This is a genomic window from Pseudomonas sp. WS 5059, from assembly GCF_012985525.1.
Taxonomy (GTDB): domain Bacteria; phylum Pseudomonadota; class Gammaproteobacteria; order Pseudomonadales; family Pseudomonadaceae; genus Aquipseudomonas.
In genome coordinates, this window is sequence record NZ_JAAQWO010000009.1 from 1 (window position 1) to 113,348 (window position 113,348).

The window sequence follows — 113,348 nt, forward strand, 5'->3', positions numbered from 1 at the left end:
CGATTACATCGAGATGTTTTACAACCCAAAACGACGCCACAGTTTCAACAATCAGCTGTCACCGGTAGAGTTTGAAAAGCGTTACGCAGCGAGCCTGGAGAGTGTCTAGGAAACCCGGGGCGATTCAATGTATTGGTTTTCTTCATCTAGTTTGCCAATATGTAACTCGATGCGCCCCTTCAGTCGCCCACTAACTCTTTCAATACTTTCCAGTAGTCTTTTAAGGGCGCTTTCTGGAACCTGATCTGTAACAATAAAAATTAGGCGTGTTCGAGTTAGCTTGTTTTTATTTTTAAAATCAGCCCATTGTTGGCTATATTTTACAAGCGTGTTAAGTACGATAAGATGGAGGTTGAGTGTTTGGGCTGTTTTAATTTCGACTCCAATTGACTCCTCGCCCTTGGTTGCGATGAAATCAAAAGGCATGTCTCTAGAGTCAGGAGTTAAGCGATAGCCTAATTTGATATAATATTCACCAACCGCTTTCTCGCTTATATAACCTCTGGCAAGCGCAGAGTCTGGCTGGTATGAATTTATTATTTGTTCGCGATCTTCCTCGTTTATATTTATTTCACTAAGTTTTTCCGTGGCTTTGCTGATTATGTCTTTAATGGCTGAGGTAAGGCCCTTGATCTTTTCGTATTCAGTTTTTTTTATGCTCCGATTATGGGCAACTTTGTTTCGTAACTTGTATAGTAAAGCCCATTTTTTTTCTAGATCGATATCTTTTTCTTCAATGATAGATGAGAAGTATTTTTCCCAGTTTGATTTTGGGATATATTTTAATATTTTTTCTTTGTCTTCTTGGTTGAATTTAGTTGCTTGGAGAAGTCTGTCAAAATCATCCAGGCTTATATCTCTCTTTTTCTTGAATAAAACGTCGCTTAGTTGGATGAAATCAAGTTTTTGAAGGTCGTCAGTATACGGGGCTTCTTCTTCAAAATTTTCGATTTGTGAAAATAAATCAGGATGCATAGCGTCCTTTGACCATTTCATGCCCACGGTAATTAGCATGAAGCGGGCTATTAGCCTACGCATCAGATTTTCGATTTCATTGATGACTGGGTACGACCTCTCTGCATAGGAGCGGCCTACGTCATCCCAAAGAGTGTTAATCGTACACTGCTCTGGAGATATCCGCTGCACAATATCCCTTAGACGATCTAGTAGTTCAGAGAACTCATCAATATGATCTGTGTTTTCACATTCTAAAATAATCAAAAAAAAGCGTTCGTTGATTGATTTGACTTTATTGGTTTGAATTTCAAGGTTAGCACTTACTAGTTCTGAACTTTGCGAGGTTCTTTTGTAGCTAATTTTTTTTTGTGTAATGGATATAAGTGAGTCAATTTTCAAAAAATCACTGAACGACTTAGCAGTATTGCAAAATGTATCATCGCCAGAAATCAATATAAGTAGTTCTACTTTCAAGATTGGCACTCATTATTTGGGACGATTAATTGGCAGATAACTCTGTGTTGCTCTAATTGTAGATATTTATCAAACCTTCAGCGTGATGTCAAAGTAGTATTGGTGTCTAAGGCGGGCATGCGATCAAAAACTAACATTGGCTTGTAAAAAAATGGTACGTATTCAAAATTTATTGGCTTTCAGCCTTTATAGGTATAGGGCTTCATAAAAAACGGTCCAATCCATCATCTGAAAGCGAGAAGGCCTCAAGGAGTGCCGATGGGATTGAGCATCGGCACTGATTTAGAGACATTCTTAAGTCTCAGACGGCAGCTTGACCTGGCGATACTCAAGGGGGAGGTTCAATTTTCCCGTAAGGTATCTGAGATATGTCTCGTCCTCTGGACTCAGTGCAGTCCGACCAACCGCAACCAGCCTAACCGCTTTTTCTGGTAACTCATTCCAGTAGTACGCGTACTCGAGCAGTTGACCAATTGCCAAGCGCAAAACTCTGCGGGTGCAGAAATCTGATTTAACCTCAAAGAGGATTTTCTCCATCTTCGTTGTTACGGTGACATCTACAAAATTTTCTTCAAAGACGATGCTAGCCTCAGGGTATTCAATCTTCAGCTCTTCATGCAGGGCAGTCTGCATTATTCCATGCTCTGGCGAGCACTCTCGTCCGGAACTGCCACTCCTGAAATAGCCATCTTGAATGGGAGGGAGATTCTGTCCTTTCCGCGCCGGACGGCGTGTATTAACTGTTTCTGGCAGGGAGTCTTCGTGATTGAGCTCAATGAGCTGATACCGATTGTAGTGCTGCACGGGATCCCCAGCCTTGGCAAATGTGTTTGGCGGATACCACTCAACATCTTCTGGGCGAAAACGAACATTCAATACGTAAGGGGCCCATTCACCGTTCCCTAAGCCACTCCTGTCACCAGCTACGATGTCTATTTCCTCCAGCATGCGGTCATACCACCCTACGCGCTTGTAGTGATCCAAGGCCGCAATGCCCTGAGCTTCATCTAGGAACTCGATATGGCGAATGCGGGCCACATAGCGACGCCCATCGGGAGTAAGGGTGTAAAGCACTACATCACCTGCACGCTCACCACGGGCTAGCCGTGACTCCCAGCCCTTATTTACTCCTTGAAGAAAACCATATTGCCAGCCACCAATTTGCCATTCGAATCGAAAAAGCCATTCCTCATGGCCATAGCCGTGCCTTGAGAAAAAAGTATTGGATGCTTCGGCTGCGCTCCTGGTGGGGTACTGCCAATTGGAGCCATTTTGACAGAGGCGGGTGATATAACTCGTTACTGTCGTTGTTGCCGAACTGTGGCTAATTGAGTTGATATGGCCCGCTTCCACTTCAGCTCGGATAGTCGCGGCTTCTGACGCTAATCTATCGGGGAAACCGAAAAACTCTCTCCATACGAGGTCGCACCCTTTGCCCCCATTGGGAAGCCCCTGAAGACCCGCGTCTATGTGCGAGGGATCGAGATGGCTGAAGTTCGCAAGCCTCATTCCAATTGAATTTGGACTACGGAAATTTTGGGGCATAGGCCACCCCATTAGCTCCCCCATCCGTCTCAAGAAGTTGGACAGTTCTACAACATCGGAGTGATCTTCTGAAAGATTTTCTCCTGGGTGACGCATAAAAAGGTCAAGAGCTAGTATCAACTCGTTCCGCGACCACGTTTGGGGGCGGCGATTTTTGGTTTGTTTCGTTGGGGTACCTTCCATGATAGTGGCTCATTTGTTATCGGTGAGTAGATTGAACTGTGAATCGTCGCTGATTTTGGGGAGCAATGAATGACTGCTTTTGGCTGATAACTGACATTTAGGTGCGGTCTGCCCTTCCCAATCGAGCCAAGCCTTGTTTGATGTGGCCCGCGTTTTCACCGATCGTGTGAAGCGCCCCTCGAACATTCTCACCCACTTCTAAAGCCTTTTGCTGCTCAGCCCAAAGAGTCAGCTCCATCACAGCGGCTTCCAGGGCTGTTGATTTTGATAAAGCCGTTCCAGCACGTCCGTCAGTGAGTATTCGCTTGCCATGGTATGCAGCTCGTTTTGAGAGAAATCAAGCATAGCAGTGGCAACTCTCGGATTTGCGAAAGCCAGCGAAAAAGGGAGGCGGGGTAAGTGAGCGGGAGTAGCGCTGGTACGAAAGTGGTACAGGTGGGTGGCGAAGGTGCTCTAGTACCCGTTTTTTAAGGGCTGTAGGATTAGTCGTTCCAATCCATCACCGATAAAGCTGGTGATTTTGCGCCTGACTGGCAGCAATCGACCCTAAGCGGCCGGTCAGCGTCGATAGAAATTGGCCGGTTTCTTTCCGTTGTGACGTGCAGGAGCCGACCTCTAAGGGACATCCGGCTAAGAGCGAACTCGTGAATCAGCTTCCGATCCAGAGCATCGTCTGAACCGTAATATACGGATGACTTTCTAACGGCTCCCATTCATCCATGAAAATAAAACCTTGCTTGAGATAGAAGTTCGAGGCTCTCGCATTGTCGGGCGATACGTCGAGAAAAACGCGATCAAAGCCTTCCGCGGTAGCGCGAGCTTTCACAACTTCTACCAACTGAGTTGCTACTCCTGAGCCCCGGGCAGCAGGATCAACCCACATTCCTATCAAGTTAAAGCGATGTGCACTATTGACTGCGGCACCGATCATTCCGACAGGTCTACCTTTGTCGAGTGCCAGCCAAAATGCTGTTCCGGTTGATGAGGCTCTAACTTTCCACTGTTCATCAGTGTATGCGGCAGCAGTTTGATAACTGACACCAAATGCCGTTGGCGTGTCCAAAAGCGCGGCGAGTCGGACTTGCTTTAGTAGCATCCAATCCTCTGTTTCTGTCGATCGAATGTCCATGATCTTCCTTGATGAATCAGCGTCCCTCAACCTCTCACAAAAAAGATTAAGGGGCAACCAAGCTCGTGTCGCGTACGTCCGCTTCTGGCCGTTATCTGCCTGATGCCTAAGGCGGCTAGTCAGGGCGTAGGTATGGATCGAAAGGAGTCCAGTGGTACATAAGTGGTACGAGCTAAAGCTGGGTGAGCTGTAGGCCTTTGTTTTAAAGACTCTTTGGCTTAGTAGTTCCAATCCATCATCGGCGCAACCGAAAACCGGCGGGAAAGTGGCATTGATGCAATTTGTAGGGGCATTGAAGTATCTGGACGGGGAAGGCGAAGGGCGATCAGTTTATCAGGAACGGAGTGGCCTCGTTGAGGCCGGGTATCCGGGGCGTTCCCACATCAGTCGATGCGCCCCGGCAGCATCCCCGCCAGTACCTTGTCCTTATCAACAAAGTGATGCTTCAGCGCCACCATCACATGCCCTCCCACAAGAGCACCGCATAACCACGCGCTGTAGGTATGAATTGCCTTTGCCAGGTCATAGAGACTCTTATCCGCCTCCACCAGCGGCGGTAGTAGGAATAAGCCGGCAACCAGGATGGGTTTGTCCGCCACCGAACTCCAGTACCAGCCTGAAATCGGCAGTCCGACTAGCGCCACGATATACAGCAACAGGTGGCCAATGAGCGCAGCACGCTTGACCATCGGTGTCATGGTGTCGGGCATCGCCGGCGCTGCATGGGTCAGGCGCCAGGCGATGCGTAGGACGATAAGCAACAGCAGGGTGGTAGCCATCGCCTTGTGTAAAAAAGTGAGTTGATGCTGCGGGTTTAATTCATCGCGCCAGTGAACGGCCACGATTCCCACCAGCCAGGCAGCAATCCAGATGAGTGCCATGCTCCAGTGCAGCCACTTTGCCGTGGCTGTATAGCTTTTTGCCTGTGTCATCTGGATACGCGCCTCCCTTTTGAGTGGGCGCGATTATCGACAATTGGGCAGGGCTGAAAACCATAAAAACTTGATGATTCCCATCGACTTTCCTGATTCCAGCACGCCCGAGGTTGTTCCGTCACTCCTCTGGCCTGAGCCTTTAGCTTTCAGGATGCGCCTGCAGAAAACCAAGCAGATGTTCCACGAATGCCTGCGGTGCCTCCTCCATCACAAAATGCCCACAATCGGCGATGATCGCCCCGCGCAGGTCGGTTGCGTGCCCCTGGAGCGTCACCAGGGGGGCGTCGTTAGTGGCGTGTTCGGCGCCGATGGCCAGTACCGGCATTTCCAGCATGCGGGTAGCGCGCTCGGTGTTTTGCCGGATGGTTTCGGGAATTGCGCGGTAATAGTCGAACCCTGCGCGCAAGCCACCGGGTGTCGAATAGGCGCGAATGTAGACGTCGGACGCAACGGAGTCGCGGTGAAATGACCAGCGGTCGAACATAAAGTTGAGGTACGTTTCCTCCCGCCCGGTGGTGAGGGCTTCGGGCAGGTCCTGGATCTGGTTGAAGAGGAAGTGCCACAGGAAGATGTTTTGTTCCGGCGCAACAAAAATCGGCGGCGGTGGGGCCAGGCCGGGTATGACGGCTTCGGTTACGGTCAGTGTGCGCACGGCGTGTGGCTGGTCACTTGCCAGCGCATAGCCGATCCACATGCCGACATCGTGCCCGACCAGGTGATAGCGCGGGATGCCGAGCCCCAGCATCGTCCGATGGAGCACGTCGGCAATATTGCCGGTGTCGAAGCCCAGTGCAGGACGGTCTGAGTTGCCCAGGCCTGGCGGGTCGACGGCAATGGCCTGGAAGCCCTGAATTGCCAGGGCTTGCATGATATGCCGGAAGGCGTACCAGGTTTGTGGCCAGCCCGGGACCAGCAACACCGGTTGCCCGGCGCCGGCCATGACGCAGTGGATTTTCTTGCCGTCGATTCGCACGTATTGGTGTGTGAAATCGTCACTGGTATCGAGGGATAGGGCGGTGCGAGCGTTCATGGTCGTGCCTCGTGCTGAAGGCCGAGCATGGCCTGGATCTGCCGCTGATCGACCGGCGCACCGGCGAAGTCGTCAAAGGCCCGGTCGGTGACTTTAATGATATGTCGATTGATGAACTCGACGCCTTCGCGGGCTCCGTCCTCCTGGTTTTTCAAGCAGCACTCCCATTCCAGCGTGGCCCAGCCCGGATAGTCGTATTGGGCGAGTTTGGAGAAAATGCCTTTGAAATCCACCTGGCCATCACCCAGTGAGCGAAAACGCCCGGCACGGTTGGCCCAGTCGCTGTAGCCACCGTAGATACCTTGGCGGCCGGTGGCGTTGAACTCGGCGTCCTTGACATGAAACATGCGGATGAACGACTGGTAAATGTCGAGGTAGCTCAAGTAGTCCAGTTGTTGCAGCACGAAGTGGCTGGGGTCGAACAGGATCCGACAGCGCGGATGCTGGTCAACCCGTTCGTAGAAACGCTCGAAACTGGTGCCGTCGTGGAGGTCTTCGCTGGGGTGGATTTCGTAGCAGAGGTTGACGCCTTGCTCGTCGGCAAGGTCCAGCAGCGGTCGCCAGCGTCGGGCCAGCTCATCGAATGCAGCATCGATAAGACCTTCCGGGCGTTGCGGGAAGGGGAACAGATAGGGCCAGGCGAGGGAGCCGGAAAACGTGCCCAGGTCTTCAAGGCCCAGCCGTTGCGAGGCCGTGATGGTCCATTTCATGCGTTCGATCGCCCATTCGGTACGGGCCTGGGGTTTGCCCCGCAGCGGTGCTGGAATGGATGCGTCCCACAACGCGTCGTAGGCAGGATGCACCGCCACCAGTTGGCCAAAAATATGGCTGGTCAATTCACTGATCTGCAGGCCGTGGTCGCCGAGCATGCCCTTGATGTCATCGCAGTACGCCTGGCTTTGCGCGGCCAGTTCGATATTGAAGAGTCGGCTGTCCCAGGCCGGAATCTGCAGCGCCTTGAAGCCTTGCGCCTTGGCCCACTGAGCGATGTTCTCCAGGTTGTTGAAAGGCGGCTCGGCGGCACTGAATTGTGCCAGGTGCAAACTGGGTCCTTTAAGCGTACGCATCATGTGTTCCTATTGTTTGTCGATTGACAAAGAATAGGCCCGTCCATTCATTACCGTTAACTCGATATGGGTTAAAGTGATGAAATCACACCCACAGGTAAGCAATTAATGGCCGGACGTCCGCGCGAATTTGATAGGGAAGCGGCATTGCAGCGCGCCATGTTGTTGTTCTGGGAACAAGGGTACGAGGGCACCAGCATGTCGGCGCTGGTTGAGGCGCTGGGCATTGCCTCGGCGAGGATTTACGCCGCTTTTGGCAGCAAGCAGGCGCTGTTCCGTGAGGCGGTGGCGTTATATGAAAGCGGCGAGGGTGGTTTTGCCGACTATGCGCTGGCGCAGGCAGACCTGAAAAGCGCGATCAGGGGCATGCTGGACGATGCCATCAGCACTTACACGCAATCGGGTCGGCCCGGCGGCTGCCTGGTGGTGAGTGCCGCAAGCAGTACCAGCCCGGACGGCGCCGAAGTTCAGCAATGGCTGCGCGAGCACCGTCTGCAACGTACCCAGTCGATTATCGACAGGTTGCAGCGCGGGCAGGAAAGCGGCGAGCTTGGCGTGGTTGCCGACGTGCAGGCACTGGGGGACTTTTATGCGACCTTTTTGCACGGTATTTCCATCCAGGCGAGGGATGGCGTTACACCTGAGCGTCTTCGCCAGTCTGTCGAGGTGGCGCTGAGCCTGTTGCCAACACGACCGTCAAGTCCAGAACAGACGCCCGATCCCGCCGGAGCATGATATTCTGCGCGCCATCTTGGTCTATTCTCTCTCTGGTACGCACTCCCGAATGCGTACCGGCAGGGTAGCTGTCGCCGAGGTAGCTGAAGCCAATAATGATAAGAAGTCAGCGCAGAAGGGACATAAAAGTGAGGTCGATACGTCGGCCTTGTGTGCCCACCCTGCAGTACTTGCGAGTACGGGAACCCGCCAGACGTTGCCTGATGTTTGGCGCACCACGGTTGCCGGAAGGTCGAGGGCGGTAGGGCGGAAGGCGTTTTATCATAGGTGCTACGATGTTTAAAAAAGTGAACACTGCCCTGCTGGGTCTGGCTTTGTCGATGGGGATTACTTCCGTCCAGGCGGAAGAGGCAAAGAAAGTCGATGTGCTGCTGATCGGCGGCGGCATCATGAGTGCGACCCTGGGTGTATGGCTCAATGAGCTGCAGCCGGATTGGTCGATGGAGATGGTCGAGCGCCTGGATGGCGTCGCCGAAGAGAGCTCCAATGGTTGGAACAACGCCGGTACCGGTCACTCGGCCCTGGCTGAGCTGAACTACACCCCGGAAAACAAGGACGGCACCGTTGAGATCCCGAAAGCGGTCGAGATCAACGAAGCATTCCAGATCTCCCGCCAGTTCTGGTCGTGGCAGGTTCAGCAAGGCGTTCTGAAGAACCCGCGTTCGTTCATCAACTCCACTCCGCACATGAGCTTTGTGTGGGGCGATGACAACATCAAGTTCCTGAAAAAGCGTTACGAAGCGCTGCAGGCGAGCCCGCTGTTTGCTGGCATGGAATATTCCGAAGATCCGGTACAGATCAAAAAGTGGGTTCCGCTGATGATGGAAGGGCGTGACCCGAACCAGAAAATCGCCGCGACCTGGACACCAATCGGTACTGACGTGAACTTCGGCGAGATCACCCGCCAGTTCGTCGCTCACCTGCAGACCACACCCAAGTTCGACCTGAAACTGTCGAGCGAAGTGCAGGACATCACCAAGAACGCCGACGGTTCGTGGCGTGTCAGCTACAAAAACCTGAAAGACGGCAGCAAGACCGAGACCGACGCCAAGTTCGTATTCATCGGCGCGGGCGGCGGTGCCCTGCACTTGTTGCAGAAGTCGGGCATTCCTGAAGCCAAGGAATACGCAGGCTTCCCGGTGGGTGGCTCGTTCCTGGTGACCGAGAACCCAACGATTGCCGAACAGCACCTGGCCAAGGCCTACGGTAAAGCTTCGGTTGGCGCGCCACCGATGTCGGTACCGCACCTGGACACTCGCGTGCTGGATGGCAAGCGCGTGATCCTGTTTGGCCCATTCGCGACCTTCTCCACCAAGTTCCTCAAAGAAGGCTCGTACCTGGACCTGCTGACCAGCACCACCACCCACAACATCTGGCCAATGACCAAAGTCGGTATTCGTGAATACCCACTGGTCGAGTACCTCGCTGGCCAACTGATGCAGTCCGATGACGACCGCTTCAAGGCGCTGCAAGAGTACTTCCCGAACGCCAAGAAAGAAGACTGGCGCCTGTGGCAAGCCGGTCAGCGTGTGCAGATCATCAAGCGTGACGAAGAGCAGGGCGGCGTCCTGAAACTCGGTACCGAAGTGGTCAGCTCCGCCGACAACACCATCGCCGGCCTGTTGGGTGCATCGCCAGGTGCGTCCACGGCAGCGCCGATCATGCTGACCGTGCTGGAAAAAGTGTTCAAGGACAAGGTCGCTACCCCGGCCTGGCAGGAAAAGCTGAAGCAGATCGTGCCGAGCTATGGCACCAAGCTGAACGGCAGCCCTGAGCGGGTTGCGCAAGAATGGGCCTACACTGCCAAGGTTCTGCAACTGACGCCTCCGCCAGCCATTCCGCAAATGGCTGCCCCACAGGCGACCGAGGCTGCCAAGCCTGCGGCCGAGCCGAGCAAGCCGGCGGCTGACATCGCGCTGTAAGCGGTTGACGAGGTCCTGAAACAGGATTGAGTCGCCAGTTAAAAACCCGCTGAACCGGTAACGGTCAGCGGGTTTTTTGATTGTGGAGCTTTATTGGAGCGCAACTGGGCTGGCTTTAGCCGGGCTTTTTCGTTCCCAGCAGCCGCACTTCCTTGAGCAGTGCCGCCCCCAATTGTTCGGTACCTAGCTCCTTGTACCCAACCGCCTTGATCTCGCCGTTCTCTTCCGCCTGGATGATGATCACCGGCGTCTCCTTGCCTGTACCCGCTTCGACGTGCATGGCGTATTGGGGGATTTCCAGCTTGATGGGCGTGCCTGCCGCCTTGCCTTTCACATTGATCAGAAACGCCGCACAGCCATTGTCGACATCGTCGTTGGTGGCAGAACGGCCGCTGACGAAACAGGTCTCTGGAAGGTCCGGCCAGGCGATGGTTTCTGCCAGGGCGAGGGTGGGTGTCAGGAGCAGGGCAGCGAGCAGAAGCGTGCGCACGTTGGGCAGTCTCTAATAAGGGCGGTGGAACACAGGTTTTACCAAAGCAGGTCCGTTGCAGCAACGCCAAGGTATCCTGGCCAATCATCGCGCTTTTGCTCCCTGCGCGGCGACTGCCTGGCTCACCTGTTCAATGCTGACGGCCGTGGCGGGTTTGCGGATCAGGCCCTTGAGGTCCTGGACGCTATGGTAGGTGTCGCTGGTCTGAATAGGTAAAACCTTAGTCCGCCTTCATACCCTCGACACCCATCCGACAGCCCTAAAGCAATCCAACCTATGATCTGGCGATGTGCCTTACTGCACCACGCGATAGCACGGCACATACGCCGCGCCACCGGGCAGTTTCATCCGGTGTTGCTCCACAAACGCCTTCAACAGCTCATCCAGCGGCTTCATGATGCTCGGGTCGCCGTGGATCTCGTACGGGCCGTTCTGTTCGATCAGGCGGATGCCCTTGTCCTTGACGTTACCCGCCACAATCCCCGAGAACGCCCGACGCAGGTTGGCCGCCAGTTCATGGGGCGGCAGGGCATGGCTCAGTTGCAGGCTGGCCATGTTGGCGTGGGTCGGGTCGAACGGGCGCTGGAAGCCTTCGTCGATCTTCAGCAGCCAGTTGAAGTGGAAGGCATCGTTGCGCTCGCGGCGGAACTGTTTGACGGACTTGAGGCCCGCGGTCATCTGCCGGGCGACTTCGGCGGGGTCATCAATGATGATCTGGTAGTGGGCCTGGGCCGCCTCACCCAGGGTCGCGCCGACAAACGCATGCAACTGTTGCAGGTACGGCGCTGCCTGTTTTGGCCCGGTGAGGATGACCGGGAAGGGCACGTCACGGTTGTCCGGGTGCATGAGGATGCCCAGCAGGTACAGGAATTCTTCGGCCGTACCGGCGCCGCCCGGGAAGATAATGATGCCGTGGCCGACACGCACAAAGGCCTCCAGGCGTTTTTCGATATCCGGCAGGATCACCAGTTCGTTGACGATCGGGTTCGGCGCTTCGGCGGCGATGATGCCAGGCTCAGTGAGGCCCAGGTAGCGCCCGCCGGTGATGCGTTGCTTGGCGTGGGAAATAGTCGCGCCCTTCATCGGGCCTTTCATCACGCCAGGGCCGCAACCGGTGCACACATCGAGGCTGCGCAGGCCCAGTTCGTGCCCGACTTTCTTGGTGTATTTGTATTCTTCGGTATTGATCGAGTGCCCGCCCCAGCACACCACGATCTTCGGCTCGACACCGGGGCGCAGCGTACGCGCGTTGCGCAACAGGTGGAACACGTAGTCGGTGATGCCCTGGGAGGTGCTCAGGTCGATGCGTTGGCTATCGAGCTCGTTTTCGGTGTAGACGATGTCGCGCAGGGCGCTGAACAGCATTTCCCGGGTGCTGGCGATCATTTCGCCATCCACGAACGCGTCGGCGGGCGCGTTCAACAGTTCCAGGCGCACGCCGCGATCCTGTTGATGGATGCGTACTTCAAAGTCCTTGTAGGCGTCGAGGATGGTCTTGGCATTGTCGATATGGGCGCCGGTGTTGAGAATTGCCAGGGCGCACTGGCGAAACAGCGTATAGATGCTGCCGGAACCGGCTTCGCTCAGTTGCTGGACTTCACGTTGCGACAGCGTTTCGAGACTGCCCTTGGGGCTGACGGAGGCATTGATGACTTGGCGTTGAGGCATTCTTATTCCCTGAAAGCGCAGCCACCGGGCGCTGAACAGCCAGTGGCATGAGGATGACGAGCGCCGAATACGGTCGCACAGGACGGGCATTTTCCCTGCCCTACAGGCAGGACGCAAACTCCGCTCTGCCTCATCATGCCGCAGAATTTGCTGAATTCACGCCCTTGTCGGAAAAATATAGTGCCTTTGGCCAGTGTGGATTGGATTTTGCGAACAGAAGAATTGCGACTATCGTGACGCTTCGGTTTTTCGGACGTCATAGACCAGTACGATTGACGCCGTAATGGCCACCATTGGCCATCGGCACCTTGGAAGAGGCAGAAATTTTATGATCATCAAACCGCGGGTTCGTGGCTTTATCTGTGTGACCGCCCACCCTGTTGGCTGCGAAGCGAACGTCAAAGAGCAGATCGACTACGTGACCCAGCACGGTGCCATCGAAGGCGGCCCGAAGAAAGTCCTGGTGCTCGGTGCGTCCACCGGTTACGGCCTGGCTGCGCGTATCAGTGCCGCTTTTGGTTGTGGCGCCGACACCCTTGGTGTGTTTTTCGAAAAAGAAGGCGAAGAAGGCAAGCTCAGCTCTGCAGGCTGGTACAACAGCGCCGCTTTCCACAAGTTTGCCGCACAAAAAGGCCTGTACGCCAAGAGCATCAATGGCGATGCGTTCTCTGACGAGATCAAGCGCCTGACCATCGAAACCATCAAGAAAGACCTGGGCAAGATCGACCTGGTGGTCTACAGCCTGGCCGCGCCACGCCGTACCGACCCGCAGGGCGTGGTGCACAACTCCACCCTCAAGCCGATCGGCAAGGCCGTGACCCTGCGTGGGATCAACACCGACAAGGGCGTTGTGGTCGACACCACGCTAGAGCCGGCGACCCAGGAAGAAATCGACGGCACCGTCAAAGTGATGGGCGGCGAAGACTGGCAGCTGTGGATCGACGCCCTGCGTGACGCCGACGTGCTGGCCGAAGGCGCCAAGACCACCGCGTTCACCTACCTGGGCGAAAAGCTGACCCAGGATATCTATTGGAATGGCTCCATCGGCGAGGCCAAGAAAGACCTCGACAAGAAAGTCCTGACCCTGCGCGACAACCTCGCCGCACTCAAGGGCGATGCCCGTGTCTCGGTGCTCAAGGCCGTGGTTACCCAGGCCAGTTCGGCGATCCCGATCATGCCGCTGTACCTGTCGCTGCTGTTCAAGGTGATGAAAGAGCAGGGCACCCATGAAGGCTGCATCGAGCAGGTCTACGGCCTGTTCAAGGACAGCCTGTACGGCAGCGAGCCGAAGCTTGACGCCGATGGCCGCCTGCGTGCCGACCTGGCTGAGCTGGAACCGAAAGTCCAGGACGCCGTGGCGGCGCTGTGGAACCAGGTGACCGATGACAATGTCAACGAGATCAGCGATTTTGCCGGCTACAAGGCAGAGTTCCTGCGCCTGTTCGGTTTTGAGATTGATGGCGTGGATTACGACGCTGACGTCAATCCGACCGTGAAGATCGAAGGTCTGGTCCAGGCTTAACCCCTTGTAGGAGCCGTCCTACCTTTCCTTGCTTGCCCCTTCTTGACCTCGGTGTGCCAGACTGCGTCCGTTATCACACTCGGCTAACGGAGGATCTTCATGACGATTCGTGCAGTAGTTTTTGACTTTGGCGGTGTCCTGTTCGATTGGAGCCCGCAGCATCTGTACCGCAAACTGATTACCGGTGACGAGGAGCGCCAATGGTTCCTCGAGAACATCTGCACCCAGGCCTGGAATACCGAACAGGACGCTGGACGCACCCTGGCTGAAGGCACCCACAGCCTGATTGCCAAACACCCGCAACATGAGGCGCTGATCCGGGCCTACTACGACCGCTGGCATGAAATGCTGCGCGGCCCGCTCGCCGACGGCGTGGCGATACTCGAAGACTTGCATGAGGCCAAAGTGCCGCTGTTCGGCCTGACCAACTGGTCCGCAGAAACCTTCCCCTACGCCCGCGCCAACTATCCCTTCCTGAAACACTTTCGCAATATCGTGGTGTCCGGCGAGGTGAAGCTAATCAAGCCTGACCCGGCGATCTACCATGCCAGCCTCGACCAGGTGTGCGCCCATCTGCCGGATATCCAGCCCGAGGAGCTGGTGTTTATCGACGATGTGGCCGAAAACGCCCATGCCGCCAGCGCCCTGGGCTGGCACGGTATTCATCACGTATCACCCGCGCAGACCCGTCGTGAGCTACAGGCCCTGGGAGTGAGTTTCTAGCGCGCCCATTGTTCGATCGCAAAGTCGACGAAGGCCCGCAGCTTGGGCAGGCGATAGCGATCCTGTGCATATAAGAGGTGCATCGAGCGCGAGGGTGACTGATAGCCTGGCAGTAGCGCCACCAGCCGGCCGGCCTGCAGGTCGGCGCCAACCAGCGCGTCGGGCAGCATCACGATGCCCATGCCTTCCACGGCCGCACCCTGGGCACCATGGCCGCCAGCGACGGGCTATCGGTGCGCCTGCGTGGCCAAGCTCTTCACCCCAGGCCGCCCATGATTGTGCGGGGCATCGCTCGGTTACTGTGAAACGGGCCCGTTGAGCCACTCCTGGTTCATGGTCTGGCTATCCCCCAGGTAGTCCAGGAGCCAGGCCATGGCCGGTGACAGTTTGTCCTGGGCCCAGGCCACGCAGGACGGGCTGGCCGGGAAGGGCCGGGACAGTTCCAGGGCGGCCAGTTCGCCGCTGTCGATCAATGGCTGCACCAGGTGCGCCGGGACCATGCCCACGCACAGCCCGTCCTGCAGGCAATCCATGGCCGAGGCCCAGTTGGGGACCACCAGGCGTCGCTGGTTATCCAGGGTCCAGGTGTCGCGCTTGGGCAGGTTGCGTGAGGTGTCGGTCATGCACAGCGACGCAAAGGGCCGCAATTGATCGTCGCTGAGCAAACCCTCGACCTGTGCCAGCGGATGCCGGGCGCTGACCACGCACAGCCAGTTCAACAAGCCCATGTCGCGAAACGTGAAGTGGCTGGCCACCGGCACCGCGCTGGTGGCGCCGATCACAATATCGGTGCGCTCGTCTGCCAGGGCATCCCACACACCGTTGTACACCTCGTACTCCAGCAGCAGTTCCACTTCCGGGAACTGGCGATAGAAATCCAGCACCAGTTGCCGGCAGCGTTGCTGTTTGACGATGGAATCCACCGCCACTTTCAGCTGGCCGCTCCAGCCATTGGCCACTTGCTGGCACAGTCGGCGGGTTCCCAGCATGGTTTTCATCACGCCACGGGCCTCGTCGATAAACAGGCGGCCGGCGGGGGTCAGTTCCACATCCCGGTGGCGACGGATAAACAACGGCACCGCCAACCACTCCTCGATTTGCCGTACGGTGTAGCTGATGGCCGAGGGTACGCGGTGCAGTTCCTGGGCGGCGGCGCTAAAGCTGCCGTGACGGGCCACGGCATCCACCACGTCCAGGGAGTATTCGGACCACATGGGCATTGCCTTCAAAAATATTGATAAGAGTGTTCAATTATTATCGCTTCACAGCGCAACTGTCAGCCTCATAATAGGCGCCAGTCAGCAAATTGTTTGATGGCAGGACTAACAAGGCTTCAATGAAAAACTCTTTTGGTTTCACCTGGTACCTGGCGGGGCTGAGCATGCTCGGCTATCTGGCCATGGATATGTACTTGCCCGCGTTCGGCGCCATGGGCGAACACTTGCAGATTTCCCCCGGTGCGGTGGGGGCCAGTTTGAGCATCTTCCTCGCCGGTTTTGCCGTGGGGCAACTGCTCTGGGGCCCGCTGTCTGATCGCCTGGGACGCAAGCCGATCCTGTTGGCCGGCCTGAGCCTGTTCGTGCTCGGCTGCCTGGGGATGTTCTGGGTCGAGACCGCGCCGCAACTGCTGGCCTTGCGTTTTGTACAGTCGATTGGGGTGTGCAGCGCCGCAGTCAGTTGGCAGGCGCTGGTGATTGACCGGTACCCGGCTGACAAGGCGCACCGGGTGTTTGCCAGCATCATGCCGCTGATGTCCCTGTCACCGGCGCTGGCGCCGCTGTTGGGCGCGGTGGTATTGAATCACTGGGGCTGGCAGGCGATCTTCGCCGTGTTGCTGGGTATCTCGCTGTTGCTGCTATTACCGACCCTGTTTCTCAAATCCATGCCCAAACGCCTGGCCGCCGACGGCGAAAAAGCCCGGCTGAGCTACGGGCAACTGTTCAAGTCGCGGGTGTTCATCGGCAATGTGCTGATCTTCGCCGCGTGCTCCGCCAGCTTCTTCGCCTGGCTCACGGCCTCGCCGTTTATTCTCGGTGGCATGGGTTACAGCCCTAATGACATCGGCCTGAGCTATGTGCTGCCGACCCTGGCGTTTCTGGTGGGTGGCTACAGTTGCCGCAGCGCCTTGCAACGGTTCCAGGGCAAACTCTTGTTGCCCTGGTTGCTGGTGGCGTATTGCGTGAGCATGGTGGCGCTGTATTTGGTAGCGACCTTGACGGTGCCGACGCTGACCACCTTGCTGATTCCGTTCTGCTTGATGGCCCTGGTCAACGGCGCCAGCTACCCGATTGTAGTGGCGAATGCGCTGATGCCGTTTTCGGAAAACTCCGGCAAGGCTGCGGCACTGCAAAACACCCTGCAACTGGGCTTGTGCTTTGTCGCCAGCCTGCTGGTGTCGTCGTTGCTGGAGCAGCCATTGCTGGTCACGGTGATCGTGATGCTGGCGACCGCGCCGCTGGCGGTGTTGGGTTACTGGCTGGCGCGGCCCAAGTCGGACGAGTCGCAGTTGGCGGCAGCTTAAAACGTCACTTCCATATTCAGGGTTGGCGTTGAGGTGCGGCTGCCACGGCCGCCGTCCACGCCAAACTTGTTATGCCAGTATTCGTAGCCCACGCCCAGGTACAGGTTGGGCTTGACGCTTTTGCCCGGCCGGACGGCGACCATCAGTGCCGTGCGCATCAGCGTTTCTGCGGCGGTGTCGCGACTGTTGTAGTCGTGGCCCTTGTCGCCGACATGGTTGATGAACCCCTGGAACTTCGCGCCATGGTTGCCGAGCTCGAACGGGCGCATCCAGGTCAGGTTGAGCATGTAGGTGTCGTCGAAGGTGTGGTTCGGATCTTTCGCGCCTGGGATGCCGGAATGGTTGTTTTCCTTGTAGTACATCAGGCTCAGGTCCAGCACCCCGACCGTATTGAACTTCAGGGTCGGCCCGATCACCAGGGCGCGTTTTTTCGCCGACGCCAGGTTGTTGTTGCGGTTGGCGTCGAACCCCAGGGTCAGCGCGTAATCCTTGATCAGCCCGGTGCCCTGCGGCATGTCGAATACCCGTGATGCATACAACTGGTGCCGGTAGACCGCATACACCTCGCTGCCACCGTGATCGGTGCCCTTGCGCGGATCGCGGCTGTCGGACAGGAATACATCGAGATGTAGGAAGTTGCTGCCGTACTGGTAGCCGCTGGCGTGGGTGAAGCTGTAGATGCGCTTGCTGAAATCGTCAGGGTTGTTCGGATTGGTGAACTGTTGCCCGTAGCGAAATCCTACGCTGTTGTTCATCCATTCCACCGCGACAGCCTCCCCGCCGCCGAGGAGCGTGAGTAATACGGTTGCGCCGTGCAGTGCCTTTTTCATTGTTTTAGTTCCTTTGGCGTTTGGCTCATGGCAGCCGTGCAGGGGCCGCCGGGCGCAGTATCGACACAACCGCCGTGCTGCTCAAAGAACAGAATATCGACTGGGCTGCTGCCGAATCGGCAGCACTGAAGCTGGCCTGAAGGTCAGGAAATACGCGGTGTACAGGGTGATTCTTCGCGTTCGCGCAAAGCGATTTCCTCGCTGATCAGGTGGGCCATCGACTCCACCGCCGTAGGCAAATCCCGACCTTTGCGCGCATACAGCCCCAGGTCGCTGAACATCCCGCCCTGGTCGCTCAAGGGGATGTGTAGCAACTCACCCCTGGCCAAATCGGCCTCGATCCCGATCCGCGTCTGGAACGCCACCCCCAATTGCTGGCGCGCCAACTGCCGCGCCAGTTCCATGGAGTTGCTTTGCAGCAACGGCTTGTGCGCAGCCGGCGAACGTTTGTGCAGCGGGGCAATCAGGTGATGGATCGACAGCTCGCTGTTGGCCTGGATCACCCCGTGTTCAGCGCACAGGGTGTAGCTGACGCTGGCGTGTGAGGCCAGTGGATGTCCCGGTGCCACCAACGCACCCAGGCGGAAATGCCCGACACACAACTGTGTGGTTTCCGCACTGCGTGGCAGGGCAAAGGCCAGCCCCAGGTCTGCCTGGCCGTTGATCACCGCCGCCGGAATCGATTGTGAACCCTGCACGGTCACCCCGATGGTCACCGCCGGGTAGCGCTGGCGCATGCGCTTGAGCACGGCTGGCAGCAACTCCACTGTCGCGCCTTCCACCGTGGCGATTTCCACATGCCCGGTCTGCACCTGGTTCAGGCCTTCCAGTTCGCCGCGCACCCGTTCCACATCCTGCAACACCAGGGTGACATGGCGGGTCAGGATTTCCCCCGCAGCGGTCAGGCGCAACCCACCGGGCAAGCGTTCGAACAAGGCCGCGCCGACTTCGTCTTCAAGTTTGAGAATCTGCCGGTTCACCGCCGACGACGCCACGTTCAGCCGGCGCGCAGCTTCGCGGATCGAATGGCAGCGGCGGACCATATCGAAGTAGCAAATGGCCGCAGAGTGGATGCGCAGCGTGCGGTTGAGCATTTTTTTCAGATCCTTGTGGGCACGGCTTCAAGCCTTGGGGCAGGGCGGCTGAATGGATTTTTGTAACGTCGATGCCGGGTATCTTGTGGAAATGATTGTATACAACTCTATGGACATCCAATCTTTCTATTGCATACAGTGAGCGCACAACAAAAACAGAGATCCCCTCACCATGACTATCCCGAAGGCGTCACCGCAACGGCCAGAAGATGAGAATCTTGGCGTCGCTGCCAACATGGCTTACGGCCTGCAGCATGTACTGACCATGTACGGCGGTATCGTGGCCGTGCCGTTGATTGTCGGCCAGGCGGCCGGGTTATCCCCCGCCGATATTGGCCTGTTGATCGCCGCGTCGTTGTTTGCCGGTGGCCTGGCCACGCTGTTGCAAACCCTGGGCCTGCCGTTTTTTGGCTGTCAGTTGCCCTTGGTGCAAGGGGTGTCGTTTGCCGGTGTGGCGACCATGGTGGCGATTGTCGGCAGCGATGGCGCAGGCGGTGTGCCGGCGATCCTGGGGGCGGTGATGGCCGCGTCGCTGATCGGGCTGCTGATTACCCCGATATTCTCGCGAATTACCAAGTTCTTCCCGCCGCTGGTGACCGGGATCGTGATTACCACCATCGGCCTGACGCTGATGCCGGTCGCCGCCCGCTGGGCCATGGGCGGTAACAGCCGTGCCGCTGATTTTGGCAGCATGCCGAACATCGGCCTGGCGGCCATCACCCTGGTGCTGGTGCTGTTGCTGAGCAAAGTGGGCAGCGCCACCATCTCGCGCCTGTCGATCCTGCTGGCGATGGTGTTTGGCACATTGATCGCGGTGTTTTTGGGCATGGCGGACTTCTCTACCGTGACCCAGGGCCCGATGATCGGCTTCCCTACGCCGTTCCATTTCGGCATGCCGACCTTCCATGTGGCGGCGATCCTGTCCATGTGCATCGTGGTCATGGTGACCCTGGTGGAAACCTCGGCGGACATTCTGGCGGTGGGCGAGATCATCGACACCAAGGTTGACTCCAAGCGCCTGGGCAACGGCCTGCGTGCCGACATGCTGTCGAGCATGTTCGCGCCGATCTTCGGTTCGTTCACCCAAAGCGCCTTCGCCCAGAACGTCGGCCTGGTGGCGGTGACCGGGGTCAAGAGTCGTTATGTGGTGGCCACGGGCGGCCTGTTCCTGGTGATCCTTGGCCTGCTGCCCTTCATGGGCCGGGTGATTGCCGCAGTACCGACCTCGGTGCTGGGCGGCGCCGGGATCGTGTTGTTTGGCACCGTGGCGGCCAGTGGTATACGCACGCTGTCCAAGGTTGATTACCGTAACAACATGAACCTGATCATCGTCGCCACCTCCATCGGTTTCGGCATGATCCCCATCGCCGCGCCGAGCTTCTACGATCAGTTCCCCAGCTGGTTCGCGACCATCTTCCACTCGGGGATCAGTTCCTCGGCGATCATGGCGATCCTGCTGAACCTGGCGTTCAACCACTTCACTGCCGGCAACTCGGACCAGCAGTCGGTGTTCGTCGCCGGCACCGAGCGCAGCCTGTGCTTCCAGGATGTGGCGGCGCTGCGCGACGGGGATTATTTCAGCAAGGGCAAATTGTTTGATGCCGAGGGCAAGGAGATCCCGCTGGTGGATGCATCACTGCAGAAAGCGACGGTGGCGGGGCGGGCTGAAACGAGCGAGGTGTAGCCAAAACACCGCAAAAAACTGAATGTGGGAGCGGGCTTGCCCGCTCCTACATTTGATTGGTGGTGTTTAGAAGACCGTTGGTGAGCACACCTCATCCAAAAACTTCACCACCGTGCCCATGCACGGCTGGCGCTCCTCCACATGGGGCATATGGCTGGAGTCTTCAAACAGCGCTGCGCGTACGTCGGCGATTTCATCGAGGAACGCCTTGAATTCCAGCGGTGTGGCCTGGTCATGCCGCCCGGAAATTATCAGGGTTGGCACTTGGATCTGCGTCAGCCGGCCAATGCTGATCGGGCCGTGCAGGGCGTTGTAAACCGTAGGATCGGCCGCCATCTGGGCGAAGGTACGTGCCACTTCTTCGGGCCACGGGTTGATCCGGCACAAGGGTTGGTCATCGAAGCCGGCCGCCAGGTTGGCGGCGATCAAGGCGCGCAAGCCCCGGGGTTGGCGAAGCGCGTGTTCACTGCCGAGCCTGCCGCCCCAGGCATGCCCAAGGATTGCGTAATGGTCGCTGATGCGCAGATGGTCGAGCAGGTTGTCCAGCTCTTCGAGAAACAGCTCAACCGTCCAGAAGCCGGCGGGCTGGTGGGGCAGGTGGGTGGAGTGGCCGTTGCCCAGTTGGTCGTAGTGAATCACCGCATGCCCACTGGCGGCCACGTCCTTGAAGGCGTCCAGGTAGTCATGGGTGCCACCGGGGCCGCCGTGGAGGACGACCAGTGGGGTCTTGCCGCTGTCGAGATTGCCGGTCACGCGGTACCAGGTCTGGTAACCGCGAAAGGCGGCGTAGCCCTGGCGGATCTGTTCGATGAATTCCATTTCCGGCCCTGCCATCAAAAATTGGTGGGGTACACGATAGTTTGAACAAAACGTTTAAGTAACTGGCAAAACGGCTAGGTTTTCCAGGGGGATTGGTGTGAGTGCCCATTGGAGAAACCGGCTTGCCGGCGATAGCGTATTGGCCTGACGCGCCGCTATCGCCGGCAAGCCGGCGCCGACAGCGGGGTTATTGTTTTTGCGGGTCAAACTGCTTGTCGCGGATGAACAGCGCCGGGATCACCCCGCAGATGAAGTACGCCGCGCCCATCACCAAAAAGCCCACGCCAATCGAGCCGTGGGACGCCAGGAAGCCAATGGCCGCCGGCGCGACCGCCGCGCCGATCCTCCCGATGTTGTAGGCGCCGCCCACGGCTGAGCCGCGGAATTTCGCCTCGAAACTCTCGGTCATGTAGGTCGCGTTCACGCCGTAGGGAATGCCATACAGGAAGCCGAAGACAATCAGCAGCCAAAGGATATTCTCCGGGCTCTGGTACAGCACGATCACCGGCAGGAACACCGCCGTCCCCAATGCGCCGAAGGCAAACACCACGCGCCGCCCCAGGCGATCGGCCGCGAGGCCGGCGAGGATCTTGCCGAAAATCATTGCCGCGTAGGTGCCGACCATGTAGCTGGTCATCGACTTGAAGTTCATCCCCAACTCGCCTTCGAGGTAGGACGGCATCCAGTTGTTGACCCCGTAGTAGCCAAACTGCAGGAAGCCTGCGGTCAGCGCCCAGAGTAGGAACATGCGGCTGGCCTTGGGATCACTGAAAATCAGCTTGAACATGCCATCGGGCTTTTTCGCCGAGACGCGCTGGGTGCCTTCGGCTTTTTCCCGCGCGCGTTCGGCCTGGGCGTTGAGCCAGGCCTGGGGCTCCGGCACCAGGCGTTGCATCAGCACGGCGAGGATCACCGGGATGATCGCCACGTAGAACAGCCAGCGCCAGCCGTGGTCCGGCAGGATCCAGCCGGCCAACAAGGTAGCGACGATGTAGCCCACCGACCAGCCGGCCTGCAAGGTGCCAAGCACGGTGGTGCGATAGCGGGTCGGCACGTATTCGGCCATCAGGGTGTTGCAGGCGACATACAGCGCGCCCAGGCCGAGGGAGGCGAAGAAACGGGTGGCCGCAAACTGCCAGTAGCTGTGGGTCAGGCCAAGGATCGCGGTGCCCACCGAGAACAGCACGATGCTCCACACCACGGTCTTGACCCGGCCAAAGCGGTCACAGGCCCAGCCGCCGTAAATCCCGCCGACCGCCATCCCGGCCAGGGTGAAACTGCCCAGGCTGCCGGCCTCGACACTGGTCAGGCCGAACTCGGCTTTCAGGCTGCTGAGACTGTAGGACAGCAGCATCAAATCTGCGCCATCGATCAAGAGGCCGAGGAAGCAGAAAATGAAAACAATGATCCACAGGTTGTTTTTTGCGGGCGACAACGCACCCGCCGATGCGGCGACTTCCATAGCGATACCTTGTTGTAGTTGTAGGGCACGGTTTATGGGGGCTTGTAGGAGCCGGCTTGCCGGCTCCCACCGTAGAGGCGGGGTTAGTGCTGGGCCTCGCGAATCATGTTGCGTGCAATCACCAACTGCTGGATCTGGGTCGTACCCTCATACAGCCGGAACAGCCGTACATCGCGATAGAACCGTTCGATCGCATACTCGCTCACATAACCTGCGCCACCATGGATCTGCACACAGCGGTCTGCCACCCGGCCGCACATTTCGGTGGCGAACATCTTCGCGCAGGAGGCTTCGGTGCCGATGTTCAGGCCGTCGTCACGCTTGCGCGCCGCGTCCAGCACCATGCAGCGGGCCGCATAGATTTCAGCCTTGCTGTCGGCGAGCATCGCCTGGATCAACTGGAACTCGGCAATCGGCTGGCCGAATTGCTTGCGGTCGATGGCGTAGTGCAGGGCATCGTCGAGCATGCGCTCGGCGGCGCCGACGCTGACCGCTGCGATATGCAGGCGGCCCTTGTCGAGCACCTTCATCGCGGTCTTGAACCCTACGCCTTCGACGCCGCCGATCAGTTGCCCGACGGGGACCCGCACATTGTCGAAAATCACGTCGCTGGTATGGGCGCCTTTCTGGCCCATCTTGTGGTCGCGCTTGCCCAGGGACACACCCGGCGTATCGCGCTCGACGATAAACGCGCTGATCCCGCCCGAGCCCTTGATATCCGGGTTGGTGCGGGCCATCACCGTGAAAATCCCGGCATGGGGCGCATTGGTGATAAAGCGCTTGGTGCCATTGATCAGGTAATGCTCGCCATCGCGCACGGCGGTGGTCTTCAGCGAGGCGGCGTCGGAGCCTGCGTCCGGTTCGGTCAGGCAGAACGAACTGAGCAACTCGCCACTGGCCAGCTTGGGCAGGTAGTGCTGTTTCTGCGCCTCGGTGCCGTCCAGCAGAATGCCGATGGAGCCGATGCCATTATTGGTGCCGAAGTAGGAACGGAATGCCGGCGAGGTGCGCCCCAGCTCGAAGGCGATGCAGACTTCTTCTTCCATGGTCACACCCAGGCCGCCATAGGCTTCGGGCAGGGTCAGGCCGAACAGGCCCATGTCCTGGAATTGCTGGACGATGTCCGCCGGGATCTCATCGGCCTCGGCGATTTCGTTTTCCCGTGGGATCAGCGCTTCATTGACGAACTGGCGAATGGAGTCCAGCAGCAGATGCAGCGTTTGCGGGTCTCGGATCATGTGCATTCCTCGGCGGCCCGTTCGGCGGGCCTGTTGTTTGATCTGCCGAGGCCGTGCACCGATCTGTCTAGCGGGCGGCGGCCTCGATGTTGTTGACCATGTGCTTGAGACGCGGCCCGATGTCGTCTTCGAGTTTTTCCCGGGAAAGGTGGAAACTCGGCCCGCCACAGTTGAACGTCAACAGCCCATGTTGTGCGTGCAGCATGGGCACGGCGATGGCGTTGACATCGCGGTGCCACTCCCCGATCGACATGCAATAGCCGAAGTCGGTGTAGTCCCTGAACGCGCGCTCCAGCCCTTTGCGAATCGTCGGCCAATCCTCCAGATGGCGCTGGCGGATATGGTCGAGCATGAACTCACGCTCGTTTTCCGGCATCGCCGCCAGGCAAGCTCGGCCCGCCGAACTCAAGTGCAGCGGCAGGCGCGTACCGACCTGGCGGCGCATGGTCATGTTCGCTTCGCCCTGGACCACGTCCAGGTACACCATGTCCAGGCGGTCCCGGGTGGCCATTGCGACGGCGGCCTGGGCGTACTTGGCCATGGTTTCCATCAGCGGGTGGGCCACGGCCCGCACCGACAGGTTGGAAAGCATCGCGTAACCAAACGCCATCACCCCCACATCCAACTGGTACCGGCCCGACTGCGGCAGGTGCTTGAGGTAACCCAAGCGGGTCAGGGTGTGCGTCATGCGGGTAATCGTCGGCTTGGGCAGGCCGGTCTTGCGCGCCAGTTCCTGGTTACCCAACACGCTTTCGCTGGGGGTAAAGCAGCGCAGCAGTTCCAGGCCACGGGCCAGGGCCGTGATGAACTGGCGGTCCTTGTCTTCCTCCTCCTCGCTATTCATCGGATCCACCCGCAGATGTTCGAACCCGTTGCTGCCTGCAGGTGCCTCTGGTGTGCGGCGCATGGTAGTCCCTCTTTTTTTATAAAATCAACAAAACAAAATTGTATTCCGCAGTGCGAAACTAAGCAACTGATTGGTTTTCTCCGTGCGTTCCTAATTAACCTTCAATAAACAATGAGTTAACCGAGATTTCATTGGGCGTTGCGGTTTTTGCATTTACACCCGCCGGGTCGATACCTATGATCATGGCTAAATACGGAATGTTATTTCGCATAGCGAAACTAACGTTGATCGCACTAACAAGAACATTGCAGCAGGAGTACATGTGGCTAATCCTGATCAACCCGTGGTCTACCTCGACGTCCAGGACAATGGCGTTGCCGTGGTGCGCATCCATCGCCCCGACGTCAAAAACGCCCTTAACGCCCAGGTGCGGGAGGAACTGGCCGGGCACTTTCGTGCCTTGGCCCGGCGCCGGGATGTGCGCGTCATTGTGCTGACCGGTGGCGAGCAGTTTTTTGTGGCGGGCGCCGACATCAAGGAGTTCGCCAGCGCCAGTCCTATCGAGATGTATCGCCGGCACACCGAGTACCTGTGGGAAGCCATCAGCCGTTGCCCGAAACCGGTGATCGCTGCGGTCAACGGCTTTGCCCTGGGCGGTGGCTGCGAGTTGGCGATGCATTGCGACATGATCGTGGCCGGCGAATCGGCGCGTTTTGCCCAACCTGAGGTCAAGCTCGGCCTGATGCCGGGTGCCGGCGGCACACAACGCCTGGTGCGTGCGGTGGGAAAATTCCAGGCCATGCGTATTGCCCTGACTGGCTGCATGGTCAAGGCCCCCGAAGCCCTGGCCATGGGCATGCTCAGTGAGGTGGTGGCCGACGACCAGACCTTGCCACGAGCCCTGGAGCTGGCGGCGCAGATCGCCGCGCTGCCGCCGCTGGCGGTGGAGCAGATCAAGGAAGTGATGCTTGCGGGCGCCGACCTGCCGCTGGAAAGCGCCCTGGTACTGGAGCGCAAGGCGTTCCAATTGCTGTTCGATTCTGCGGATCAGAAGGAGGGCGCCGCGGCGTTCTTCGAGAAACGCACACCCAACTACCTCGGGGAATAACCATGGCCGATTCGATCAACATCATGGGCCTGGTGGGCACTGGCGTCATGGGCGCCGGCATCGCGCAGATTGCCGCCCAGGCCGGCGTGCGCGTGCGCTTGTTCGACGTCCGCGATGGCGCGGCGCAGGCGGCTCGCGACAGCCTCGACGCGACCTTCGCCAAGCTGGTCGGCAAGGGCAAGCTCACCCAGGCGGCCATGGACAGCGCGTTGCACAACCTGCACGTGGCCACCAGCCTTGACGCCTTGCACGATTGCGACCTGGTGGTTGAGGCCATTGTCGAAAACCTCGATGCCAAGCGTGGCCTGCTGCACCAGTTGGAGGCCATCGTGACGCCGGGGTGCATCCTCGCCAGCAACACCTCATCGCTGTCGGTCACGGCGATTGCCGCGGGTTGCCAGCATCCTGGGCGAGTCGCCGGCCTGCACTTTTTCAACCCGGTGCCGCTGATGCGCGTGGTGGAAGTCATCGACGGCCTGGCCACCGCGCCAGCCGTCGGCGAGGCCTTGCTGGGATTTGTCGCGCGCACCGGCCATCGTGGCGTGCGGGCCAAGGACACTCCAGGTTTTATCGTCAACCACGCCGGCCGTGCCTACGGCACCGAAGCCTTGAAGATGCTGGATGAAGGCATTGCCGAGGGGGGCGATATCGACCGCATCCTGCGCGACGGTGCGGGTTTTCGCATGGGGCCGCTGGAGCTGCTGGACCTCACCGGCCTGGACGTTTCCCACCCGGTCATGGAATCAATCTACAACCAGTTCTACCAGGAGCCGCGCTACAAACCCTCGGCCCTGACCCGGCAGATGCTGGTGGGTGGGCGCCTGGGACGCAAGACCGGCCAGGGTTTCTACCGCTACGAAAATGGCCAGAGGATCGACGGCCCACAGCCGCAGCCGGTGCCAACTGTTACCACGCTGCCACCGGTGTGGATCGCCACGGAAAACCCCGAAGACCACGAACGCCTCAGCACCTTGCTGATCAACCTCGGCGCGCAATTGGAGACGGGCGCGCAGCCGTCGCCCGCTGCGTTGTGCCTGCTGGCACCTTACGGCCGCGATGCGACCGCCACCTGCGAGTGGTTCCACACCGATCCGGCGCGCACCTTGTGCATTGACCTTCTGCCCGACCTGTCGCGCCATCGCACCCTGATGCAAAACCCGCTGACCGCCGCGCCGATGCGCGACGCTGCCCACGCCTTGCTCGCCAGGGATGGCGTGGGAGTGACGGTGATTGGCGACAGTGTTGGCTTTGTGGCTCAGCGTACCTTGGCGATGGTGGTCAACCTGGCCTGCGACATTGCGCAGCAGCGCATCGCCAGCGTCGAGGATATCGATCAGGCGGTACACCTGGGCCTCGGTTACCCCCACGGCCCGCTGGCTTGGGGCGACGCCCTCGGGCCCCGCAGGATTTTGACGATTTTGCAGCGCCTGTGCGAGATCACCCACGACCCACGCTACCGCCCCAGCCCCTGGCTGAGACGCCGTGCGTTGCTGGGGATTTCCTTGCGCCATCCAGAGCCGGCAATCGGCTGACACAGACTTTCAGGAATAAAAACAATGGGTGCATTAACAGGTTTGCGTGTACTGGATTTGAGCCGGGTGTTGGCCGGCCCATGGTGTGGCCAGGTGTTGGCGGACCTCGGCGCGGAAGTGATCAAGATCGAGCGCCCGCAGAGCGGCGATGACACTCGGGGCTGGGGGCCGCCATGGATGAAGACCGACACCGGCGAGTCGTCCGGGCAGGCGTCGTATTACCAGTCCACCAACCGCGGCAAGCTGTCGGTGGCCATCGACCTGGCCAGTACCGAAGGCCAGGAACTGGTACGGGCGCTGGCGGCCAGCTCCGATGTGCTGATCGAAAACTACAAGGCCGGCTCCCTGGCACGCTACGGCCTGGACTACGCGACACTGGCCCAGATCAACCCGCGCCTGGTGTATTGCTCCATCACCGGCTTCGGCCAGACCGGCCCGCGTGCGCAAGAGCCCGGCTACGACTTCATCATCCAGGGCATTGGCGGCCTGATGAGTATTACCGGTGAGCGCGACGACTTGCCGGGCGGCGGCCCGCAAAAAGTCGGCGTGGCATTTTCTGACCTGATGACCGGGCTGTATTCCACCGTGGCGATCCAGGCCGCGCTGCTCAGCCGCGAACGCACCGGCGTCGGCCAGCACATCGATATGGCCCTGCTGGATGTGCAAGTGGCAACCCTGGCCAACCAGAGCATGAACTACCTGGCCTCCGGCAAAGTGCCCCAGCGCTTTGGCAATGCCCACGCCAATATCGTGCCGTACCAGGTGTTTCGCGCCGCCGACCGCGACTTCATCATCGCCTGTGGCAACGACAGCCAATTTATCGCCTTGTGCCACAGCATCGGTCTGCCACACCTGCCGGACGACCCGCGTTTTCGGCGCAATGCCGACCGTGTCGCCCATCGGGCCGAAATCGTCGAGCTGCTGTCGGCGCACTTCCTTGGCCGCACGGCAGATGAGTGGGTCAGCTGCATCCATGCCTCGAAAGTGCCGGTGGGTGCGATCAACAACATCGCGCAATCCCTGGAAGAGCCGCAGGTGATTGCCCGTGGCTTGATGGTGAAGATCCCCCATCCGCAAAACCCCGACTTCGCCATGGTTGGCAGCCCGATCAAGATGTCTGGCACGCCAGTGGAGTACGTGCGACCAGCGCCGATGCTGGGGCAGCATACGGATGAGGTGTTGGCGGGGCGGTTGGGGTTGTCTGGTGAGGAGTTGGGGCAACTGAAGAGTAACGGGGTTATTGAGCAGTTGCCGTGATGGGCGCGCGTTGGGTTGCTACTGAAATATTTTGCTCAACGCGCCCATATCCATGGCTTCATTCATTTTCAAGGGCGCAGAAAAGGTGAAGGGCTCCTTGTAGAGTGACTCGTAGTCCATCTGCACAAATACGTCATTCCTTTGTAGGAACAGGCTCATTTGCAGCAGGCACAAGGGGCCGAACTGGGTGCTTTTAGTCGGCTCCAGAATCACGATGTCGTTTCCCGGCCTTACGGCTGAGCCTTTGGTGGGCCAGCCTTTGGCGAAACATTCAGGATTCAAGCGCGCTTTCTCCAGCACGGCGGGCCAGCGACTGTCCCCCAGCCCATCGAAGTGTTCATCGCCAACGCGAATGCTGAACGCAGTGATGATGCCCGGCCCAATCCCTTCATTGGACAGGTACAGGCCGCTTTTTTGTGCCGTTAAATGCGGAGTGATCATCAGGTAGGGCCGTACGGACAGTCGGTTGTGCTCACGCATCAGGTCCAGTTGCCAGAAGGAAATCGACGCGGCGGCAATCGAGATCACCACGGCTGCCATTGAGAGCAGCGTACCTAAAGATAGCTTGGGTGTTTCCGGTGTCAGGGGAGTGGTGGGGTGGCGCGGTTTGAAAAAGGGATGGTCATGCAGTTTTTTCACGTAGTCCGACTCCTTGTCGAATGGGTAGGTCTTGGTGGGTTAATGTTGGCTGGGATGGTAAAGCAATGAGTCAGGAGGAAATGACATTCCCGTAAATCTCGTAAAGGTTTTTGATGATAGGAAACCCAAAGCAGATGACCAGAAGCCAGAACTGCCAGCGCAGCAGGGTCATGCCCGACTCCAGCTTTGAAATAGCCCCTTGAAATTGACTCGCCTGACTTTCAACCAGTGCGCGTAGCTCCACGCCCTGCTCTCTGATGGACGCGCCTTGGTCTTTGATCACTGCGGTCAGGTCGGTACGTAATGTTGCGATCGAACCCTCAAGATGGGATTCGGTGCGTTCTAAGTCAGCCTTTGATGCGAAATTTTTCACATCGTCCTCCCAAGCATTAACGGCTGCTTTGGCTTTGTTGTTTGGCACGCTGATGGAGGTCAGTGCGTCATATAGGGCAAGCGAGATTTTCATCATGTCTCCTGCGGCTGGCAAGTGACGTAGAACCCCACCGGACGGCAGGTCCTGTCACCGTGAGGGGTGTTGCACTCGATCGACGAGAGCTTCGACGACAGCGCTACCGGCGAAATATTCGACTTAAGCGCTTTGATGATCCAGTCGGACGGTTCCTGCATTTTTGTAGGTTGAGTGAGATGGCTTTGAACAGGCCGTATCGATAAAGCCTGTTGATGCTAAATTTCAATATTTTTTATTTGGTAGTCTAAATGTAAGTATGATGTTTTGTGGTGGTGAGTTATGCGCATATTAAATAGTGGTCAAGGAAGTAGTTTTTGGTTTGTCGTTCTGGTGTTTTTCAGTTTAAATTGTGTATATTTCCATATGGCGGTGATCGTGAAAGCTAAGATGTAAAGAGCGTAAATCAGAATTTCGTAAGCAATAAAATTTAGGTGGTGTAAGTCGACTATGTTTTTTTCAATTTCTATTATTTCTATTTTTAGCTGTCTAGAAAATGCCGGAATGACAGTGCTGGCGATGCTGTAATTCTTGTTCAGTTTTTCGTTATAAATATTTGAGAGTTTTAGCTTGGCATTTTTTGAGTTTGGATTTTCAAAAAAATCACTGAAGCCTATTGCTACTTCGGTGGTTAAACTCATTCCGGAAAGCAACTCTTTGTGTAAGGATCGACACTCGCTGCACGCGAGTCTGATTCCTGCAGATGAGGCGTAATTGATGCGCAGTTTTTCAACGGTTTTAGCAGCGTAATTTCTACCAGTGTTCTGCTCTTCTTTGTTGATGTGTTCTTTGTTTTCGAGTGATTTGTAATAAAGTAATATAGGCCCTAGATCGGTGTGGCTCTCTTTGTACAGGTCAATGATTTTAAGTTGAAGCTTTTGTTCGGGGGCGGTGTCATCTAATAGTATGGAGTGGTCTAGTTGGTTTTTAGCTGTTTTACGTATTTCCGATAAGCTGGAAGAAATTCCACTTAGACAGTATGTTAAAATTAGCGTGGCGATAAACCAGGTTTTTGCGTGCCAGATTTTTTGCAGAAAGTCTTCCATGATAAATGCCTGATTTGAGGTTATCTAATTTTTAATGGGTAAGTGCTGTCGAATCCTCAACTCGCAGGTCACGTTCTTTGTCGCCGACGTCAACCATGACGTAGTCTTTTCGCTCGTATTTTTTGAAGCTATCTTCAGTGGGGAGCGAGTAACGTTTTGATGACATGCGGGCAGCCGGGAGAAGATAATACTATTCTTTTCCACCTGCATAGCATTTTGCCATAACTGCAAGATTTTGACCCCTCCTGGATACGTTGATCCAAATAAGCTCAGGGGTCATGATCCGCGCATTTGCTAGGGCTTGCGGCAAGGAACTCATCCCTAGGGCTCGAGATCGTTCAAAGTGTAGATCTTCTGCGTGTCAACTGACGAAACGAACCCGAAAAGGATCGTTTCGTCGACATCCTAGGGAGGTTTATTGCAGCACTGTTTCTCTCCTCAAATAGTAAATCGCCTCATGCTCGATATGTCTCGCGGTGCCGGACAGGTCTCCCAGCAGCTCGAGAAGCCACCCCAGGTTGCAAATGTGTACCTCGCCCAACTCGTCAGCGCAGATACCAAGTGCGGCACCTATCGCGCTGACTCCCAACTCCGCAGCAAGCGCTGAGTTCTCAGCGCCTCTTTGAAGGGTTTTAAGTCTTTCAGCCTGCTCTTCGGTAGGTACTGCTTTGGGGTTGAGTGCTAGCGTTGAGAACTCTTCCAGCATGCAGGGAAGGAGCGCGTTTATCGACAGTGTTTTCATGGTGTGCGCTCCAGAGAGTTGAGAAAGTCACATAAATCGTTGTGAGCTAATTCACTGAGGAAGGTGATCGCTGAGAAAATAGCGTCCTCTCCATGAATGTCGATTTGTGCTGGATCAGCGCAGCCGTTGTGTCCCAAATTATTTGTGAGTACTTTTGCCAACTGATTGATGGTCAATAATTGGCATTCCAAACGGTAGGGGATCTTGTCTACTTGCTTCATGGGCGCCCTCCGTATGCTTCAGGCGATGCACCATTTCGTTGCTGTTTCAAATCCTCGACAAGTGCCGCGGTGAACCGGTTTTCAAAATCTTCATGCATGCAATCAATACCGTTTGCTTGATCCATGCAGAACAGCTCTCCCATGCGCGCCATGTGGTGAGCATCCGAGTGTTCATCGGTTGTCAGTTTCAACGCCTTGAATGCGGTTTCAGCTGATTTGAGCGTTTGATATGCATCCTCCAAGGCGCTCAACGTCTCATCGGTGATGGAAATGATGGTATTCAGAGGGCTGCTCATTGACCTGCCTCCTGTAGTGCAGGCTTTCTCACGACTTTATGCACCCAGGTGAGTGTCGAGGTGGTATCAGACGCTCCTATTGATTCTTTCCAGGCCTGCTTATTGTCTTCTTCGCAGATGTATGTGGGGTTGTTTGCGTTCTCCCAGGCATCGGTGACAGCCTCCTCCAGTTCCAGACCCAGGCACTGTATTGCGCGCAGATAGCCTTCCATGTGTTGCTGGCGAATCGCACCAGGTGCTTTGGTTATGTCTTCGAGAATCAAGTCGTTGATCAGCACCTCTGTGAGGGCATTTAAGCCCTGAGCGGCAAACATGAGGCGTTCGGCTTTTGGCATGCAAATCATTGGGCACCTGCGCGGCGATTACCAAATTCGACATCGTGGGTCGCTGAGTCCAGTAACGCTTTGCTGGCTTCGATCAGGAAGCGGATCGCATAGATTTCATAAGCGCCCAGTTCACCGTCAATCAGATGGTCAAGCAGGCGTTCAGCGGAGCCCAGTAGGCAGCTTGAAGTGTTCATTGCATCAATAACCGGAGTGCCGGGTTGAACCTGCAGTAAATATTTCCTTTGGTGGACTCCCGAGAACATATGGAAGGGCTGAGCGGTGGTGAGTAATTGCTCACCGGGATTCTGGCTATCTGTAGAACCTTTCATTTCACATCTCCGTCAGTGTCAGGCTGCGAGCGATGTCGAACTAAGGCTGGGCTTGGGCATTGTGACCGTTTCACAGATTTGGCTTCGAGCCAAGCCTGATGCCAAATTTCCTGCTCGCGTTCAGAGCATAGAAATTTTGGTGCTCATGTTCTCTAGGTGTGACCTTGGAAAACTCCTAAAGCTTTGGCAGAAATTGCTTACCAATGGGAATGAAAAATCAGGAGTGAATGCAGGAAATTGCTAACACCTATTTCTTGGAAGGTGAGGCAAAACCAAACAGAGCTTTTTAAACATAATCTTGAGATAAAGGCTTTAACTTTAGTGCGCTCGGCTTATGGATACTGTCCGGATTTACTAAGCTAGAGGCTCTGGAATACAGGCATTACGCGGGAAGTAGGTATCGTTGCCATGATGAGTATTTTTTTGGGGGGGACGTGCCGCAGATAGGTTGTGAATAGGCATTATGGTTTTGAGTAACCATGGGTTAAACATACTAACGGGCCTCATGCGTGATCGTATAAAAGATGACGACGAAGGCCGGTTGTCCAGATCAATGAGATGGGTGTGAAGACTTGAGTCGGCACAGAACGCGCCTAGACTGGCTGTGACCGTGGTTTTCCTCGGTCCGCCTTTTGTTGAGAGTACTGCAGCGATTTTCATGGCGATGGTCTCTAAAGTGAAGAATCAGAGACGACGCGTAGATCAGGCTATGCCTGGATCACCAGCTTGGGTGACCCGATTGAGATATGGCTCCACGACCTGGACTCGAACCAGGGACCCAATGATTAACAGTCATTTGCTCTACCAACTGAGCTATCGCGGAATGCGGCGTATCTTACTGATTGAAAAGGATAAGTCAATCGATTTGTGTGATTTCCAGCAGGATATGCGCGGTTCCTTTGGCACCTTTTATCTGGTGTTTGAGTTCAGCGACTCGCCGTTCATGTTGATCGTGAACCTGGGGAGTGCGTAGCGCATGGCTTATGTGCTGTCGTTGCTGCCACCCAGCATGTCGCTATCTGAACGGGCGCAAACAGCGCGGCTTCCAGGGAATGCTGCCAAACAGAGCCGCCCATACGCTGCCACCAACTGCTCCAACGTAAACGCCAGATTCCGCCCGCTGGGATTGGGCAGCACCCACACCGCAGCATCCCCCAACGTCCGCGGTTGCAGCCCCCACGCCACCTCGCGTTGCCCCGACAACGCGCAATAACCCGCCTTGCCCAGGAACGCCACATAGCGCGGTGCATACTGGCGGATTTTGTTTTCAAAGCCCTCGGCCGCCGCCTTGAATTCATCCTGGGACAGTTGATCGGCCCGCGCCGTTGGCCGTTCCACGACGGTCGTCAGCCCGCAGTGGTACTGCAAGATTGTCCGATCATCCTCGGGCCGAACTTGATGTGGGGTAAACCCGGCCAGGTGCAAGGTGCGCCAGAAGCGGTTGCTGCGTCCGGCAAAATGATGGCCCTGGGCGGCCGCCAGCAGGCCCGGATTGATCCCGCAAAAAATCACGGCCAGCCGCTCGGCCAGGATGTCTTCCAGTCCTTGACTCATGTGGGGGCACCTTGCGCCAGGTTGTCCAGCAACCACTGGCTGAAGCTGCGCGCCAGTGGGTCGTTTTCGCTGTCGCGGTGGGTCAGCAAGGCCCAGTTGGGGCCGCGAATGGTCGCGTCGACCAAAGGTTGCAGCAGGCCGTTGTCCCGCGCGTGCTGGCTCAGTAACTGGCTGACCAGTGCGATGCCCAGGCCACCGCAGGCTGCGTCCAGCAGCAGGCCGGGGTCGGAGAAGTTCAGGCCCTGGTCCTGCTGGCCCACGTCGATCCCGGCTTCCACCGCCCAATGGCTCCAGTCCATTTCCCGCTCGCCATGCAGGGTCGTGCGTTGCTCGTGGGGCAGGGCCAGTACGCTGGGGTGCGCGGCGGGATACAGGCGGTCGGTGTGCAGCACTTTGAAGCTGCACTCGGCCTGGGCGCTGATGTCGTCGCGCACGGCGAGGTCGATGGTCTGGGTGGCCATGTCGGGTACTTCGTCGGTGCTGAACAGCCACAAATCCACGTCCGGGTGGTGTCGGCGGAAGTCGGCCAGGCGCGGCAACAGCCAGTGGCGGGCAAAGGCGGGCGTGGTGTTGAGTACCAGTTGATTGGCCTTGCGGTACTGCCCCAGCCGACGTACGCCCACTGACAACTGTTGCAACAGGGCCTGGGTGGTGCTGAGGAAATCATGGCCGGCATCGGTCAGGGCGACGCTGCGCCCGTTGCGAAAGAACAGCGGCTGTTCCAGGTACGCTTCGAGACTGCGGATCTGTTGGCTGATGGCCGATTGGGTCAGGTGCAGTTCGTTGGCAGCCTTGTGAAAACTGCCCAACCGCGCCGCCGCTTCGAAGCCGCGCAGTGCCCCCAGGGGCGGCCAGTGTTTAAGCATGCTGATAAGTTTCTCTAATCATTTACCTGCAAAATCCATCGTTTGTTTGGCGGTTTGGCCAAACGTAGCATGGATCCCCATAGCGTGTACGTCGTTTTCGGTGAACACAAAGGCTTAACTCAGAAGGGGGTTGTCATGCTGCAGAACGAGATGCCACACAGCGGCTGGAGGATGCCGGCGGAATGGGCCAGGCACGCTGCGACCTGGATGGTCTGGCCCCATAACCAGGCACTCTGGGAGGCGGGATGGCGCGTGACCCTGGCCCAGGTGCAGGCGGATTTTGCGCGGGTCGCCAATGCCATCGCGCGGTTCGAGCCGGTGAAGCTGGTGGTTGACCCTTGTGCACTCGACACGGCCAAAGCCCTGTGCGGCCCCAACATCGAACTGATCGCGCTGGCGGTCAACGACAGTTGGTGCCGCGACTCCGGCCCCAGCTTTATTGGCCACCCGCAATTGGGCCTGGCCGGTGTGAGCTGGCGTTTTAACGCGTGGGGCGGCAAGTCGGCCCACGACCTGGACGAAAGCCTGGCCCGGCGCACCCTCAACCACTTGGGCCTGCCATGCTTTGGCACGCCGTTGAGCAATGAAGGCGGGGCGATTCATGTGGACGGTGAGGGCACGTTGATTACCACCGAGTCGGTGTTGCTCAACCCCAATCGCAACCCGGGCATGGGCAAGGCCGAGATGGAGGCGTTCTTTGCGCGCTGGCTGGGGGTGACAAAAACCATCTGGCTGCCGGGCGATCCGGATTACGTCACCGGGGATATGACCGACGGCCATGTCGATGGTGTGTGCGCCTTTGCCCGCCCCGGCGTGTTGCTGGTGGACGCCACCCACGACCAGGGTTCGGTGTACGCCGAGGTGGCACGGGCAAACCGCCGCGCCCTGGAGTTGGCCACCGATGCCAAGGGCCGCCGGTTCGAGTTGATCGAACTCTTTGAGGCCAGCGAGGCGGTGGATGCCGACGCCGAGGTGTTTTGCGCGTCCTACACCAACTTTTACATCGCCAACGGCGCGATCATCATGCCGGCCTATGGCATTGCGGCCGACCAGGTGGCCGCCGAGGTACTGGCCCAGGCATTCCCGGATCGCGAGGTGGTACCGGTGCGTATCAACCACCTGGCCCATGGCGGCGGCGGCGTGCATTGCATCACCCAGCAGCAGCCGGCCTGGCCGGTGGAGGGCTGATGCCATGACCTTGATGACCATCGCCACCACCCAGATGCCCTGCACCTGGGATTTGCCGCACAACCTTGATCAAGCCGAACGGCTGGTGCGTGAAGCGGCCAGCCAGGGCGCCCAGGTCATTCTGCTGCAAGAACTGTTTGCCACGCCGTATTTCTGCATCGAACAGCAACACAAACACCTGGCCTTGGCTGAGGAGTACCGCCATAGCGCGGTGCTCAAGCGCTTCGCCGCGCTGGCCGGGGAGCTGGGCGTGGTGCTGCCGTTGAGCTGGTTCGAAAAGGCCGGTAACGCCTACTTCAATTCTCTGAGCGTGGCCGATGCCGACGGGCAACTGCTGGGGGTGTATCGCAAGACCCATATTCCCAACGCCATTGGCTATCAGGAGAAGGAGTACTTCAGCCCCGGCGACACCGGCTTCAAGGTCTGGGACACCGCGTTCGGCCGCCTCGGCGTGGGTATCTGCTGGGACCAGTGGTTCCCCGAGACCGCGCGCTGCCTGGCGTTGCTGGGCGCCGAGGTGTTGCTGTTTCCCACCGCCATCGGCTCCGAGCCGGGTTGTGCCAGCCTGGACTCCCGTGATCACTGGCAGATGACCATGCGCGGGCACGCCGCCGCCAATCTGTTGCCGGTGGTGGCGGCCAATCGTGTCGGCCGGGAAGTGGCGACCAGCGACCCGGCCTTGCAGATGGCATTCTACGGCTCGTCGTTTATCTGCAACCACAAAGGCGCACTGCTGGCCGAGGCCGACCGCGCCAGCAGCGGCGTGCTGCTCCAGTGCCTGGACCTGGCGGCCATGGCCGAAGAGCGCCTGACCTGGGGCATCTACCGCGACCGCCGCCCGGACATGTATGGCGGTTTGCTGACCCAGGACGGTCGCCATCTGCATCCACGCTGGCAGACCCAAGGGGTATGACATGAAGCTGATCCACTGCACCCTGGCCCTGAGCATCGTCATCCCGACGGTACAGGCCGACGAAAAGATCCTGCGCCTGTACAACTGGGCCGACTATTTTGCCGAAGACACCCTGGCTCGCTTTACTGCCGAAACCGGGATCCAGGTGATCTACGACGTGATGGATGGCAGCGAGACCCTGGAGGCCAAGCTGATGGCCGGTGGCAGTGGCTATGATCTGATCTTCCCCGGCGATACGGTGGGCGAGCGCTTGATGCGCGCCGGCAGCCTGCAACCGCTGGATCCGGCGAAACTTGCGGCGCTGGAGGATATCGAACCAGGCCTGCAACAACTGCGCAGTCATTACCGCGCGTCAAATCAGGCCACAGTGCCCTACACCTGGGGCACGATTGGCCTGACCTATAACGCCGAGCAAATCCTACAGCGCATGCCGAATGCGCCGGTCAATAGCCTGGACCTGTTGTTCAAGCCGGAACTGGCGCGCCAATTTGCCGATTGCGGCATCTCGCTGATCGACTCGCCCGACGAGGTACTGGCCGTCGCGCTGATTTACCTGGGGCGCGAACCGCGCAGTGCCAAGCCCGAAGACCTGGCCGCGGCCAGCGCCCTGTTGCTCAAGCTGCGGCCATACATCCGCAAGTTCCAGTCGCAGCCGGTGACTGACCTGGTCAATGGCAACCTGTGCCTGTCCCTGGGCTACAGCGGCGACATGACCCAGGCGCAACGGGCGGCGGATGCGGCGGGTAAAAAGGCGCGCTTCCAATACCACATCCCCCGCGAGGGCACGACGGTGTGGATGGACACCATGGCCATCCCCGTGGATGCGCGGCATCCGGAATATGCCTACGCGTTTATCAACTTTGTCATGCGCCCGGAGAACATGGCGGCCATCAGCAATTTCACCGGCTACCCCACGGCCAATGCCAAGGCCCGCGCCAGTGTGGATCCGGCCATGGGCAACAACCCGGACATTTACCCGGACGACGCCACCTTCAAGCGAATGGTGGCCGGCCAGGATATTCCCCAGGCCGATATGCGCGCACGCATGCGGGTTTGGACTAAATTCAAGACGGCCGTCGGTCAATGACGGCACCTACAGAGGTACACATGAGCACACGTCGCCAATTCATCAAACAGGCCGCTGTGGTGGCCAGCCTGGGCGCCGCCGCCTCCATGGGGCTGCCCGTGCAGGCGGCACTCCTGGGCCGCTGGTTCATGCCCGACGAGGGTGAGAAACACCAGCGTGCCTTTATCGCCTTCGGCGCCCAGGAGGCGATTCACCAGGACTTTACCCCCGCTGTGCAGGACGCCCTGGGCCGTATCGCCCGGGCGATTGCCGCGTACGAGCCGGTCACGGTGTTCTGCCGCGAAGAAGAGCGTGAGTTGGCCGAAGAAAAATGCGGCACCCGCAACATCACCTTCGTGCACACCGAACTGGATGACATCTGGATGCGTGACACCGGCGCCAACTTTGTCGTGGATGACAATGGCCAGTTGGGCGCGGTGGACTTCAACTTCAACGGCTGGGGCAACAAGCAGCAGCACGCCGACGATGCCGAACTGGCGGCTCACGTTGCCGAGCTGGCAGGCGCCACCTATATCCGCAGCGAACTGGTGGGCGAGGGCGGTGCCATCGAAGTGGACGGCCACGGCACCGGGATCATGACCGAAAGCAGTTGGATCAATAGCAACCGCAACCCCGGCTGGAGCAAGGCCGACGTCGAGGCCGAACTGAAGAGCCGGCTGGGCTTGCGCAAGATCATCTGGTTGCCGGGCATCAAGGGCAAGGACATTACCGACGCCCATGTCGACTTTTACGCACGCTTTGTCTCGCCGGGCGTGGTCATCGCCAACCTGGACACCGACCCCGAGTCCTACGACCACCAAGTGACCTTGGCCCACCTGGATATTCTCAAGCAGGCCACCGATGCCGATGGCCGGCCGTTGCAAATACACACCGTATCGCCGCCGCTCAACCCGCGCAGCAACCGTTTCAGCCGTGACAATCCGGACTACGCCGCCGGCTACATCAACTACTTCGTGATCAATGGCGCCGTGATCGCCCCGCAGTTTGGCGACAAGGCCGCCGACCGCAAGGCATTCGACCTGTTGTCCCGACTCTATCCGGGACGCAAGGTGGTGCAGCTGGATATCGACGCCATTGCGGCCGGCGGTGGTGGCATTCACTGCGTGACCAGCCATCAGCCTTGGGTTTAGCTTGTGGCCCCGGCCAGGCGCCCGAGGCGCAACCAGCCAATCAACACGGTCGCGATCAGCAAGAAACCCAGGTAGCCAAACAGCGGGTAAACCTGGCCGACCAGGCTGATAAAACCGATCAGGCTGCCGGCAAAGGCCAGTGTGGCAAAGGCCGCCGAACCGACCCGGAATGTACGGGTGCCGGGTGGCAGCAGGCGGGCCGAGAAGGAGTACAAAGTGCCGACGGCGGTATTGAGGATCATCAGGAAGATAATCACCGCCATCAGCAGCCCGAGCGCCGGCGAGACTTCGCTGGCGATGGACAGCATCGGCATCGGCAGATCCGCCACGCTGTCCAGGCGCGACAACAACCCCAGGCTCATGACCAGCATCAGCAGGCCCAATATGGCACCGCCGAGAATTCCGCCCCAGACTGCCTGTTTTTCGCTTTTCGCCGCGCCGCCCATGATTGCCAGGATCGGTACGCCGGCCACAATGTTGTAGGACACGTACAGCAATGCGCCGAGCAGCCAATGGCTGGCGCCGGCACTCTGGCGGGCGGCCAGTTGGTCCAGCTCAGGGAAGCTCAGGCCTCGGGTGGCAACGCCATATAGCGCCACGCCGACTGCCGTGAGGATCAAGAACGGGGTGACCGAGCCGATCAGGCCGATGACCTTGTGCACATCCAGGCACACAATAACGATCACCACCAGGGTGACCGCCACGCTGCCCAGGGTGGCCGGGATGCCGAACTGCTGTTCCAGCAATGCGCCGCCGCCCGCGAGCATCACCACCGTTACCGCAAACATGAAAAAGGTGATCATCAGGTCGACCAGCACCCCCAGGTGCCGCCCGCACAACGCATACACCACATCTTTATGGGAGGTGGCGCGCAGGCGGTTTCCCATGCCCGCCAGCGCCATCCCAAGGAAGGTGAACAATGCCGCGCTGAGCACTGCGCCGAGCAATCCCCATACGCCGAAATCGACGAACATCAGCAACAGTTCCCGACCCGAGGCGAACCCCGCACCAACGATCACGCCGACAAATGCACCGGCAATCTTCAGACTCTCTTTCATGACGACTTCCCTTGAATTGTTTTTGTTAAGGGGCGTGCGAGCTTGCTTGTGAAACACCGCAGGCGTAACGCGCAGTCCTTGAACCAACGCGTTGCCTTGAGGTTTGTGGCGAACTATCAGCGGGTAGGCGGGCCGACCCAGGCCTGGACTTCGATTTCTACATCGACCCCCAGCGCCAGTTGCGTACCACCGACCGTGGAGCGCACCGGGAATCCCTGCTTGAAGTAGCGTGCGTACACCTCGTTGAAACCGGCGAAATGCTGCATATCTGATAGCCACACCGTGGCCTTCACCACCTGGTCAAACCCGGCACCGCATTCGGCCAGGGTTTCGCCGATGCGGCTCATGACGGCTTCGGTTTGCAGTTGGATATCACCGCGTACCACTTCGCCCTTTGGGTCCATGGGTACTTGCCCGGAGAGGTACAGCAGATCGCCCGCCCGAATGGCTTTGGAGAACGGGTAGGGCAGGTGACTGGGATAACGCTGGAGACTTTCTGACATGACAAGGAACCTCGGCAGAGTGAATGATCAGCGCAAGCGGGCCGCAGCCAGGCGCTGTGGTTCTACGCCCTGGCGCCGCAGCGCTTCAGGCAAGGGTTGATCGAGCAATAGGGCGCAGGCCAGTTGCGAGACGCCTGCCGCCGACTGGATGCCATAACCGCCCTGGGCGGCAAGCCAGAAGAAGCCTTCACACTGTTCGTCCCAGCCGACCACCAGGTCGCCATCGGCCACGAATGAGCGCAGGCCGGCCCAGCTGTGGCGTGGCCGCCGAATGCTCAGGGAAGTGGCGGCTTCGATGTGATAAATCCCGGTGGCAACATCCAGCTCTTCGGGCATCACGTCCTGTGGCGGGACCGGGTCGGCGTTGGCCGGTGAGCCCAGCAGTTGGCCGGCGTCGGGTTTGAAGTAAAAGCTTTCATCGATGCCGATAACGGCGGGCCAGCGTGAAAAGTCGACGCCCTCGGGGCCATCGAAGGTGAATGCGGTACGGCGGCACGCTTGCAAGCCGACCGGTGCTACGCCGCATAGCTGTGCAACCTGGTCGGCCCAGGCGCCAGCGGCGTTGACCAGGTTACGTGCGCGCATTTGCCGACCGTCGGCCAATGTCAGCAGCCAGTAACGGCCCTGGCGGGTGGCGCCACTCAACTGCGCGTTGCACTGCAAGACCCCACCGGCACGGCGCATCGCCCGCAGGAAACCCTGGTGTAGCGCATGCACATCCAGGTCACGGGCCTCGGTTTCAAGCATGGCACCGGCGATCGCCTCCGGGCGCAGGCAAGGCACCAGTGACAGCGCCTGTTCGCGATCGATCAGCGACACATTGGCTGCGGTAGCCAAGTGGCTGTCGAAGGTTTTTTTCAGCAATGGCTGCTGTTCGTGATTGGCAACATACAGGCAGCCGCGAGGTTCAAGCAGTGCGTGCTCGGTAAAGTCTGCCGGTGGTTGCTCGTAGAAGGCCCGGCTGGCGCGGGTCAGCGCTTGAATCTGCGGGGTGCCGTAGGTTTCCATGAACATGGCGGCAGAACGGCCAGTGGCGTGATAACCCGGCTGGCTCTCACGCTCGAGCACCACCACACTGGCCTCACTTGCCAGGCGATAGGCCAGTGAAGCCCCTGCAATGCCCCCGCCGATAATGGCGAAATCGAAACAATCGCGGTCCTGCATGCCTGAGTACCTTCTGTGTGCGAATGGGTTTTTCTCGTTTTTGATAATTCTCACATAAGAGAAATGTAGGGTATGAGAATTTCCCAGTCAAGCCTTCCTCGTGGGTTAATATTCCGGGCTTGGTCCACGACAGAGAGTCAGCATGAGTTCCGATCAGACAGCGCCCGCTTCGTGTTCCACGGCCCATCCGCTGATAGATCGCAGCCAGGTAGGCGCCCGCCTGCGGGGGATCCGCAAAAACCAGCAGCTGACGCTCAAGCAATTGTCTGAGCGTTCGGGCGTGGCGCTGTCGACCTTGTCGAAGATGGAACTGGCGCAGGTATCGGTGAGCTACGAAAAACTGGCGGCGGCGGCGCGGGCGCTGGGCGTGGATATTGCGCAGTTATTCATCCCGGAAACGACCGCGCCCAACCAGGTCCAGCCCACCGTGGTCAGCACCGCCATAGATAGCGCGGCGGGCTACAGCACGGGCAATTATGACTATCACCCGATGGCCGGGGACTTCCCCGGGCGGCGCATGACGCCGATGTACGCACGCATCTTCGCCCGTGAACTGACCCAGTTTGACGACTACATCCGCCACCCCGGCCAGGAGTTCGCGGTGGTGCTGTCCGGACGGGTGCGGATTCAATTCGAAACGGGCGAGTCCATCAGCATTGGCTGTCGCGAAACCGCTTATTTCAATAGCGGCATCGGCCATATCTACCTCGCCGAAAGCGAGGCGGACGCTGAAGTGATGGTGGTGATGACGGATTACTGAGGTGTGCTGGCGACGCTGCTCATCCAGTATTGCGCTTGGCCGCTGTGCTCATCGATCTCCTCATGGGTGACCACAAACCCTTGTGACAGGTAGAACTGGTAACTGGCGCTGTTGTTTTTATAAACCGCCAAGGTCAGTACGGGCTGCTGCTTCCTGGCGTGCGCCACCAGCTGTTTGCCGAGGCCCTGGCCCTGGCAGTCGGGGGCGACAAACAGCGCGGCCATCTGCTGCTCGAGCAACGAGTAAAACCCCACCACGGTCGATTGACGCTCAATGACGAAGGTCTGGGATGCAGGGAGGTACACGTTGCGCATGTTCTCGACCTGCGACTGCCAGAAGGCGGCGTCGATAAAGTCGTGGGCTATGAGCGAGGCATCCAGCCAGATCTGCAGGACGCAATCGAGGTCTTTGGGGTCAAGGGGTCTGATCATTTTTCAAGTCTTGCGATGGGTTATTCGACGCTCAGGCCGGCGCGCTGTTGCAGTGCGCCGGGCAGCCCGCCAGGCCTGATACTGCGCGGTTGCGCAGGATCAGGGAGCTGGTACAGATTACAGGGTCTGCACGATGATCTGGCTCTTGAGGTCGTTGACCATGCTTTCGATCACCGGCTTCATCGCCTTGAAGTCCTCGGGGCTGCACACCGTATTGGCATGGGCGAACTTGAAGTGGCGGGTGATCAGCACCGTGTTGCCTTCCTTGGCGTAGGTGGCCTGGTAGTCAAAGCCGGCCTGTTGCAGGGACTGCGGCTTGGGCACGGCGAGCACGGTGACTTCCTTGGGGAACTCGAAGCGGGCCTGCTCCTGGGTTTCTCCGGAGAGGCAACCGAAGCCTTGGGTGCGGTCTTTCTCGGAGGCGAAGGCAAACACGTTCTGCGCAATGCCGCCGACCAGGCTGCTGAGCGCTGGCACGCCGGTGGGGCCTGGAAGGTTGACCAGGTTGTCGGTGCGCCCTTCAAGGGTGTTCTTGAACGGGTTGACTTCATCCTGCAGGGAGTCGCTTTTGAACGTGCCCTGGCCCGTTTGCCCGTACCAGCCGAGGACGTTGCGGATCATCGAGTCGCGGTCAGCCGGTTTCATCGCATTGAGCAGGTAGCGATTGAACTCCGAGCCCCAGCCTTCCACGGTGGTGGCATGCACAAAGTCCGCCGCGCCGTTGCTGTCGACCTTGAATAGCAGGTCGTTGGTAACCTTGCCGGTTTGCGCGGCCGGGGTCTTGGCCAGTTCGCCCGATTGCGTCAACAGCACCGGCTTGCCCAGCACCGGGATCGGCAGGTAGCCGGCGGCGATGGCCGTGGCGGTAGAGTCCAGGTACAGATCCAGGGCCGGCACATACGTGATCGCATGGTTGAGCACGCCCAGGGTGGGTACTTTGGCCAGGGTGTAGCTGTTACCCAGGTTGACCAGCACCGGCGAACTCTCGATCGCTACTGCGCGCAGCATGGCTTCCAGCAGGGCCACATGGTCCTTGCAGTCGCCATAGCGGTTGTCCAGCACGGCCTGGGCTGGATGCGGTACTACGCCGCCCGCGCCGACATACACCGCGACATAACGAATGTTCTTACGCACCCAGTCGCTCAGGGCCAGGGCTTTGCTGCGCGGGGTGCTCAGGTTGGCCGTGAGTTCCTTGGCCAGGGCGGCAATGGCCGGCGTCACTTCGACCTGGGCCCTGGCCTCATAGGCCTGGGCGAAGTCCTTGTAGCTGGCGAACGTCGAGACCGCGAGGAATTGGCCGTAATCGACATAGGACACGGCGCCGGTTTCCATGCGAGCTTTTTCCTGCGGTACGTAGTCCCAACGGTACACCTTGCGCCCGGCTGCCGCGGCCGGGGTGCTGGCCTTGAAGCCCCGGGCATCGACGAACAGCGGCTTGTCGGCTGGCAAGTCGTAGCTCAGGCTCAACTGCTCGGCATCGTAGAAGTCCGGCACGAAGAAGTCTTCGAACTGCTGCGGGAACAGCGCCGTAGTGCGCTGGCGCTGGTAGCGCAGGACCAGCCGGTCACCGACCGCCACCTCTGGAAAAATCACCACCTTGACCCGCGAGTCCTGGAACATCGGCGCCTGGGAAGAGGCAGTTTCCTGCTGCTCCTTGATCTGTTCGGCGCCCACCTTCACCTTGCGGCCATCGGGTTTCTGGGTGAAGGCTTGCAGCACTTCGAGGTTTTCCAGGGAGCGGTTGTAGCTCAGCGAACGTTGCGCGTTGTGCTTGATCGCCCGTTCTTCGTTGATCCGCGTGACCAGCTCGATGGTCTGGACGAAACTGCCATCGGCATTGATCACGTAGGACTGTTGGTTTTTTTCGAAGGTGGCCGAGTGATCGGTTTCATCGGTAGCGGCCTGGGCCGTCAGTGAACAGACAGCCAAAAACAGTGCGCCCAGCAGGCGCACAGAGGGCAGGTAAAAGCCTTGCATAGAGATCCTTCTGACTAATGCGACGCTCACTCGGCGGGGAAGAGCGCGGTGTGATAAACGAATCGTTTAATGCGACGCATTATTATATAGATGCCCGAAAAATGCAGGCTTTTTAGTGGCCCCTGCGAACATCCCCCAACGAATCACGCTGCATCGACTGCAGGTTTTTCTCGATGGTTTCGCAGATGGCTTCGGTCTGGATCTGGTGTTCGCTGGAGCGAAACGGGCTTTGCAGGTCAGTGCCGATACGTTCGATGGCCAGCAGCATAAACCCCACCACCGTCGATGCCAGCGGGGTGAACCAGCCCAGGGACTCCACCAGCCCCACCGGCACGATCAGGCAGAACAGCGAGATAAACAGCCGTGGAAAATACACATACGGGTAGGGCAGTGGCGTATTGGCAATGCGCTCCATGCCGCCCTGGCTGTTGGACAAGTCCACCATGGTTGATTCGAGCCGCGCCAGGCGAATACTGTCCAGGCGCCCGGCCTTGTACTCGCGCGCCAGCAGGGCGGCGGAGCCGGTCAGGATGTCGTTGGCAAAGTTGTTGGTAGCACCGTTGCGCGCAAACTCATCCCCAGGAATAAACGCCCGCACTTCCTCCGGGCACGGCTCGCCCCGTAGGTGCGCCGCCAGGCAGTTCACATAGGCCACGTGGCGGCGCAGCAGGGTCGACTTGATCGGGTTGACCTCGCTGCCTGGGTCATCGAGCAACGTCAGCACCTGCCGCGCAAAGCTGCGCGAATTGTTGACCATCGCGCCCCACAGCGTGCGCGCTTCCCACCAGCGGTTGTAGGCGCTGGTGTTACGAAAACTGATCAGCACCACCAGCGCCGAACCAAGCAGCGTCAAGGGCATCAGCGGCAGGTTGATCTTCGCGTTGAGAAACAGCATGAAGTCCACGGTGACCGCGATATCCCAAAGCAGCAGCCAGAACAGTGCCCAGCCGACATAACCCATGGTCTTGATAATCAGGCGGTACTTTTTGACGATGGCAGCTTTCAAACACAAACCTCCGAGCGGGCGAAAAGCATCAGTGCCCTAGCTCGGACGGTGTTTGCGCAAGAAAGGTTCGCCGCGCCTTACGCGTCGTGCAGGGAAATGCGCGAGGTCTCCGGCAAGGCCAGGCCCCCGGCCAGCGCGAGCAGGGCCACGGCAATCAGGTAAAACGCCGGGGACAGGTTGCTGCCGGTGGTGCTGATCAGCCACGTCGCCACTAGTGGCGCAGTGCCGCCAAAGATCGTGTAGGCCATGTTGTAGGTAATCGCCGAGGCGGTGTAGCGCGTGCGGGTCGGGAACGTTTCCGAGAGCAGGGCCGCCGTGACCACGCCGCACAACACCGCGCCCACCGCCAGCAGCATCACGCCGACGATGGACGCGGCGAACGAGCCGGAACTGGCCATCAGGAACGAGGGATACACCACCACCATCAACAGCCCGCAGGCGGTCATCACCGTGACGCGCCGCCCGACGCGGTCGGAATACCAGCCGGCCAGCGGGCACATTGCCGCAGCGAAGATCAGTGCAATCAGCGACACCAGCAACGCCGTCGCCCGGCTCAGGCCACCGGCCACTTGCAGGTACGTGGCAAAGTATGTGGTGAACATATAAAACGACAGCGCCGTCAGCGACACAAAGGCGCCCAGGCAGCAGATCGCCGCGCCATGGTTGCGCAGGGTTTCCTTGAGCGGCGAATGGGCCACCGCGTGCTCCTGCTTGACCGCCTGGAACGCCGGGGTCTCATCCAGCCGCCAGCGCAGGTACAGGCCAACCAGGCCCAGTGGTGCGGCAATCAGGAACGGCAGGCGCCAGCCCCAACTGCCCATGGCTTGGGCCGACAGCGAGGCCTCCAACGCATAGGCCACCACCGCCGCCGAGGCGAAGGCGGCAAAGGTCGACACCGGGATAAAGCTGCCGTACCACGCCCGTTTATCGCTGGGCGCGTGTTCCATCAGGTAGGCGCAGGCGCCGGCGTATTCACCGCCGGCGGAAAAGCCCTGGGCGCAGCGGATCAACGAAAGCAGAATCGGCGCGGTAACGCCAATCGCGGCATACGTGGGTAGCAGGCCGATCAGGGTGGTGGCCCCGGCCATCAGCAAAATCGTCATCGCCAGGGTGCGCTTGCGGCCGATGCGATCGCCCAGCATGCCGAAAAAAATCCCACCCAGGGGCCGAAAGGCAAAAGCCACGGCAAACACCGCGAACGTCTTGAGCAACGCCGCGCTGGCATCGCCACTGGGGAAAAACTGTTGCGCGATAGTGGTGGCGAGAAAGCCATACACGGCGAAGTCGAACCACTCGACAAAATTGCCGATACCGGCGGCGACGATGACTTTTCTCAGGGTTTGCGGCGGGACCTGTTCGGTAGATGCGCGCGTCATGGCGGGGCCTCGGCATTTTGTCAGTAAGCCCTCGATTATCGGGAAAGCGCCCGGGGCGGCTTACTTCAAAAGTGTCATCGGCGTAGTCAGCACCGACCTGGCAAGGCCCTGAAGATCAAATGTGGCTGGCTTGCCAGCGATAGCGGTGGGTCAGCCAACATCAATCCCAGCAATACCGCCGCCATCGCAGCCTCGCTGGGGCTCGACAGCTCCTACATTGATCCTCAGGGATTGGAGGATTGCATTTCACTGCCACCGCAGGATGCACACGGTACTCAATGTACTGAAGATCCAATGTAGGAGCTGGCTTGCCAGCGATAGCGGCGGGTCAGCCAACATCAACTCCAGCAATGCCGCCGCCATCGCAGCCTCGCCAAGGCTCGACAGCTCCCACCTTGATCTTCAGGGTCTGGAGGATTGCATTTCACTGCCACCGCAGGATGCATACGGCACTCAATGTACGACGATCCAATGTAGGAGCTGGCTTGCCAGCGATAGCGGTGGGTCAGCCAACTTCCATCCCAGCAATGCCGCCGCCCTCGCAGCCTCGCCGGGGCTCGACAGCTCCCACATTGATCCTCAGGGTTTGGAGGATTGCATTTCAGCTGCCACCGCAGGATGCATACGGTACTCAATGTACTGAAGATCCAATGTAGGAGCTGGCTTGCCAGCGATAGCGGTGGGTCAGCCAACATCAATCCCAGCAATGCCGCCGCCATCGCAGCCTCGCCAAGGCTCGACAGCTCCTACATTGATCCTCAGGGTTTGGAGGAGTGCATTTCACTGCCAGAGCAGGATGCACACGGTACTCAATGTACTGAAGATCCAATGTAGGAGCTGGCTTGCCAGCGATAGCGGTGGGTCAGCCAGCATCAACTCCAGCAATGCCGCCGCCATCGCAGCCTCGCCGGGGCTCGACAGCTCCTACATTGATCCTCAGGGATTGGAGGATTGCATTTCACTGCCACGGCAGGATGCATACGGTACTCAATGTACGACGATCCAATGTAGGAGCTGGCTTGCCAGCGATAGCGGTGGGGTCAGCCAACATCAATCCCAGCAATACCGCCGCCATCGCAGCCTCGCCAAGGCTCGACAGCTCCCACCTCGATCTTCAGGGATTGGAAGATTGCATTTCAGATGCGCTAGCGGCGCGCTCGAGGATCCTCGGGCCCGGTCCTTCCTGGCTCAAGGTATCGCCGGGGTTGCGCAACGGGCAGTCGTTAAGCGACAGGCAACCGCAGCCAATACAGTTGTCCAGGCTGTCGCGCAGGGCTTGCAGGGTTCGGATGCGTTCGTTGAGGTTGTCGCGCCAGGCCGAGGACATTTCTGACCATTGCGCGGCGGTCAGTTTGCTGTTCGGCGGATAGCGGCCCAGGGCGCGCTTGATCTCTTCCAGAGGGATGCCGGTACGTTGCGCCACTTTGATAATCGCGATGCTGCGCAGCACCAGCGACGGGAAGCGCCGTTGGTTGCCCGCGTTGCGGGTGCTGGCGATCAAGCCCTTGGACTCGTAGAAGTGCAAGGTGGAGATCGGTACGCCGCTGCGCCTGGCCACCTCGCCAATGGTGAGTGAGCGCACGCCGTCCGGGTGCTTTTCTGCTGCCATGGGGGTTGCCCTCAAGTTAAGTTGAGGTTTTATAGTCCTGCCCGATCTTTGCTGCAACCGCTTTGCGCCTGTGTGGGGTGGAGCGGCAGCGAACACACCACAAATCAGCGGAGCAGGGCATGGGCATTAGGATGCTAGTGGGCGGGGGCGTGGCAGCGGTAGCGGTGCTGGCCCTGGTTATCACGTTATGGGGCAATCAACCCTCAACCCAGGCAGCAGCGGCGTGGCCGGTAGCCAAGGTGGCGCTGGCCAAGGTGCGCCAGGGCGAGGCGCCTCGCCAGGCCTTTGCCGCCGGGGAACTGGAGGCGGCCAACCAGGTGCAGGTGGCTGCGGAAACCCCAGGGCGGATCACGCGGATCGCGTTCGAGTCCGGGCAAGCGGTCAAGGCCGGGCAGTTGCTGGTGCAGCTCAATGACGCCCCCGAGCAGGCCGACCGCTTGCGCCTGCACGCGCAACTGCGCAATGCCCAGACCCTGTTCCAGCGCATTCAAAAGCTTGAGGCCGTGAATGTCGCGACCCAGGAGCAACTGGACAACGCCACCGCCGCCCTGGACATGGCCAAGGGCGAGCTGCAACAGGTCGACGCGCGGATTGCGCAAAAAGCCATCCGCGCGCCGTTCGCCGGGCAACTGGGCATCCGCCGTGTGCATCAAGGCCAATACCTGCAGACCGGTGAAGCCATCGCCAGCCTGGTGGATGCCCAGCGCCTGCACGTGAATTTCGCCCTGAGTGAACAGTCGGCCCCAGGCTTGAGCATCGGCCATACCGCCGAACTCACGGTGGATGCCTTGCCCGGCCAGCATTTTTCGGCGCAGATCAACGCCATCGACCCGCTGATCGGCCAGTCGCGCTCGGTGCGGGTGCAAGCGACCCTGGCCAACCCCGGCGGGCCGTTGCAGGCCGGCATGTATGCCAGCGTGCGCCTGTCGGCGGTGCAGTCGCCCAGGGTGCTGGTGGTGCCGGAAACGGCCATCACCTATACCGCCTACGGGCAGACCGTGTTTGTCGCCAATGCCGATCCGGCCGGCACCTTGAGTGTGCGTCGCAGCCAGGTGACCACCGGGGAGCGTTGGCAGGGCCTGGTGGAAGTCACCTCGGGCCTGGCGCTGGACGACCAGGTGGTGGTCTCCGGGCAGCTCAAGCTCAGCGACGGCATGCCCGTCGAAGCGGTCGAGCAAAACACCCTGGACGTTGAAGGGAAACCCGCCTCATGAACTTCACCGACAGTTTTGTGCGGCGCCCGGTGCTGGCGCTGGTGGTCAGTAGCCTGATCGTCCTCGCCGGCCTGTTTGCCCTCGGCCAGTTGCCGGTACGCCAGTACCCGCTGCTGGAAAGCTCGACCATCACCGTCAGCACCGAGTACCCCGGCGCCTCGGCCGAATTGATGCAAGGCTTCGTCACCCAGCCGATCACCCAGGCCGTGTCGTCGGTAGAGGGCATCGACTACCTGGCGTCGTCGTCGGTCCAGGGGCGCAGCGTGATCACCCTGCGCATGACCCTCAACCGCGATTCGACCCAGGCGCTGGCCGAGACCATGGCCAAGGTCAATCAGGTGCGTTACCGCTTGCCCGACGATGCCTACGACCCGGTGGTCGAGCTGTCGGCCGGCGACTCCACCGCCGTCGCCTACGTGGGGTTTGCCAGTGACACGCTGTCGATTCCCGAGCTCAGCGACTACCTGTCGCGGGTGGTCGAACCGCAGCTGTCCGGGATCGACGGGGTAGCCAAGGTGCAGACCTTCGGCGGGCAGAACCTGGCGATGCGCCTGTGGCTGGACAGTGAACGCATGGCCGGGCGCGGAGTGACCGCCGCCGACGTGGCGCAAGCGGTGCGCCGCAATAACTACCAGGCCACGCCGGGGCAGATCCGTGGCCAGTTCGTGCTGGCCGACATTCACATCGACACCGACCTGACCAGCGTCGAGGCCTTCCGTGACCTGGTGATTCGCAACGATGGCACGGCCCTGGTACGCCTGCGCGATGTCGGCATCGTGGAGCTGGGCGCTGCGGCAACCCAGACCAGCGCCACCATGAATGGCCGCCCGGCGGTACACCTGGGGTTGTTCCCCACGCCTTCGGGCAACCCCTTGGTGATCGTTGATGGGATCCGCAAACTGCTGCCGCAAATCCAGCAGACCCTGCCACCGGGGGCCAATGTAGCCCTGGCCTACGAGACCGCACGGTTTATCGAGGCGTCCATCGAGGAGGTGCTGCATACCTTGCTCGAGGCCATGCTGATCGTGGTGCTGGTGATCTGGTTGTGCCTGGGCTCGCTGCGCAGCGTGGCGATTCCGGTGCTGGCGATTCCGTTGTCGATGCTCGGCGCGGCGGCCTTGATGCTGCTCTTCGGCTTCAGCCTCAACCTGCTGACCCTGCTGGCGATGGTATTGGCCATCGGCCTGGTGGTGGACGACGCGATTGTGGTGGTGGAAAACGTCCACCGGCATATCGAAGAAGGCCTGACGCCGGTGGCCGCCGCGTTGGTCGGCGCCCGCGAGATCGCCGGGCCGGTGATTGCCATGACTCTGACGCTGGCGGCGGTGTATGCGCCCATCGGCCTGATCGGCGGGCTGACCGGCACGCTGTTCCGCGAATTTGCCCTGACTTTGGCGGGGGCGGTGATTGTCTCGGGCGTGGTCGCCTTGACCCTGTCGCCGGTGATGAGCTCGCTGCTGCTCAAGCCCGGGCAACAGGAAGGACGCATGGCCAAGTTGGCCGAGCGGGTGTTTGGCGCACTGGCCGCGACCTATGGCCGGGTGTTGGGCTACTCCCTGGCGCGACGCTGGATCAGCGGCGGCGTTGCCGTGCTGGTGTGCCTGAGCCTGCCGTGGTTGTACACGCTACCGCAGCGCGAACTGGCGCCGCCCGAGGACCAGGCGGCGATATTGACCGCCATCAAGTCACCGCAGTACGCCAACCTCGACTACGCCGAACGCTTTGCGAGCAAGCTCAATCGGGTCATGGAAAGCCTGCCGGAAACCACCGACACCTGGATCATCAATGGTACCGACGGGCCGGCGGCCAGTTTCGGTGGGATCAACCTCAGCGCCTGGCAGGCCCGCGAGCGCTCGGCCGAGCAGGTCCAGGCCCAGTTGCAGCAGGCCGTGGGCGAGGTCGAGGGCAGCAGCATCTTTGCCTTCCAGGTGGCGGCGCTACCCGGCTCCAGCGGCGGCCTGCCGGTGCAGATGGTGCTGCGCAGCGCCCAGGACTACCCGGTGCTGTACCAGACCATGGAAACTCTCAAGCAGCGTGCCCGTGACAGCGGCCTGTTTGCCGTGGTCGACAGCGACCTGGACTACAACAACCCGGTGGTCAAAGTCACGGTCGATCGGGCCAAGGCCGCGAGCCTGGGCATTGGCATGCGCGATATCGGCGATTCGCTGGCGGTGCTGGTGGGCGAGCAGTACATCAACCGCTTCGCTTTGTATGGACGCTCTTATGATGTGATTGCGCAAAGCACCGAGGAGCAGCGCCTGACCCCGCAGGCCCTGGCCCGCCAGTATGTGCGCACCGAAGGCGGGCAGTTGATCCCGCTGTCGGCGCTGGTGCACCTGGATATCACGGTGGCGCCGAACCGCTTGCTGCAGTTCGATCAGCAGAACGCCAGCACCTTGCAAGCCATTCCGGCGCCGGGCGTTTCCCAGGGGCAGGCGGTGGCCCTGCTGGAGCAATTGGCCGGCGAACTGCCGCCGGGGTTCAGCCACGACTGGCAGTCCGAGTCGCGCCAATACGTGCAGGAGGGCAGTGCGCTGGTGCTGGCGTTTCTCGCCGCCCTGGTGGTGATTTATCTGGTGCTCGCGGCGCAGTACGAGAGCCTGGTCGATCCGTTGATCATTCTGGTCACCGTGCCCTTATCCATTTGCGGCGCGTTGATTCCGTTGGCGCTGGGCTGGGCCACATTGAATATCTACACGCAGATCGGGCTCGTGACCTTGATCGGCCTGATCAGCAAACACGGGATCCTGATGGTGGAGTTCGCCAATGAGCTCCAGGTGCGCGAGAACCTCGACCGCGCCAGCGCGATCATCCGCGCCGCGCAGATCCGTCTGCGGCCAGTGCTGATGACCACGGCGGCGATGACCTTCGGCGTGCTGCCGCTGCTGTTCGCCAACGGTGCCGGGGCCAATAGCCGCTTTGGCCTGGGCGTGGTGATCGTCTGCGGGATGCTGGTTGGTACGTTGTTTACGCTGTTTGTCCTTCCCACTATTTATGCCTGGCTGGCCCGTGATCACCGGGTGCGGGGCCTGCGCCAGCAACAATTGGCCGATGCCGAGCAGTACCTGGCGCCCGGGCATGTCGAGGTACGCCCATGAAGACGTTTATCCATTACCCGCTGTTGCTTGGCGCGTTGGCCGGCCTGGGCGGGTGTTCGGTGGGGCCACACTACCGCGTGCCCGAGATCGCGCCGATTCAGCTGGCCAGCCCGCAGGCCCAGGAATTCGCCGGGCCCAAGGTGCAGCCGGTGGCCGCGTGGTGGACTTTTTTCGACGACGCCCAACTGGCGCGCCTGATCGATAGCGCCGTGGCCCACAACCACGATGTGCGCCAGGCGCGCGCAAACCTGCTGCTGGCTCGCGCGTATGTCGACGAGCAAGCGTTGCAGCGCCTGCCGACGGTCACCAGTACGGCGGCGTACCAGCGCAGCCTGGAGCAGCAGGCGGTGACGGGCGCGCGGCCGAGTCGCAGCTTGTCCGAGTCCTGGCGTGCCGGCCTGGACCTGCAATGGGAGCTGGATCTGTTTGGCCGTCTCGATCACTTGAACCGTGCCGCGCAATCCCGTGCCCAAGCCTCCCAAGCCGACCTTGAGCAGGTGCAATTGAGTATTGCCGCGCAAGTGGCCCATGCCTATTACGCGGCGCAGGGCCAGCGCGAACAACTACGGTTGGCACAGGATGCGGTGCGCAGTTGGCAAGAGACGGTGGCCCTGACCGAGGCGCAAAGCCAGGCCGGCAGTGGCTTGCCTGAAGAGTTGGAGAGCGCCCGCGGCAATGCGCTGCGCGCCCAGGCGGCGATTGCGCCGCTGCAAAGCCAGCTGCAACGCAGCCTGTACCGCTTGCAGGTGTTGTCGGGGCAGCGGCCGGGCAGTTTTAGCGTCGAACTCGACGCCCTGGCGCCGGGGCCTGTAGCGCGGCAATTGCCGTTGGGAGATGTCGACCAGTTGATTCGCAATCGACCGGACGTGGTGCAGGCCGAGCGCCTGCTGGCGGCGCGTGTCGAGGATGTGGGCGCGGCGACTGCCGACCTGTACCCGCGCTTGAACCTGGGTGGGTTTGTCGGTTTTTTCGCCCTGCGCGACGGTGACCTGGGCAGTGCATCCCGGGCATTCGAGCTGACCCCAGGCCTGACCTGGCCGGCACTCAACCTGGGCACCGTGCGTGCGCGCCTGCGGGGCGCCCAGGCGCTATCGCAGCGCGAGACCGCGCACTTTGAACAGGTGCTGCTGGTGGCCGTGGAAGAAGTGGAGGGTGCCATCACCCAACTGGCCGAGCATCAGCGACACCTGCTCAACCTGGTGCAATCGGCACGGCATGCCGAAGCTGCACTGGACATCGCCCAGCGACGTTATGGCGCGGGTTCCGGCAGTTACCTGTCGGTGCAGCAAAGCCTGCGCGACCTGCTCAACCTGCGCCAGGCCATTGCCCAGGCGCAGGCTGCGTCCTATGGCAATGCGGTGGACCTCTACAAGGCGCTGGCCTGGCGGGCGCCGAGGCTTTACCCTGCGGCCCTCAGCGAGGCCAACGGTGCCTTGAAAAGGAACAGCAGTTGAACCACAGCACATTGTCCAAGCGCCTGGAGCGCGTGGCGGCGCAGGTGCCAGCCGGTGCGCGCCTGGCCGACATCGGCTCGGATCACGCCTACCTGCCGGTAGCGTTGATGAACCGCGGCGCGATTGTCGCGGCAGTGGCCGGCGAGGTGGCGTTGACGCCATTTCGCGCGGCCCAGCGCACCGTGTGCGACAACGGCCACGAACTGCACATCCACGTGCGCCTGGCCGATGGCCTGGCGGCTATCGAACCGGCCGACCTGCTCGATGCGGTGAGTATCTGCGGCATGGGCGGCGAGACCATCCGCGACATCCTCGAGCGCGGCAAGGCGCATCTCAGCGGCCGGGAACGCCTGATCCTGCAACCCAACGGCGGCGAACAACCGTTGCGTGTGTGGCTGATGGACAACGGCTACCGCATCCTTTGCGAGGAGTTGCTGCGGGAAAACCGCTTCGACTACGAAATCATCGTCGCCGAGCGCAGCGGGCCGGTGAGCTACAGCGCCGAGCAACTGTACTTCGGCCCCTTGCAGATGCAGGCGCGCAGTCCGGCCTTCCTGGCCAAGTGGCAGCGCCTGTTGCGCTACAAACAACGCACCTTGGGCCAGCTCGCCGAGGCGCGACAGGCGCTGCCCGAACAGAAAGTGCAGGAACTGGCGCAAGAGGTGCGCTGGATTACCCAGTTGCTGGAGGCGACGCACCCGGTCTAGGGTCTTGCCTGCTGCAAATGTTTCAATGACTCATTTATCCAACCCAGGTGTTCCACCATGCCAGACGCTACCGACCAAGCCTTCTACGACCGCGCCGACGCGCACATCGAGCTGTCGAACGAGCAACTCAAAACCCTCGAGAACCTGGGCCAGGTCAGCGCCTCGATGATGTTCGGCACCACCCGTTTCAACGCCTGGGCGAGTGCGCGCAACTTCAAGTCCGGCGCCGAGATGGCCGAGGCGCGAGAAGCGATGCTCAAGTACTTCTGTGAGCAGTACCGGATGATGCTCGAAGACAATCTGGATGATCACATCAACAACTTCAGCCAGTACATGACGGCCCCGAAGCCGTAGTGATCCCTGTGGGGCCCGACAGCGCCCAGCTGGATCTTCGTCCAAGCCCTGGTCAGCGTTTGCTCAATGCCAGGCGGGCCGCGAACAGCACAAAGAGCAGGCCGGTGCTGCGGTCCATCCAGGTGATCACCTTGCCCCGGCGCAGCACTGCGGCCAGTGGCTGGGTAGCGCCGATCAGGGTCAAGGACCATGCCAGGCCGAGCACCACATGGATGCTCACCAGGCCGAATGTCCAGGCGATCAACGAATGGCCCTGGGGAATGAGCTGCGGCAGGAACGACACATAGAAAATCCCGATCTTGGGGTTGAGCACATTGCCCAGCATGCCTTTCAAGAACCAGCGGGTGCCGGGTTGGGCGTGAGCCTCACCGACCGTCAGGGAGGTGCGTGGGCGCAGCAGCATATTCAGGCCCAGCCAGGCCAGGCAAGCGGTCGAGAAAATCTGCCACCTGCCGGTTACCGCGCAAATGCACTGTCGGAACATCCGGCCCCACTGCCAGGCGCATCGCCTCGATACCCGGCCGATAGCCGCGATCAAAATTCCATACAAAGTCCAGAAACGTCAGGAACTCCCGGTCGAGCTTGTCGGTACACCCCACGGGCCGATCCGCGCGAGGGCGTTTCATGGCGCTGCGTATCAGTACCCGGGTGAAACAGGTGAGTCGCGGTGTATCCAGCCAGATGATCAGGTCGGCACGGGGCAGGCGCAGGTCGAAGGTGCGTCGGGCGTAGTTGCCTTCACACACCCAGGTGTCCGACGCGACGGCTTCGCGTACCCGTGTGCGGAATTGTTCGGCGTCGGTCTCGACCCAGTTGGGTTCCCAGAACAGGGTGTCCAGGTGCACGACGGGCAGGCCGAGGCGCTGGCCAAGGGCGCGGGCGAGGGTGGATTTGCCGCTGCCGGCGTTGCCCAGAATTACAATCCGTTGCATGGGGACGTCCCGAAAAAAGCCGGCAATTATGCCGGCTCTGGAAGAGGAGTCAAACGCCCGGTGATTTACTGGGCAAACGCGTATTCCCCACCCTTCTCCAGCGCCTTGCGATAGGCCGGCCGGTCCTGGAACCGCTGGACCCACGCGGCCAGGTTCGGGTACGCCGGCAACTTGCCCTGGGCCTTGGCGATTTCGCCGATAAAGCTCATCTGGATATCCGCGCCGCTCAGTTCCTCGCCCAGCAGGTATGGCAACTGCGCCAGGGCGTCGTTCAGGTAACCCAGGTAGTTGGCCAGTTCCGACTCGATCCGCGGGTGCAAAGGCGCGCCGGCTTCACCCAGGCGGCCGACGTACAGGTTGAGCATCAGCGGCAGCATGGCCGAGCCTTCGGCAAAGTGCAGCCATTGCACGTAGCTGTCGTAGGCGGCCGTGGCGGGGTCTGGTTGCAGGCGGCCCTGGCCATGGCGGCGGATCAGGTAGTCGACAATGGCGCCGGACTCGATCATCACGCGGGTGCCGTCTTCAAGCACCGGCGATTTGCCCAACGCGTTGATCGCCTTGAGCTCCGGTGGGGCGAGGTTGGTTTTTGGGTCGCGCTGGTAGAGCTTGAGCGCGTAGGGCAGGCCGAGTTCTTCGAGCAGCCAGAGAATGCGCTGCGAGCGTGAGTTGTTGAGGTGGTGAACAATCATCATGGGAAGCTCCGCCGGGCGAGAGTGGGGTGTCTGTAAGCAGACTGCTGCGCCGGCGTAGAGTGCCCTGAATCAGATGGGCGTGTCAGAGGAAATCGGCGCGTCCTGAGCGGGCTCGGTCTCCAGTTTCAGGCGATCGGCCTTGCTGATGTACTTCTCTTTGCTTTTGGGGGCCAGTTTGGCACTGGCCTTTTTGGCGTTGGCTTTCAATATCTGATTGAGTTTCTTACGACGGTTCATGCTTTCTACTCAGCGCGTTAATGCCTGGATGATATCAGCTCAACCCCCAGTAGGCGCCGGCTTTGCGGCGAAAAACCTGGGCATCTGCCGGGTTGTTCGCACAATCTGGCGGGGCAGCAGCACTCGCTCCCGCGCCGCGCTTCAACCCAACAGGCGGGGCCCCCAGTCTTCGGTCATGCCTTTTTCCAGGCGCCGCTCCAGCGTGCGCCGCCATGACGGGACCAACGGCAGCGCCAGGCATTCGCGCAACAGTTCGCTCTCCATTCGCTTGTCGAACAGCACAGCGGACAAGCGTGCCAATGACCAGTCGGCAAATTGCCGCTCGACCAGTTGCAGGCTGTCGCCGGCGCTCACCACACCTTCCTCCAGCACCCGGTAGTACCAGCCGGTGCGCCCCGACTGCTGCACGCGCAGGGCCAGTTCGGCCACGGCGAAGCGGTCGCTGAGTTTCCAGCACGGCATACGCCCCTGGGACACCTCAAGCAACGCTGTCCCGGCCCGGATGCGATCGCCCAGGCATACGTCATGCTCGCTCCAGCCGGTAGTGCTGAAGTTCTCGCCAAAGGCTCCCGGCTGGGCGAGCAATGGATGGGCGCCCAATTCCTCGGCCCAGCGGGCGTAATGCTCGAGCGGGTAGTGGTGGATGGCTTTTTCTACTCCACCATGGATGCGCAGGTCGCCCTGTTCGTCGCCACTGAGGCCCAGGGTGGCGACCTTCAGGGGGCCGGGTCGCGGCTGTTTGTCGATGGCGCTGCGGGAGCCGGGCCGGGTGAAAGGCTGCGCACGCCCGGTGAGCAGGGTGTCGAGGCGAATCGTGGTCAGGCTCATGCAGGCACCTGCGGGGGTTGATGTTCACGACAGATCAGCGCGGCATCGCTCGGCGCCAGGGGTTCCTGGGTCAGGCCGCAGAACGGCAGATCGTCGACGTGCTGATGGAAGCGGCAGGTGCGGCACAGGCCAAAGCTGGGCACGTCCGCGCTGCGCTGCACTTCGCGCAGCAACTCGCCAAGCAGTGTCTGCAGTTGCCCGCCGCGCGCGCCCATGCGTGCCTCACCGGCGGCGAGGAAGTCCGGCGGCAACAATGCGTCCAGCAGGCCGCGCGCCGTGTCCGTCAACTGCAGATGCACGCTGCGCTTGTCGTGCACATCCTGGGTTTTGACGATCAGCCCCTTGGCCTCCAGCGCCTTGAGTGACTGCGACACTGTGCCTTTGGTCAGGCCCAAATAGTCAGTCACGCCCAACGGCGTATTGGAGTAGCGGTTGCAGCGCGAAAGGTACATCAGCGCGCTCAACTGGATGGGTTGCAAATCGGCCAGCAACGGGTGCTGGCGGAACCAGATGCGGCTGAGGCTGGCAAGCCGTTCAAGCAGATCGAAAAGGGTTGTGTCGGACATGAGTCACTCCTGTCGACATATAGTATCGATTAAATACTATATTGACAAATACCGACGCGCGGGTAATTCTTGGTTAGGTATCGAATCGATACCAACTCAATGAAGGAGACGCAAAATGTCTAACGCACGCTTCTACCACGCTGGTTGCTCCGTCTGTATTTCCGCTGAGCAGACCTTGCTCAACCTGCTGGACCCGGCACTCAAGGTCGGGTCGTCCACCTTGGCCAACAACCCCAGCGCATTGGCGAAGCCGAACTGGCCGGGGTCAAGTCAGTCCCTGCGTTTGTTCACGACGGCCAGGTGTTGCACCTGAATTTCGGTGCGTCCATCGATGACCTGAAATAAGGCGCTGGAAAACATCATGAACGCGTATCAGCCCCTGAACTGCGATGTGCACGACTACCTGGAGATCGCCTGCATGCACCGTTACCGCCTGCAGGTAGAACTGATCGACGGGCGCAGCTTCGTCGCCAGGGCGCTGACTACGCGAACTGCGGCGAGCAAGGAAGAGTTTTTGCTGCTGGCCCGCGACAGTGGCCAGTGCGAGGTGCGTCTTGACCAATTGCTGGCCATTTCCCCGCTTGGCCTTAATGTCAGTTTCGGCCGTATTGAACGTGTGAGAACAGAATGAATAGATACCGACTCATGATTAGTAGCAACGACAGGCTGCTGGGGCATTTCGAATCCGCCACCCCGTGGGCGCACGACGCCGCGCAGGAAATCGCGCGGTGCCTGGCGGCTGCAGGGTACGGCCTTGAACTGCTGGTCGCCGATAGCGAGCGCCGGCTGCTTGAAAGCGGTCCGGATGGGGTGCGAGTGCTGCACAGCGAACCGATTTTCAAGAGCGCGACCTTGCCCTAGGCAAGCCGGCGCCTACCCGCGGAAAAATCGACCCGGACGACATCCCCCAAGCGCCTCTGCTGGCTTGTCTTCAAGCATCTCTTCACTGGCAAGCCGACCCACGACCGCAGCCAGTGCGACCCCAGGGTGCATGGTGCAAACGTACACACCTGCCACCTGGGGCAGATAGCCAATGATCGGGATGCCATCGGCAGCAATTGGCCTGAGCCCGACACAGGCCAGCTCCGGCTCAAGGCACGCCAGCCCATTGAGCTCATGGTCGATCGCCTTGGCTGTGCGTAGTGCTATCGCGTCTGCCCGGTTTTCCTCGGCGTCGCCCAGGTAATCCTCGGCTGCCAGCAATGCGCCATCCGCGTTTTGCCGCACTTCCATGTGCGGGTTGGAAATGAGGGTGTGCACAAGCTTGGGTTGTGGCTTGTAGCGGATGAAGATGGACGGCGATGCGGTTATCGGCAGGGATACGTGCAACATGTCTGTCAGCCTGGCGGTGCCTGTCCCGGCTGCCAGTACAACGATATCGGCGTGGATGATGCCCCGTGAGGTTTCGACGCCGGTCACCTGTTGGCCCTCGGTGACAAACCCCAGCACTGGCGTCTGAGTGAGCAGCTTCGCGCCATGCGCCTGGGCGCCGGCGACCAACGCATGGGTTGCCGCCACTGCGTCGAGGGCACCTTCTTCGGCTACGTACGTTGCATAGTCAGGGGGCTGCTTGAGGTTGGGCTCAAGCTCAAGAATCTGCGCGCGTGATACCCGGTTTGTCGAGGCCGGTGGCGAGCCATCGTAAGACAAGGCGCCCGTCCATTGGATCTGCAAGCCGGGCAGTTGGGTTTGGAGGCGGTGGTATTCCTGGATTGCGGCGCCGCGTAATTGGGCAATGGGGTCGGGCCCCGGATGGGTGGCGTGGAGCCAGGCGAATGACGTGGCGGTGACGCCTGACGCAATCTCATGCGCCTCGACCAGGCTGACCTGCGCGCCCTTTTGCGCCAGGTGATAGGCCAAGGATGCGCCGACGATACCGGCGCCAATCACCACGACTCGTTTGCCCTGCGGGTTTTCCATTTAGACCTGCGCTCCATTGCCTAGGCGATGCCACGAAAGGTGAAAGATCCTACAGCATCGGCGCCTGATCGTTTATACAACCCTTTTCCTCCGTCCCGGTCTACCATGCCTGCCCGGCAGTGGTTCCACGCGCTATCGGCCCCAAGCCATCAAGGTATCGCATATGACCTCGTTTACCCGCAGCACCCCATCCCCAACCTTCTGCGAGGTGGCGCAATGAGCATCGACCAGATCAGCCTGCCCAAGGGCGTTGGCCCGCACGCTACCAAGTTGCTGGACGCGATCACTGGCGCCAGCACCGCCGAAGACCTGAACCGCGCTGGCGGCAAGGCCGAAGGCTTTGTGTTGGGGCTGGAGGCCAGCAAGGCCATCAAGAGCCAGATCGCCGAGTCGCTGTATGTGGCTTATGACGACGCCGCGAGTAATCGCGCCGGCGAGTTGAAGGGCTAGCCAGTACGGTTGCGGTTCAGATTGTCGTACCGGGAAATACTGAACTTTTCAGGGCCCCCGGGGCGTCCAATCCTGGGACACTTTCCAGATTGCTGACTTGAGCCAAGGACCGCCAATGACCTTCTTTATCTTCCTGCTCGCCTGCGCCGCCGCTGCCAGCACCGGCATCATGTTCAAGCCCGGTGCCTGGTATGAGTCCCTGGTCAAACCCCGCTTCACCCCGCCCAACTGGCTGTTCCCGGTGGCCTGGACGCTGATTTACCTGCTGCTCGCCTGGGCCGGTTATCGCCTGAGCCTGATCCCCGGCAGTCAAACGGTGCTGGCCTTGTGGGCGGCGCAGATTGCGTTGAATACCCTGTGGACGCCGGTGTTTTTCGGCGCACATCGGATTTTCGCCGCGATGGTGGTTATCACCCTGCTTTGGCTCACCGTGGCGGCCATGGTGGTGCTGGCGGTGCGCCTGGACCTGATAACCGGGTTGATCCTGTTCCCTTACCTGGCGTGGCTGTGTGTTGCCGTGGCGTTGAATTTTTCGATCCTGCGCAGTAACCGTTGATGGCCAGCGTGGGTAATCGCCAGGGCAGGGGCGACTTTCACCCCGCCGCGCGGTGCAGTTTTTTCACCCGGTACATATCGCCATCGGCATGGCTGAGCAGGGTGTCGGCATCTTCCCCGTCATCCGGGTAACGCGCCACGCCGATACTGCACGACGGCATTTTCACCGGGCCAAACTCAGGGCCAAGGGGGGCGGCCATGATGGCGAGGATCTGCTGCACCTTCTCGGCCACGGCGTTTTCGCAATGAAGGTCGGTCAACAGCACGGTGAATTCATCGCCACCCATCCGCGCCACCGTGTCGGTCTCGCGCACACAGGCTTCCAGGCGCCTGGCGATGGTGCACAGCACGCGGTCGCCGGCGACATGCCCATGCACATCGTTGATGCCTTTGAAGTCATTGATATCCAGGAACAGCAGCGCCAGCGTGCTCTTCTGCCGGCGTGCGTTGCGCAGGGCCGAATCGAGGCGATCATTGAACAGCGAGCGGTTGGTCAGGGCGGTCAGCGGGTCGTGATGGGCGAGGAAGCGCAGTTCTTCCTCGGCCTGGGTGAGGGCGGTGATGTCCCGTGCCACGCCGATCCGCGCGCCGACATCCTCGGACCAGAACGCCGCCCACAGGATATGGACGAGGCTGCCATCCTTGCGGATATAGCGGTTGCGGAAGTCCACGTGGGGCTGGCCGTTCATCACCCGAATAATCGAGGCCCGGGTGGCTGCCAGGTCTTCGGGGTGCATGTAGTCGGTGATCAGGCTGCCGGTCAGCTCGTCGGCACGGTAGCCGAGCAGTGCCTCGCAGGCGTCGCTGACAAATGCAATCTGGTTGTCCCTGTCGACCACGAAAACCGTATCCAGCATCAGATGGATCAGTTTGGGATAGAGCGCTTGCAGGTCAACGGGCATGGGTCAGTGCAGTCCGGTTCAAATAACGGCCTGATCATATCCTGAACCCGCAAGCTGGCAATGAGGAATCTTGATGATCGGCCTACCGCCGATCTACCCATACCGTCTGCGCATTGCAGAATTCGCGCACGCCGAAATGTGACAATTCGCGGCCAAACCCACTCTTTTTCACCCCGCCAAACGCCACCCGAGGATCGGACACGCTGTAGGCGTTGATAAAGATGCCGCCGGTTTCCAACTGGTTGGCGATCTCGCGCGCCTTGGCCGGGTCGCGGGTAAAGACGCTGGCGGTGAGGCCGAACTCGCTGTCGTTGGCCAGGGCCACGGCGTGGTCGGCGTCGCGGGCGGTGATGATCGAGGCGACGGGGCCGAACAGTTCCTGCTTGAACGAGGTCATCTGGTCGGTGACATCGGCCAGGACGGTGGGGGCGTAATAGTTGCCTGGCCCTTCGATGGGGTGGCCGCCCAGCAGCAGGCTGGCGCCTTCGGCCAGGGTTGCCTGGACTTGTGCGTGCAGTTCGTCGCGCAGGTCGAAGCGGGCCATGGGGCCGATATAGGTGTCGTTCGATGTCGGGTCGCCCATCACCAGTTGCCGGCTGGCTTCAAGGAATTTGGCGGTGAAGGCCTCGACCACGCCTTGCTCGATGATCAGGCGCTTGGCGGCGGCGCAGACCTGGCCTGAATTCTGGAAGCGGCCGGTCACGGCGGCTTGCACGGCGGCATCGAGGTCGGCGTCGTTGAGCACGATGAAGGGGTCGGAGCCGCCCAGTTCCAGCACACATTTTTTCAACGCAGCGCCGGCCTGGGAGCCGATAGCGATACCCGCGCGTACGCTGCCGGTCAGGGTCACGGCGGCGATGCGCGGGTCGGCGATGGCCTGGGACACACCGTGCGCGGTGACGTTGATCACTTCAAACAAGCCTTCGGCGAAGCCGGCTGTGTGGAAGGCCCGTTGCATCAGGTAGGCGCTGCCCATCACGTTGGGCGCGTGCTTGAGCACGTAGGTGTTGCCGCTGAGCATGGTCGGCACGGCACCGCGCAGTACCTGCCAGACCGGGAAGTTCCACGGCATTACGGCGAGGATCGGGCCCAGCGGGCGATATTCAATCCGGGCGCTGCCGTTGTCGACCAGGGTCGGCTCCGGCGCGAGCATGGCCGGCCCGTGGGCGGCGTACCACTCGGCCAGCAAGGCGCATTTCTCGATTTCACCACGGGCCTGGGCGATGGGCTTGCCCATTTCCAGGGTGATCATTTGCGCCATTTCTTCAGCTTGTTCGCGCAGGGCGCCGGCCAGGGCCAGGAGCAATTCGGCGCGCTGTGCCACGGGTGTATGGCGACCCTTGCGAAAGGCGGTGCTGGCGCGGGTGAGGGCGGCGTCCAGTTGTGCGGCGGATTCGTACGGGTAGCTGCCGACGGTTTCGCCATTGGCGGGGTTGATCGACAAGGCATGGGTCTGGTGAGAAATAGCGGTCATGGCACCGTCCTGCGCAGTGTTGGAGAAGATGCCCAGCGTACGGGGCTATATCTTTTCCGGGAACTGAATAATATTAAGCAATACGTTCACGATTGGAGAATGACTTGGATCTGGTGCAACTGGAGATTTTCAAGGCCGTGGCCGAGCAAGGCAGTATCAGCGCTGCCGCACAATTGATTCATCGGGTGCCGTCGAACCTGACCACGCGTATCAAGCAACTGGAGCAGGACCTGGGTGTGGAGTTGTTTATCCGTGAGAAAAGTCGCCTGCGTCTGTCGCCTGCCGGCTGGAATTTCCTCGGCTATGCGCGGCGCATCCTCGACCTGGTGAAAGAGGCTCGCGCCACCGTGGCGGGTGAGGAACCCCAGGGGCCATTTGCCCTGGGGTCGCTGGAAAGTACCGCCGCCGTGCGCATCCCGGCGTTGCTTGCGGCCTACAACCAGAAACACGCCAAGGTCGAGCTGGACCTGACCACCGGGCCCTCGGGGACGATGATCGAAGGCGTGCTATCGGGCCGACTGGCGGCGGCATTTGTCGACGGCCCGGTGTTGCACCCCACCTTGGAAGGCGTGGCGGTGTTTGAAGAGGAAATGGTGGTGATTGCGCCGTTGCATCACGGGCCGATCACCCGTGGGCAGGATGTGAACGGGGCGAGCATTTATACCTTTCGCTCCAACTGCTCGTACCGGCATCACTTTGAGCGTTGGTTTTCCCAGGATGGCGCGGTGCCGGGGAAGATTTTCGAGATGGAGTCGTACCACGGCATGCTCGCCTGCGTCAGCGCCGGCGCCGGTTTGGCGCTGATGCCACGCAGTATGCTAGAGAGCATGCCGGGGTTTACCACGGTCAGCGTGTGGCCGTTGGCGGACGAGTTCCGCCTGCTCAACACCTGGCTGATCTGGCGCCGAGGCACGGTGTCGCAGAGTCTGGACAGCTTTGTGCAACTGCTGGAGGAACGCATTCCCCTGCAGGAGCGGGCAAGCTAGCCACCAAATTGCAGGGTGCCCATCGCCAGTTTCGCCATCAGCGCCGTGGCGCCCAGCTGTACCAGCCACAGGGCCAGGCCGCCGAGGAAGACGCCCAGGGCGACTTGCAGGACCAGGCTTTTTGGCCGCTTGGCTGGGGGCGTGCGCGGGGTGAAGTGGTCCAGTTCGTCGCGGTCGGCACGCAGGTCCAGGTCGTCGTTTCTCATAGGCGGCTCATATCAATGGTGAAGGAACACGGCCTCTGTAGGAGCCGGCTCCTACAGAGTCTCGCACAAAAAAGGGGAAGCCATTGGCTTCCCCCTTCGTACCCCGCGCTCAGGCTTACAGCACCTGCACAATCGCCTTGGTCACGGCAGCGATGTTCGCCTGGTTCAACGCCGCCACGCAGATGCGGCCGGTGTCGAGGGCGTAGATGCCGAACTCGTTACGCAGGCGGGTGACTTGCTCTACGGTCAGGCCGGAGTAGGAGAACATCCCGCGCTGGCGACCGACGAAGCTGAAGTCGTGGCCCGGCGCTGCCTTGGCCAGCTCGCTGACCATCTGCTCGCGCATGCCGCGGATGCGCAGGCGCATTTCGGCCAGTTCCGCTTCCCACTGGGCGCGCAGCTCTGGGTTGTTGAGCACCGCCGCCACAATCGCCGCGCCGTGGGTCGGCGGGTTGGAGTAGTTGGTGCGGATCACGCGCTTGACCTGGGACAGGATGCGCGCGCTTTCTTCTTTCGACTCGCTGACGATCGACAGTGCGCCCACGCGCTCGCCGTACAGCGAGAACGATTTGGAGAACGAGCTGGACACAAAGAAGGTCAGGCCCGACTCGGCGAACAGGCGCACAGCGGCGGCATCTTCGTCGATACCGTCGCCAAAGCCCTGGTAGGCCATGTCGAGGAACGGCACCAGGTTCTTGGCCTTGACCACTTCCAGCACGTCTTTCCAGTCGGCCGGGCTCAGGTCGACGCCGGTCGGGTTGTGGCAGCAGGCGTGCAGCACGACGATGGACTGGGCGGGCAGGGCGTTGAGGTCTTCCAGCAGGCCGGCGCGGTTCACGTCGTGGGTGGCGGCATCGTAGTAACGATAGGTCTGCACCGGGAAGCCGGCTTTTTCAAACAGCGCCTGGTGGTTTTCCCAGCTCGGGTCGCTGATGGCAACCACGGCATTGGGCAGCAGCTGCTTGAGGAAATCGGCACCGATTTTCAGCGCGCCGGTGCCGCCAACGGCCTGGGCGGTGATCACGCGGCCAGCGCTCAGCAATGGCGACTCGGCGCCAAACAGCAGCTTCTGTACGGCCAGGTCGTAGGCGGCAATGCCATCGATCGGCAGGTAGCCACGAGCGGCGTGTTGCGCCACGCGAATGGCTTCCGCTTCGGCAACGGCACGCAGGAGTGGAATCTTCCCCTCCTCGTTGCAGTAAACGCCTACGCCAAGGTTGACCTTGGTAGTACGGGTATCGGCGTTGAATGCTTCGTTGAGGCCCAGGATAGGATCGCGTGGTGCCATTTCGACAGCGGAGAACAGGCTCATTTTTGCGGCAGCTCTATGGGGGAATGGAGGGACGTGTCGCGCTCCAGCCGAATGCACTAGAGCGGTGCACAAACGGGGAGCTAGTATAGAGGCCAACACCGCTCGCGGCGACAGCCGAAACGGCTTTTCGGCCAAGTTTTTCGGTTTATTTATCGACCGTTAGTCTTATTGCAACATTGATGGCCACAGGCATGTAGGGCGAGTGCCTTGAAACCCGTCACATTCGCCTCCACTTCTACAGCTATCATGGTTTTTTCCTACGGTCTGCTCTGAAACTTCGCGGGCTGTGGTCTTTTTCGTCCCCGACGGGTTTACAGTCTGGGGTGACTTCAAGAGGTACGTTATGTCGGATTTCCAACTAGTCACCCGCTTTGAACCTGCTGGCGACCAGCCCGAGGCCATCCGCCTGATGGTCGAAGGCATCGAGGCCGGCCTGGCCCACCAGACGTTGCTCGGGGTGACCGGTTCGGGCAAGACCTTCAGCATCGCCAACGTGATCGCGCAGATCAACCGCCCGACCCTGGTGCTGGCGCCAAACAAGACCCTGGCCGCGCAGTTGTATGGGGAGTTCAAGGCGTTCTTCCCGAACAACGCGGTGGAGTACTTCGTTTCCTACTACGACTACTACCAGCCCGAAGCCTATGTGCCGTCCTCCGATACCTTTATCGAGAAGGATGCGTCGATCAACGACCATATCGAGCAGATGCGGCTGTCGGCGACCAAGGCGCTGCTGGAGCGCAAGGACGCGATCATCGTCACCACCGTTTCTTGCATCTACGGCCTGGGCAGCCCGGAAACTTATCTGAAGATGGTGTTGCACGTCGATCGCGGCGACAAACTCGACCAGCGTGCCTTGCTGCGACGCCTGGCGGATTTGCAGTACACCCGCAACGACATGGACTTTGCCCGTGCGACCTTCCGTGTGCGTGGGGATGTGATCGATATTTACCCGGCAGAGTCGGACCTGGAAGCGATCCGGATCGAGCTGTTCGACGATGAGGTCGAGAGCCTGTCGGCCTTCGACCCGTTGACCGGCGAAGTGATCCGCAAACTGCCGCGCTTTACCTTCTATCCAAAAAGCCACTATGTGACGCCCCGTGAAACCCTTTTGGATGCCATGGAAGGGATCAAGGCCGAGCTGGCCGAGCGCCTCGAATACCTGCGCGCCAATAACAAGCTGGTGGAAGCCCAGCGCCTGGAGCAGCGCACGCGTTTTGACCTGGAGATGATTCTCGAACTGGGCTACTGCAACGGCATCGAAAACTACTCGCGCTACCTGTCGGGCCGTGAGTCCGGTGCGCCGCCGCCGACCCTCTACGACTACCTGCCGGCGGATGCTTTGCTGGTGATCGACGAATCCCACGTCAGCGTGCCGCAAGTCGGCGCCATGTATAAAGGCGACCGCTCGCGCAAGGAAACCCTGGTGGAATACGGCTTCCGCCTGCCTTCGGCGCTGGATAACCGGCCGATGCGCTTTGACGAATGGGAAAGCATCAGCCCGCAGACCATCTTTGTGTCCGCCACGCCGGGCAACTACGAGGCCGAGCATGCTGGCCGGGTGATCGAGCAACTGGTGCGCCCCACCGGCCTGGTCGACCCGCAAATCGAGATCCGCCCGGCCCTGACCCAGGTCGATGACCTGCTGTCGGAAATCACCAAGCGCGTGGCCCTGGAAGAGCGGGTGCTGGTCACCACGCTGACTAAGCGCATGTCCGAAGACCTTACCGATTACCTGGCCGACCACGGCGTGCGCGTGCGTTACCTGCACTCGGACATCGACACCGTGGAGCGCGTGGAAATCATCCGCGACCTGCGCCTGGGCACCTTTGATGTGCTGGTGGGCATCAACCTGCTGCGTGAAGGCCTGGACATGCCCGAGGTGTCGCTGGTGGCAATCCTGGATGCGGACAAGGAGGGTTTCCTGCGCTCCGAGCGTTCGTTGATCCAGACCATCGGCCGTGCGGCGCGTAACCTCAACGGCCGCGCGATCCTGTACGCCGACCGCATCACCGGCTCCATGGAACGCGCCATCGGCGAGACCGAGCGCCGCCGCGACAAGCAGATTGCGTTCAACCTGGCCAATGGCATCACCCCCAAGGGCGTGTTCAAGGACGTCGCCGACATTATGGAAGGCGCCACCGTACCGGGTTCACGCAGCAAGAAGCGCAAAGGCATGGCCAAGGCTGCCGAGGAAAGCGCCAAGTACGAAAACGAACTGCGCTCGCCGAGTGAAATCACCAAGCGTATCCGCCAGTTGGAAGAGAAGATGTACCAGTTGGCGCGGGACCTGGAGTTTGAAGCGGCAGCGCAGATGCGCGATGAGATTGGCAAGTTGCGCGAGCGGTTGCTGGCGGTCTGAATTTGCGTTGACTGCTCGGGCCTCATCGCAGGCAAGCCGCTCGCACATTTGATCGAGTTCCACCTTTGGAATGCAGTCGAATGTGGGAGCGGGCTTGCTCGCGATAGGGGCAACTCGGTCTAGTGGGCTTCCCCAGCCTTGAGCCCCGCCGGCAACGCCTTGGTCAAAAAGATCGCCAGCATGCTCACCGCCAACGCTAACCCCACAAAGTGAAATGCATCGTTGTAGGCCATGATCTGCGCCTGTTGATGCGCAATCTCACTGAGCTTGCCCAGCGCTGCCGTCTCATTGCCAAACTTCTGGGTCAGCATCGCCATGCGCTCGGCCACCTGCGGGTTGGTCGGCACAATGGCTTCGCGTAGGTAGTCAAAGTAGGTCTTGGTCCGCGCATCCAGTAACGTCGCCAGCAGCGCAATACCGATGGCACCGCCCAGGTTTCGCAGGATATTGAACAGGCTCGACGCCGAGCCTGCGTCTTGGGGCAGGATGTACGCGGTGGCGATCAACGAAATGGTGACCATGATCAGCGGCTGGCCGAGGGCACGGATGATCTGGATCTGGTTGAACTGGCTGCCGGCAAAGTCCGGGTTGAGCACGCCCGAGGAAAAACTCGCAAAGCCAAACAGGCCAAATCCCACCGCGCAAAGCCACTTCGGCGACACGTATTTCATCAGTTTCGGCACCAGCGGGATCAGGAACAACTGCGGCACCCCCATCCACATGATCACTTCGCCGATTTGCAGGGCGTTGTAGTTCTGGATCTGCGCCAGGTACAGCGGCAGCAGGTAGATCGAGCCATACAGCCCCACGCCCATGCCCAGGCTGGAAATGCTTGAAAGTCCAAAGTTGCGGTTGGCGAGGATGCCCAGGTTGATCAGCGGGTTGGGCTTGGACAACTGCACGATGACGAAGGTGATTAGGCTCAACAGGGCAATGCTGCCCAGGCTGACGATCAGGCTCGATTCCAGCCAGTCCTTGCGATGCCCCTCTTCAAGAAATACCTGCAAACAGCCCAGGCCCACGGCCAGGGTGAAGATGCCCATGTAGTCGGTGCTTTTGAGCAATTCCCAGTGCGCGGCCTTTTTCTCCAGGCCATACAGCAGGCCGGCGATCATCAGCAGCCCTGGCGGTACGTTGATATAGAAGATGTATTCCCAGCCCCAGTTTTCCGTGAGCCAGCCGCCAATGGTCGGGCCGATGGAGGGGGCAAAGGTGGCCGTCATGGCGAACATCGCCATGCCCTTGGCGCGATGGTGTTCGGGCAGTTTGATCAGGGTCAGGGTGAAGGCCAGCGGGATCAGCGCACCGCCGGTAAAGCCTTGCAGGGCGCGGAACACGATCATGCTTTCCAGGCTCCAGGCCATGGAACACATCAGCGAAGCGATGAGGAACCCCACCGAGACCCACACCGCCAGGCGCCGTGCCGAGAGCAACTGCACCAGCCAGGCGGTGAGGGGGATCATGATGATTTCAGCTACAAGGTAGGAGGTGGAAATCCACGAGCCTTCTTCCAGGGTGGCCGACAGCGCGCCCTGGATGTCCTTGAGCGAGGAGTTGGTGATCTGGATGTCGAGCACCGCCATGAAGGCGCCGAGCATGACGCTCATTACCGCGATCCAGTCGCGCCGGGTCGGTTCGCCGACCGGGCGCAGCAGTTGATCACCGGCCATGGTCAGGGTCTTGGATCTTCACTTTGACGGTCACCGACATGCCAGGGCGGATCTTGCCGTGCAGTGGGTTGTCGGCGGCAAAGGTGAGTTTTACCGGGATTCGTTGTACGACTTTGGTGAAGTTGCCGGTGGCATTGTCTGGCGGCAGCAGGCTGAACTGCGCGCCGGAGGCGGCGAACAGGCTGTCGACCCGCGCCTCGATGGGGGTATCGCCGTAGGCATCGAAGGTCAGCTCGGCCGTCTGCCCGGGGGCCATATGGCCGATCTGGGTTTCCTTGAAGTTGGCCTGGATCCAGATGTCCTGGTCGGGAACGATGGACAGCAGGTACGCGCCGGCCTGCACATACTGGCCGTTGCGCGCGGCGCGCTGGCCAACCAGGCCGCTGATGGGCGCGTGGATTTCGCTGCGGGTCAGGTTCAGTTCGGCCTGGGCGATGTCGGCGCGGGCATTGGCGATCTGCGCGTCGAGGCGCTTGATCTCGGCGTTCAGGGCGCTGACTTGCTGGCGCTGGCCTTGGGAGTCAGCCTGGGCCTTGGCGACCTGGGAGCGGGCGATGTGGTTGTCAGCAGACAGGGTGGTGACGCGTTCTTCCGAGACATAGCCGGGCTTGCGCAGGGTTTGCGCGCGGGACAAGTCGATCTGCGCGCGACCCAGGGTCGCCTGGCTGGACGCCACCTGGGCATCGGCGGCCGCGATCAGGCTGGCTTGTTGGGTTAGCTTGCTCGTGGCCTGCAAGCGCTCGGCTTCGCGGGTGGCGAGGGCGGCGTTGGCGCGGTCGATGGCCAGCAGGAAGTCGTCCTGCTCCAGGATGACCAGCAACTGGCCTTTTTCTACGTGCTGGTTATCGCCCACCTTGACCTCGGCGATGCGCGCGCCAAGCTGGCTGGAGACCCGGGTGATCTCGCCCTGCACGTAGGCGTTATCGGTACTTTCATAAAAACGTCCCTTGAAGAACCAATGGGCAAAGAAGCCCGCGGCGACCAGGGCGACGATAAACAGGAAGATAAACAGGTGGCGTTTGAGTTGGGCAGGCATGGCGGCGCAGTGTCAGTTACAAAAGGTAATGGAATATAGCCAGCTAACGATTTGGCAAATAGCCATGTCGAGGTTCCAGCCCCAACCTTGGCTTATATGCCCTTTGTTGATCGGCCTACGCTGGAGCCAGGGGGCTTGGGGCTGTTACCATTCGCCCCTTGTTTTATTTTCAGCTTTATTGCCCATTCGAGACCCGCCATGACCACCGTCCGCACGCGCATCGCGCCATCGCCTACTGGGGATCCCCACGTCGGTACTGCCTACATCGCCTTGTTCAACTACTGCTTTGCCAAGCAGCACGGCGGTGAATTCATCCTGCGGATCGAAGACACGGACCAGGTGCGTTCGACCCGTGAGTCGGAACAGCAGATTTTCGATGCCCTGCGCTGGTTGGGCATCACCTGGGCTGAAGGCCCGGATGTCGGCGGCCCGCACGGCCCGTATCGCCAGAGCGAGCGCAGCGACATCTATAAGCAATACACCCAGCAACTGGTCGATATGGGCCACGCCTTCCCGTGTTTCTGCACTGCCGAAGAACTGGACCAGATGCGCGCCGAGCAACAGGCCCGCGGCGAAACCCCGCGCTACGACGGCCGCGCGCTGCTGCTGTCCAAGGAAGAAGTGGCCGCGCGCCTGGCCGCCGGTGAGCCGCACGTGATCCGTATGAAAGTGCCGAGCGAAGGCGTGTGCGTGGTGCCGGACATGTTGCGTGGCGACGTGGAGATCCCGTGGGACCGCATGGACATGCAAGTGCTGATGAAGACCGACGGCCTGCCGACGTACTTCCTGGCCAACGTGGTCGACGACCACTTGATGGGCATCACCCACGTGTTGCGTGGTGAAGAATGGTTGCCGTCGGCACCCAAGCTGATCCTGCTTTACGAATATTTCGGCTGGGAACAGCCGCAACTGTGCTACATGCCGCTGCTGCGTAACCCGGACAAGAGCAAGCTGTCCAAGCGCAAGAACCCGACTTCGGTGACCTTCTACGAGCGTATGGGCTTCATGCCTGAAGCGATGCTCAACTACCTGGGCCGCATGGGCTGGTCGATGCCGGACGAGCGCGAGAAGTTCTCGCTGCAGGAGATGGTCGATAACTTCGACCTGTCCCGTGTCTCGCTGGGCGGGCCGATCTTCGATATCGAGAAGCTGTCGTGGCTCAACGGCCAATGGCTGCGTGACCTGCCGGTGGAAGAGTTCGCCAGCCGTGTGCAGCAGTGGGCGTTGAACCCCGAGTACATGATGAAGATCGCACCGCTGGTGCAGGGCAGGGTGGAGACTTTCAGCCAGGTCGCCCCGCTGGCCAGCTTCTTCTTTGCCGGTGGCGTGAACCCGGATGCCAAGCTGTTCGAGTCGAAAAAACTCTCGGCTGACCAGGTTCGCCAGTTGATGCAGTTGATCCTGTGGAAGCTCGAAAGCCTGCGCCAGTGGGAAAAAGAGGCCATCACCGCGACCATCCAGGCCGTGGTCGAATCCCTGGAACTGAAGCTGCGCGATGCCATGCCGCTGATGTTTGCCGCGATTACCGGGCAAGCCAGCTCGGTGTCGGTACTCGATGCGATGGAAATCCTCGGTCCGGACCTGACCCGTTTCCGTCTGCGCCAAGCCCTTGATTTGCTTGGCGGTGTATCGAAGAAAGAAAACAAGGAATGGGAAAAGCTGCTGGCTGCTATCGCCTAGTTAAGCGCTGGTGAGGGCAAAACCCCGGCTTTGCGGGGTTTTGACGGTAAGTGATTGTTATCCCGGCAAAAAACTTTGGAAATTGTTGAAAATAAATTTGACAGCCTTTCAAAGCGCCATTAAGATTCGCCCCGTCCTCACCGATGAGGGGCTATAGCTCAGCTGGGAGAGCGCTTGCATGGCATGCAAGAGGTCAACGGTTCGATCCCGTTTAGCTCCACCAATTTACAGGTTCAAGGTCTGGCCACACCGTCCTTGAATCGATCAGGCCCAGCTTGATCATGTTGTACAGAAGGTTTTGTCCCCTTCGTCTAGTGGCCTAGGACACCGCCCTTTCACGGCGGTAACAGGGGTTCGAGTCCCCTAGGGGACGCCAGTTTCAACAAGCAGCTCGCAAGGTCTGCTGCGCCGCCAGGCGAAAAAACGGGGCTATAGCTCAGCTGGGAGAGCGCTTGCATGGCATGCAAGAGGTCAACGGTTCGATCCCGTTTAGCTCCACCAATTTACAGGTTCAAGGTTCCGGCCACACCGTCCTTGGATCGATCAGGTTTAGCCTGATCAGTTGTATAGAAGGTTTGTGTCCCCTTCGTCTAGTGGCCTAGGACACCGCCCTTTCACGGCGGTAACAGGGGTTCGAGTCCCCTAGGGGACGCCACGATTACCCGCTCTGCGGGATTTTTAAGGGTCATTCAATTATTGAATGGCCCTTTTGTTTGTCTGGCGTTTGGGTTTTCTCCCTCCCTCTTTCAAAGAACTTCTTCTGACCAACGGTCGAATTCAGCGCTTGCTAAAAATTATTATGAAGATAATATTTTAACCGTAATATTCGGAGGCCGTCATGAGCGATAAGAAAGCGCAAACCCGTGAACGTATTTTGCAGGCCGCCAGCTCCGCGCTGATCCAGCGTGGCCCGGCCGAACCGAGTGTGGGTGAAGTCATGGGAGCGGCGGGGCTGACCGTTGGTGGCTTCTACGCCCACTTTGAAAGCAAGGACGCCTTGATGCTGGAGGCGTTCGAGCAGCTATTGGCCACGCGTCGGGCGTCTATCGACGATATGGACCCCAGCCTGACAGGCGAAGAGCGCCGAGCCCTGGTGGCGGCGTTCTACCTGTCGCGCAAGCACCGTGATTCCACCGCCCAGGCCTGTCCGATCCCGGCCACGGTCGGCGAGATGAGCCGCCTGCCAGATGAATTTCGCGATGTATTGAACCGGCACGTCGAACTGATGGCCGCACAACTGGCTGCCAGCCCGGAAGACACCGATAAGGCCCTGGCCGACATGGCCTTGATGATTGGTGGCCTGGCATTGGCCCGGGCGCTGGGGCCTGGCGAATTGTCGGACCGTGTATTACGCGCCTCCAAGTCGGCAGTGCGCTGAACAAGGCTTGCGGGCCTGGGGAGTGAATGGATGAGCACCTTGAGCTGGATTCGTCGTGTCAACGGCACTGTGGGCAGGCTGGCGCCGCAGACCATCGCCAACCAGATGCGTCGCGCTTTCATGACGCCGCGGGATCTGCCGCCGCGTGATTGGGAATTGCCGCTGCTGGCGCAGGCCGAGCGCATCACCTTGCGCTTTGGCCTGTCGGCCCTGCGCTGGGGCCAGGGCCCGGCGGTGCTGATGATGCATGGCTGGGAAGGGCGCCCGACCCAGTTCGCCAGCCTGATCAACGCATTGGTGGGTGCCGGCTACTCGGTGATTGCCCTCGACGGTCCGGCCCATGGCCGCTCGCCGGGCCGCGAGGCCCACGTGGTGCTGTTTGCCCGGGCGATGCTGGAGGCTGCCGCTGAGTTGCCGCCGTTGCACGCGGTGGTCGGCCACTCCATGGGCGGCGCCAGTGCGATGCTGGCCATCCAGTTGGGCCTGCGCACCAATGCGTTGGTGAGCATTGCCGCGCCTTCTCGCTTGCTCGATGTATTGCGCGGCTTTGCCGGAGTGGTCGGCATGCCGGCGCGGGCACGGGCGGCGTTTATCCAGGAGGTCGAGTACTCCCTGGGCATCCCGCTCAAGCACCTGGATGTGGCGCACTATCAAATGAACATCCCGGGCCTGATCGTGCATGCCGAAGACGATACCTTCGTCCCGGTCAAGGCTTCGCAGATGATCCACGAGGCCTGGTTCGACAGCCGCCTGTTACGCCTGGAGCAAGGCGGGCACCAGAAAGTCCTGGCCGATCCCCGGGTGGTCGAAGGCGTACTGGCGCTACTGGCCGGCTGTCGTGAACCAGCGCGGCAAACCGCTTGAGCCGAACGATGGGTTACACTGCTCGCCGCCGACATTAATCGACCGGGAGCAGGGCATGGGCTGGGACTTGGCAAAGCCGTTTATCATCGATCTGCAGGTGGCCCCTGAGGATATCGACGGCCTGGGGCATGCCAATAATGCCGTCTACGTATCCTGGCTGGAGCGTTGCGCCTGGCGCCATTCCCAGCGCCTGGGCCTGGACCTCAGCGAGTACCGGCGCCTGGATCGGGCCATGGCGGTAGTGCGCCATGAAATCGATTACCTGGCGGCGGGCTACGAAGGTGATGAGTTGCAATTGGCGACCTGGATCGTCGATTGGGACCAGCGCCTGAAAATGACCCGGCGCTTCCAACTGATACGCCCCAGTGATGGCACCACCTTGCTGCGTGCACAAACCACCTTTGTCTGTATCGAACTCTCCAGTGGCAAGCCCAAGCGCATGCCGGCGGAGTTTATCGAGGGCTATGGCGTGGCGTTGCACATCTGACAAGGGGGTTAACGGTTACTGTGGGAAACCCAGTAAACTGCGCCACGTTTTTCGTTGAGTGTTTTCCATGCAAATTGCCTTGGCGCCCATGGAGGGGTTGGTCGACAACATCCTGCGGGATGTGCTGACCCAGGTGGGCGGTATCGATTGGTGCGTGACCGAATTTATCCGGGTCAACGACCGCCTGCTGACCCCGGCCTATTTCCACAAGCTTGCCCCTGAACTGCTGCACGGCGCCAAGACCGCTGCGGGCGTGCCGTTGCGCGTGCAGTTGCTTGGTTCCGACCCCGTGTGCCTGGCGGAAAACGCCGCGCTGGCCTGCGAGCTGGGTTCGCAGGTAATCGACCTGAACTTCGGCTGCCCGGCCAAGACCGTCAACAAATCCCGTGGCGGTGCGGTGCTGCTCAAGGAGCCGGAGCTGCTCAACCAGATCGTCGAGCACGTGCGTCGTGCGGTGCCGGCGCATATCCCGGTGACTGCCAAGATGCGCCTGGGCTTCGACAGCCCGGATGGCGCGCTGGTGTGCGCTACGGCCCTGGCCGAAGGTGGCGCGGCGCACATCGTGGTGCATGCGCGGACCAAAGCCGATGGCTACAAGCCCCCCGCCCATTGGGAATGGATCCCGCGCGTGCAGGACGTGGTCAAGGTGCCGGTATTTGCCAACGGTGATATCTGGAGCGTCGAGGACTGGCGGCGCTGCCGCGAGATCAGTGGGGTCGAAGACATCATGCTCGGCCGCGGCCTGGTAGCGCGTCCCGACCTGGCCCGGCAAATCGCCGCCGCGCGTGCAGGTGAAGAGGTGGTAGAGATGACTTGGGAGGAGATGCAGCCCATGCTCCGGGAGTTCTGGACGCAGTCTGTAGCGCAACTGACTGAGCGCCAGGCTCCTGGCCGCTTGAAGCAGTGGCTGGCGATGCTGACGCGCAATTACCCGCAAGCCGTGGAGCTGTTTACCGCGCTGCGCCGGGAAACCGATCTGCTGCAGGTCAGTCGTTTGCTCGGTATGCCTCACCCGCAAGCGGCCTGAAATTTTTCTTACAGCCTCTCTTGAAATGTAATGGGTGGTCCTTATCTAGGGATTACACGATGCCGAACTCGGGTCGTGGAGATAAAGAACCTTGCTGATATTTCAGGAGATTTGACCTATGAGTACCGCATTTTCCCTGGCGCCGTTGTTCCGCTCTTCCGTGGGTTTCGACCGTTTCAACGACCTGTTCGAGACCGCATTGCGCAATGAGCCGGGCAGCAGCTACCCACCTTATAACGTCGAGAAACATGGCGAAGACCAATACCGCATTGTGATCGCGGCCGCCGGTTTCCAGGAAGACGATCTGGAGTTGCAGGTGGAGAAGGGCGTGTTGACCGTCAGCGGCGGCAAGCGCGACACCAAGGCTGAGAGCGTCACCTATCTGCATCAAGGCATTGCCCAGCGGGCCTTCAAGCTGTCATTCCGCTTGGCGGACCATATCGAGATCAAGGCTGCTGACCTGAGTAACGGTTTGCTGAGCATCGATCTGTTGCGGGTCGTGCCGGAAGAAGCGAAGGCCAAGCGTATCCCGATCAATGGGGCGCAGAAGCCGGCGCTGCAACACTAAGCGCATATTTTTAAATCTTTCATCATCTGCAAAAAGGGCGCCTCTGGCGCCCTTTTTTTGTTTAGGGGCTTGAAGGAGGTTGCAGGTGTTTTAATCGATAGCGAGGGGAGTTTTGTTTAGTTGAGGGTGTGTTGTTTTATTTGTTTGCTAGCAGGTGTGTGTAACTTTCTTGGTTGGGTGCGTGTTTGCATAGTTAGAGTGTTTCTTTGTTTGGATGCATGGCAGCAGTCTTAGTCGCGCGGGAAATATCATGGGCGCTGTCATGCACACTCGGCGAATCATAACGGTTTTTTTCCTCGCAGCAGTTTATTAACGGGTATGACGTGTTTTTATCAGGCACAAGCCGTAGAAAAGCAGGTTTTCGGCAGAAGTCCATGGGTAAAAGTCCTAAGTTACCTTTTAGTGTCCTTATGTTTTCCGCGATATCTGGAACCAGAACGCTTATTTCCCCACGAATCCAGTGACTTCGATACGGTCGCTGCCGTTTCAAGTCATAAAAAACAGTGTTTGTCATGGGCGTCTGAACGTCCTGGTGCTTTTCTGAAAGAGGGATGAATAATGTCTTATCTGTCTGTTAATAATCCTCCGAGCGTCAATGTTGCTAATCATCAGCTTGATCTGGTCGCGCCGCCTGGAAGTGGTGATGTGAGTAAGTTGTTAAATACTAAGTCGAGCGTAGTGCCGGAACACACTCGGCATGTTGAAGTTGGGCGGGAAAATACAACTGTCAGTACGGATGCTCTTGCAAAGCTGCTGGATATGTTCGAACTGCTCTTCAAGGCAATGCGAGATGTGTTGTCGGGTAAAAAGCATCCTTCCGAGGCCTTGCCCACGGCGGATAAACCGTCTGAAACCAAACCCGCTCTTGGGGACAGAGCCGCCATTACCACTAAGGATGCAAAGGCACAGGTGGGTGGAGACAAACCTACTACGCACATACCGCAGACCACCGGCAAACTGTTGATTTCAGGCCAGGCTTTAAAAAAGCAGCTCGATGCGGACAAGCTAGCCGAGAAGAAACCCGACACTGAGAGCAAGCCTGCGATTGCGAGCAACGACACCAAACTACTGCTTGATACAGACAAGAAGCCCCAGCTAAAACCGGACGCCGAAAGCAAGCCCGTACCTGCGGGCAAGGACGCCAAGGTCCTGGTTGATAGCGACAAGAAACCGGAGCTAAAACCGGACGCCGAAAGCAAGCCCGTGCCCGCGGGCAAGGACGCCAAGGTCCTGGTTGATAGCGATAAGAAGCCCGAGCAAAAACTGGACACGGACACCAAGCCCGCGACTCCCGGCAAAGAAGTCAAGGTACTGTTGGATGGCGGCAAACAACCTGTGGTGCTGCCGCAGGTCAAGGTTATGCCAGGGACTCCAGAAGCGCAGGCCAAGGTGTCGTCGGACAACCATGTGCAGGTGAACGTGAATGTGAACAACTGCCACTGCCCATCGACTTACCAGCCACCCAGCCCGCGCGGCGGCGTCACAGTGACGCCTCGTTTCGAACCCGAGCCAGGTGTGGTGATACGCCACGACGCCAAGGTGAGGCCTGGCCCGCAGTCCAAGCCAACGGTAGTGCCCGGTAACGATGCGAAGGTGACGCCTGATACCCAGGTGCCTGGGAGTGATGGTCGGGCGAGGCCGGGCTTGGTGCCCAACCGTGTTGCAGCGGTGACACCCGACGCGGTGCCTGAACCGGCAGTCCCGAATGACAGTCGCGTAAAGCCTGAGGTATCCCCGCTGCCAAACCCTGAAGTGCTACCGGATAAGCCTGGGCCTGAGCCGGATGTGACCGCTGCGGGGCCGGAATGCCGCCCTGATGAAATGGGGTGGTCGGCGCGTCCCTATCGCCGGTTTTAACGCGCCTCTTGGGCCAATAGACCTCTAACTTCAATCAGTTGCTTCTCCGGTCAGCGATCGGCCGGAGGGGCACTTTGTGCGAGAAAAAACATGTCTGTTTCAAGCGTTAACCGTGCTTCCAGCGTCATGTGTAATGGTTCCGGGTACTTGGCAGGAGCTTTTAGTATTGAGACCGCTAGTCCCTCGCTACAGGGCTCGGCTGTCAGCAGGTTTTCCCATCAGCACTCGCCCAGGCATGTCGCTGAACTGGACGGCTGTGGGGCAAACCAGGCGGCGGACTTGCAAACCATCATTTCAATGTTCAGTACGTTCATGAGCCAAATTACAGCGCTGCTGTCGGGTGGCAAGGAGCTTGATAAAGCCAAGGTTGTTCCCGCGCCTGTCACGCCTGAAATCAAGCCCTTACCGTTAGTGCCAAAGCCCCAGACACCTCTTCCGGATTTGTCGACCAAGCGCAATGGGGCCAAATGCGATGATATCTGGGGTGGTTTTCGCCAAGGGCCGGATGGCAATTGCGTAACGGTTTCAGCGATCAAGGCCGCCATGCACAAGTTTGGACAAAGCCCCACTGATATCTACAAAAATGTCAGTAAAACCGAGCGCGGCTATGACGTGACGATGCGTGACGGTTTTCATTTGACGTTGACCAGCCAGGAGTTGAAACAGGCGGCAGCGGGCGCACGTTTTTTTGGGCGCGACAGGGGCATGCTCAAGGACGCTGAGTTTTTGTTTGCTGCCAGTGCCAAGCGTGCGCAGATAGAAAACAACGATGGTCGAGCGGCGAGAAGTTTCAGCGCGGCCATCCGCAGTCTCAATGATGGTGAAGATGAGCGTGGCGCAGGGGAAGGGTTCGAGCGCTTGGGCTTAAAGAAGCATATAAAAAATGTCCCGGTAAATACCTTGGCCCGCGGCCAGGTCGGGATGGTCAACCGCGCCCGGCATTCGGTCGCAGTGATCGACGGCAAGGAAGAGTTATGGGGTCGAAAAGGCAGGGCGCCGCGGTATGGGGATGCAGTGGCGTTAATCGGGTGATCAGTAGTGTTGTGTAGTTGTCGTTTTAAATTATAAGAGTGGCTGTTGTTTTCCTGCGCAGGTTTTTAACGTTAATTTTACTTTGGGTTTTCCTGATGCTTGGCATGCGCGGGTTTGCGCGATGTCTTGTTTGTCATACTTTTAATAAGTCTGTGGTTAGGAGGTTGTCATGAATGTGAATATGCTCAATCGGTCATTTACTGACAGTTATAGGCTGGGTGATAAACCTGTCAATGCTGTTTCTGCTGACGTTTTTTCAACTAGTAGCGGGGAGAAGCCCCAAGATATCGTGAATGCCTTTACCGCCACCCCCCGTGGATTCGGTGAGCATTTTGACAATAGTACCCATGCGGCTGTTATCAAAATGATGATGATGACCTTTGGTCAAAGCCCCCGCGATATGTTTGATGAGATTAAATCGACCGGTGATGGTTATGACATTACGATGAAAGATGAGTTTAAGGTTCATGTGTCCCATGATGAACTAAAACTTACGGCGCAGGCCTCGCGATTTTCCGGCAACGACCGAGCAGCCATCAACGACGCCAACGTTGTACTCGCCGCTTTTGCCAAGCGCAAACAACAAGCAGGTGGCTATGACAGTTTCGACAAGGTCCTGCACAAGAGCCTTGAGGGTGAAACGATGCAGAACTGCCTGCGGGGCATGGGGATGATTGGTTTTGCCCAGTTTGTGCCTGCCACTTACATGGCCGCCAGCGGCGCCGTAGGTGTGGTGGAAACCCATAATTTTGGCTCCGCGTTTGTCATGGACAATACCCAACATAATTATGGGCAAAAACAGCGGGTTGATAGAAGTTACGGTTATATGTTGTTCAATGACCAGACTGTGCCTGGCGTATCGCCCGCAACCGTCGATTTACCTGACCTGAAATTATCCAGTGTGCCCATAGGCACCCAACCCGCAGATATCTGGAACGGTTTTTACCAGGGGGCAGAAGGCAACTGTGTCACCGTGTCGGCGATCAAGGCGGCCATGATGCGGTTTGGACAAAATCCCCAAGGCATCTTTAAAAAGATCACCGCCACGGCTGAGGGTTATGAAGTGCTCATGAGGGATTCCTTCAAGCTGACCCTGACCCACGATGAACTGAAACAGGCCAAGGCTGCCTCCAACTTGAAGGGTAGCAATCCGGCGCTGCTGGACGATGCCAACTTCTTGTACGCCGTGAGTGCCAAGCGGGCCCAGGTGGAAAACAACGATTCGCGTGGCAACCAAAGTTACGAGGTTGCCATGGCAACACTCAACGATGGTGAATACCCCGGCGCCGCATTGCGTCGGCTTGGGTTGTTTGCCTATATCCGTGAAAGTACGGTTGAAGAACTGGCTCGTGGCACCACGGGCACCTTGGCCAACACCTACCACTCGGTGGCGGTGATCGACGGCAAGCTGGACCTGTATGGGCAAAAACTCAGCCTGGAAAACTCGCACTGGCAGGGGCACTTCCACCGGGCATTGAAATTAGTGTGATACCCGGCGCAGGGACCCAGAGCGCTCTTCAGGTCCCGGCGCCTGGCCGTAACAGCTCTATAAATGCATCCAGGGGTAACGGCCGGCTGTGCAAATAACCCTGATACAGATGGCAACCCAGCCCCTGCAGGAACGCCAGTTGCTCGGGCGTTTCTACGCCTTCGGCAATCACCTCCAGGTTCAGGCTGCGCGCCATGGCCACGATCGCGCGGATGATCTCGGCGTCGTTCGGGTCGTGGGTGGCGTCCCTCACAAACGATTGATCGATCTTCAAGGCATCGACCGGCAGGCGCTTGAGGTAGGTCAATGACGAATAACCGGTGCCGAAATCGTCCATGGCGAAGCTGACCCCGAGTTTTTTCAGGCGGCGCATTTTGCCGATGGTGTCGTCCAGGTTCTGGATCACGATGCCTTCGGTGATTTCCAGTTTCAGCAAGGTGAACGGCAGTTGATGCTGCTTGAGGCTGCGCTCTACCCGTTCGACAAAATCGTTCTGGCGAAACTGCCGGGGGCTGATATTCACGCACAGGCTGAAGCCGTCCGGCTCCACCAGGCCTTCGGCGATCAGCCGGGCAAAGGCACCACAGGCTTCGTCGAGGATCCAGGTGCCCACCTCGAGAATCAGCCCGCTGTCTTCCAGAACCTTGATGAACTCCGTCGGCGATTGCGCACCCAACTGCGGATGCTGCCAGCGCACCAGGGCCTCGGCGCCGACAATGCGATTGCCCCGGGCATCGACCTGGGGTTGGTAATGCACACTGAACTCGCCCCGCGACAACGCCAGGCGCAGGTCTGTCTCCATGCGCAGGCGCTCGCTGGCGGTGCGTTGCATGCTGTTATGGAACATCTGCGTGGTATTGCGCCCCGAATCCTTGGCCCGGTACAGGGCAATATCCGCGCGCTTGAGCAGGTCGGCCGGGGTCGAGCCGTGGTCGGGAATCAGCGCCACGCCGATGCTGGGGGTGACCTGCAAGCGCTGGCCATCGAGAAACATCGGCTCGGACAACAGTTCGCGCAGGGTGTCGGACAGCAACTGCACCTGCTTGCTGACCTCTAACCGAGTACCTTCCAGCCCGCTGAGCAGCACCACGAATTCGTCCCCTCCCAGGCGCGCCACGGTGTCCTCCATGCGCACGCTGGCCTCCAGGCGCGCAGTGACGATTTTCAGCACGGTGTCGCCCACCGGGTGGCCGAGGGAATCGTTGATGTGCTTGAAGTGATCCAGGTCCAGAAACAGCAGCGCACCCCGCAGGTTGTGGCGTTTAAGCAGGGCGATCTGCTGGCTCAGGCGGTCCATCAGCAAGGCGCGATTGGGCAGGTTGGTCAGCGGGTCGTGATAGGCCAGGTGGCGGATCTGCGCCTGCGCGCTCTTGAGCAGGCTGACATCCCGTGCGGTCAGCAGCAGGCACGGGGTTTCATTGAGGGTAATCGGCTCGACCGACACTTCTACCGCCAGCAACTCGCCACGCTTGTTGTGCCAGAGCATGTCCAGGTGATGGATGCGGCCCTTGATCTGCAATTCGGCCAACAGCGCGGCGCGCTGGTTTTCATCGGCCCAGATGCCGATCTGATACAGGGTCAGGCCAATGGCTTCTTCGGCGCGGTAGCCGGTCAGGCGGCAGAAGCCGTCATTGACCTCCACATAGCGCCCGGTGTCGCGCTCGGTAATGGACACCGCATCGGGGCTGGAATGGAAGGCCTTGGCGAATTTCTCCTCACTGGCCTTGAGCGCCGCCTCCGAGCGCTGTTGCTGGGTGATATCGCGCAGGGTGGTGACCACACAGGGCTGGTTGCCGACCTTGATCAGCCGGCTGGAAATCATGCAGGTCAGGCGCTGGCCGTTCTTGTGGTGGACGATGATCGCCACGTTGTTCAGCGACTGCTCGCGGATCACCTGCTCGATGCGCTGCAGGCGCTGGGTTGGCTGATCCCACAGGCCGATCTGCTCGGCGGTGTGGTTGATGACTTCGGCGGCGGCCCAGCCAAAGGTCTGGCTGAAACTGGGGTTGATTTCGATGAACTCGCCGCTGGCCAGGCGTGTGACGCAGATCGGGTCGGGGCTGGCGAGGAACAGGCTGGCGAACTTCTCTTCAGAGGCACTCAGGCGCTGTTCGCGTTCCACCTGGTCGGTGATATCCAGCAAGGTGCCGGCCATGCGCACCGGCGTGCCCTGCGCGTCACGGTAGAGGCGGGCGCGGCTTTCCAGGTAGCGCGAGCTGCCGTCTTCCAGTTGCACGCGGTAGGTCAGTTGGTAGTTGCCCGCCGGCCCCTCACGCAAGGTGCGATAGGCATCGCGCATGCTGGCGCGCTCTTCATCGGGCATGCCTTCAAAAAATGCGTCGAACGACTCATGGAACGGGTGCGGATCCAGGCCGTGCAACTGCGCGGCCCGCGCCGAGCCGTAGAGCATGCCGCTGGGGATATGCCAGTCCCAGGTGCCCAACTGGGCCGAGTCCAGGGCCAGGTCCAGGCGTTCCTGGCTGTCCTTGAGGGCCTGCTCGGCGTTCTTGCGTTCGGTGGTGTCGAGGAAGGTGCTGATCAGGTAGGCCTGGCCCTCGAGCTCGACCTTTTGTGCGCTGAGGGTGCCGTCATGGATTTGCCCGTTGCTGGCGCGAAATTGCACCTCCATGGTGATGGGCTCGCCCTTGCGCTGGGTCGCCCTGACCAACAGGGCCCGTTGCTCCGGGTGGACCCACAGCCCCAGGTCGAGGGTGGTGCGGCCAATGGCATCGGCCACCGGCCAGCCGAACAGGCTTTCAAAATACTGGTTGGCTTCGCTGATCAGGCCATCTTCCTGGCGGGTCAGCAGGACCATGTTCGGGCACAGGTGGAACAGCGTGGCGAAGCGTTTTTCGGAGTGGCCCAGGGCATGTTCGCGTTCGCGCTGCTGGGTGGTTTCGCGGATCACCCCGATCATGCGCCGGCGCCCGGACGCATCCGGCAGCAGGCTGCCATTGATTTCCAGCCAGTGCAGGCTGCCGTCCGGCCACTGGATGCGGTGATGCATGGCTTGTTCGAAGGGTGCGCCGGCCAGGACCGCGTGAAACGCCCGGATCACGCGGCCGCGGTCCTCGGCGGCCAGCAGGTCGAGGTAGTCCAGGTCCTTGGGCAACGGCTGCCGGGGGTCGAAGCCGAATAGCGCCTGGGTGCCGCGCGACCAACTGATCCGCCCGCTGTCGATATCCCAGCTCCAGGCGCCGAGCCGTGCGGCATTGAGCGCCGCCAGCAGTTGCGGGGCGTTTTCCCAGCTTTGTTCCGCCTGCTGGGGGTCCAGGGCGTGAATGCGCGGCAGCGGCGGCACGGGATCGACAGGGTTGGGCATTATCAAGGGGCCTTGGCTCGATGGGCGTTCGGCGCGGGAGCAGGGTCTACAGGCCGCACGGCCTCATGCCGGCATCCCAGCCGGATCGACCTGTGCATCCAATAGGCTCATGAAAGCCCGCGCAGCGTTCGACAGCGTCCTTTCGGTGTGCACGATATAGCCTAGCTGGCGACTGAGCTGTATGCCCGGTAAAGCGATACTGGCCACTTGATCATCGAGCATGGTGCGCGGCAACACGCTCCAGGCCAAGCCGATGGAGACCATCATCTTGATGGTTTCCAGGTAGTTGGTGCTCATGGCGATGTTCGGCGTCAGGCCCTGGGCCTCGAACAGCCGGTGCACGATATGGTGGGTAAAGGTGTTGCCACCGGGGAATACCGCCGGGTGCCGGGCAATGTCGGCCAGGCTGATGCTGGCGTTGCTGGCCAGGCTATGTTCGGGCGCCACCACGAAATCCAGGGGGTCGTCCCACACCGGGGTGGCTCGCACCAGGCTGTGGGGCTCCGGGGCCAGGGTGATGACGGCCACTTCGGCACGGCCATGGAGGATTTCCTCGTAGGCGACTTCCGAATCCAGGAACTGAATATCCAGTGCCACGTTCGGGTATTCCCGGGTGAACGTGCGCAACACCGGGGGCAGGCGGTGCAGGCCGATGTGATGGCTGGTCGCCAGGGTCAGGCGTCCGCTGACTTCGCCAGTCAGGTTGGTCAAGGCGCGGCGGGTGTCATCCAGCACATTGAGGATCTGATAGGCGCGGGGCAGCAGGGCACGCCCGGCCTCTGTCAGGCCCACTTCCCGGCCCAGTCGATCAAACAGGCGCACCTTCAGTTGTTGCTCAAGGCCGGCGATGCGCTTGCTGATTGCCGGTTGCGTCAAGTGCAGGCGTTCCCCGGCCCCGGAGAAGCTGCCGGTTTCGGCGATGGCAATAAAAGCATTGAGGTTGGCCAGGTCCATGGTCGTATTCCAGCTGGTTATCCAAAGCATGAAAAATATGAATTTGAGTTATTTAATGTAACGCCATAGCATCAGCCTCACAAGCCAAAGGGTTATTGAATCGTTCAACGCCCAGGGCATAGAAAGACGCTGATGAGGACCGACTGATGGCCGGCAAAACGCTTTACGACAAACTCTGGGATTCCCATGAAGTGAAACGGCGCGATGATGGCTCGTCGCTGATCTACATCGACCGTCACATCATCCACGAAGTGACCTCGCCCCAAGCGTTCGAAGGCCTGCGACTGGCCGGGCGCAAGCCATGGCGCGTCGACTCGATCATCGCCACCCCGGACCACAACGTGCCGACCACCCCGGAGCGCAAGGGCGGTATCGAAGCCATTGCCGACCAGGTCTCGCGTTTGCAGGTCCAGACCCTCGACGACTATTGCGACGAGTACGGCATCACCGAATTCAAGATGAATGACGTGCGCCAGGGCATCGTCCACGTAATCGGCCCGGAGCAGGGCGCGACCTTGCCGGGCATGACCGTGGTCTGCGGCGACTCCCATACCTCGACCCACGGCGCGTTCGGCGCCCTGGCCCACGGTATTGGCACTTCCGAGGTGGAACATGTGTTCGCCACCCAGTGCCTGGTTGCTAAAAAAATGAAGAACATGCTGGTGCTGGTCGAAGGCACCTTGCCCTTTGGTGTCACCGCCAAGGACATCGTGCTCGCGGTGATCGGCAAGATCGGCACCGCTGGCGGCAACGGCCATGCCATCGAATTCGCCGGCAGCGCCATTCGCGACCTGTCCATCGAAGGCCGCATGACCATCTGCAACATGTCCATTGAAGCCGGTGCCCGCGTGGGCATGGTCGCGGCGGATGAAAAAACCGTCGAATACGTCAAGGGTCGTCCGTTTGCACCGGCGGGCGCCGATTGGGATGCCGCCGTAGAAGCCTGGAAATACCTGGTGTCCGACAAGGATGCGGTGTTCGATACGGTGGTTGAACTCGACGCGGCCCAGATCAAGCCGCAAGTCAGCTGGGGCACCTCGCCGGAAATGGTCCTGGCCGTTGACCAGAACGTGCCGGACCCGGCCAAGGAAGCCGACCTGGTCAAGCGCGGCTCCATCGAGCGCGCCTTGAAGTACATGGGGTTGAAAGCCAACCAGGCGATCACTGACATCCAGTTGGACCGTGTGTTTATCGGTTCCTGCACCAACTCGCGGATCGAAGACCTGCGCGCCGCGGCGGTGATCGCCAAGGGCCGCAAGGTGGCCTCGACCATCAAGCAGGCCATTGTGGTGCCAGGTTCGGGCCTGGTGAAGGCCCAGGCGGAAGCCGAAGGCCTGGACAAAATCTTCCTCGAAGCCGGCTTTGAATGGCGCGAGCCGGGCTGCTCGATGTGCCTGGCGATGAACCCGGACCGTTTGGAGTCCGGCGAGCATTGCGCGTCCACCTCCAACCGTAACTTCGAAGGGCGTCAGGGCGCCGGTGGTCGTACTCACCTGGTCAGCCCGGCCATGGCCGCTGCGGCTGCCGTCAACGGTCGTTTCATCGACGTTCGCGAATTGATCTGAGGAATACCCGATGAGAGCTTTTACCCAACACACAGGTCTGGTCGCGCCGTTGGACCGTGCCAACGTGGACACCGACCAGATCATCCCCAAGCAGTTCTTGAAGTCGATCAAGCGCACCGGCTTTGGCCCCAACCTGTTCGATGAGTGGCGCTACCTGGACGTGGGCTACGCCTACCAGGACAACTCCAAGCGCCCGTTGAACAAGGATTTCGTGCTCAACGCCGAGCGCTACCAGGGCGCTAGCGTGTTGCTGGCCCGGGAAAACTTCGGTTGCGGCTCCAGCCGCGAACACGCGCCGTGGGCCCTGGAAGAATATGGTTTTCGCAGCATCATCGCGCCGAGCTACGCCGACATCTTCTTCAACAACAGCTTCAAGAATGGCTTGTTGCCGATCATCCTGAGCGATGCCGAAGTGGACGAGTTGTTCGGGCAAGTGGAAGCCAACGTGGGCTACCAGTTGACCGTCGACCTGGCTGCACAGACCGTGACCCGTCCGGATGGCAAGGTGTACCACTTTGAAGTGGATGCCTTCCGTAAACACTGCCTGATCAACGGCCTGGACGACATCGGCCTGACCTTGCAGGACGGCGAGGCAATTGCCGCGTTTGAAGCCAAGCACCGGGCCAGCCAGCCTTGGTTGTTTCGTGATGCCTGATTTGCGGTAACCGTGCGGGCCCCATCGCGGGCAAGCCCGACTCCCACACTGGAATGCATTCCAACTGTGGGAGCTGGCTTGCCTGCGATAGCGCCCGTACAGCCACCCCAAAACCTGAGGAAAGCCACCATGACCAACACCGCCCACACCCAAGTCGTGCAAAAACAATTCGGCGAACAGGCCTCGGCCTACCTGAGCAGTGCCGTGCACGCCCAGGGCAGCGAATTCGCACTGCTGCAGGCCGAACTGGCCGGGCAGGGCGCTGCACGACTGCTGGACCTGGGCTGTGGCGCCGGTCACGTGAGTTTCCACGTAGCACCGCTGGTCAAGGAAGTGGTGGCCTACGACCTGTCGCAGCAGATGCTCGACGTGGTCGCCGCCGTTGCCGCAGAGCGTGGCCTGGACAATATTCGTACCCGGCACGGCGCCGCCGAGCGCCTGCCGTTCGCCGATGGCGAGTTCGACTTCGTGTTCAGCCGCTACTCGGCCCATCACTGGAGCGACCTGGGCCAGGCCTTGCGCGAAGTGCGCCGGGTGCTCAAGCCGGGCGGCGTAGCGGCGTTTGTCGATGTCTTGTCACCGGGCAGCCCGCTGTTGGACACTTACCTGCAAACCGTCGAGGTGCTGCGCGACACCAGCCATGTGCGCGATTATTCCGCCGGCGAGTGGATGCGCCAGCTCAGCGAAGCCGGCCTGCATGTACGTAACAGCAATCGCCAGCGCCTGCGCCTGGAATACACCTCGTGGGTCGAGCGCATGCGCACGCCAGAGGTATTGCGCGCCGCGATCCTGGAGCTGCAAAAGGCGATGGGCCAGGAAGTGCGCGATTATTTTGAGATTCAAGCCGATGGCACCTTCAGCACCGACGTGCTGGTGGTCTGGGCCGAACGCTAATAATTTTCCCGACCTGCCCGAGGGCGGGTCGCTTGATGAAATGAGGAACCCATGAGCAAGCAGATTCTGATTCTCCCTGGCGACGGCATTGGTCCGGAAATCATGGCCGAAGCGGTCAAGGTCCTGGAATTGGCCAACAGCAAGTACAGCCTGGGCTTTGAACTGAGTCACGACGTGATCGGCGGCGCTGCCATCGACAAGCATGGCGTGCCCCTGGCCGACGAAACCCTGGACCGTGCCCGTGCTGCCGACGCGGTGCTGCTCGGCGCCGTGGGTGGGCCGAAATGGGACAAGATCGAACGTGACATCCGTCCGGAGCGCGGCCTGCTGAAAATCCGTGCGCAACTGGGCCTGTTCGGCAACCTGCGCCCGGCAATCCTCTACCCGCAACTGGCCGACGCGTCGAGCCTCAAGCCGGAAGTGGTGGCGGGCCTGGATATCCTGATCGTGCGTGAGCTGACCGGCGGTATCTACTTTGGCTCGCCACGGGGCGTGCGCGAGCTGGAAAATGGCGAGCGCCAGGCCTACGACACCCTGCCGTACAGCGAGAGTGAAATCCGCCGTATCGCCCGTGTCGGTTTCGACATGGCCCGCGTGCGCGGCAAGAAGGTCTGCTCGGTGGACAAGGCTAACGTCCTGGCCTCCAGCCAGCTGTGGCGCGAGATTGTCGAAGAAGTGGCCAAGGACTATCCGGACGTCGAACTCAGCCACATGTACGTCGACAACGCCGCCATGCAGTTGGTGCGTGCGCCCAAGCAGTTCGACGTGATCGTCACCGACAACCTGTTCGGCGACATCCTGTCCGACCAGGCCTCGATGCTCACCGGTTCCATCGGCATGCTGCCGTCGGCGTCCCTGGACACCAACAATAAGGGCATGTACGAGCCATGCCACGGTTCGGCGCCAGACATCGCGGGCCAGGGCATTGCCAACCCGCTGGCGACCATTTTGTCGGTGTCGATGATGCTGCGCTACAGCTTCAACCTCAGCGAAGCGGCGGATGCCATCGAGCAAGCGGTGAGCCTGGTGCTGGACCAGGGCCTGCGTACCGGCGACATCTGGTCGCAGGGTTGCACCAAGGTCGGGACGCAGGAAATGGGCGACGCAGTAGTCGCCGCGCTGCGGAATCTGTAATCTCTCGGGCCCGCTTGCAGTTGTTGCTGCAAGGCGGCCCACTTTTTAACAAGGTGTAGTTGCGATGAAACGTGTAGGTCTGATCGGTTGGCGCGGTATGGTCGGTTCCGTGCTCATGCAGCGGATGCTGGAAGAGCAGGATTTCGATCTTATTGAGCCGGTGTTTTTCACCACTTCGAATGTCGGTGGCCAAGGGCCGTCCGTGGGCAAGGATATCGCCCCGCTCAAGGACGCCTACAACATTGAAGAGCTCAAGACCCTCGACGTCATTCTGACCTGCCAGGGCGGCGACTACACCAGTGAAGTCTTCCCCAAGCTGCGCGAAGCCGGCTGGCAGGGCTACTGGATCGATGCAGCGTCCAGCCTGCGTATGCAGGACGACGCGGTGATCATCCTCGACCCGGTCAACCGCAAGGTCATCGACCAGCAACTTGACGCCGGCACCAAGAACTATGTCGGTGGCAACTGCACCGTCAGCCTGATGCTGATGGGCCTGGGTGGCCTGTTCGAAGCCGGGCTGGTGGAGTGGATGAGTGCCATGACCTACCAGGCGGCCTCCGGTGCCGGCGCGCAGAACATGCGCGAGCTGATCAAGCAGATGGGCGCGACTCACGCGGCCGTCGCCGATCAACTGGCCGACCCGGCCAGTGCGATCCTCGATATCGACCGCCGTGTGGCCGAGGCCATGCGCAGCGAAGCCTACCCGACCGAGAACTTCGGCGTGCCCTTGGCCGGCAGCCTGATCCCATGGATCGACAAGGAACTGCCGAACGGCCAGAGCCGCGAAGAGTGGAAAGCCCAGGCCGAGACCAACAAGATCCTCGGGCGCTTCAAGAACCCGATCCCGGTGGACGGTATTTGCGTGCGGATCGGCGCCATGCGCTGCCACAGCCAGGCGCTGACCATCAAGCTCAATAAAGACGTGCCGATCGCCGATATCGAAGGGCTGATCAGCCAGCACAACCCATGGGTCAAGCTGGTGCCCAACAGCCGTGATATCAGTATGCAGGAGCTGAGCCCGACCAAGGTCACCGGCACCCTGAATGTACCGGTGGGCCGTCTGCGCAAGCTGAACATGGGCACCCAGTACCTGGGCGCCTTCACTGTAGGTGACCAATTGCTGTGGGGCGCGGCCGAGCCGCTGCGTCGGATGTTGCGGATTCTGCTGGAGCGTTGATCGCTTAGTGGTGTTGAAGAAACCCGCGTTCTGGTGACAGGCGCGGGTTTTTTATTGCGCCTGAGGCCATCATCTCTGGCAAGCCCGCTCCCACACTTGAATGTGTTCACAAATCCAAATGTGGGAGCGGGCTTGCCCGCGATGACGGCCCGCGCCACACCACAAACCCCAGGCCAATTGCCTCACCCCCCACCACCCGGTAAAGTGCCGCTCCCCCCGCAATGCCCGAGGCAGCCTCCATGACCCAGACCTTTGATATCGCCGTGATCGGCGCCACCGGCACGGTGGGCGAAACCCTGGTGCAGATCCTCGAAGAACTGGCGTTCCCGGTAGGCGCCCTGCACCTGCTGGCCAGCAGCGAGTCGGCCGGCGCGTCGGTGCCGTTTCGCGGCAAGAACGTGCGGGTACGGGAAGTCGATGAGTTCGATTTCAGCAAGGTGCAACTGGCCTTCTTCGCCGCAGGCCCGGCGGTCACCCTGAGTTTCGCGCCGCGCGCCACGGCAGCCGGTTGCTCATTGATCGACCTGTCCGGCGCCCTGCCCGCCGAACAGGCGCCCCAGGTGGTGCCGGAAGCCAATGCCCAGGTACTGGACGGCTTGAAAAAGCCGTTCCAGGTGGGCAGCCCAAGCCCTTGCGCCACCCACCTGGCGGTGGTGCTCGCACCGTTGCGCGGCCTGTTGGACATCCAGCGCGTGAGCGTCACCGCCAACCTGGCCGTGTCTGCCCAGGGCCGTGAAGCCGTCAGCGAACTGGCCCGGCAAACCGCCGAGCTGCTGAATGTGCGGCCCCTGGAGCCCAAGTTCTTTGATCGGCAGATGGCCTTCAACCTGCTGGCCCAGGTCGGCACGCCGGATGCGCAGGGCCACACCGCCCTCGAAAAACGCCTGGTCCACGAACTGCGTAGCCTGCTTGAATTACCTTTACTGAAGATTTCCGCAACCTGCGTTCAAGCTCCGGTGTTTTTTGGCGATAGCCTGAGCGTGTCCCTGCAACTGGCGGGGGCCGTGGACCTTGGCGCAGTCAATCGCGTGTTGGAGGCGGCGCCGGGCATCGAACTGGTGGAAGAGGGCGATTACCCCACCGCTGTTGGGGATGCGGTCGGTCAGGACGTGGTCTACGTGGGTCGGGTGCGGGCCGGTATTGATGACCCGGCGGAACTAAACTTGTGGCTGACGTCAGATAACGTACGCAAAGGCGCGGCGCTTAACGCGGTGCAACTGGCACAGTTGTTGATAAAACACCTTGTGTAAAAGATACTTGGCGGCAATTTGTAGATTGATTCTAGCCAAGCGCTATGCTTGGCCCCATGCAGGAAAAGTTGCGCGTCGGTGACCTATCGGCTCGCCATGCCGAATGGCAGCGGTACCCAACCTTCTCGCGGGCCGAGGAGTGTTCAAACAAAGGATGAGGCTATGGTTCAAGTTCGCAAACTGGTGTTAGCAATAGCGGCCGTCTCGGCGCTGTCCTCCGGTATGGCGCAAGCGCTGCAACTTGGGGAGATGACCCTCAAGTCGAAGTTGAACCAGCCGTTGTCGGTGGAGATCGAGCTGCTCGATGTGGGCGGGCTCAGCGCCTCCGATATCGTGCCCAGCCTCGCGTCTTCCCAGGCCTTTGTGGATGCGGGTGTCGATCGCCAGGCGTTCCTCGATGAGCTGACCTTTACCCCGGTGCTCAACCCAAGTGGCCGCAGTGTGGTGCGCGTCACCTCCAGCAAGCCGTTGCCCGACTCCTACGTACGCTTCTTGTTGCAGGTGCAATGGCCCAATGGCCGGTTGATGCGGGACTACAGCGTCTTGCTGGACCCGGCCAAGTTCGAGCAAAAGGCTCCAGAGGTCATTGCCCCAGCGCCGCGCCTTGCCACGCCGGCTGCTGCCAGCGTGACCAAGGCGGCTGAACACACCACGACTTCTCGCGACACCCTGTGGGAAATCGCCGCGAAAAACCGCAATGGCGGCTCGATCCAGCAGACCATGCTGGCGATCCAGGCGCTGAACCCGGACGCCTTTGTCGACGGCAATATCAACCGTATGAAGACCGGCCAGGTATTGCGCCTGCCGGATCCGGTACAAAGCACCAGCCTGCCGCAACCCCAGGCGATTGCCGAAGTGACCGCGCAGAATGCGGCTTGGCGCCAGGGGCGTCGCGGTGCCGTTAATCAAGCAGCGGGGCGTCAGCAACTGGACGCCACCAAGCGCGCCCAGGCTGGCGCAGCGCCGTCGCAAACGGCCGCCAAGGACAACCTGAGCCTGGTCTCGGCTGAGGCCGCCAAGGCCGGCGTCAAAGGCGCCGCAGGTGACAGCAAGGCCCTGAACAACAAGTTGGCCGTGACCCAGGAAAGCCTGGATTCGACCCGCCGCGAAAACGAAGAACTCAAAAGCCGCATGTCTGACCTGCAAAGTCAGTTGGACAAGCTGCAGCGGCTGATCGAACTGAAGAACAACCAATTGGCCAAATTGCAGGCCGAAGGCGGCGCCCCAGCGCAACCGGCGGTAATACCTGCCGAACTGGCTGCGGCGCCGACTGCGCCTGCTCCGGCGGCCGAAACGCCGGTGGTTGCGCCCGTGCAAAGCCCGGCTGAGCCTGCGCCCGAGGCCAGCGCCGAAGGCAAATTCAATGACCTGCTGACCAACCCCATTGTTCTCGGGGTGATCGGCGGCGCTGCCGGCCTCTTGGTGCTGTTGCTCCTGCTGCTGTGGGCACGTCATCGCAATGCGCGCCTGGAAGAGGAAAAACACCTACGCATGGCGCGGGCGCTGGCGGAAGAGCCAGAGTTTTCCGCAAAACTTGAACAAGACTTGTCGCTCGATAGCTTCGAAGGCCTTGAAGTCCCGGCGGCAAACGTCAAGCTGGCTCCAGCTCCAGCTCCAGCTCCAGCTCCAGCTCCAGCTCCGGTTGCCGTGGCGCCTGTAGCTGCAGTTGCGACCAGCATGGCGCCGCCGAGCAAGCCCATCATCGAGCCCGGTTCCTCTGATGCCCTGGCCCAGGCCCAGTCCCATCTGGACCGTGGTCACTTGAACCAGGCCGCTGCGGTGCTGGAAGAAGCGATCAAGCTGGAGCCCAAGCGCAGCGATCTGCGCCTCAAACTCCTGGAGGTCTACGGCCAGCAGGGCGACAAGGATGGTTTCGTGACCCAGGAGCGCCAACTGGTCGCCAATGGCGAGAACCACGCCCAGGTCGAACTGTTGAAAAATCGCTACCCGGCCATGGCCGTGCTGGCTGCGGGCGTGAGTGCTGCAGTCGCCGCTGCCGCGCTGGATGCGCAGTACGTCAAGGATCTGCTCCAGGAAGAACCGGCGCCTGCCGCCACGCCTCAAACCGATGCGTTCGACACCGACTTCGACCTGAGCCTGGACGACCTCGAGGCGGCGTCGCCGGCGGTGGTCGCCCCCGAGGTCGATGACCTGAGCTTCGACTCGGTCTTGCAGCAGCAGACCGAAGCCAAGGCCAGCGAGGACGACTTGTCTGACTTTGATCTCGACTTGCAACTGGATGCACCGGCTTCCCAGTCCGACGACGACTTCCTCTCGGGCCTGGAAGAAGAGATGAAGGACCTGCCACCGGTAGAGCCGCCGACCCTGACACCCGCCGCGCTGGAAGATTTTGACCTGCCGGAAGACTTCGACCTGTCCCTGGCCGACGAACCTGCGCCATCGGACAAGCCTGATGCGTTCACCTCCGAGCTTGACGATGTCAACGCCGAGCTGGAGCGCCTGTCCCAGAGCCTGGAAAGCCCGTCGATCGAGCCGAGCTTCACCGCTGAAGATGCCGCCAAGGGCGACGATGAGCCGGAGTTCGACTTCCTGTCGGGCACCGACGAAGTTGCCACCAAGCTCGACCTGGCCCAGGCCTATATCGACATGGGCGATGAGGGTGGTGCACGTGACATCCTGGCCGAAGTCCTCACCGAAGGCGACGACGGCCAACGCAGCGAAGCCAAGGAAATGCTTAGCCGCCTGGCGTGATTACTGGCAATTAACGCAGCGGCGGCCTTCGGGTCGCCGTTTTGCATTCAAAGGTGGGAGCCGGGCTTGGCCGCGATAGAGGCGACTCGGTCCTTCGGTAGAATTGAGGCGAGGCTATCGCAGGCCAGCCAGCTCCCACAAAATGCCCCAGGACCAGGCCCGGCACTTTATAATGGCCGCCTTTGCGCAACTATCAGGCTCTCAGCTCTTGGCAAATATAGATAACGCGGCCGCCGAAATGGCGGCCGCCGGCTTTTTCAGAATCGCCCTGGGCGTGGAATACAAAGGTTCGCGCTATCGCGGCTGGCAGCGCCAGGCCTCTGGCGTGCCGACTGTGCAGGAAACCCTGGAGAAGGCCCTGTCGAAGGTCGCCGACTCGCCGGTTTCATTGATGTGCGCAGGGCGCACCGACGCGGGCGTGCATGCCTGCGGGCAAGTGGTGCATTTTGACACCCAGGCCGAGCGTTCGATGAAGGCGTGGGTCATGGGCGCCAATATCAATCTGCCCCACGATGTCAGCGTCAGTTGGGCCAAAGTCATGCCGGCGCACTTCCATGCGCGGTTCAAGGCCATTGCCCGGCGTTACCGCTATGTGATCTACAACGATCAGATCCGTCCGGCGCACTTGAACGAAGAAATCACCTGGAACCACCGCCCGCTGGACGCCGAGCGCATGGCCGAGGCGGCCCAGCATCTGGTGGGGATCCACGACTTCAGTGCCTTTCGCGCCGGGCAGTGCCAGGCGAAGTCGCCGATCAAGGAAGTCCACCACCTGCGGGTGACACGTCACGGCAAGATGATTGTCCTGGATATCCGCGCCGGGGCGTTCCTGCACCATATGGTGCGCAATATCGCCGGGGTGCTGATGACCATTGGTACTGGCGAGCGCCCGGTGGAGTGGGCCAGGGAAGTGCTGGAGAGCCGGGTGCGGCGGACCGGCGGGGTGACGGCGCACCCGTTCGGCCTGTATCTGGTGGATGTGGAGTACCGAGATGAGTTCGAGCTGCCGCAGCGTTTCATCGGGCCACACTTCCTCACAGGTTTCACTGAACTTGGCGGCTGACGCCCGGAAAAGCATTTGTTACCATCCGGGACTTTCCTGGACAGCCCCCTGAGGTTTTGACGATATGTCAGGCGTTCGCAGCAAGATTTGCGGGATTACCCGCATGGAAGACGCGCTGTCGGCAGTCGAGGCGGGGGCTGACGCTATTGGTTTTGTGTTTTATGCCAAGAGCCCGCGCGCGGTGTCGGTGCAGCAGGCCCGGGCGATCATTGCCGGCTTGCCGCCGTTCGTGACCACGGTGGGGCTGTTCGTCAACGCCAGCGCCTGCGAGCTCAATGAAACCCTGGATGCCGTGCCGCTGGACCTGTTGCAGTTCCATGGCGACGAAACCCCGGAGGACTGCGCCGGCTACCATCGCCCGTATATCAAGGCGTTGCGGGTCAAGGCCGGTGACGATATCGCCGCCAGTTGCGCCGCCTACGCCGGGGCCAGTGGGATATTGCTCGATGCCTATGTCGAGGGCATTCCCGGTGGTACAGGCGAGGCTTTCGATTGGGCGCTGATTCCCCAGGGCTTGAGCAAGCCGATCATCCTGGCGGGCGGTTTGAACGCTGGCAATGTGGCGCAGGCCATTGCCCAGGTTCGCCCGTATGCCGTCGACGTCAGCGGCGGGGTGGAGCAGGCCAAGGGCATCAAGGATCCTGGCAAGATTCACGCATTCATGCAGGCAGTGCGCAGCAGCAGTGGCGCGATGTGACGGCTGGCAGTCTGCCGCCGTCAGTAACTACCACTGTGTAAAACAGGCCGGCGTTGCCCTCGGGCGGCGCCAATGAAGTGGCAGCCACGCACTGGCGGGTTGTCTGGAAGGCTGAGGGCAGGTGCAGGAAATGGCTGGTCGAACGTCTGACCCCGTCCTGTGATTGTTATCGCCACATCAATGAATTTAGCTCAAGGGCATACGCGGGGCTGTGTTCAAGCCACCGGTACTGGAGAAAGAAAGCATGAGCAACTGGTTAGTAGACAAACTGATCCCCTCGATCATGCGTTCCGAGGTGAAGAAAAGCTCGGTTCCTGAAGGTCTATGGCACAAGTGCCCATCCTGCGACGCGGTGTTGTACCGCCCGGAGCTGGAAAAGACCCTGGACGTTTGCCCCAAGTGCAACCACCACATGCGTATCGGCGCCCGCGCCCGTATCGACATCTTCCTCGACGCCGATGGCCGTGCCGAGCTGGGCGCTGACCTGGAGCCGGTGGACCGCCTCAAGTTTCGCGACGGCAAGAAGTACAAGGACCGCCTGACCGCTGCGCAAAAGCAGACCGGCGAGAAAGACGCGCTGATTTCCGTCAGTGGCAAGCTGCTGGGCATGCCCGTAGTGGTGTCGGCGTTTGAGTTTTCCTTCATGGGTGGCTCCATGGGCGCCATTGTCGGTGAGCGCTTTGTACGCGCCGCCAACTACGCCCTGGAAAACCGTTGCCCGATGATCTGCTTCGCCGCCTCCGGTGGTGCACGGATGCAGGAAGCGCTGATCTCGCTGATGCAGATGGCCAAGACCTCTGCGGTGCTGGCGCGTCTGCGTGAAGAGGGCATCCCGTTCATCTCGGTGCTGACCGATCCGGTCTACGGCGGCGTTTCCGCCAGCCTGGCGATGCTGGGCGACGTAATCGTCGGCGAGCCCAAGGCGCTGATCGGTTTTGCCGGCCCACGCGTGATCGAGCAGACCGTGCGTGAAAAGCTGCCCGAAGGCTTCCAGCGTAGCGAGTTCCTGCTGGAACACGGCGCCATCGACATGATCATCGCCCGTTCCGAACTGCGTCCGCGCCTGGGCAACCTGCTGGCACAGATGATGGGCTTGCCGACACCAGTGTACGTCGCGCCCAAGGTCGAACCCATCGTTGTGCCGCCGGTGCCTGCAAACCTATGACCCAACGAACCCTGGGCGAATGGCTCGCCTACCTTGAGCAGTTGCATCCGTCAGCCATCGACATGGGTCTGGAGCGCTCGCAACAGGTAGCGGCCCGCCTTGGGTTGGGTCGGCCTGCGCCACGGGTGATCACGGTCACTGGCACCAATGGCAAAGGCTCTACCTGCGCCTTTGTCGCGGCGTTGCTGCAGGCCCAGGGCTTGAAGGTTGGCGTCTACAGCTCGCCACACCTGCTGCGTTACAACGAGCGCGTGCAACTCAACGGCGTCGAAGCCACTGACGAGCAGTTGTGCGAAGCGTTCGCGGCGCTGGATGCCGGGCGTGGCGAAATCTCCCTGACCTATTTCGAGATGGGCACCCTGGCCGCGTTCTGGCTGTTCGAGCGTGAACAGCTGGATGCGGTGGTGCTGGAAGTCGGCCTCGGTGGTCGCCTGGATACCGTCAATGTGGTGGATGCCGACCTGGCGTTGGTCACCAGTATTGGTGTGGATCATGCCGATTACCTGGGCGATACCCGCGAATCCGTGGCCTATGAAAAAGCCGGGATCTTCCGTCAGGGCAAGCCGGCTTTGTGTGGTGACCTGGATCCGCCGCATACCTTGCTGGACAAGGTGCGCGAGTTGGATTGCCCGTTTTTCCTGCGGGGCCGTGATTTTGCCCTGGAGGTGTCTGGTGACCAATGGTCGTGGCGCGGTGTCGATACGCGGGGCCAGGGCGTCGAGTTGCACGGCCTGCCGCTGCTGAACCTGCCCATGGAAAACGCGGCACTCGCGCTGCAGGCCTACTTGTTGCTGGATCTGCCGTGGAATGGCGCGCAGATCGCCGATACCTTGCAGCGTACGCAGGTGGTCGGGCGCCTGGATCGTCGTTCGTTCGAATGGCAAGGCAAGCGCTTGAACCTGTTGCTGGATGTTGGGCACAACCCGCATGCTGCACAGTACCTGGCACGCCGTTTGGCCGGCCAAGTGCCAGCGGGTCGGCGCCTGGCGGTGTTCGGCCTGCTGGCGGACAAGGATCTGGATGGTGTGGTCGCGCCGTTGCTGGGCAGTGTGCAAGCCTGGGCAGTCGCCCCGCTGGATACGCCGCGCACCCGTACGGCCGATGATGTGCAGGCGGTGTTGCAGAACCTTGGCGCGACGGTGACGTCCCATGCAAGCGTAACCGCTGCATTGGAGGCTCAATGCGCGGTGGCAACGGCCGAGGACGAGATTCTGTTGTTCGGATCATTTTATTGTGTTGCCGAGGCGCTTGAGTGGTTGGCCCGGCGCTCCACGGAGGAAGCTGCACATGGCATTACTGGATAGCGCATACAAGCAGCGAATGGTCGGAGCCCTGGTATTGGTGGCGTTGGCGGTGATTTTCCTGCCGATGCTGTTTTCTCGCCAGGACGAGCAGCGCCAGGTCACGGTTGAGGCCCCGGCTGCGCCCCAGGCCCCGGTGATGCCGCAGGTCCAGGTCGAGCCAGTGGTGGTGCCTGAGCCGCAGGCGTTGCCCGAGGAAGAGCCGGTGCCGACTGATACGGAAATTGCCGAACAGCAAGCACCTTCGGCGCCGATCCAGCCGAGTGTGCCGGTGGTAAAGCCTGCTCCTGCACCGGTGGTGGCGGCCAAGCCTGCTACACCTGCTCCGGCCCCGAAGCCAGTGGCGCCGCAGCCGGCAGCCCCGGGCAAGCCTGATGTGGGGCAAAGTCGTATTGATCCGAATGGCTTGCCGATCAGTTGGTCGGTGCAACTCGCCAGCCTGTCCAATCGCGAAAGTGCCGAAGCCTTGCAGAAAACCCTGCGCAGCCAGGGTTATAACGCGTATATCCGGACTGCCGATGGCAAGAACCGGGTATTTGTCGGGCCGCTGATCGAGCGCGCCGAGGCGGACCGCCTGCGTGACCTGTTGGGTCGCCAGCAGAACCTGAAAGGTTTTGTGGTGCGCTTCCAGCCAGAGCGCGGCTGATTCTGCCAATGCGGTCTCAGTGTGGGAGCGGGCTTGCCCGCGATGACGGTGCGCCAGCCGATATTTTAGTTGGCCGGCACACCGCTATCGCGGGCAAGCCCGCTCCCACATTGGTTTGTGTCTGTCTTGAGATGGTCGTAGCTTGCCACAACCCATTGATTTGCAATGGACCACCAAACACCGCTTACCGATAGCCCGGCGCTCTGCTAAAATGCGCCGCCTTATCCGTCTGTAGGCTGCACTGTGCCATTTACCTGGGTTGATTGGGCGATCGTAGCCATCATCGCCATCTCCGCATTGATCAGTCTAAGCCGCGGCTTCGTCAAAGAAGCATTATCGCTGCTGACCTGGATCGTTGCAGGAGTCGTCGCCTGGATGTTCGGCGGATCCCTGGCCGTTTACCTGGTCGGTTATATCGAAACACCTTCGGCTCGTGTCATCGCGGGCTGCGCCATCATGTTCATCGCCACGCTGCTGGTGGGAGCAATGGTCAATTATCTTATCGGCGAATTGATACGTGTCACCGGCCTCTCCGGGACCGATCGATTTCTCGGCATGGCCTTCGGTGCCGCGCGTGGCGCGCTGCTGGTGGTTATTGCGGTCGGGCTGTTGAGCCTGGGCCCGGTACAGCAGGATTCGTGGTGGCAGGAGTCGAGTCTCGTGCCAAAATTTCTATTAGTTGCAGACTGGTCCAAGAACCTCATATTGGGGTGGAGCAGTCAGTGGCTGGCCAGCGGAATCAGCGTACCCGCTGATCTTCCGTTCAAGGAGCACCTCTTGCCGGGCAACACGCCGCAGTAAGTAGTGTTCAGTCAAGATTCATTAAGTAGGGGTTGCGTCGCATGTGTGGCATCGTCGGTATCGTCGGTAAGTCGAACGTCAATCAGGCGCTGTATGACGCGCTAACCGTCCTCCAGCACCGCGGCCAGGACGCTGCCGGTATTGTGACCAGCCACGACGGCCGGTTATTCCTGCGCAAGGACAATGGCCTGGTACGTGACGTGTTCCATCAGCGTCACATGCAGCGCCTGGTCGGGCACATGGGCATTGGCCATGTGCGTTATCCGACTGCCGGTAGCTCGACTTCGGCCGAAGCTCAACCGTTTTACGTCAACTCGCCATACGGCATTACCTTGGCGCACAACGGCAACCTGACCAACGTTGAGCAACTGGCCAAGGAGATTTACGAATCTGACCTGCGCCACGTCAACACCAATTCCGACTCGGAAGTGCTGCTTAACGTGTTCGCCCACGAACTGGCCCAGCGCGGCAAGTTGCAGCCGACCGAAGAAGACGTGTTCGCCGCCGTGACTGACGTGCACAACCGCTGCGTGGGTGGCTACGCGGTCGTGGCAATGATCACCGGCTACGGGATCGTCGGTTTCCGCGACCCCCACGGCATCCGCCCGATCGTGTTCGGCCAGCGCCATACCGACGAAGGCGTCGAGTACATGATCGCCTCCGAAAGCGTGTCCCTGGATGTGCTGGGTTTCACCCTGGTGCGTGACCTGGCGCCGGGCGAAGCGGTGTACATCACCGAAGACGGCAAGCTGCATACCCGTCAGTGCGCGATCAACCCGAAACTCACCCCATGCATCTTCGAGCACGTCTACCTGGCGCGTCCGGATTCGATCATCGACGGTGTCTCGGTGTACAAGGCGCGCCTGCGCATGGGTGAGAAGCTCGCCGAGAAGATCCTGCGCGAGCGTCCGGAGCACGATATCGACGTGGTTATCCCGATCCCGGACACCAGCCGTACTGCCGCGCTGGAGCTGGCCACTCGCCTGGGCGTCAAGTTCCGCGAAGGTTTCGTCAAGAACCGCTACATCGGCCGCACCTTCATCATGCCGGGCCAGGCGGCTCGCAAGAAGTCGGTACGCCAGAAGCTCAACGCCATCGAGCTGGAGTTCCGCGGCAAGAACGTGATGCTGGTGGATGACTCCATCGTGCGGGGTACCACGTGCAAGCAGATCATCCAGATGGCCCGTGAAGCCGGGGCGAAGAACGTGTACTTCTGTTCCGCTGCGCCTGCGGTGCGGTACCCGAACGTGTACGGCATCGACATGCCGAGCGCCCACGAGTTGATTGCGCACAATCGTTCGACCCAGGATGTGGCTGACCTGATCGGCGCTGATTGGCTGATCTATCAGGATCTTCCTGACTTGATCGAAGCGGTTGGCGGCGGCAAGATCAAGATCGAGCATTTCGATTGCGCGGTTTTCGATGGCAAGTACGTGACCGGTGACGTCGACGAGGCTTACCTGAACAAGATCGAGCAGGCGCGTAACGACTCCTCCAAGATCAAGACCCAGGCGGTCAGCGCGATCATCGATCTGTACAACAACTGAGTGACTACCGGCCCTGAGGGGCCGGTTTTGTATCTTAAATAAAGAATTGAGTGAAGGAGTGGCAGCATGAGTCAGGAATGGGATGCCGGTCGGTTGGACAGCGACCTCGATGGCGTGGCTTTCGATACCCTGGCTGTGCGCGCCGGCCAGCACCGCACGCCGGAAGGTGAGCATGGTGACCCGATGTTCTTCACCTCCAGCTACGTGTTCCGCACTGCGGCAGACGCGGCGGCACGCTTTGCTGGCGAAGTGCCGGGTAACGTCTATTCCCGCTACACCAACCCGACGGTACGCGCTTTCGAAGAACGCATCGCGGCACTGGAGGGGGCAGAGCAGGCCGTCGCCACGGCAACTGGCATGGCGGCCATCCTCGCGGTGGTCATGAGCCTGTGCAGTGCCGGTGACCACGTGTTGGTGTCGCGCAGTGTGTTTGGTTCGACCATCAGTCTCTTCGAGAAGTACTTCAAGCGCTTTGGCATTGAAGTCGACTACGTGCCGCTGGCGGACCTTTCTGCCTGGGATGGGGCCATCAAGGCCAATACCAAATTGCTGTTCGTCGAATCGCCGTCCAACCCTTTGGCAGAGCTGGTGGATATCGCCGCCCTCGCCGAAGTGGCCCACGCCAAAGGTGCGATGTTGGTGGTGGATAACTGCTTCTGCACGCCTGCCTTGCAGCAGCCGCTGAAGCTGGGCGCAGATATTGTGGTGCATTCGGCCACCAAGTTCATCGACGGCCAGGGGCGTTGCATGGGCGGCGTGGTGGCCGGCCGTGGCGAGCAAATGAAGGAAGTAGTGGGTTTCTTGCGTACCGCTGGCCCGACTCTGAGCCCGTTCAATGCCTGGATTTTCCTCAAGGGCCTGGAAACCCTCAGCCTGCGGATGAAGGCCCATTGCGCCAACGCCCAGGCCCTGGCCGAGTGGCTGGAGCAGCAGGACGGCATCGAGAAAGTCCACTACGCCGGCTTGAAGAGCCATCCGCAACACGAACTGGCCCAGCGTCAGCAGCGTGGGTTCGGTGCGGTGGTCAGTTTCGAGGTCAAGGGTGGCAAGGAGGGCGCATGGCGCTTTATCGACGCCACGCGCCTGATTTCCATCACCGCCAACCTGGGTGATAGCAAGACCACCATTACCCATCCAAGCACCACTTCCCATGGCCGCCTGGCCCCTCAGGAGCGTGAGGCGGCCGGTATCCGCGACAGCCTGATCCGCGTTGCGGTGGGGCTGGAAGACGTGGCTGACTTGCAGGCCGACCTGGCTCGCGGGCTGGCTGCCTTGTGATCGAGTGGTCCCTGGAGGCGGCTGGCGCCAGTAATGGCAGGGTCGCGTTGGTGACAGGCGCGGCGCGGGGTATCGGCCTGGGGATCGCGGCCTGGTTGGTCAGCGAAGGCTGGCAAGTGGTGTTGGCCGACCTGGATCGCGAGCGGGGCGCCAAGGTGTCCAAGGTGCTGGGCGATAACGCCTGGTTTATCACCATGGATGTGGCCGATGAGCAGCAGGTGGCGCTGGGAGTTGCCGAGGTGCTGGGCCAGTTCGGGCGCCTGGATGCGCTGGTGTGCAATGCTGCTGTGGCCGATCCGCGCAATATCACGCTGGATAGCCTGGACCTGGCGTACTGGAACCGGGTGCTGGCGGTGAACCTCAGTGGGCCGATGTTGCTGGCCAAGCACTGCGCACCTTATCTGCGGGCCCATGGTGGCTCCATCGTCAACCTGGCCTCGACCCGGGCCCGGCAGTCGGAGCCGGACACCGAGGCCTATGCGGCGAGCAAGGGCGGCCTGTTAGCCCTGACGCACGCGCTGGCCATCAGTCTTGGGCCGGAGGTGCGGGTCAACGCCGTCAGCCCTGGCTGGATCGACGCCCGTGATCCCGCTGCGCGCCGTGCAGAGCCACTGAGTGACGCCGATCATGCGCAGCATCCTGCGGGCCGGGTAGGCACGGTTGAGGATGTGGCGGCCATGGTGGCATGGCTGCTGTCGCGTAGCGCGGGGTTTGTCACCGGGCAAGAGTTCGTGGTGGATGGTGGCATGAGCAAGAAGATGATTTACAGCGAGTAGAGCGGGGAGCGGTCTTGAAGCGATTTTGTCTTTTTCAGAAAAACTTCAAGCAGGCTCTTGACTTAGGTCCGCTACCTGCGTAAATTTCGCGGCCTCAACGAAGCAAAGGGTGATTAGCTCAGCTGGGAGAGCATCTGCCTTACAAGCAGAGGGTCGGCGGTTCGATCCCGTCATCACCCACCACTTCTTGAGAGTTTTGCCCTAGGGCAAGACGCAACGTTAAAGGTTGCACCGACGCGCAGCGGTAGTTCAGTCGGTTAGAATACCGGCCTGTCACGCCGGGGGTCGCGGGTTCGAGTCCCGTCCGCTGCGCCATATTTTCCAGGTCCGATTTTTCGGATTTGAGATTGAACAGCCAAGGCTGCTCAGTCAGATGTTTGAAGGCGGTTGAAGGTGACACTTCGGCAGTCTGAGCGATACGCAGCGGTAGTTCAGTCGGTTAGAATACCGGCCTGTCACGCCGGGGGTCGCGGGTTCGAGTCCCGTCCGCTGCGCCATATCTGTTCCAGGGTCCACTGAACGCCCTGAGAGCGCCAAGAAGAGCTTTATGCTTGATTGGATCGATAGCAAAGACCCTGGTCGAAAGACCGGGGTTTTTTGTGTCTGCGATTTGATGATGCAACTTGTAGGAGCCGGCTTGCCGGCTCCTACAGGGTATCGATCAGAAACCCAGCTTGTCCCGCAGCCCGTAGTACCACGCGCCCAGCGCCGCAAATGGCGTGCGCAGCAGTTGGCCGCCCGGGAACGGGTAGTGCGGCAGGTCGGCAAACGCATCAAAACGTTCTGCTTGGCCCCTGAGGGCTTCGGCCAGTACCTTGCCTGCCAGGTGCGTATACGTCACGCCGTGGCCACTACAGCCTTGGGAGTAGTAGATGTTGTCGCCGATGCGGCCGACCTGGGGCAGGCGCGAGAGGGTTAGCAGGAAGTTGCCGGTCCAGGCGTAGTCGATTTTTACATCCTTCAATTGTGGAAAGGCCTTGAGCATCTTCGGCCGGATGATCGCTTCGATGTTCGCCGGGTCCCGCGCGCCATACACCACGCCACCGCCGAAGATCAGGCGCTTGTCGCTGGTCAGTCGGTAGTAGTCGAGCAAGTAGTTGCAGTCTTCGACGCAGAAGTCCTGGGGCAGCAGGCTTTTAGCCAGCTCATCACCCAGGGGCGCTGTGGTAATCACTTGGGTGCCGCAAGGCATCGACTTGGCTGCCAACTCGGGCACCAGGTTGCCCAGGTAGGCATTGCCGGCGACGATGATGAATTTGGCCTTCACCTTGCCTTGGGCGGTGTGGACGACAGGGTTGGCGCCACGCTCGATGCGCACGGCGGCGGACTGTTCGTAGATCGTGCCACCCAGGGACTCCACGGCTGCCGCTTCACCCAATGCCAGGTTGAGCGGATGGATATGCCCGCCACTCATGTCCAGCAGGCCGCCCACGTAGTTCTCACAGGCCACCACCTCGCGGATGCGCCGCTCGTCGAGCAGTTCCAATTGAGTATGGCCGTAGCGTTCCCACAAGCGCTTCTGCGACTCCAGGTGGCCCATGTGCTTGCTATTGAGCGCGGCGAATACACCGCCGTCCTTCAAATCGCACTGGATCTGGTACTTGGCGACCCGCTCACGAATGATCCTGCCGCCCTCGAATGCCATTTGCCCCAACAGCTGTGCCTGCTGGGGGCCGACGCTACGCTCGATCACATCGATATCACGGCTGTAGCTGTTGACGATCTGACCACCATTGCGCCCGGATGCACCGAAACCTACCTTCGCGGCTTCCAGCACCGTCACACGAAAGCCGTTCTCCAGCAGGAACAGCGCGCTCGACAACCCGGTATAGCCCGCACCGATCACGCACACATCGGTTTCGACTTCACCTTGCAGCACTGGCCGGGGAGGTACCGCATTGGCGGACGCGGCGTAATAGGACTGGGGGTAGGGGGTGTTCGCCATACTGGAACCTCTGTTTTATATTTTTTACGAGTGCGCCGATCCTACCTCAGTTGAAAATGCCCTGCCAGCCACCCGGAAAAAGCAGCGGCGCCAATAAAAAATAAAAAATTCGCATATTCATAGGCTTAGCTGCAAAAAAGGTGTTGACACCCCTCGGGAATTCCGTAGAATGCCGCCTCACAGCAGGCACGTAGCTCAGTTGGTTAGAGCACCACCTTGACATGGTGGGGGTCGTTGGTTCGAGTCCAATCGCGCCTACCAAACAAAATCCGCTCTGCTGGGCGGTCTAGAAGGGCTCACCGAAAGGTGGGCCCTTTTTTGTTGCCTGGGATTTCATGCAAAGCTTCGCCCCGACAATTGCACTGCACCTTCAGGTCGGCTTTTAGCTTCATGTTTCTGCGCTTGAAGGCCGACGACCTGCCCGGTGGAGGTAGCGTTGCTCATCCCGAGAAATTTGCCATTTCTGACCCGCTTAGCGATTGCGCCTAAAGGTCCATCTCCACGCTTCAAATGTAAAACATTCGCATTTATACTGCGCGCAATCGCACCTTTCTCCAGGTCATCCGTTCCTCTCATCGCGCAGGTCATTGTGCAGGCCGACCCTCCAAAACCCACACTGCTGGCAGCATTGGTTCGGCACTACGACGAGTTGGTGGATCATGTGCGCCGGCGTTTTGGCGAACGGATTTTCGCTCGTGAGGTGATACACGACTTGTGCCTGCAGTTGCTTGAGCAGGATGAAAAGCAAGGTGTGCGCACGCCAGTGGCCTTGTTGCGCAAGATCGCCAGCGATATGGCGATCAGCCGGTATCGCAGCGAGCGTCGGCGCCAGGGTTGGGTGGTCGGTGTTTCGGTGTTGCCACAAGTGGTCTGCGGTGCGCCGAGCCAGGAGCGTCATCTTGATGGGGAAAGGGCCCTGGAGCTGCTGACCGAGGCGATTGCCAGTCTGCCGCCGCGCTGCCAAATGGTGTTTGTCATGCACAAAGTGCATGAACTGCCCCAGGCCGAAGTGGCTGCGCGCCTGGGTATTTCCCTGAAAACCGTCGAAAAGCACCTGCGCCTGGGCATGGGGATCTGCCGCGCACATCTAGGCTCGGAGGTCTTGCCATGAGTCGCGACCCGCACAAGAGCAAGGACTTCAGCCAGGAAGACGAGGCCATCGCACGGGTTCGTGAGGACCTCAAGCAACGATTTCCGTTGCCCCCGCCGACGCCCGCGAAAAACAAACGCCCGGCAGGAAAAACCCTCGGGCTGCTGCTGTTGGCGATTGTTGCAGGTGTGGCCTGGATTGATCCTGCCTACCGCAGCGAGCACGTTGCCAGCCAGGTAGGGCAGCGCCAGGCGCTGCTGCTGGCTGATGGCACTCAGGTGTTGCTCGACAGCAACACCGAGATGACGATCAGTTGGCACCTGCGCAGCCGCCAGGTCGAGCTGAAGGCGGGGCAGGCGTTGTTTGAAGTGTCGCCGATGGTCTACCGACCGTTTCTGGTCGATGCCGGGTTGGCTGTGGTGCGAGTGGTGGGCACCCGTTTTAACGTCAGGCGCCAGGAACAGGATGTGCAGGTCACGGTGGCTGAAGGCAGGGTCGCCGTGCGTGCGGCCGCTACGGGGGCAGTGGCTGCGCTGGAGCCCGGGCAGCAGTTGCGTGTGCATAAGGGGCAAGAGGCTCGGTTGAGACGGGTGGACGTGGATGACGTCACTGCCTGGCAACAAAGCCGGCTGGTCTTTGAAAGCACTCCGCTCGAAGACGTCATCGACACACTGCAGCGCTATCACCGCCAGCCCATAAGGCTCATGGACCCCCGGCTTGCGCGCCTGCCGGTTTCCGGTGTGTTTGACAGTGGTCACGTTGATCGCTTGCTGGCGCTGTTGCCCGGGATCCTGCCGGTGCGCGTTTCCACTGCGACCGATGGCTCGGTCCTGATCGATTCCCCCGGCCAGAAAAAATAATCTTCAACCGAGGTAGGGTTGCGCCGCAGTGCTGACGGCTATCTCCCTGTAACCCTACTTCGTGGAGAATAAAAACGTGAGTCAGTCCTTCCTGCGCGCGCCGGTGCGCATGTCCTTGCTGGCCAGCAGCTTGCTCCTGAGCCAATGGTCGTTGGCAGAATCTGCACCGGTTGATTTCGATGTCCCGGCCGCATCGCTGGAGAAATCCCTGAATGCCGTAGCCCGGCAATCTTCGGCACAGATCCTGTTCGCCAGTGAAATCACGGCCGGCAAGACCGCACCGGCCTTGCGCGGGCGCTACACATTGCAGGAAGCGCTTGAACGGTTGCTCGGCCAAAGCGGGCTGACGGTGCAGGCGCGTGATGAGCAAACGTTCCTGGTGGTCCAGGGGCATACCGCCAACACCTCCCAGGCGCCGGCCCCCACGCCAGGCACAATGGAGCTGGCCAGCCTGACCATCAGCGCCTCGCGGCTCGACAGCGACCTGGTGCCCCAGGCTCGCCAGGTCAATGTCATCGAACACAAACAGTTGGAGCAACTGCGCCAGGGCTCGGATAGCCTGGCCACCTTGCTGGCCAAGAGCATCCCGGGCATGGCCGACTCAAGCCGGACCATTACCGACTACGGGCAAACCTTGCGCGGGCGGACGATGCTGGTGCTGGTCGACGGTGTTCCGCTCAATACCAACCGCGATTCCTCGCGCAACCTGGCGAACATCGACCCCGCGCTGATCGAGCGTATCGAAGTGATCCGTGGCAGCAGTGCGATCTACGGCGCCGGTGCGACTGGGGGCATCATCTCCATCACGACGCGTCCGGCAGGCGGCGAGCCGCGAGCGACCACCAGCCTGAGCGCCGTCTCGCCCTTGAGCAAACTGGGTAGCGATGGCCTGGGCGGCCAGTTGCAGCATCATGTTGCCGGGTCCCAGGGCCGGGCGGAGTACGCACTGGACTTTGGTGCCCGCCACATTGGCGCCTCCTACGACGCCAAGGGGCACCGCCTTGCGCCAGAGCCAAGCCAGGGCGATCTGTTCGACTCCAATACCTTCAATGTCGGCGGCAAGTTGGGCTTGCGCCTTGATGATGTGCAGCGCATCCAGCTTTCTGCCAGCCATTACAACGCCGAGCAAAACAGCGACTACACCTCCGACCCGTCCGTGGCCAGGCTTCCTGCGGGCTCGGTGCCTGCGCGCCCGTTGTCCGGCCTGTCGTTGGAGGAGCAGAACCAGATCAAGAACACCCTGCTCAACCTGGAGTACGCCCATGCCGACGTGCTGGGCGGCACGCTCAATGCGCAGATCTACTACCGGGACTACTTCACCCGGTTCACGCCGTTCGATGCCCGCGCAGTGGCGACCCGTGGACGCAATGTCGACCAGGTCATGCAGAACAGTGAAGTGTTTGGCAGCCGGGTCACGCTACGCACGCCGCTGGGGAGCCTGGGCACTACAGAGTTGTTATGGGGCGCTGACTTCAACCAGGAGCGCAGCGACATGCCCATCGACATCTTCGACCCGCGAGCCTTTGACGCCAGCGGCGGCAGGGTGTTTGACAAGATCGGCAAGCTCACCTACATGCCCGACCTGACAACCCGCAGCCTCGGCGGCTTTGCACAGTTGCAGCATAAGCTCAACGAACAATGGTCGGTGGAAGGCGGCGTACGCTACGAATATGCCACTGCCCAGTACGATGACTTTATCCCGCTCTCGGAGTCGGCAGCGACCCAGCCGGCCACTGTTCGCGGGGGCAAGGTGCATTATGATTCGGTGCTGTCCAACATCAGCCTGACCTACTCGCCGGTAGCGGGCCAGGAGGTCTACGCGGCGTTCAGCCAGGGCTTCCAGTTGCCCGATATCGGGGTGCAAATGCGCAATGCCCGGCGTGGATTCGATATCGGCTCCTCCAACCTGGAGCCGGTGAAAACCAACAACTACGAACTGGGCTGGCGCGGCGCGCTGGGCGAGCAGACATTGGCCTCGCTGGCCGTGTTCTACACCACGTCCAAGCTTGGGGATGTGCAGAGTTTCAACAATGGCCTGATCCTGACCCGCACCCAAGAGCGAATCTACGGTGTGGAAGGCAGTGCCGACTGGCTGACCGACGATGAGCGCTGGGGCGCCGGCGGCACCTTTACCTGGATCAAAGGCCGGGAGCAGCCCGAAGGCCGTGGCTGGCAAGACATGACCGGGTATCGCATCCCGCCGCTCAAACTGACCGCGTACCTGGAGTTCAAGCCGACTGAAGCCTGGAGCAACCGCTTGCAGGCCAACTTTTTTGACGGCGCCGACTATCGCCTGGATGGTGTTGCCAGCTTTGGGCGACGCAAGGTCGACAGTTACACCACCGTCGATATGATCAGCCAATACCAACTCAGTGAAAATGATCAGGTCAGCATGGGGATCCAGAACCTGTTCAATCGCAGTTACTACCCGCTTTACAGTCAACTGATGCGTAGCAGCAACAACACCAGCCACCTGCCTGCGCCAGGCACCGTACTGACGGCAAGCTACACACATCAGTGGTAAACCGCACAGTGTGTGCGCAAGTTGCGTCTGATTGATCCATGATCGCGACACCCATATTGAGCCGGCCTGCCGGGTGTTATAGAACAACACCCTTGCAGTGCCTGCTGAGGCTGTCTAGAGCTTAACTATGGGTTTGAAAATGAAAGTAGAGAAAACCAACAAGATCCTGGCCGCTCCCATTCTCTTCTCGCTTTTGATGCTTCAGTGCGCGCCCGCATGGTCCGGGCAAGTCACAGGCGCTGTTTCCAATGATTTGACGGCAGCCGTTGCCTGGAGGCAAACGGCTGCTGAATTCGAGGCGCTCTACTATCAAGGTTTCAACGTCGCCAAGATGCGCCTGGACAGCGCTCTGCAAGCGCATAAGGCCGGTGATCGGCCGTTGGCGATTATCAGTGACATCGACGACACCGTGTTGAGCAGCAATAGCTATTGGGGCTACATGATCAATTCGGACAAAGAGTTCTTCGATGATGCCGCCTGGGACCAATGGGTGGCTGAAAACGGCCCGGTGGCCACCCCCGGTGCAGTGGAGTTCTTGAGTTATGCGCAAGCCAAAGGGGTCGAGGTTTTCTACGTCACGAGCCGTGACCAGGGCGAAAAAACCTATGAGTACGCCTTGGCCAACCTGCGTAAGAACAAGCTGCCCTTTGCCGATGAAAAGCACCTGACGGTTTATCGCGACTCTTCCAATAAAGAGCCCCGGCAGATAGAAATTGCCAAGGATTATGAGGTGGTCGTGATGCTGGGCGACAACCTCAATGACTTCAAACGCAAGTACTACGTGTCTGATGTGCAGCAACGCATGGCGTTGATGACCGAGGATAAACAACAGTTCGGGCGCAAGTTTATTCTCTTCCCCAACCCCACCGATGGGCATTGGCTCAAAGCCATCTTTGGTGATTCCGAGCCGCCCGCCACACCGCAAAACAGCGCCAAATTCAAGGCTGCAGCCGGCTCCAAGGCTTGGCAGCCCTGATCAAGCAGGTTGACCCAAAAGGGCTTGCCACGGTTTGAGCCTTGCACATCGTGGCAAGCCCTGATTGGATTACATCCCCTCACAAACTTTATTGATTTGCAGCAACAATTTTTCTTGTTGGACACCCTCCGCTCCAAGCGGCAAAGATGCCCGCCAGTGACCCTCGACCTACCCGGTCAATAATAAAAATCCGCGTCGGGCTGCCCGTTATCGTTTATCGGCG

The 113,348-nt window shown here is 60.3% G+C and carries 104 protein-coding genes, 9 tRNA genes and 5 pseudogenes; 64 read left to right on the forward strand and 54 right to left on the reverse strand.

From position 1 onward, the window contains the following. On the forward strand, positions 1-109 hold a 109-nt coding region (locus HBO12_RS23820; RefSeq protein ID WP_138762977.1), incomplete at its 5' end, for an IS3 family transposase. On the opposite strand, the gene HBO12_RS23825 is transcribed toward HBO12_RS23820, so the two are convergent. The 7 genes and pseudogenes from HBO12_RS23825 to HBO12_RS23850 form a co-directional block, all read right to left on the reverse strand. Continuing rightward, positions 106-1,431 (reverse strand): HEPN domain-containing protein, encoded by a 1,326-nt coding sequence (locus HBO12_RS23825; protein ID WP_170043393.1) that lies wholly within the window; start codon positions 1,429-1,431, stop codon positions 106-108. The genes HBO12_RS23820 and HBO12_RS23825 overlap by 4 nt on opposite strands. A gap of 294 nt (positions 1,432-1,725) precedes the next feature. Next, positions 1,726-3,159 carry a hypothetical protein gene (locus tag HBO12_RS23830; RefSeq protein WP_170043394.1) on the reverse strand — a complete coding sequence of 478 codons (1,434 nt, stop codon included), beginning with the start codon at positions 3,157-3,159 and terminating at the stop codon, positions 1,726-1,728. 97 nt (positions 3,160-3,256) lie between these two features. Next, a pseudogene (locus tag HBO12_RS28485) lies at positions 3,257-3,471 on the reverse strand (hypothetical protein). A gap of 337 nt (positions 3,472-3,808) precedes the next feature. Continuing rightward, positions 3,809-4,288: a GNAT family N-acetyltransferase gene (locus tag HBO12_RS23835; protein ID WP_170043395.1), complete on the reverse strand. Its 480-nt coding sequence runs from the start codon at positions 4,286-4,288 to the stop codon at positions 3,809-3,811. A gap of 383 nt (positions 4,289-4,671) precedes the next feature. Beyond that, positions 4,672-5,220, reverse strand: coding sequence for a cytochrome b (locus HBO12_RS23840; RefSeq protein WP_170043396.1), 549 nt, complete (start codon positions 5,218-5,220; stop codon positions 4,672-4,674). 142 nt (positions 5,221-5,362) lie between these two features. Continuing rightward, positions 5,363-6,253 carry an alpha/beta fold hydrolase gene (locus tag HBO12_RS23845; protein WP_170043397.1) on the reverse strand — a complete coding sequence of 297 codons (891 nt, stop codon included), beginning with the start codon at positions 6,251-6,253 and terminating at the stop codon, positions 5,363-5,365. Beyond that, positions 6,250-7,320 (reverse strand): sugar phosphate isomerase/epimerase family protein, encoded by a 1,071-nt coding sequence (locus tag HBO12_RS23850; protein ID WP_169954158.1) that lies wholly within the window; start codon positions 7,318-7,320, stop codon positions 6,250-6,252. Before HBO12_RS23850 ends, HBO12_RS23845 begins: the two co-directional genes overlap by 4 nt. Positions 7,321-7,428: 108 nt before the next feature. On the opposite strand from HBO12_RS23850, the gene HBO12_RS23855 reads away from it, so the two are divergent. Both HBO12_RS23855 and mqo read left to right on the forward strand, forming a co-directional pair. After that, complete coding sequence (locus HBO12_RS23855) at positions 7,429-8,055, forward strand: TetR/AcrR family transcriptional regulator (protein WP_170043398.1); 627 nt, start codon at positions 7,429-7,431, stop codon at positions 8,053-8,055. Between the two features lie 275 nt (positions 8,056-8,330). Beyond that, entirely contained in the window at positions 8,331-9,977 is a 1,647-nt protein-coding gene (gene mqo / locus HBO12_RS23860; protein WP_169954289.1) for a malate dehydrogenase (quinone), read from the forward strand. A 115-nt stretch (positions 9,978-10,092) separates the two neighbouring features. Here mqo and HBO12_RS23865 read toward each other — a convergent pair whose 3' ends face one another. The 3 genes and pseudogenes from HBO12_RS23865 to ppnN form a co-directional block, all read right to left on the reverse strand. Further along, positions 10,093-10,467: a hypothetical protein gene (locus HBO12_RS23865; protein WP_170043399.1), complete on the reverse strand. Its 375-nt coding sequence runs from the start codon at positions 10,465-10,467 to the stop codon at positions 10,093-10,095. A gap of 84 nt (positions 10,468-10,551) precedes the next feature. Then, positions 10,552-10,653, reverse strand: a pseudogene (locus HBO12_RS28490) (AbrB/MazE/SpoVT family DNA-binding domain-containing protein); the annotation flags it as partial. 108 nt (positions 10,654-10,761) lie between these two features. Next, positions 10,762-12,135: a nucleotide 5'-monophosphate nucleosidase PpnN gene (ppnN, locus tag HBO12_RS23870; RefSeq protein ID WP_169954154.1), complete on the reverse strand. Its 1,374-nt coding sequence runs from the start codon at positions 12,133-12,135 to the stop codon at positions 10,762-10,764. Between the two features lie 328 nt (positions 12,136-12,463). Here ppnN and fabV point away from each other — a divergent pair, with 328 nt between their 5' ends. Both fabV and HBO12_RS23880 read left to right on the forward strand, forming a co-directional pair. Beyond that, on the forward strand, positions 12,464-13,657 hold the full coding sequence (gene fabV, locus HBO12_RS23875) for an enoyl-ACP reductase FabV (RefSeq protein WP_169954153.1): 1,194 nt from the start codon (positions 12,464-12,466) through the stop codon (positions 13,655-13,657). 99 nt (positions 13,658-13,756) lie between these two features. Then, positions 13,757-14,380 (forward strand): HAD family hydrolase, encoded by a 624-nt coding sequence (locus tag HBO12_RS23880; protein WP_170043400.1) that lies wholly within the window; start codon positions 13,757-13,759, stop codon positions 14,378-14,380. Here HBO12_RS23880 and HBO12_RS23885 read toward each other — a convergent pair. Both HBO12_RS23885 and punR read right to left on the reverse strand, forming a co-directional pair. Then, positions 14,377-14,577, reverse strand: a pseudogene (locus HBO12_RS23885) (LysR substrate-binding domain-containing protein); the annotation flags it as partial. The gene HBO12_RS23880 and the pseudogene HBO12_RS23885 sit on opposite strands and share 4 nt — an antisense overlap. Before the next feature lie 99 nt (positions 14,578-14,676). Next, positions 14,677-15,594, reverse strand: coding sequence for a DNA-binding transcriptional activator PunR (gene punR, locus HBO12_RS23890; protein WP_169953328.1), 918 nt, complete (start codon positions 15,592-15,594; stop codon positions 14,677-14,679). Positions 15,595-15,716: 122 nt separating this feature from the next. Here punR and punC point away from each other — a divergent pair, with 122 nt between their 5' ends. Next, positions 15,717-16,901 (forward strand): purine nucleoside transporter PunC, encoded by a 1,185-nt coding sequence (gene punC, locus HBO12_RS23895; protein ID WP_170043401.1) that lies wholly within the window; start codon positions 15,717-15,719, stop codon positions 16,899-16,901. On the opposite strand, the gene HBO12_RS23900 is transcribed toward punC, so the two are convergent. After that, on the reverse strand, positions 16,898-17,731 hold the full coding sequence (locus HBO12_RS23900; protein ID WP_170043402.1) for a nucleoside-binding protein: 834 nt from the start codon (positions 17,729-17,731) through the stop codon (positions 16,898-16,900). The genes punC and HBO12_RS23900 overlap by 4 nt on opposite strands. Positions 17,732-17,874: 143 nt before the next feature. Next, positions 17,875-18,825, reverse strand: coding sequence for a LysR family transcriptional regulator (locus HBO12_RS23905; protein ID WP_076961310.1), 951 nt, complete (start codon positions 18,823-18,825; stop codon positions 17,875-17,877). A 172-nt stretch (positions 18,826-18,997) separates the two neighbouring features. On the opposite strand from HBO12_RS23905, the gene HBO12_RS23910 reads away from it, so the two are divergent. Next, positions 18,998-20,509 (forward strand): nucleobase:cation symporter-2 family protein, encoded by a 1,512-nt coding sequence (locus HBO12_RS23910; RefSeq protein ID WP_169953331.1) that lies wholly within the window; start codon positions 18,998-19,000, stop codon positions 20,507-20,509. Between the two features lie 66 nt (positions 20,510-20,575). Here HBO12_RS23910 and HBO12_RS23915 read toward each other — a convergent pair whose 3' ends face one another. The 4 genes from HBO12_RS23915 to HBO12_RS23930 form a co-directional block, all read right to left on the reverse strand. Then, on the reverse strand, positions 20,576-21,328 hold the full coding sequence (locus tag HBO12_RS23915; protein WP_169953333.1) for an alpha/beta fold hydrolase: 753 nt from the start codon (positions 21,326-21,328) through the stop codon (positions 20,576-20,578). A gap of 187 nt (positions 21,329-21,515) precedes the next feature. Then, entirely contained in the window at positions 21,516-22,790 is a 1,275-nt protein-coding gene (locus HBO12_RS23920) for an MFS transporter (protein WP_170043403.1), read from the reverse strand. A gap of 83 nt (positions 22,791-22,873) precedes the next feature. Then, positions 22,874-24,028 carry an acyl-CoA dehydrogenase family protein gene (locus HBO12_RS23925; protein ID WP_170043404.1) on the reverse strand — a complete coding sequence of 385 codons (1,155 nt, stop codon included), beginning with the start codon at positions 24,026-24,028 and terminating at the stop codon, positions 22,874-22,876. Between the two features lie 67 nt (positions 24,029-24,095). Then, positions 24,096-24,935, reverse strand: a complete 840-nt coding sequence (locus HBO12_RS23930; protein ID WP_169953341.1) for an IclR family transcriptional regulator — start codon at positions 24,933-24,935, stop codon at positions 24,096-24,098. A 262-nt stretch (positions 24,936-25,197) separates the two neighbouring features. Between HBO12_RS23930 and HBO12_RS23935 the strand changes: the two genes are divergently transcribed. The 3 genes from HBO12_RS23935 to HBO12_RS23945 are packed head-to-tail and all read left to right on the forward strand — an operon-like array spanning position 25,198 to position 28,772. Then, positions 25,198-25,983 carry an enoyl-CoA hydratase-related protein gene (locus tag HBO12_RS23935; protein ID WP_169953344.1) on the forward strand — a complete coding sequence of 262 codons (786 nt, stop codon included), beginning with the start codon at positions 25,198-25,200 and terminating at the stop codon, positions 25,981-25,983. 2 nt (positions 25,984-25,985) lie between these two features. After that, positions 25,986-27,515: a 3-hydroxyacyl-CoA dehydrogenase gene (locus HBO12_RS23940; protein ID WP_170043405.1), complete on the forward strand. Its 1,530-nt coding sequence runs from the start codon at positions 25,986-25,988 to the stop codon at positions 27,513-27,515. 24 nt (positions 27,516-27,539) lie between these two features. Beyond that, a complete protein-coding gene (locus HBO12_RS23945) occupies positions 27,540-28,772 on the forward strand; it encodes a CaiB/BaiF CoA transferase family protein (protein ID WP_169953349.1) in 1,233 nt (410 codons plus the stop codon). Between the two features lie 18 nt (positions 28,773-28,790). Here the strand turns inward: HBO12_RS23945 and HBO12_RS23950 are convergent, their stop codons facing one another. From HBO12_RS23950 to HBO12_RS24005, 12 genes are all read right to left on the reverse strand, one after another. Next, positions 28,791-29,411 (reverse strand): hypothetical protein, encoded by a 621-nt coding sequence (locus HBO12_RS23950; RefSeq protein ID WP_170043406.1) that lies wholly within the window; start codon positions 29,409-29,411, stop codon positions 28,791-28,793. A gap of 70 nt (positions 29,412-29,481) precedes the next feature. Beyond that, the gene (locus HBO12_RS23955; protein ID WP_170043407.1) at positions 29,482-29,877 is read right to left on the reverse strand and encodes a DUF1640 domain-containing protein; all 396 of its coding nucleotides are present in this window, start codon (positions 29,875-29,877) and stop codon (positions 29,482-29,484) included. Between the two features lie 302 nt (positions 29,878-30,179). Next, complete coding sequence (locus HBO12_RS23960) at positions 30,180-30,923, reverse strand: hypothetical protein (protein ID WP_170043408.1); 744 nt, start codon at positions 30,921-30,923, stop codon at positions 30,180-30,182. Positions 30,924-31,338: 415 nt separating this feature from the next. Next, positions 31,339-31,665, reverse strand: coding sequence for a hypothetical protein (locus HBO12_RS23965; protein ID WP_170043409.1), 327 nt, complete (start codon positions 31,663-31,665; stop codon positions 31,339-31,341). Then, positions 31,662-31,886 carry a hypothetical protein gene (locus tag HBO12_RS23970; protein WP_170043410.1) on the reverse strand — a complete coding sequence of 75 codons (225 nt, stop codon included), beginning with the start codon at positions 31,884-31,886 and terminating at the stop codon, positions 31,662-31,664. The genes HBO12_RS23965 and HBO12_RS23970 overlap by 4 nt, the downstream gene beginning before the upstream one ends. Next, the gene (locus HBO12_RS23975) at positions 31,883-32,182 is read right to left on the reverse strand and encodes a hypothetical protein (protein ID WP_170043411.1); all 300 of its coding nucleotides are present in this window, start codon (positions 32,180-32,182) and stop codon (positions 31,883-31,885) included. Before HBO12_RS23975 ends, HBO12_RS23970 begins: the two co-directional genes overlap by 4 nt. Beyond that, the gene (locus HBO12_RS23980) at positions 32,179-32,517 is read right to left on the reverse strand and encodes a hypothetical protein (RefSeq protein ID WP_170043412.1); all 339 of its coding nucleotides are present in this window, start codon (positions 32,515-32,517) and stop codon (positions 32,179-32,181) included. The genes HBO12_RS23975 and HBO12_RS23980 overlap by 4 nt, the downstream gene beginning before the upstream one ends. A 5-nt stretch (positions 32,518-32,522) precedes the next feature. Beyond that, positions 32,523-32,837, reverse strand: a complete 315-nt coding sequence (locus tag HBO12_RS23985; protein ID WP_170043413.1) for a DUF3077 domain-containing protein — start codon at positions 32,835-32,837, stop codon at positions 32,523-32,525. A 354-nt stretch (positions 32,838-33,191) separates the two neighbouring features. Continuing rightward, a complete protein-coding gene (locus HBO12_RS23990; protein ID WP_178123805.1) occupies positions 33,192-33,497 on the reverse strand; it encodes a ParA family protein in 306 nt (101 codons plus the stop codon). An 87-nt stretch (positions 33,498-33,584) separates the two neighbouring features. Beyond that, positions 33,585-33,660, reverse strand: a tRNA-Asn gene (locus tag HBO12_RS23995). A 158-nt stretch (positions 33,661-33,818) separates the two neighbouring features. Beyond that, entirely contained in the window at positions 33,819-34,391 is a 573-nt protein-coding gene (gene mug / locus HBO12_RS24000; RefSeq protein WP_170043414.1) for a G/U mismatch-specific DNA glycosylase, read from the reverse strand. Then, entirely contained in the window at positions 34,388-35,257 is an 870-nt protein-coding gene (locus tag HBO12_RS24005) for a LysR substrate-binding domain-containing protein (protein ID WP_169953357.1), read from the reverse strand. Before HBO12_RS24005 ends, mug begins: the two co-directional genes overlap by 4 nt. Before the next feature lie 135 nt (positions 35,258-35,392). On the opposite strand from HBO12_RS24005, the gene HBO12_RS24010 reads away from it, so the two are divergent. Genes HBO12_RS24010 through HBO12_RS24025 form a run of 4 tightly spaced genes read left to right on the forward strand, consistent with a single transcriptional unit; the run spans position 35,393 to position 39,575 of the window. Beyond that, the gene (locus tag HBO12_RS24010; protein WP_170043415.1) at positions 35,393-36,445 is read left to right on the forward strand and encodes an agmatine deiminase family protein; all 1,053 of its coding nucleotides are present in this window, start codon (positions 35,393-35,395) and stop codon (positions 36,443-36,445) included. A gap of 4 nt (positions 36,446-36,449) precedes the next feature. Beyond that, complete coding sequence (gene aguB, locus HBO12_RS24015; protein ID WP_169953361.1) at positions 36,450-37,358, forward strand: N-carbamoylputrescine amidase; 909 nt, start codon at positions 36,450-36,452, stop codon at positions 37,356-37,358. Position 37,359: 1 nt separating this feature from the next. Next, entirely contained in the window at positions 37,360-38,445 is a 1,086-nt protein-coding gene (locus HBO12_RS24020; protein ID WP_170043416.1) for an extracellular solute-binding protein, read from the forward strand. Between the two features lie 20 nt (positions 38,446-38,465). Then, the gene (locus HBO12_RS24025) at positions 38,466-39,575 is read left to right on the forward strand and encodes an agmatine deiminase family protein (RefSeq protein ID WP_170043417.1); all 1,110 of its coding nucleotides are present in this window, start codon (positions 38,466-38,468) and stop codon (positions 39,573-39,575) included. Here the strand turns inward: HBO12_RS24025 and HBO12_RS24030 are convergent. From HBO12_RS24030 to HBO12_RS24040, 3 genes are all read right to left on the reverse strand, one after another. Then, entirely contained in the window at positions 39,572-40,633 is a 1,062-nt protein-coding gene (locus tag HBO12_RS24030; protein ID WP_170043418.1) for a YkvI family membrane protein, read from the reverse strand. The two genes, HBO12_RS24025 and HBO12_RS24030, sit on opposite strands and share 4 nt — an antisense overlap. A 116-nt stretch (positions 40,634-40,749) precedes the next feature. Then, the gene (locus HBO12_RS24035; RefSeq protein ID WP_170043419.1) at positions 40,750-41,136 is read right to left on the reverse strand and encodes a RidA family protein; all 387 of its coding nucleotides are present in this window, start codon (positions 41,134-41,136) and stop codon (positions 40,750-40,752) included. 27 nt (positions 41,137-41,163) lie between these two features. Beyond that, positions 41,164-42,300: an NAD(P)/FAD-dependent oxidoreductase gene (locus HBO12_RS24040; protein ID WP_170043420.1), complete on the reverse strand. Its 1,137-nt coding sequence runs from the start codon at positions 42,298-42,300 to the stop codon at positions 41,164-41,166. A 142-nt stretch (positions 42,301-42,442) separates the two neighbouring features. On the opposite strand from HBO12_RS24040, the gene HBO12_RS24045 reads away from it, so the two are divergent. Then, the gene (locus tag HBO12_RS24045; protein WP_169953373.1) at positions 42,443-43,060 is read left to right on the forward strand and encodes a helix-turn-helix domain-containing protein; all 618 of its coding nucleotides are present in this window, start codon (positions 42,443-42,445) and stop codon (positions 43,058-43,060) included. Here the strand turns inward: HBO12_RS24045 and HBO12_RS24050 are convergent. The 5 genes from HBO12_RS24050 to soxR form a co-directional block, all read right to left on the reverse strand. After that, positions 43,054-43,491, reverse strand: a complete 438-nt coding sequence (locus HBO12_RS24050; protein ID WP_170043421.1) for an N-acetyltransferase — start codon at positions 43,489-43,491, stop codon at positions 43,054-43,056. The genes HBO12_RS24045 and HBO12_RS24050 overlap by 7 nt on opposite strands. 117 nt (positions 43,492-43,608) lie before the next feature. After that, a complete protein-coding gene (locus HBO12_RS24055) occupies positions 43,609-45,468 on the reverse strand; it encodes a DUF3857 domain-containing transglutaminase family protein (protein WP_170043422.1) in 1,860 nt (619 codons plus the stop codon). A gap of 112 nt (positions 45,469-45,580) precedes the next feature. Then, entirely contained in the window at positions 45,581-46,474 is an 894-nt protein-coding gene (locus tag HBO12_RS24060) for a bestrophin family protein (protein ID WP_170043423.1), read from the reverse strand. A 77-nt stretch (positions 46,475-46,551) separates the two neighbouring features. Further along, entirely contained in the window at positions 46,552-47,850 is a 1,299-nt protein-coding gene (locus HBO12_RS24065; RefSeq protein ID WP_169953387.1) for an MFS transporter, read from the reverse strand. A 1,114-nt stretch (positions 47,851-48,964) separates the two neighbouring features. Further along, positions 48,965-49,459 (reverse strand): redox-sensitive transcriptional activator SoxR, encoded by a 495-nt coding sequence (soxR, locus tag HBO12_RS24070; RefSeq protein WP_169953389.1) that lies wholly within the window; start codon positions 49,457-49,459, stop codon positions 48,965-48,967. A gap of 119 nt (positions 49,460-49,578) precedes the next feature. On the opposite strand from soxR, the gene HBO12_RS24075 reads away from it, so the two are divergent. Genes HBO12_RS24075 through HBO12_RS24095 form a run of 5 tightly spaced genes read left to right on the forward strand, consistent with a single transcriptional unit; the run spans position 49,579 to position 56,286 of the window. Continuing rightward, a complete protein-coding gene (locus HBO12_RS24075) occupies positions 49,579-50,673 on the forward strand; it encodes an efflux RND transporter periplasmic adaptor subunit (protein WP_170043424.1) in 1,095 nt (364 codons plus the stop codon). After that, positions 50,670-53,771 (forward strand): MexW/MexI family multidrug efflux RND transporter permease subunit, encoded by a 3,102-nt coding sequence (locus HBO12_RS24080; RefSeq protein ID WP_170043425.1) that lies wholly within the window; start codon positions 50,670-50,672, stop codon positions 53,769-53,771. Before HBO12_RS24075 ends, HBO12_RS24080 begins: the two co-directional genes overlap by 4 nt. Beyond that, positions 53,768-55,225 carry an efflux transporter outer membrane subunit gene (locus HBO12_RS24085; protein WP_170043426.1) on the forward strand — a complete coding sequence of 486 codons (1,458 nt, stop codon included), beginning with the start codon at positions 53,768-53,770 and terminating at the stop codon, positions 55,223-55,225. Before HBO12_RS24080 ends, HBO12_RS24085 begins: the two co-directional genes overlap by 4 nt. Further along, a complete protein-coding gene (locus tag HBO12_RS24090; RefSeq protein WP_170043427.1) occupies positions 55,222-55,932 on the forward strand; it encodes a tRNA (adenine(22)-N(1))-methyltransferase TrmK in 711 nt (236 codons plus the stop codon). Before HBO12_RS24085 ends, HBO12_RS24090 begins: the two co-directional genes overlap by 4 nt. Positions 55,933-55,989: 57 nt before the next feature. Further along, positions 55,990-56,286 (forward strand): DUF3144 domain-containing protein, encoded by a 297-nt coding sequence (locus HBO12_RS24095; protein WP_170043428.1) that lies wholly within the window; start codon positions 55,990-55,992, stop codon positions 56,284-56,286. A 52-nt stretch (positions 56,287-56,338) separates the two neighbouring features. Here HBO12_RS24095 and HBO12_RS24100 read toward each other — a convergent pair. From HBO12_RS24100 to HBO12_RS24125, 6 genes and pseudogenes are all read right to left on the reverse strand, one after another. Beyond that, positions 56,339-56,716, reverse strand: a pseudogene (locus tag HBO12_RS24100) (LysE family translocator); the annotation flags it as partial. Then, positions 56,652-57,218 carry a P-loop NTPase family protein gene (locus HBO12_RS24105; RefSeq protein WP_170043430.1) on the reverse strand — a complete coding sequence of 189 codons (567 nt, stop codon included), beginning with the start codon at positions 57,216-57,218 and terminating at the stop codon, positions 56,652-56,654. The gene HBO12_RS24105 and the pseudogene HBO12_RS24100, both read right to left, overlap by 65 nt. 65 nt (positions 57,219-57,283) lie before the next feature. Then, entirely contained in the window at positions 57,284-57,910 is a 627-nt protein-coding gene (locus HBO12_RS24110; RefSeq protein WP_170043431.1) for a glutathione S-transferase family protein, read from the reverse strand. Between the two features lie 69 nt (positions 57,911-57,979). Further along, positions 57,980-58,147 (reverse strand): DUF2986 domain-containing protein, encoded by a 168-nt coding sequence (locus HBO12_RS24115; protein WP_170043432.1) that lies wholly within the window; start codon positions 58,145-58,147, stop codon positions 57,980-57,982. A 141-nt stretch (positions 58,148-58,288) separates the two neighbouring features. Continuing rightward, complete coding sequence (locus HBO12_RS24120) at positions 58,289-58,975, reverse strand: MOSC domain-containing protein (protein ID WP_169953404.1); 687 nt, start codon at positions 58,973-58,975, stop codon at positions 58,289-58,291. Beyond that, positions 58,972-59,541 (reverse strand): MarR family winged helix-turn-helix transcriptional regulator, encoded by a 570-nt coding sequence (locus HBO12_RS24125; RefSeq protein ID WP_170043433.1) that lies wholly within the window; start codon positions 59,539-59,541, stop codon positions 58,972-58,974. Before HBO12_RS24125 ends, HBO12_RS24120 begins: the two co-directional genes overlap by 4 nt. A 115-nt stretch (positions 59,542-59,656) precedes the next feature. Between HBO12_RS24125 and HBO12_RS24130 the strand changes: the two are divergent. The 3 genes and pseudogenes from HBO12_RS24130 to HBO12_RS24140 all read left to right on the forward strand — a co-directional run bounded on the left by HBO12_RS24130 (position 59,657) and on the right by HBO12_RS24140 (position 60,402). Then, positions 59,657-59,886: pseudogene (locus HBO12_RS24130) on the forward strand (thioredoxin family protein). A 16-nt stretch (positions 59,887-59,902) separates the two neighbouring features. Beyond that, positions 59,903-60,172 carry a Rho-binding antiterminator gene (locus HBO12_RS24135; protein WP_169953410.1) on the forward strand — a complete coding sequence of 90 codons (270 nt, stop codon included), beginning with the start codon at positions 59,903-59,905 and terminating at the stop codon, positions 60,170-60,172. Positions 60,173-60,186: 14 nt separating this feature from the next. Continuing rightward, positions 60,187-60,402, forward strand: coding sequence for a cytoplasmic protein (locus HBO12_RS24140; protein WP_346266496.1), 216 nt, complete (start codon positions 60,187-60,189; stop codon positions 60,400-60,402). 12 nt (positions 60,403-60,414) lie between these two features. Here HBO12_RS24140 and HBO12_RS24145 read toward each other — a convergent pair whose 3' ends face one another. Next, on the reverse strand, positions 60,415-61,461 hold the full coding sequence (locus HBO12_RS24145; protein WP_170043434.1) for an NAD(P)/FAD-dependent oxidoreductase: 1,047 nt from the start codon (positions 61,459-61,461) through the stop codon (positions 60,415-60,417). A 216-nt stretch (positions 61,462-61,677) separates the two neighbouring features. Here HBO12_RS24145 and HBO12_RS24150 point away from each other — a divergent pair, with 216 nt between their 5' ends. Both HBO12_RS24150 and tspO read left to right on the forward strand, forming a co-directional pair. Beyond that, complete coding sequence (locus HBO12_RS24150; protein ID WP_170043435.1) at positions 61,678-61,911, forward strand: hypothetical protein; 234 nt, start codon at positions 61,678-61,680, stop codon at positions 61,909-61,911. 115 nt (positions 61,912-62,026) lie between these two features. Beyond that, entirely contained in the window at positions 62,027-62,467 is a 441-nt protein-coding gene (gene tspO, locus HBO12_RS24155; RefSeq protein WP_170043436.1) for a tryptophan-rich sensory protein TspO, read from the forward strand. 37 nt (positions 62,468-62,504) lie between these two features. Here the strand turns inward: tspO and HBO12_RS24160 are convergent, their stop codons facing one another. Together HBO12_RS24160 and HBO12_RS24165 are read right to left on the reverse strand one after the other, a co-directional pair. Then, the gene (locus HBO12_RS24160) at positions 62,505-63,368 is read right to left on the reverse strand and encodes a sensor domain-containing diguanylate cyclase (RefSeq protein WP_170043437.1); all 864 of its coding nucleotides are present in this window, start codon (positions 63,366-63,368) and stop codon (positions 62,505-62,507) included. A gap of 82 nt (positions 63,369-63,450) precedes the next feature. Beyond that, complete coding sequence (locus tag HBO12_RS24165; protein ID WP_170043438.1) at positions 63,451-64,842, reverse strand: aldehyde dehydrogenase family protein; 1,392 nt, start codon at positions 64,840-64,842, stop codon at positions 63,451-63,453. Positions 64,843-64,946: 104 nt separating this feature from the next. Between HBO12_RS24165 and ptrR the strand changes: the two genes are divergently transcribed. After that, on the forward strand, positions 64,947-65,828 hold the full coding sequence (gene ptrR / locus HBO12_RS24170) for a putrescine utilization regulator PtrR (RefSeq protein ID WP_170043439.1): 882 nt from the start codon (positions 64,947-64,949) through the stop codon (positions 65,826-65,828). Here the strand turns inward: ptrR and HBO12_RS24175 are convergent. Both HBO12_RS24175 and HBO12_RS24180 read right to left on the reverse strand, forming a co-directional pair. After that, positions 65,825-66,034 carry a hypothetical protein gene (locus HBO12_RS24175; protein ID WP_169953425.1) on the reverse strand — a complete coding sequence of 70 codons (210 nt, stop codon included), beginning with the start codon at positions 66,032-66,034 and terminating at the stop codon, positions 65,825-65,827. The two genes, ptrR and HBO12_RS24175, sit on opposite strands and share 4 nt — an antisense overlap. Before the next feature lie 115 nt (positions 66,035-66,149). After that, entirely contained in the window at positions 66,150-67,346 is a 1,197-nt protein-coding gene (locus tag HBO12_RS24180) for an amino acid aminotransferase (protein ID WP_169953427.1), read from the reverse strand. Positions 67,347-67,689: 343 nt separating this feature from the next. On the opposite strand from HBO12_RS24180, the gene uvrB reads away from it, so the two are divergent. Beyond that, positions 67,690-69,705: an excinuclease ABC subunit UvrB gene (gene uvrB, locus HBO12_RS24185; protein ID WP_169953429.1), complete on the forward strand. Its 2,016-nt coding sequence runs from the start codon at positions 67,690-67,692 to the stop codon at positions 69,703-69,705. 119 nt (positions 69,706-69,824) lie between these two features. Here the strand turns inward: uvrB and HBO12_RS24190 are convergent, their stop codons facing one another. Continuing rightward, positions 69,825-71,375, reverse strand: a complete 1,551-nt coding sequence (locus HBO12_RS24190; protein ID WP_170043440.1) for an MDR family MFS transporter — start codon at positions 71,373-71,375, stop codon at positions 69,825-69,827. Further along, positions 71,365-72,411, reverse strand: a complete 1,047-nt coding sequence (locus HBO12_RS24195; protein ID WP_170043441.1) for an HlyD family secretion protein — start codon at positions 72,409-72,411, stop codon at positions 71,365-71,367. The genes HBO12_RS24190 and HBO12_RS24195 overlap by 11 nt, the downstream gene beginning before the upstream one ends. 198 nt (positions 72,412-72,609) lie before the next feature. Between HBO12_RS24195 and gltX the strand changes: the two genes are divergently transcribed. The 13 genes from gltX to HBO12_RS24260 all read left to right on the forward strand — a co-directional run bounded on the left by gltX (position 72,610) and on the right by HBO12_RS24260 (position 82,793). Continuing rightward, positions 72,610-74,091, forward strand: coding sequence for a glutamate--tRNA ligase (gene gltX, locus HBO12_RS24200; RefSeq protein WP_169953435.1), 1,482 nt, complete (start codon positions 72,610-72,612; stop codon positions 74,089-74,091). Positions 74,092-74,238: 147 nt separating this feature from the next. Next, positions 74,239-74,314, forward strand: a tRNA-Ala gene (locus tag HBO12_RS24205). A 77-nt stretch (positions 74,315-74,391) separates the two neighbouring features. After that, positions 74,392-74,467, forward strand: a tRNA-Glu gene (locus HBO12_RS24210). A 49-nt stretch (positions 74,468-74,516) separates the two neighbouring features. Beyond that, positions 74,517-74,592 (forward strand) — tRNA-Ala (locus tag HBO12_RS24215). Positions 74,593-74,670: 78 nt separating this feature from the next. Beyond that, positions 74,671-74,746 (forward strand) — tRNA-Glu (locus tag HBO12_RS24220). A 183-nt stretch (positions 74,747-74,929) separates the two neighbouring features. Further along, a complete protein-coding gene (locus tag HBO12_RS24225) occupies positions 74,930-75,469 on the forward strand; it encodes a TetR/AcrR family transcriptional regulator (protein ID WP_169953437.1) in 540 nt (179 codons plus the stop codon). Positions 75,470-75,499: 30 nt separating this feature from the next. Beyond that, the gene (locus HBO12_RS24230) at positions 75,500-76,333 is read left to right on the forward strand and encodes an alpha/beta hydrolase (protein WP_169953439.1); all 834 of its coding nucleotides are present in this window, start codon (positions 75,500-75,502) and stop codon (positions 76,331-76,333) included. Between the two features lie 55 nt (positions 76,334-76,388). Then, positions 76,389-76,820: an acyl-CoA thioesterase gene (locus HBO12_RS24235; RefSeq protein ID WP_169953440.1), complete on the forward strand. Its 432-nt coding sequence runs from the start codon at positions 76,389-76,391 to the stop codon at positions 76,818-76,820. 67 nt (positions 76,821-76,887) lie between these two features. Then, complete coding sequence (locus HBO12_RS24240; protein ID WP_169953442.1) at positions 76,888-77,847, forward strand: tRNA dihydrouridine synthase; 960 nt, start codon at positions 76,888-76,890, stop codon at positions 77,845-77,847. A gap of 118 nt (positions 77,848-77,965) precedes the next feature. Next, positions 77,966-78,415: an Hsp20 family protein gene (locus tag HBO12_RS24245; RefSeq protein WP_170043442.1), complete on the forward strand. Its 450-nt coding sequence runs from the start codon at positions 77,966-77,968 to the stop codon at positions 78,413-78,415. A 558-nt stretch (positions 78,416-78,973) separates the two neighbouring features. Further along, positions 78,974-80,272 carry a hypothetical protein gene (locus HBO12_RS24250; protein ID WP_170043443.1) on the forward strand — a complete coding sequence of 433 codons (1,299 nt, stop codon included), beginning with the start codon at positions 78,974-78,976 and terminating at the stop codon, positions 80,270-80,272. A 279-nt stretch (positions 80,273-80,551) separates the two neighbouring features. Continuing rightward, positions 80,552-81,304, forward strand: coding sequence for a beta/alpha barrel domain-containing protein (locus HBO12_RS24255; protein ID WP_346266497.1), 753 nt, complete (start codon positions 80,552-80,554; stop codon positions 81,302-81,304). A 169-nt stretch (positions 81,305-81,473) separates the two neighbouring features. Beyond that, positions 81,474-82,793 (forward strand): hypothetical protein, encoded by a 1,320-nt coding sequence (locus tag HBO12_RS24260; protein ID WP_262377068.1) that lies wholly within the window; start codon positions 81,474-81,476, stop codon positions 82,791-82,793. 28 nt (positions 82,794-82,821) lie between these two features. Here the strand turns inward: HBO12_RS24260 and HBO12_RS24265 are convergent, their stop codons facing one another. Continuing rightward, positions 82,822-86,115 carry an EAL domain-containing protein gene (locus tag HBO12_RS24265; protein WP_170043444.1) on the reverse strand — a complete coding sequence of 1,098 codons (3,294 nt, stop codon included), beginning with the start codon at positions 86,113-86,115 and terminating at the stop codon, positions 82,822-82,824. A gap of 63 nt (positions 86,116-86,178) precedes the next feature. Continuing rightward, the gene (locus HBO12_RS24270) at positions 86,179-87,069 is read right to left on the reverse strand and encodes a LysR family transcriptional regulator (RefSeq protein ID WP_169953450.1); all 891 of its coding nucleotides are present in this window, start codon (positions 87,067-87,069) and stop codon (positions 86,179-86,181) included. 146 nt (positions 87,070-87,215) lie between these two features. Here HBO12_RS24270 and leuC point away from each other — a divergent pair, with 146 nt between their 5' ends. The 19 genes from leuC to HBO12_RS24365 all read left to right on the forward strand — a co-directional run bounded on the left by leuC (position 87,216) and on the right by HBO12_RS24365 (position 106,227). Next, the gene (gene leuC, locus HBO12_RS24275) at positions 87,216-88,634 is read left to right on the forward strand and encodes a 3-isopropylmalate dehydratase large subunit (protein WP_170043445.1); all 1,419 of its coding nucleotides are present in this window, start codon (positions 87,216-87,218) and stop codon (positions 88,632-88,634) included. 10 nt (positions 88,635-88,644) lie between these two features. Beyond that, positions 88,645-89,289: a 3-isopropylmalate dehydratase small subunit gene (gene leuD, locus HBO12_RS24280; RefSeq protein ID WP_169953454.1), complete on the forward strand. Its 645-nt coding sequence runs from the start codon at positions 88,645-88,647 to the stop codon at positions 89,287-89,289. Positions 89,290-89,418: 129 nt separating this feature from the next. Next, positions 89,419-90,183 carry a class I SAM-dependent methyltransferase gene (locus HBO12_RS24285; protein WP_170043446.1) on the forward strand — a complete coding sequence of 255 codons (765 nt, stop codon included), beginning with the start codon at positions 89,419-89,421 and terminating at the stop codon, positions 90,181-90,183. A 51-nt stretch (positions 90,184-90,234) separates the two neighbouring features. Beyond that, positions 90,235-91,317, forward strand: a complete 1,083-nt coding sequence (gene leuB, locus HBO12_RS24290) for a 3-isopropylmalate dehydrogenase (RefSeq protein WP_169953458.1) — start codon at positions 90,235-90,237, stop codon at positions 91,315-91,317. A 64-nt stretch (positions 91,318-91,381) separates the two neighbouring features. Continuing rightward, positions 91,382-92,494: an aspartate-semialdehyde dehydrogenase gene (asd, locus tag HBO12_RS24295; protein ID WP_169953460.1), complete on the forward strand. Its 1,113-nt coding sequence runs from the start codon at positions 91,382-91,384 to the stop codon at positions 92,492-92,494. 239 nt (positions 92,495-92,733) lie between these two features. Further along, entirely contained in the window at positions 92,734-93,744 is a 1,011-nt protein-coding gene (locus tag HBO12_RS24300; protein WP_170043447.1) for an aspartate-semialdehyde dehydrogenase, read from the forward strand. A 162-nt stretch (positions 93,745-93,906) separates the two neighbouring features. Continuing rightward, positions 93,907-96,456, forward strand: coding sequence for a FimV family protein (locus tag HBO12_RS24305; RefSeq protein WP_170043448.1), 2,550 nt, complete (start codon positions 93,907-93,909; stop codon positions 96,454-96,456). Between the two features lie 238 nt (positions 96,457-96,694). Continuing rightward, positions 96,695-97,519, forward strand: a complete 825-nt coding sequence (gene truA, locus HBO12_RS24310) for a tRNA pseudouridine(38-40) synthase TruA (protein ID WP_169953538.1) — start codon at positions 96,695-96,697, stop codon at positions 97,517-97,519. 64 nt (positions 97,520-97,583) lie between these two features. Then, positions 97,584-98,216, forward strand: coding sequence for a phosphoribosylanthranilate isomerase (locus HBO12_RS24315; protein WP_170043449.1), 633 nt, complete (start codon positions 97,584-97,586; stop codon positions 98,214-98,216). 244 nt (positions 98,217-98,460) lie between these two features. Next, positions 98,461-99,381, forward strand: coding sequence for an acetyl-CoA carboxylase, carboxyltransferase subunit beta (gene accD / locus HBO12_RS24320; protein WP_038442050.1), 921 nt, complete (start codon positions 98,461-98,463; stop codon positions 99,379-99,381). Further along, entirely contained in the window at positions 99,378-100,685 is a 1,308-nt protein-coding gene (folC, locus tag HBO12_RS24325; protein ID WP_170043450.1) for a bifunctional tetrahydrofolate synthase/dihydrofolate synthase, read from the forward strand. The genes accD and folC overlap by 4 nt, the downstream gene beginning before the upstream one ends. Then, positions 100,669-101,328, forward strand: a complete 660-nt coding sequence (locus HBO12_RS24330; protein WP_170043451.1) for an SPOR domain-containing protein — start codon at positions 100,669-100,671, stop codon at positions 101,326-101,328. Before folC ends, HBO12_RS24330 begins: the two co-directional genes overlap by 17 nt. Before the next feature lie 243 nt (positions 101,329-101,571). After that, positions 101,572-102,129 (forward strand): CvpA family protein, encoded by a 558-nt coding sequence (locus HBO12_RS24335; RefSeq protein ID WP_170043452.1) that lies wholly within the window; start codon positions 101,572-101,574, stop codon positions 102,127-102,129. A 41-nt stretch (positions 102,130-102,170) separates the two neighbouring features. Beyond that, complete coding sequence (purF, locus tag HBO12_RS24340) at positions 102,171-103,676, forward strand: amidophosphoribosyltransferase (RefSeq protein ID WP_169953473.1); 1,506 nt, start codon at positions 102,171-102,173, stop codon at positions 103,674-103,676. A gap of 66 nt (positions 103,677-103,742) precedes the next feature. Beyond that, positions 103,743-104,954 carry an O-succinylhomoserine sulfhydrylase gene (locus HBO12_RS24345; protein ID WP_169953475.1) on the forward strand — a complete coding sequence of 404 codons (1,212 nt, stop codon included), beginning with the start codon at positions 103,743-103,745 and terminating at the stop codon, positions 104,952-104,954. A gap of 11 nt (positions 104,955-104,965) precedes the next feature. Beyond that, positions 104,966-105,730 (forward strand): SDR family oxidoreductase, encoded by a 765-nt coding sequence (locus tag HBO12_RS24350; RefSeq protein ID WP_170043540.1) that lies wholly within the window; start codon positions 104,966-104,968, stop codon positions 105,728-105,730. 107 nt (positions 105,731-105,837) lie between these two features. After that, positions 105,838-105,913 (forward strand) — tRNA-Val (locus HBO12_RS24355). Positions 105,914-105,968: 55 nt separating this feature from the next. After that, positions 105,969-106,045, forward strand: a tRNA-Asp gene (locus HBO12_RS24360). Between the two features lie 105 nt (positions 106,046-106,150). Continuing rightward, positions 106,151-106,227 (forward strand) — tRNA-Asp (locus HBO12_RS24365). 164 nt (positions 106,228-106,391) lie between these two features. On the opposite strand, the gene HBO12_RS24370 is transcribed toward HBO12_RS24365, so the two are convergent. Next, the gene (locus HBO12_RS24370) at positions 106,392-107,675 is read right to left on the reverse strand and encodes an NAD(P)/FAD-dependent oxidoreductase (RefSeq protein ID WP_170043453.1); all 1,284 of its coding nucleotides are present in this window, start codon (positions 107,673-107,675) and stop codon (positions 106,392-106,394) included. 184 nt (positions 107,676-107,859) lie between these two features. On the opposite strand from HBO12_RS24370, the gene HBO12_RS24375 reads away from it, so the two are divergent. The 5 genes from HBO12_RS24375 (at position 107,860) to HBO12_RS24395 (ending at position 113,125) form a co-directional block, all read left to right on the forward strand. Continuing rightward, a tRNA-Val gene (locus tag HBO12_RS24375) sits at positions 107,860-107,936 on the forward strand. A gap of 328 nt (positions 107,937-108,264) precedes the next feature. Continuing rightward, entirely contained in the window at positions 108,265-108,786 is a 522-nt protein-coding gene (locus HBO12_RS24380; protein ID WP_170043454.1) for a sigma-70 family RNA polymerase sigma factor, read from the forward strand. Then, positions 108,783-109,625 carry a FecR family protein gene (locus HBO12_RS24385; RefSeq protein WP_170043455.1) on the forward strand — a complete coding sequence of 281 codons (843 nt, stop codon included), beginning with the start codon at positions 108,783-108,785 and terminating at the stop codon, positions 109,623-109,625. Before HBO12_RS24380 ends, HBO12_RS24385 begins: the two co-directional genes overlap by 4 nt. Positions 109,626-109,701: 76 nt before the next feature. Further along, positions 109,702-112,149, forward strand: a complete 2,448-nt coding sequence (locus tag HBO12_RS24390) for a TonB-dependent receptor (protein ID WP_463671621.1) — start codon at positions 109,702-109,704, stop codon at positions 112,147-112,149. Positions 112,150-112,288: 139 nt separating this feature from the next. After that, positions 112,289-113,125 (forward strand): 5'-nucleotidase, lipoprotein e(P4) family, encoded by an 837-nt coding sequence (locus tag HBO12_RS24395; RefSeq protein WP_169953546.1) that lies wholly within the window; start codon positions 112,289-112,291, stop codon positions 113,123-113,125. Positions 113,126-113,348 lie beyond the last annotated feature (223 nt).

Coding starts and splice junctions, on each gene's coding strand:
- HBO12_RS24300 (WP_170043447.1), top strand. CDS start 92,734: ATGACCCAGACCTTTGATATCGCCGTGATCGGCGCCACCGGCACGGTG.
- HBO12_RS24385 (WP_170043455.1), top strand. CDS start 108,783: ATGAGTCGCGACCCGCACAAGAGCAAGGACTTCAGCCAGGAAGACGAG.
- HBO12_RS24260 (WP_262377068.1), top strand. CDS start 81,474: ATGAATGTGAATATGCTCAATCGGTCATTTACTGACAGTTATAGGCTG.
- HBO12_RS24085 (WP_170043426.1), top strand. CDS start 53,768: ATGAAGACGTTTATCCATTACCCGCTGTTGCTTGGCGCGTTGGCCGGC.
- truA (WP_169953538.1), top strand. CDS start 96,695: ATGGCGGCCGCCGGCTTTTTCAGAATCGCCCTGGGCGTGGAATACAAA.
- soxR (WP_169953389.1), bottom strand. CDS start 49,459: ATGGCAGCAGAAAAGCACCCGGACGGCGTGCGCTCACTCACCATTGGC.
- HBO12_RS24095 (WP_170043428.1), top strand. CDS start 55,990: ATGCCAGACGCTACCGACCAAGCCTTCTACGACCGCGCCGACGCGCAC.
- HBO12_RS24045 (WP_169953373.1), top strand. CDS start 42,443: ATGAGTTCCGATCAGACAGCGCCCGCTTCGTGTTCCACGGCCCATCCG.
- HBO12_RS24135 (WP_169953410.1), top strand. CDS start 59,903: ATGAACGCGTATCAGCCCCTGAACTGCGATGTGCACGACTACCTGGAG.
- HBO12_RS23925 (WP_170043404.1), bottom strand. CDS start 24,028: ATGATCCGAGACCCGCAAACGCTGCATCTGCTGCTGGACTCCATTCGC.
- HBO12_RS24075 (WP_170043424.1), top strand. CDS start 49,579: ATGGGCATTAGGATGCTAGTGGGCGGGGGCGTGGCAGCGGTAGCGGTG.
- leuD (WP_169953454.1), top strand. CDS start 88,645: ATGAGAGCTTTTACCCAACACACAGGTCTGGTCGCGCCGTTGGACCGT.
- HBO12_RS24165 (WP_170043438.1), bottom strand. CDS start 64,842: ATGACCGCTATTTCTCACCAGACCCATGCCTTGTCGATCAACCCCGCC.
- HBO12_RS24115 (WP_170043432.1), bottom strand. CDS start 58,147: ATGAACCGTCGTAAGAAACTCAATCAGATATTGAAAGCCAACGCCAAA.
- HBO12_RS24230 (WP_169953439.1), top strand. CDS start 75,500: ATGAGCACCTTGAGCTGGATTCGTCGTGTCAACGGCACTGTGGGCAGG.
- gltX (WP_169953435.1), top strand. CDS start 72,610: ATGACCACCGTCCGCACGCGCATCGCGCCATCGCCTACTGGGGATCCC.
- HBO12_RS23900 (WP_170043402.1), bottom strand. CDS start 17,731: ATGAAAAAGGCACTGCACGGCGCAACCGTATTACTCACGCTCCTCGGC.
- HBO12_RS23910 (WP_169953331.1), top strand. CDS start 18,998: ATGACTATCCCGAAGGCGTCACCGCAACGGCCAGAAGATGAGAATCTT.
- HBO12_RS24030 (WP_170043418.1), bottom strand. CDS start 40,633: ATGAAAGAGAGTCTGAAGATTGCCGGTGCATTTGTCGGCGTGATCGTT.
- HBO12_RS24305 (WP_170043448.1), top strand. CDS start 93,907: ATGGTTCAAGTTCGCAAACTGGTGTTAGCAATAGCGGCCGTCTCGGCG.
- HBO12_RS23970 (WP_170043410.1), bottom strand. CDS start 31,886: ATGAAGCAAGTAGACAAGATCCCCTACCGTTTGGAATGCCAATTATTG.
- uvrB (WP_169953429.1), top strand. CDS start 67,690: ATGTCGGATTTCCAACTAGTCACCCGCTTTGAACCTGCTGGCGACCAG.
- punR (WP_169953328.1), bottom strand. CDS start 15,594: ATGTGGTCCGAATACTCCCTGGACGTGGTGGATGCCGTGGCCCGTCAC.
- HBO12_RS23840 (WP_170043396.1), bottom strand. CDS start 5,220: ATGACACAGGCAAAAAGCTATACAGCCACGGCAAAGTGGCTGCACTGG.
- HBO12_RS23920 (WP_170043403.1), bottom strand. CDS start 22,790: ATGGAAGTCGCCGCATCGGCGGGTGCGTTGTCGCCCGCAAAAAACAAC.
- HBO12_RS24035 (WP_170043419.1), bottom strand. CDS start 41,136: ATGTCAGAAAGTCTCCAGCGTTATCCCAGTCACCTGCCCTACCCGTTC.
- HBO12_RS24190 (WP_170043440.1), bottom strand. CDS start 71,375: ATGGCCGGTGATCAACTGCTGCGCCCGGTCGGCGAACCGACCCGGCGC.
- HBO12_RS24105 (WP_170043430.1), bottom strand. CDS start 57,218: ATGCAACGGATTGTAATTCTGGGCAACGCCGGCAGCGGCAAATCCACC.
- HBO12_RS24195 (WP_170043441.1), bottom strand. CDS start 72,411: ATGCCTGCCCAACTCAAACGCCACCTGTTTATCTTCCTGTTTATCGTC.
- HBO12_RS24285 (WP_170043446.1), top strand. CDS start 89,419: ATGACCAACACCGCCCACACCCAAGTCGTGCAAAAACAATTCGGCGAA.
- HBO12_RS24175 (WP_169953425.1), bottom strand. CDS start 66,034: ATGAGAAACGACGACCTGGACCTGCGTGCCGACCGCGACGAACTGGAC.
- HBO12_RS24315 (WP_170043449.1), top strand. CDS start 97,584: ATGTCAGGCGTTCGCAGCAAGATTTGCGGGATTACCCGCATGGAAGAC.
- HBO12_RS24005 (WP_169953357.1), bottom strand. CDS start 35,257: ATGCTTAAACACTGGCCGCCCCTGGGGGCACTGCGCGGCTTCGAAGCG.
- HBO12_RS23850 (WP_169954158.1), bottom strand. CDS start 7,320: ATGCGTACGCTTAAAGGACCCAGTTTGCACCTGGCACAATTCAGTGCC.
- HBO12_RS23990 (WP_178123805.1), bottom strand. CDS start 33,497: ATGAAAATCGCTGCAGTACTCTCAACAAAAGGCGGACCGAGGAAAACC.
- HBO12_RS24225 (WP_169953437.1), top strand. CDS start 74,930: ATGAGCGATAAGAAAGCGCAAACCCGTGAACGTATTTTGCAGGCCGCC.
- HBO12_RS24235 (WP_169953440.1), top strand. CDS start 76,389: ATGGGCTGGGACTTGGCAAAGCCGTTTATCATCGATCTGCAGGTGGCC.
- HBO12_RS24245 (WP_170043442.1), top strand. CDS start 77,966: ATGAGTACCGCATTTTCCCTGGCGCCGTTGTTCCGCTCTTCCGTGGGT.
- HBO12_RS24145 (WP_170043434.1), bottom strand. CDS start 61,461: ATGGAAAACCCGCAGGGCAAACGAGTCGTGGTGATTGGCGCCGGTATC.
- HBO12_RS23845 (WP_170043397.1), bottom strand. CDS start 6,253: ATGAACGCTCGCACCGCCCTATCCCTCGATACCAGTGACGATTTCACA.
- HBO12_RS23975 (WP_170043411.1), bottom strand. CDS start 32,182: ATGAGCAGCCCTCTGAATACCATCATTTCCATCACCGATGAGACGTTG.
- punC (WP_170043401.1), top strand. CDS start 15,717: ATGAAAAACTCTTTTGGTTTCACCTGGTACCTGGCGGGGCTGAGCATG.
- HBO12_RS24240 (WP_169953442.1), top strand. CDS start 76,888: ATGCAAATTGCCTTGGCGCCCATGGAGGGGTTGGTCGACAACATCCTG.
- HBO12_RS24150 (WP_170043435.1), top strand. CDS start 61,678: ATGAGCATCGACCAGATCAGCCTGCCCAAGGGCGTTGGCCCGCACGCT.
- HBO12_RS24160 (WP_170043437.1), bottom strand. CDS start 63,368: ATGCCCGTTGACCTGCAAGCGCTCTATCCCAAACTGATCCATCTGATG.
- HBO12_RS23830 (WP_170043394.1), bottom strand. CDS start 3,159: ATGGAAGGTACCCCAACGAAACAAACCAAAAATCGCCGCCCCCAAACG.
- HBO12_RS24110 (WP_170043431.1), bottom strand. CDS start 57,910: ATGATGATTGTTCACCACCTCAACAACTCACGCTCGCAGCGCATTCTC.
- HBO12_RS24370 (WP_170043453.1), bottom strand. CDS start 107,675: ATGGCGAACACCCCCTACCCCCAGTCCTATTACGCCGCGTCCGCCAAT.
- HBO12_RS23960 (WP_170043408.1), bottom strand. CDS start 30,923: ATGGAAGACTTTCTGCAAAAAATCTGGCACGCAAAAACCTGGTTTATC.
- HBO12_RS24180 (WP_169953427.1), bottom strand. CDS start 67,346: ATGAGCCTGTTCTCCGCTGTCGAAATGGCACCACGCGATCCTATCCTG.
- HBO12_RS24125 (WP_170043433.1), bottom strand. CDS start 59,541: ATGTCCGACACAACCCTTTTCGATCTGCTTGAACGGCTTGCCAGCCTC.
- HBO12_RS24250 (WP_170043443.1), top strand. CDS start 78,974: ATGTCTTATCTGTCTGTTAATAATCCTCCGAGCGTCAATGTTGCTAAT.
- asd (WP_169953460.1), top strand. CDS start 91,382: ATGAAACGTGTAGGTCTGATCGGTTGGCGCGGTATGGTCGGTTCCGTG.
- HBO12_RS24345 (WP_169953475.1), top strand. CDS start 103,743: ATGAGTCAGGAATGGGATGCCGGTCGGTTGGACAGCGACCTCGATGGC.
- HBO12_RS23965 (WP_170043409.1), bottom strand. CDS start 31,665: ATGAAAACACTGTCGATAAACGCGCTCCTTCCCTGCATGCTGGAAGAG.
- HBO12_RS23930 (WP_169953341.1), bottom strand. CDS start 24,935: ATGCGCCGCACACCAGAGGCACCTGCAGGCAGCAACGGGTTCGAACAT.
- HBO12_RS23835 (WP_170043395.1), bottom strand. CDS start 4,288: ATGGACATTCGATCGACAGAAACAGAGGATTGGATGCTACTAAAGCAA.
- HBO12_RS24050 (WP_170043421.1), bottom strand. CDS start 43,491: ATGATCAGACCCCTTGACCCCAAAGACCTCGATTGCGTCCTGCAGATC.
- mqo (WP_169954289.1), top strand. CDS start 8,331: ATGTTTAAAAAAGTGAACACTGCCCTGCTGGGTCTGGCTTTGTCGATG.
- HBO12_RS23940 (WP_170043405.1), top strand. CDS start 25,986: ATGGCCGATTCGATCAACATCATGGGCCTGGTGGGCACTGGCGTCATG.
- HBO12_RS24270 (WP_169953450.1), bottom strand. CDS start 87,069: ATGGACCTGGCCAACCTCAATGCTTTTATTGCCATCGCCGAAACCGGC.
- ppnN (WP_169954154.1), bottom strand. CDS start 12,135: ATGCCTCAACGCCAAGTCATCAATGCCTCCGTCAGCCCCAAGGGCAGT.
- HBO12_RS24055 (WP_170043422.1), bottom strand. CDS start 45,468: ATGCAAGGCTTTTACCTGCCCTCTGTGCGCCTGCTGGGCGCACTGTTT.
- leuB (WP_169953458.1), top strand. CDS start 90,235: ATGAGCAAGCAGATTCTGATTCTCCCTGGCGACGGCATTGGTCCGGAA.
- HBO12_RS24120 (WP_169953404.1), bottom strand. CDS start 58,975: ATGAGCCTGACCACGATTCGCCTCGACACCCTGCTCACCGGGCGTGCG.
- HBO12_RS23955 (WP_170043407.1), bottom strand. CDS start 29,877: ATGAAAATCTCGCTTGCCCTATATGACGCACTGACCTCCATCAGCGTG.
- tspO (WP_170043436.1), top strand. CDS start 62,027: ATGACCTTCTTTATCTTCCTGCTCGCCTGCGCCGCCGCTGCCAGCACC.
- HBO12_RS23855 (WP_170043398.1), top strand. CDS start 7,429: ATGGCCGGACGTCCGCGCGAATTTGATAGGGAAGCGGCATTGCAGCGC.
- HBO12_RS23985 (WP_170043413.1), bottom strand. CDS start 32,837: ATGAAAGGTTCTACAGATAGCCAGAATCCCGGTGAGCAATTACTCACC.
- HBO12_RS24040 (WP_170043420.1), bottom strand. CDS start 42,300: ATGCAGGACCGCGATTGTTTCGATTTCGCCATTATCGGCGGGGGCATT.
- fabV (WP_169954153.1), top strand. CDS start 12,464: ATGATCATCAAACCGCGGGTTCGTGGCTTTATCTGTGTGACCGCCCAC.
- HBO12_RS24140 (WP_346266496.1), top strand. CDS start 60,187: ATGATTAGTAGCAACGACAGGCTGCTGGGGCATTTCGAATCCGCCACC.
- mug (WP_170043414.1), bottom strand. CDS start 34,391: ATGAGTCAAGGACTGGAAGACATCCTGGCCGAGCGGCTGGCCGTGATT.
- HBO12_RS24080 (WP_170043425.1), top strand. CDS start 50,670: ATGAACTTCACCGACAGTTTTGTGCGGCGCCCGGTGCTGGCGCTGGTG.
- HBO12_RS24330 (WP_170043451.1), top strand. CDS start 100,669: ATGGCATTACTGGATAGCGCATACAAGCAGCGAATGGTCGGAGCCCTG.
- HBO12_RS24265 (WP_170043444.1), bottom strand. CDS start 86,115: ATGCCCAACCCTGTCGATCCCGTGCCGCCGCTGCCGCGCATTCACGCC.
- HBO12_RS24395 (WP_169953546.1), top strand. CDS start 112,289: ATGAAAGTAGAGAAAACCAACAAGATCCTGGCCGCTCCCATTCTCTTC.
- HBO12_RS24025 (WP_170043417.1), top strand. CDS start 38,466: ATGAGCACACGTCGCCAATTCATCAAACAGGCCGCTGTGGTGGCCAGC.
- HBO12_RS23980 (WP_170043412.1), bottom strand. CDS start 32,517: ATGCCAAAAGCCGAACGCCTCATGTTTGCCGCTCAGGGCTTAAATGCC.
- aguB (WP_169953361.1), top strand. CDS start 36,450: ATGACCTTGATGACCATCGCCACCACCCAGATGCCCTGCACCTGGGAT.
- leuC (WP_170043445.1), top strand. CDS start 87,216: ATGGCCGGCAAAACGCTTTACGACAAACTCTGGGATTCCCATGAAGTG.
- HBO12_RS23945 (WP_169953349.1), top strand. CDS start 27,540: ATGGGTGCATTAACAGGTTTGCGTGTACTGGATTTGAGCCGGGTGTTG.
- HBO12_RS23905 (WP_076961310.1), bottom strand. CDS start 18,825: ATGCTCAACCGCACGCTGCGCATCCACTCTGCGGCCATTTGCTACTTC.
- HBO12_RS24065 (WP_169953387.1), bottom strand. CDS start 47,850: ATGACGCGCGCATCTACCGAACAGGTCCCGCCGCAAACCCTGAGAAAA.
- purF (WP_169953473.1), top strand. CDS start 102,171: ATGTGTGGCATCGTCGGTATCGTCGGTAAGTCGAACGTCAATCAGGCG.
- HBO12_RS24010 (WP_170043415.1), top strand. CDS start 35,393: ATGCTGCAGAACGAGATGCCACACAGCGGCTGGAGGATGCCGGCGGAA.
- accD (WP_038442050.1), top strand. CDS start 98,461: ATGAGCAACTGGTTAGTAGACAAACTGATCCCCTCGATCATGCGTTCC.
- folC (WP_170043450.1), top strand. CDS start 99,378: ATGACCCAACGAACCCTGGGCGAATGGCTCGCCTACCTTGAGCAGTTG.
- HBO12_RS23915 (WP_169953333.1), bottom strand. CDS start 21,328: ATGGAATTCATCGAACAGATCCGCCAGGGCTACGCCGCCTTTCGCGGT.
- HBO12_RS24020 (WP_170043416.1), top strand. CDS start 37,360: ATGAAGCTGATCCACTGCACCCTGGCCCTGAGCATCGTCATCCCGACG.
- HBO12_RS23880 (WP_170043400.1), top strand. CDS start 13,757: ATGACGATTCGTGCAGTAGTTTTTGACTTTGGCGGTGTCCTGTTCGAT.